Annotated in this window: 106 protein-coding genes, 1 pseudogene and 1 riboswitch (1 of these 108 cut by a window edge); of the genes and pseudogenes, 64 read left to right on the top strand and 43 right to left on the bottom strand. The window is 74.6% G+C overall.

The window, feature by feature from the left end:
• Nucleotides 1-456, bottom strand: the 5' portion of a protein-coding gene (locus I3F54_RS03990; RefSeq protein ID WP_240117160.1) for a DeoR/GlpR family DNA-binding transcription regulator. Its footprint begins 324 nt before the window's first position; the window shows 456 of its 780 coding nt (coding positions 1-456); the start codon lies at nt 454-456; its stop codon lies off the left edge, out of view.
• A 136-nt stretch (nt 457-592) separates the two neighbouring features.
• Here I3F54_RS03990 and I3F54_RS03985 point away from each other — a divergent pair, with 136 nt between their 5' ends.
• On the top strand, nt 593-1474 hold the full coding sequence (locus I3F54_RS03985) for an SIS domain-containing protein (protein ID WP_240117159.1): 882 nt from the start codon (nt 593-595) through the stop codon (nt 1472-1474).
• A gap of 19 nt (nt 1475-1493) precedes the next feature.
• On the top strand, nt 1494-2378 hold the full coding sequence (locus I3F54_RS03980) for a ketose-bisphosphate aldolase (protein WP_240117158.1): 885 nt from the start codon (nt 1494-1496) through the stop codon (nt 2376-2378).
• Nucleotides 2379-2615: 237 nt separating this feature from the next.
• On the opposite strand, the gene I3F54_RS03975 is transcribed toward I3F54_RS03980, so the two are convergent.
• The gene (locus I3F54_RS03975; protein WP_240117356.1) at nt 2616-3755 is read right to left on the bottom strand and encodes a methyltransferase; all 1140 of its coding nucleotides are present in this window, start codon (nt 3753-3755) and stop codon (nt 2616-2618) included.
• A gap of 229 nt (nt 3756-3984) precedes the next feature.
• On the opposite strand from I3F54_RS03975, the gene I3F54_RS03970 reads away from it, so the two are divergent.
• Both I3F54_RS03970 and I3F54_RS03965 read left to right on the top strand, forming a co-directional pair.
• Complete coding sequence (locus I3F54_RS03970) at nt 3985-5229, top strand: ROK family protein (RefSeq protein ID WP_240117157.1); 1245 nt, start codon at nt 3985-3987, stop codon at nt 5227-5229.
• A 111-nt stretch (nt 5230-5340) separates the two neighbouring features.
• Complete coding sequence (locus tag I3F54_RS03965) at nt 5341-6231, top strand: NAD(P)-dependent oxidoreductase (RefSeq protein ID WP_240117156.1); 891 nt, start codon at nt 5341-5343, stop codon at nt 6229-6231.
• Between the two features lie 163 nt (nt 6232-6394).
• On the opposite strand, the gene I3F54_RS03960 is transcribed toward I3F54_RS03965, so the two are convergent.
• From I3F54_RS03960 to I3F54_RS03945, 4 genes are all read right to left on the bottom strand, one after another.
• A complete protein-coding gene (locus tag I3F54_RS03960; protein ID WP_240117155.1) occupies nt 6395-6979 on the bottom strand; it encodes a DUF4865 family protein in 585 nt (194 codons plus the stop codon).
• Between the two features lie 87 nt (nt 6980-7066).
• A complete protein-coding gene (locus I3F54_RS03955; protein WP_240117154.1) occupies nt 7067-7624 on the bottom strand; it encodes a TetR/AcrR family transcriptional regulator in 558 nt (185 codons plus the stop codon).
• Between the two features lie 364 nt (nt 7625-7988).
• Complete coding sequence (locus I3F54_RS03950) at nt 7989-8534, bottom strand: ATP-binding protein (protein WP_240117153.1); 546 nt, start codon at nt 8532-8534, stop codon at nt 7989-7991.
• A 210-nt stretch (nt 8535-8744) separates the two neighbouring features.
• Nucleotides 8745-9068: a hypothetical protein gene (locus tag I3F54_RS03945; RefSeq protein WP_240117152.1), complete on the bottom strand. Its 324-nt coding sequence runs from the start codon at nt 9066-9068 to the stop codon at nt 8745-8747.
• A gap of 399 nt (nt 9069-9467) precedes the next feature.
• Between I3F54_RS03945 and I3F54_RS03940 the strand changes: the two genes are divergently transcribed.
• Entirely contained in the window at nt 9468-10592 is a 1125-nt protein-coding gene (locus I3F54_RS03940; protein ID WP_308373081.1) for a PLP-dependent cysteine synthase family protein, read from the top strand.
• Nucleotides 10593-10645: 53 nt separating this feature from the next.
• Here the strand turns inward: I3F54_RS03940 and I3F54_RS03935 are convergent, their stop codons facing one another.
• Nucleotides 10646-11476 (bottom strand): DeoR/GlpR family DNA-binding transcription regulator, encoded by an 831-nt coding sequence (locus I3F54_RS03935; RefSeq protein WP_240117151.1) that lies wholly within the window; start codon nt 11474-11476, stop codon nt 10646-10648.
• 440 nt (nt 11477-11916) lie between these two features.
• Between I3F54_RS03935 and I3F54_RS03930 the strand changes: the two genes are divergently transcribed.
• Nucleotides 11917-14235, top strand: a complete 2319-nt coding sequence (locus I3F54_RS03930) for a hypothetical protein (RefSeq protein ID WP_240117354.1) — start codon at nt 11917-11919, stop codon at nt 14233-14235.
• Nucleotides 14236-14266: 31 nt separating this feature from the next.
• Here the strand turns inward: I3F54_RS03930 and I3F54_RS03925 are convergent, their stop codons facing one another.
• Together I3F54_RS03925 and I3F54_RS03920 are read right to left on the bottom strand one after the other, a co-directional pair.
• Nucleotides 14267-16705 carry a right-handed parallel beta-helix repeat-containing protein gene (locus I3F54_RS03925; protein ID WP_240117353.1) on the bottom strand — a complete coding sequence of 813 codons (2439 nt, stop codon included), beginning with the start codon at nt 16703-16705 and terminating at the stop codon, nt 14267-14269.
• Nucleotides 16706-16854: 149 nt separating this feature from the next.
• Nucleotides 16855-17037 carry a hypothetical protein gene (locus I3F54_RS03920; RefSeq protein ID WP_240117150.1) on the bottom strand — a complete coding sequence of 61 codons (183 nt, stop codon included), beginning with the start codon at nt 17035-17037 and terminating at the stop codon, nt 16855-16857.
• Between the two features lie 97 nt (nt 17038-17134).
• On the opposite strand from I3F54_RS03920, the gene I3F54_RS03915 reads away from it, so the two are divergent.
• Entirely contained in the window at nt 17135-17665 is a 531-nt protein-coding gene (locus tag I3F54_RS03915) for an SRPBCC family protein (protein WP_240117149.1), read from the top strand.
• Nucleotides 17666-17792: 127 nt separating this feature from the next.
• Here I3F54_RS03915 and I3F54_RS03910 read toward each other — a convergent pair whose 3' ends face one another.
• Complete coding sequence (locus I3F54_RS03910) at nt 17793-18614, bottom strand: MOSC domain-containing protein (RefSeq protein WP_240117148.1); 822 nt, start codon at nt 18612-18614, stop codon at nt 17793-17795.
• 62 nt (nt 18615-18676) lie between these two features.
• Entirely contained in the window at nt 18677-19105 is a 429-nt protein-coding gene (locus tag I3F54_RS03905; protein WP_240117147.1) for a DUF6643 family protein, read from the bottom strand.
• Nucleotides 19106-19402: 297 nt separating this feature from the next.
• Here I3F54_RS03905 and I3F54_RS03900 point away from each other — a divergent pair, with 297 nt between their 5' ends.
• Entirely contained in the window at nt 19403-20653 is a 1251-nt protein-coding gene (locus tag I3F54_RS03900) for a TerD family protein (protein WP_240117146.1), read from the top strand.
• Between the two features lie 15 nt (nt 20654-20668).
• Here I3F54_RS03900 and I3F54_RS03895 read toward each other — a convergent pair whose 3' ends face one another.
• On the bottom strand, nt 20669-21862 hold the full coding sequence (locus I3F54_RS03895) for a glycosyltransferase (RefSeq protein WP_240117145.1): 1194 nt from the start codon (nt 21860-21862) through the stop codon (nt 20669-20671).
• A gap of 39 nt (nt 21863-21901) precedes the next feature.
• Between I3F54_RS03895 and I3F54_RS03890 the strand changes: the two genes are divergently transcribed.
• Complete coding sequence (locus I3F54_RS03890) at nt 21902-22687, top strand: glutamate racemase (RefSeq protein ID WP_240117144.1); 786 nt, start codon at nt 21902-21904, stop codon at nt 22685-22687.
• Between the two features lie 79 nt (nt 22688-22766).
• Nucleotides 22767-23312, top strand: coding sequence for a hypothetical protein (locus I3F54_RS03885; protein ID WP_240117143.1), 546 nt, complete (start codon nt 22767-22769; stop codon nt 23310-23312).
• A gap of 149 nt (nt 23313-23461) precedes the next feature.
• Here the strand turns inward: I3F54_RS03885 and I3F54_RS03880 are convergent, their stop codons facing one another.
• A complete protein-coding gene (locus I3F54_RS03880) occupies nt 23462-24541 on the bottom strand; it encodes an O-antigen ligase (protein WP_240117142.1) in 1080 nt (359 codons plus the stop codon).
• Between the two features lie 256 nt (nt 24542-24797).
• Here I3F54_RS03880 and lnt point away from each other — a divergent pair, with 256 nt between their 5' ends.
• From lnt to I3F54_RS03855, 5 genes are all read left to right on the top strand, one after another.
• Nucleotides 24798-26405, top strand: a complete 1608-nt coding sequence (lnt, locus tag I3F54_RS03875; RefSeq protein WP_240117141.1) for an apolipoprotein N-acyltransferase — start codon at nt 24798-24800, stop codon at nt 26403-26405.
• A 67-nt stretch (nt 26406-26472) separates the two neighbouring features.
• Nucleotides 26473-26952, top strand: a complete 480-nt coding sequence (locus tag I3F54_RS03870) for an NUDIX domain-containing protein (RefSeq protein WP_240117140.1) — start codon at nt 26473-26475, stop codon at nt 26950-26952.
• Between the two features lie 54 nt (nt 26953-27006).
• On the top strand, nt 27007-27807 hold the full coding sequence (locus tag I3F54_RS03865) for a 3-hydroxybutyrate dehydrogenase (protein ID WP_240117139.1): 801 nt from the start codon (nt 27007-27009) through the stop codon (nt 27805-27807).
• Nucleotides 27808-28150: 343 nt separating this feature from the next.
• On the top strand, nt 28151-30091 hold the full coding sequence (locus tag I3F54_RS03860; RefSeq protein ID WP_240117138.1) for a helix-turn-helix domain-containing protein: 1941 nt from the start codon (nt 28151-28153) through the stop codon (nt 30089-30091).
• A 454-nt stretch (nt 30092-30545) separates the two neighbouring features.
• Nucleotides 30546-31541, top strand: coding sequence for an NADP-dependent oxidoreductase (locus I3F54_RS03855; RefSeq protein WP_240117137.1), 996 nt, complete (start codon nt 30546-30548; stop codon nt 31539-31541).
• Nucleotides 31542-31888: 347 nt separating this feature from the next.
• On the opposite strand, the gene I3F54_RS03850 is transcribed toward I3F54_RS03855, so the two are convergent.
• Together I3F54_RS03850 and I3F54_RS03845 are read right to left on the bottom strand one after the other, a co-directional pair.
• The gene (locus tag I3F54_RS03850) at nt 31889-33466 is read right to left on the bottom strand and encodes an FAD-dependent monooxygenase (RefSeq protein ID WP_240117136.1); all 1578 of its coding nucleotides are present in this window, start codon (nt 33464-33466) and stop codon (nt 31889-31891) included.
• Nucleotides 33467-33471: 5 nt separating this feature from the next.
• Nucleotides 33472-34062, bottom strand: coding sequence for a hypothetical protein (locus I3F54_RS03845; protein WP_240117135.1), 591 nt, complete (start codon nt 34060-34062; stop codon nt 33472-33474).
• Between the two features lie 322 nt (nt 34063-34384).
• On the opposite strand from I3F54_RS03845, the gene I3F54_RS03840 reads away from it, so the two are divergent.
• Both I3F54_RS03840 and I3F54_RS03835 read left to right on the top strand, forming a co-directional pair.
• On the top strand, nt 34385-35734 hold the full coding sequence (locus I3F54_RS03840) for a nicotinate phosphoribosyltransferase (protein ID WP_240117134.1): 1350 nt from the start codon (nt 34385-34387) through the stop codon (nt 35732-35734).
• A 138-nt stretch (nt 35735-35872) separates the two neighbouring features.
• Nucleotides 35873-36160, top strand: coding sequence for a dsRBD fold-containing protein (locus tag I3F54_RS03835; RefSeq protein WP_240117133.1), 288 nt, complete (start codon nt 35873-35875; stop codon nt 36158-36160).
• Between the two features lie 111 nt (nt 36161-36271).
• Here the strand turns inward: I3F54_RS03835 and I3F54_RS03830 are convergent, their stop codons facing one another.
• The 3 genes from I3F54_RS03830 to I3F54_RS03820 form a co-directional block, all read right to left on the bottom strand.
• Nucleotides 36272-36475 carry a hypothetical protein gene (locus I3F54_RS03830; RefSeq protein WP_240117132.1) on the bottom strand — a complete coding sequence of 68 codons (204 nt, stop codon included), beginning with the start codon at nt 36473-36475 and terminating at the stop codon, nt 36272-36274.
• Nucleotides 36472-37497: a 6-phosphofructokinase gene (locus I3F54_RS03825; protein WP_240117131.1), complete on the bottom strand. Its 1026-nt coding sequence runs from the start codon at nt 37495-37497 to the stop codon at nt 36472-36474. Before I3F54_RS03825 ends, I3F54_RS03830 begins: the two co-directional genes overlap by 4 nt.
• A 211-nt stretch (nt 37498-37708) precedes the next feature.
• Entirely contained in the window at nt 37709-38659 is a 951-nt protein-coding gene (locus I3F54_RS03820) for an alpha/beta fold hydrolase (RefSeq protein ID WP_240117130.1), read from the bottom strand.
• Nucleotides 38660-39172: 513 nt separating this feature from the next.
• Here I3F54_RS03820 and I3F54_RS03815 point away from each other — a divergent pair.
• From I3F54_RS03815 to I3F54_RS03775, 9 genes are all read left to right on the top strand, one after another.
• The gene (locus I3F54_RS03815; RefSeq protein ID WP_240117129.1) at nt 39173-39862 is read left to right on the top strand and encodes an SRPBCC family protein; all 690 of its coding nucleotides are present in this window, start codon (nt 39173-39175) and stop codon (nt 39860-39862) included.
• Nucleotides 39863-39896: 34 nt separating this feature from the next.
• Nucleotides 39897-40610: a response regulator transcription factor gene (locus I3F54_RS03810; RefSeq protein ID WP_240117128.1), complete on the top strand. Its 714-nt coding sequence runs from the start codon at nt 39897-39899 to the stop codon at nt 40608-40610.
• The gene (locus I3F54_RS03805) at nt 40607-41995 is read left to right on the top strand and encodes a HAMP domain-containing sensor histidine kinase (RefSeq protein ID WP_240117127.1); all 1389 of its coding nucleotides are present in this window, start codon (nt 40607-40609) and stop codon (nt 41993-41995) included. The genes I3F54_RS03810 and I3F54_RS03805 overlap by 4 nt, the downstream gene beginning before the upstream one ends.
• 91 nt (nt 41996-42086) lie before the next feature.
• Nucleotides 42087-42467, top strand: coding sequence for a hypothetical protein (locus tag I3F54_RS03800; RefSeq protein ID WP_240117126.1), 381 nt, complete (start codon nt 42087-42089; stop codon nt 42465-42467).
• The gene (locus I3F54_RS03795) at nt 42464-43441 is read left to right on the top strand and encodes an FAD:protein FMN transferase (RefSeq protein ID WP_240117125.1); all 978 of its coding nucleotides are present in this window, start codon (nt 42464-42466) and stop codon (nt 43439-43441) included. The genes I3F54_RS03800 and I3F54_RS03795 overlap by 4 nt, the downstream gene beginning before the upstream one ends.
• Complete coding sequence (locus I3F54_RS03790; RefSeq protein WP_240117124.1) at nt 43438-44124, top strand: ferric reductase-like transmembrane domain-containing protein; 687 nt, start codon at nt 43438-43440, stop codon at nt 44122-44124. Before I3F54_RS03795 ends, I3F54_RS03790 begins: the two co-directional genes overlap by 4 nt.
• Entirely contained in the window at nt 44121-45464 is a 1344-nt protein-coding gene (locus tag I3F54_RS03785) for an NADH-ubiquinone oxidoreductase-F iron-sulfur binding region domain-containing protein (protein WP_240117123.1), read from the top strand. The genes I3F54_RS03790 and I3F54_RS03785 overlap by 4 nt, the downstream gene beginning before the upstream one ends.
• Nucleotides 45455-45694, top strand: a complete 240-nt coding sequence (locus I3F54_RS03780; protein WP_240117122.1) for a ferredoxin — start codon at nt 45455-45457, stop codon at nt 45692-45694. The genes I3F54_RS03785 and I3F54_RS03780 overlap by 10 nt, the downstream gene beginning before the upstream one ends.
• Nucleotides 45695-45838: 144 nt before the next feature.
• Nucleotides 45839-48172: a heavy metal translocating P-type ATPase gene (locus I3F54_RS03775; protein WP_240117121.1), complete on the top strand. Its 2334-nt coding sequence runs from the start codon at nt 45839-45841 to the stop codon at nt 48170-48172.
• Between the two features lie 260 nt (nt 48173-48432).
• Here the strand turns inward: I3F54_RS03775 and I3F54_RS03770 are convergent, their stop codons facing one another.
• The gene (locus I3F54_RS03770; RefSeq protein ID WP_240117120.1) at nt 48433-49068 is read right to left on the bottom strand and encodes a response regulator transcription factor; all 636 of its coding nucleotides are present in this window, start codon (nt 49066-49068) and stop codon (nt 48433-48435) included.
• On the bottom strand, nt 49065-50321 hold the full coding sequence (locus I3F54_RS03765) for a sensor histidine kinase (RefSeq protein WP_240117119.1): 1257 nt from the start codon (nt 50319-50321) through the stop codon (nt 49065-49067). Before I3F54_RS03765 ends, I3F54_RS03770 begins: the two co-directional genes overlap by 4 nt.
• Nucleotides 50322-50491: 170 nt before the next feature.
• On the opposite strand from I3F54_RS03765, the gene I3F54_RS03760 reads away from it, so the two are divergent.
• From I3F54_RS03760 to I3F54_RS03745, 4 genes are all read left to right on the top strand, one after another.
• Nucleotides 50492-51580 (top strand): ABC transporter permease, encoded by a 1089-nt coding sequence (locus tag I3F54_RS03760; RefSeq protein ID WP_240117118.1) that lies wholly within the window; start codon nt 50492-50494, stop codon nt 51578-51580.
• The gene (locus I3F54_RS03755; protein ID WP_240117117.1) at nt 51577-52260 is read left to right on the top strand and encodes an ABC transporter ATP-binding protein; all 684 of its coding nucleotides are present in this window, start codon (nt 51577-51579) and stop codon (nt 52258-52260) included. Before I3F54_RS03760 ends, I3F54_RS03755 begins: the two co-directional genes overlap by 4 nt.
• 379 nt (nt 52261-52639) lie before the next feature.
• A complete protein-coding gene (locus I3F54_RS32325) occupies nt 52640-52864 on the top strand; it encodes a DUF2180 family protein (RefSeq protein WP_240117116.1) in 225 nt (74 codons plus the stop codon).
• A gap of 89 nt (nt 52865-52953) precedes the next feature.
• On the top strand, nt 52954-54093 hold the full coding sequence (locus I3F54_RS03745; protein ID WP_240117115.1) for a site-2 protease family protein: 1140 nt from the start codon (nt 52954-52956) through the stop codon (nt 54091-54093).
• 15 nt (nt 54094-54108) lie between these two features.
• Here I3F54_RS03745 and I3F54_RS03740 read toward each other — a convergent pair whose 3' ends face one another.
• A complete protein-coding gene (locus I3F54_RS03740) occupies nt 54109-54957 on the bottom strand; it encodes an inositol monophosphatase (RefSeq protein ID WP_240117114.1) in 849 nt (282 codons plus the stop codon).
• Nucleotides 54958-55061: 104 nt separating this feature from the next.
• Between I3F54_RS03740 and I3F54_RS03735 the strand changes: the two genes are divergently transcribed.
• Together I3F54_RS03735 and I3F54_RS03730 are read left to right on the top strand one after the other, a co-directional pair.
• Entirely contained in the window at nt 55062-56051 is a 990-nt protein-coding gene (locus I3F54_RS03735) for an AsnC family transcriptional regulator (RefSeq protein WP_240117113.1), read from the top strand.
• A 210-nt stretch (nt 56052-56261) separates the two neighbouring features.
• Nucleotides 56262-56663: an SseB family protein gene (locus tag I3F54_RS03730; RefSeq protein ID WP_240117112.1), complete on the top strand. Its 402-nt coding sequence runs from the start codon at nt 56262-56264 to the stop codon at nt 56661-56663.
• 56 nt (nt 56664-56719) lie between these two features.
• Here I3F54_RS03730 and I3F54_RS03725 read toward each other — a convergent pair whose 3' ends face one another.
• Together I3F54_RS03725 and I3F54_RS32000 are read right to left on the bottom strand one after the other, a co-directional pair.
• Nucleotides 56720-57121, bottom strand: coding sequence for a MarR family winged helix-turn-helix transcriptional regulator (locus tag I3F54_RS03725; RefSeq protein ID WP_240117111.1), 402 nt, complete (start codon nt 57119-57121; stop codon nt 56720-56722).
• Between the two features lie 93 nt (nt 57122-57214).
• Complete coding sequence (locus I3F54_RS32000) at nt 57215-57349, bottom strand: hypothetical protein (protein ID WP_275675665.1); 135 nt, start codon at nt 57347-57349, stop codon at nt 57215-57217.
• A 454-nt stretch (nt 57350-57803) separates the two neighbouring features.
• Between I3F54_RS32000 and I3F54_RS03720 the strand changes: the two genes are divergently transcribed.
• The 12 genes from I3F54_RS03720 to I3F54_RS32320 all read left to right on the top strand — a co-directional run bounded on the left by I3F54_RS03720 (nt 57804) and on the right by I3F54_RS32320 (nt 69660).
• Entirely contained in the window at nt 57804-58091 is a 288-nt protein-coding gene (locus tag I3F54_RS03720) for an ArsR family transcriptional regulator (protein WP_240117110.1), read from the top strand.
• A gap of 417 nt (nt 58092-58508) precedes the next feature.
• Entirely contained in the window at nt 58509-59474 is a 966-nt protein-coding gene (locus I3F54_RS03715) for an SMP-30/gluconolactonase/LRE family protein (protein WP_240117109.1), read from the top strand.
• 86 nt (nt 59475-59560) lie between these two features.
• Nucleotides 59561-60022, top strand: coding sequence for a CrcB family protein (locus I3F54_RS03710; RefSeq protein ID WP_240117108.1), 462 nt, complete (start codon nt 59561-59563; stop codon nt 60020-60022).
• Nucleotides 60019-60399, top strand: a complete 381-nt coding sequence (locus I3F54_RS03705) for a DUF190 domain-containing protein (RefSeq protein ID WP_240117107.1) — start codon at nt 60019-60021, stop codon at nt 60397-60399. The genes I3F54_RS03710 and I3F54_RS03705 overlap by 4 nt, the downstream gene beginning before the upstream one ends.
• A complete protein-coding gene (gene crcB, locus I3F54_RS03700; protein ID WP_240117106.1) occupies nt 60396-60770 on the top strand; it encodes a fluoride efflux transporter CrcB in 375 nt (124 codons plus the stop codon). Before I3F54_RS03705 ends, crcB begins: the two co-directional genes overlap by 4 nt.
• A 248-nt stretch (nt 60771-61018) precedes the next feature.
• A complete protein-coding gene (locus I3F54_RS03695; protein WP_240117105.1) occupies nt 61019-61855 on the top strand; it encodes an undecaprenyl-diphosphate phosphatase in 837 nt (278 codons plus the stop codon).
• A 167-nt stretch (nt 61856-62022) separates the two neighbouring features.
• Nucleotides 62023-62700, top strand: coding sequence for a FadR/GntR family transcriptional regulator (locus I3F54_RS03690; protein WP_240117352.1), 678 nt, complete (start codon nt 62023-62025; stop codon nt 62698-62700).
• A 235-nt stretch (nt 62701-62935) separates the two neighbouring features.
• Nucleotides 62936-63955 carry an asparaginase gene (locus I3F54_RS03685; RefSeq protein WP_240117351.1) on the top strand — a complete coding sequence of 340 codons (1020 nt, stop codon included), beginning with the start codon at nt 62936-62938 and terminating at the stop codon, nt 63953-63955.
• 58 nt (nt 63956-64013) lie between these two features.
• Entirely contained in the window at nt 64014-65423 is a 1410-nt protein-coding gene (aspA, locus tag I3F54_RS03680) for an aspartate ammonia-lyase (RefSeq protein ID WP_240117104.1), read from the top strand.
• A gap of 45 nt (nt 65424-65468) precedes the next feature.
• Nucleotides 65469-66392, top strand: a complete 924-nt coding sequence (locus I3F54_RS03675; protein WP_240117103.1) for a glutaminase — start codon at nt 65469-65471, stop codon at nt 66390-66392.
• Between the two features lie 488 nt (nt 66393-66880).
• Nucleotides 66881-68284, top strand: a complete 1404-nt coding sequence (gene mptB, locus I3F54_RS03670; RefSeq protein WP_308373075.1) for a polyprenol phosphomannose-dependent alpha 1,6 mannosyltransferase MptB — start codon at nt 66881-66883, stop codon at nt 68282-68284.
• Nucleotides 68281-69660: a glycosyltransferase family 87 protein gene (locus tag I3F54_RS32320; RefSeq protein WP_308373074.1), complete on the top strand. Its 1380-nt coding sequence runs from the start codon at nt 68281-68283 to the stop codon at nt 69658-69660. Before mptB ends, I3F54_RS32320 begins: the two co-directional genes overlap by 4 nt.
• A gap of 83 nt (nt 69661-69743) precedes the next feature.
• Here I3F54_RS32320 and I3F54_RS03660 read toward each other — a convergent pair.
• Nucleotides 69744-70577: pseudogene (locus tag I3F54_RS03660) on the bottom strand (D-alanyl-D-alanine carboxypeptidase family protein); the annotation flags it as partial.
• 410 nt (nt 70578-70987) lie between these two features.
• Nucleotides 70988-72133: a transcription termination factor Rho gene (rho, locus tag I3F54_RS03655; RefSeq protein ID WP_240117101.1), complete on the bottom strand. Its 1146-nt coding sequence runs from the start codon at nt 72131-72133 to the stop codon at nt 70988-70990.
• Nucleotides 72134-72745: 612 nt separating this feature from the next.
• Here rho and I3F54_RS03650 point away from each other — a divergent pair.
• Together I3F54_RS03650 and I3F54_RS03645 are read left to right on the top strand one after the other, a co-directional pair.
• Nucleotides 72746-73954 (top strand): cytochrome P450, encoded by a 1209-nt coding sequence (locus tag I3F54_RS03650; RefSeq protein WP_240117349.1) that lies wholly within the window; start codon nt 72746-72748, stop codon nt 73952-73954.
• 58 nt (nt 73955-74012) lie between these two features.
• Nucleotides 74013-74738 carry a class I SAM-dependent methyltransferase gene (locus I3F54_RS03645; RefSeq protein WP_240117100.1) on the top strand — a complete coding sequence of 242 codons (726 nt, stop codon included), beginning with the start codon at nt 74013-74015 and terminating at the stop codon, nt 74736-74738.
• Between the two features lie 242 nt (nt 74739-74980).
• Here I3F54_RS03645 and I3F54_RS03640 read toward each other — a convergent pair whose 3' ends face one another.
• The 6 genes from I3F54_RS03640 to I3F54_RS03615 all read right to left on the bottom strand — a co-directional run bounded on the left by I3F54_RS03640 (nt 74981) and on the right by I3F54_RS03615 (nt 80852).
• On the bottom strand, nt 74981-75850 hold the full coding sequence (locus tag I3F54_RS03640; protein WP_240117099.1) for a GntR family transcriptional regulator: 870 nt from the start codon (nt 75848-75850) through the stop codon (nt 74981-74983).
• Nucleotides 75851-75980: 130 nt separating this feature from the next.
• On the bottom strand, nt 75981-77147 hold the full coding sequence (locus I3F54_RS03635; RefSeq protein ID WP_240117098.1) for a serine hydrolase domain-containing protein: 1167 nt from the start codon (nt 77145-77147) through the stop codon (nt 75981-75983).
• A 115-nt stretch (nt 77148-77262) separates the two neighbouring features.
• Nucleotides 77263-78231: an acetylxylan esterase gene (locus I3F54_RS03630; protein WP_240117097.1), complete on the bottom strand. Its 969-nt coding sequence runs from the start codon at nt 78229-78231 to the stop codon at nt 77263-77265.
• A gap of 530 nt (nt 78232-78761) precedes the next feature.
• Nucleotides 78762-79391 carry a DUF3592 domain-containing protein gene (locus I3F54_RS03625; protein WP_308373072.1) on the bottom strand — a complete coding sequence of 210 codons (630 nt, stop codon included), beginning with the start codon at nt 79389-79391 and terminating at the stop codon, nt 78762-78764.
• A gap of 89 nt (nt 79392-79480) precedes the next feature.
• Nucleotides 79481-80236 carry a ferredoxin reductase gene (locus tag I3F54_RS03620; protein WP_240117096.1) on the bottom strand — a complete coding sequence of 252 codons (756 nt, stop codon included), beginning with the start codon at nt 80234-80236 and terminating at the stop codon, nt 79481-79483.
• Entirely contained in the window at nt 80229-80852 is a 624-nt protein-coding gene (locus tag I3F54_RS03615; protein WP_240117095.1) for a sulfite oxidase-like oxidoreductase, read from the bottom strand. Before I3F54_RS03615 ends, I3F54_RS03620 begins: the two co-directional genes overlap by 8 nt.
• A gap of 470 nt (nt 80853-81322) precedes the next feature.
• Here I3F54_RS03615 and I3F54_RS03610 point away from each other — a divergent pair, with 470 nt between their 5' ends.
• On the top strand, nt 81323-82123 hold the full coding sequence (locus tag I3F54_RS03610; RefSeq protein ID WP_240117094.1) for a putative protein N(5)-glutamine methyltransferase: 801 nt from the start codon (nt 81323-81325) through the stop codon (nt 82121-82123).
• Between the two features lie 7 nt (nt 82124-82130).
• Here I3F54_RS03610 and I3F54_RS03605 read toward each other — a convergent pair whose 3' ends face one another.
• Both I3F54_RS03605 and I3F54_RS03600 read right to left on the bottom strand, forming a co-directional pair.
• Nucleotides 82131-82868: a hypothetical protein gene (locus tag I3F54_RS03605; protein ID WP_240117093.1), complete on the bottom strand. Its 738-nt coding sequence runs from the start codon at nt 82866-82868 to the stop codon at nt 82131-82133.
• A gap of 338 nt (nt 82869-83206) precedes the next feature.
• Nucleotides 83207-85276, bottom strand: coding sequence for a SpoIIE family protein phosphatase (locus tag I3F54_RS03600; protein WP_240117092.1), 2070 nt, complete (start codon nt 85274-85276; stop codon nt 83207-83209).
• A gap of 312 nt (nt 85277-85588) precedes the next feature.
• On the opposite strand from I3F54_RS03600, the gene I3F54_RS03595 reads away from it, so the two are divergent.
• The 4 genes from I3F54_RS03595 (at nt 85589) to I3F54_RS03580 (ending at nt 90057) form a co-directional block, all read left to right on the top strand.
• Nucleotides 85589-86470, top strand: coding sequence for a hypothetical protein (locus I3F54_RS03595; RefSeq protein WP_240117091.1), 882 nt, complete (start codon nt 85589-85591; stop codon nt 86468-86470).
• 143 nt (nt 86471-86613) lie between these two features.
• On the top strand, nt 86614-86982 hold the full coding sequence (locus I3F54_RS03590) for a hypothetical protein (protein WP_240117090.1): 369 nt from the start codon (nt 86614-86616) through the stop codon (nt 86980-86982).
• A 129-nt stretch (nt 86983-87111) separates the two neighbouring features.
• On the top strand, nt 87112-89124 hold the full coding sequence (locus tag I3F54_RS03585) for an NADPH-dependent 2,4-dienoyl-CoA reductase (protein ID WP_240117089.1): 2013 nt from the start codon (nt 87112-87114) through the stop codon (nt 89122-89124).
• 321 nt (nt 89125-89445) lie between these two features.
• Nucleotides 89446-90057 (top strand): PadR family transcriptional regulator, encoded by a 612-nt coding sequence (locus I3F54_RS03580; RefSeq protein ID WP_240117088.1) that lies wholly within the window; start codon nt 89446-89448, stop codon nt 90055-90057.
• Here I3F54_RS03580 and I3F54_RS03575 read toward each other — a convergent pair.
• Nucleotides 90005-90547, bottom strand: a complete 543-nt coding sequence (locus I3F54_RS03575; protein WP_240117087.1) for a hypothetical protein — start codon at nt 90545-90547, stop codon at nt 90005-90007. The genes I3F54_RS03580 and I3F54_RS03575 overlap by 53 nt on opposite strands.
• Nucleotides 90548-90748: 201 nt before the next feature.
• Entirely contained in the window at nt 90749-91741 is a 993-nt protein-coding gene (locus I3F54_RS03570; RefSeq protein WP_240117086.1) for a fibronectin type III domain-containing protein, read from the bottom strand.
• A gap of 346 nt (nt 91742-92087) precedes the next feature.
• Between I3F54_RS03570 and I3F54_RS03565 the strand changes: the two genes are divergently transcribed.
• Entirely contained in the window at nt 92088-92798 is a 711-nt protein-coding gene (locus I3F54_RS03565) for a glycoside hydrolase family 75 protein (RefSeq protein ID WP_240117085.1), read from the top strand.
• A gap of 252 nt (nt 92799-93050) precedes the next feature.
• On the opposite strand, the gene I3F54_RS03560 is transcribed toward I3F54_RS03565, so the two are convergent.
• From I3F54_RS03560 to dhaK, 3 genes are all read right to left on the bottom strand, one after another.
• Nucleotides 93051-93461: a PTS-dependent dihydroxyacetone kinase phosphotransferase subunit DhaM gene (locus tag I3F54_RS03560; RefSeq protein WP_240117084.1), complete on the bottom strand. Its 411-nt coding sequence runs from the start codon at nt 93459-93461 to the stop codon at nt 93051-93053.
• A complete protein-coding gene (gene dhaL, locus I3F54_RS03555) occupies nt 93454-94065 on the bottom strand; it encodes a dihydroxyacetone kinase subunit DhaL (protein WP_240117083.1) in 612 nt (203 codons plus the stop codon). The genes I3F54_RS03560 and dhaL overlap by 8 nt, the downstream gene beginning before the upstream one ends.
• Before the next feature lie 81 nt (nt 94066-94146).
• Nucleotides 94147-95139, bottom strand: coding sequence for a dihydroxyacetone kinase subunit DhaK (gene dhaK / locus I3F54_RS03550; protein WP_240117082.1), 993 nt, complete (start codon nt 95137-95139; stop codon nt 94147-94149).
• Between the two features lie 362 nt (nt 95140-95501).
• A riboswitch (cobalamin riboswitch) is annotated at nt 95502-95583 on the top strand.
• Between the two features lie 159 nt (nt 95584-95742).
• Between dhaK and I3F54_RS03545 the strand changes: the two genes are divergently transcribed.
• From I3F54_RS03545 to I3F54_RS03515, 6 genes are all read left to right on the top strand, one after another.
• Complete coding sequence (locus I3F54_RS03545; protein WP_374205856.1) at nt 95743-96765, top strand: FecCD family ABC transporter permease; 1023 nt, start codon at nt 95743-95745, stop codon at nt 96763-96765.
• Nucleotides 96766-96767: 2 nt separating this feature from the next.
• Entirely contained in the window at nt 96768-97532 is a 765-nt protein-coding gene (locus I3F54_RS03540; protein WP_240117346.1) for an ABC transporter ATP-binding protein, read from the top strand.
• Between the two features lie 8 nt (nt 97533-97540).
• Nucleotides 97541-98533 (top strand): ABC transporter substrate-binding protein, encoded by a 993-nt coding sequence (locus tag I3F54_RS03535; protein ID WP_240117081.1) that lies wholly within the window; start codon nt 97541-97543, stop codon nt 98531-98533.
• A gap of 263 nt (nt 98534-98796) precedes the next feature.
• Complete coding sequence (locus tag I3F54_RS03530) at nt 98797-99609, top strand: hypothetical protein (protein ID WP_240117080.1); 813 nt, start codon at nt 98797-98799, stop codon at nt 99607-99609.
• A 454-nt stretch (nt 99610-100063) separates the two neighbouring features.
• Nucleotides 100064-100636: a copper chaperone PCu(A)C gene (locus tag I3F54_RS03525; RefSeq protein WP_240117079.1), complete on the top strand. Its 573-nt coding sequence runs from the start codon at nt 100064-100066 to the stop codon at nt 100634-100636.
• A 383-nt stretch (nt 100637-101019) separates the two neighbouring features.
• Nucleotides 101020-101484, top strand: coding sequence for an RpiB/LacA/LacB family sugar-phosphate isomerase (locus tag I3F54_RS03515; RefSeq protein ID WP_240117078.1), 465 nt, complete (start codon nt 101020-101022; stop codon nt 101482-101484).
• A 24-nt stretch (nt 101485-101508) separates the two neighbouring features.
• Here the strand turns inward: I3F54_RS03515 and I3F54_RS03510 are convergent, their stop codons facing one another.
• Together I3F54_RS03510 and I3F54_RS03505 are read right to left on the bottom strand one after the other, a co-directional pair.
• Complete coding sequence (locus I3F54_RS03510) at nt 101509-102087, bottom strand: hypothetical protein (RefSeq protein ID WP_240117077.1); 579 nt, start codon at nt 102085-102087, stop codon at nt 101509-101511.
• Nucleotides 102088-102240: 153 nt separating this feature from the next.
• A complete protein-coding gene (locus I3F54_RS03505; RefSeq protein ID WP_240117076.1) occupies nt 102241-102615 on the bottom strand; it encodes an STAS domain-containing protein in 375 nt (124 codons plus the stop codon).
• Nucleotides 102616-102794: 179 nt separating this feature from the next.
• Between I3F54_RS03505 and I3F54_RS03500 the strand changes: the two genes are divergently transcribed.
• The 5 genes from I3F54_RS03500 to I3F54_RS03480 all read left to right on the top strand — a co-directional run bounded on the left by I3F54_RS03500 (nt 102795) and on the right by I3F54_RS03480 (nt 108630).
• Nucleotides 102795-103469: a pyridoxamine 5'-phosphate oxidase family protein gene (locus tag I3F54_RS03500; protein ID WP_240117075.1), complete on the top strand. Its 675-nt coding sequence runs from the start codon at nt 102795-102797 to the stop codon at nt 103467-103469.
• A 115-nt stretch (nt 103470-103584) separates the two neighbouring features.
• Nucleotides 103585-104019, top strand: a complete 435-nt coding sequence (locus I3F54_RS03495) for a pyridoxamine 5'-phosphate oxidase family protein (RefSeq protein ID WP_240117074.1) — start codon at nt 103585-103587, stop codon at nt 104017-104019.
• A 133-nt stretch (nt 104020-104152) separates the two neighbouring features.
• Nucleotides 104153-106537, top strand: a complete 2385-nt coding sequence (locus I3F54_RS03490; protein ID WP_240117073.1) for a phosphoketolase — start codon at nt 104153-104155, stop codon at nt 106535-106537.
• Between the two features lie 150 nt (nt 106538-106687).
• Nucleotides 106688-107305 carry a hypothetical protein gene (locus tag I3F54_RS03485; RefSeq protein ID WP_240117072.1) on the top strand — a complete coding sequence of 206 codons (618 nt, stop codon included), beginning with the start codon at nt 106688-106690 and terminating at the stop codon, nt 107303-107305.
• Nucleotides 107306-107631: 326 nt separating this feature from the next.
• The gene (locus I3F54_RS03480; protein ID WP_240117071.1) at nt 107632-108630 is read left to right on the top strand and encodes a RimK family alpha-L-glutamate ligase; all 999 of its coding nucleotides are present in this window, start codon (nt 107632-107634) and stop codon (nt 108628-108630) included.
• A 215-nt stretch (nt 108631-108845) separates the two neighbouring features.
• On the opposite strand, the gene I3F54_RS03475 is transcribed toward I3F54_RS03480, so the two are convergent.
• The 3 genes from I3F54_RS03475 to I3F54_RS03465 all read right to left on the bottom strand — a co-directional run bounded on the left by I3F54_RS03475 (nt 108846) and on the right by I3F54_RS03465 (nt 110425).
• Nucleotides 108846-109292: a pyridoxamine 5'-phosphate oxidase family protein gene (locus I3F54_RS03475; protein WP_240117070.1), complete on the bottom strand. Its 447-nt coding sequence runs from the start codon at nt 109290-109292 to the stop codon at nt 108846-108848.
• 258 nt (nt 109293-109550) lie between these two features.
• A complete protein-coding gene (locus I3F54_RS03470) occupies nt 109551-109937 on the bottom strand; it encodes a DUF4440 domain-containing protein (protein ID WP_240117069.1) in 387 nt (128 codons plus the stop codon).
• Nucleotides 109938-110005: 68 nt separating this feature from the next.
• Nucleotides 110006-110425 (bottom strand): hypothetical protein, encoded by a 420-nt coding sequence (locus I3F54_RS03465; protein ID WP_240117068.1) that lies wholly within the window; start codon nt 110423-110425, stop codon nt 110006-110008.
• Between the two features lie 501 nt (nt 110426-110926).
• On the opposite strand from I3F54_RS03465, the gene I3F54_RS03460 reads away from it, so the two are divergent.
• Nucleotides 110927-111619: a response regulator transcription factor gene (locus tag I3F54_RS03460; RefSeq protein WP_205381936.1), complete on the top strand. Its 693-nt coding sequence runs from the start codon at nt 110927-110929 to the stop codon at nt 111617-111619.
• The last annotated feature ends 273 nt before the right edge of the window (nt 111620-111892 follow it).

The raw sequence follows: 111892 nt of genomic DNA, 5'->3' as shown, positions 1-111892 counted from the left end.
CCGCGCCACCCCGCCGGTCACCACGATCTTGAACTGGGGGCGGACCGCCAGCTCGCTGGCGATGTTGAGGGCGTTGGTGACGACGGTCAGCGCGGGTGAGCCGGAGGAGAGGTCGCCGCGCACCGCGAGCGCCCGGGCCACTTCGGTGGTGGTCGTGCCGCCGGTCAGCCCGACCGCCTCGCCCGGTGCGATCAGCCCGGCCGCGGCCTTGGCGATGCGCTGCTTCTCCGGGGCCCGCCGGGCGGTCTTGTAGCGCAGCGGCAGCTCGTAGGAGACCCCGTGCACGACCGCGCCGCCCCGGGTGCGCACCAGCATCTGCTGCTCGGCGAGCTGGTCGAAGTCGCGGCGGATGGTCGCGGCCGACACCGCCAGCTCGGTGGCGGCCTCCTCGACGTCGAGCCTGCCCCGCTCGACGAGCAGTTCCAGCAGCGCCTTCCAGCGGGCGTCGCGCGACATCCGCACCTCCGGTCCTCGGCCCTCGCGTGATCTTTGGCGACCCTAGCGCACCACCGATGCCCCGGAATGCTTGATGATGCTTGAAAGCTGGCTATATCTTGCATGAACAATCATCCCGTCTCCGGGGAGGGCACGCATGAGCCATGTCGAGGACGAGTTGAACAGCCAGCCCGAGTGCTGGACGCGCGCCGCGGAGCAGGCCGCGGATCACAGGAGGGTGCTGCCGGCGGCGGGGGAGCGGGTCGCGGTCGTCGGCTGCGGGACCTCCTTCTTCATGGCACAGGCGGTCGCCGGACTGCGTGAGGGAGCGGGCCTGGGCGAGACGGACGCCTTCGCGGCCTCCGAGTTTCCTCACGGCCGCCGCTACGACCGCGTCGTCGCCCTCACCCGCTCCGGCACCACCACCGAGGTGCTGGAACTGCTCGCCCGGCTGCGCGGGCACATCCGGACGACCGCGCTCACCGCCGACCCGCACACGCCTGTGAGGGGCGCCGCCGCCGACGTCGTCGTCCTCGACTACGCCGATGAACGCTCCGTCGTCCAGACCCGGTTCGCGACGAGCGCACTGACCCTGCTGCGCGCCCACCTGGGCCTGCACTCCGACGCGGCCGTCGCCGACGCCCGCGCGGCACTGTCCCGCGCACTGCCCCGGAACCTGGTGGAATGCGGGCAGTTCACCTTCCTGGGCCGCGGCTGGACCGTGGGTCTGGCCAGCGAGGCCGCGCTGAAGATGCGCGAGGCCGCCCTGGCGTGGACCGAGGCCTACCCGGCGATGGAGTACCGGCACGGCCCCATCAGCATCACCGCGGCGGGCACGGCCACGTGGATGTTCGGCGACGCCCCGCGGGACCTGGCCGAACAGGTGCGCGGCACCGGCGGGCTGTGGGTGGCGGGCGGTCTCGACCCGCTCGCGGAACTCGTCCGGGCGCAGCGCCTCGCCGTGGCCGTGGCGGCGCGACGCGGCCTCGATCCGGACCGCCCCCGCCACCTCACCCGCTCGGTGATCCTCGCCCCCTGACGCCCCGAAAGGACCGCCCGTGTCCCTCGTCACCACCGGCGAGCTCCTGGCCGGGGCCGCCGTCGCGCGCTCCGCCGTCGCCGCCTTCAACATCATCACGCTCGAACACGTCGAGGCCGTCGTCGCCGGAGCCGAGGCGTGCGGTGCGCCCGTCGTCCTGCAGATCAGCGAGAACGCCGTCCGCTTCCGCTACGGCCGGCTCCTGCCCCTCGCCCGCGCCGCCGTCGCCGCCGCCGAACGCGCCGCCGTGCCCGTCGCGCTCCACCTCGACCACGTCCGTGGCGACGCCCTGCTGCGCCAGGCGCCCGAGGCCGGCTTCAGCTCCGTCATGTACGACGCCTCCCACCTGCCCTACGCGGGCAACCTCGCCGCGACCCGTGCCGCCGCCGACTGGGCGCACGCCCAGGGGCTGTGGATCGAGGCGGAACTGGGACAGGTCGGCGGCAAGGCCGGCGTCCCCGCCCTCGACGCCCACGCGCCGGGCGCGCGCACCGACCCCGCCGAGGCCCGCGCCTTCGTCGCCGACTCCGGCGTGGACGCCCTGGCCGTCGCCATCGGCAGCGCCCACGCCATGACCACCCGCACGGCGGCCCTCGACCACGGTCTCCTCAAACGCCTGGCCGCCGCCCTCGATGTACCGCTCGTCCTGCACGGCTCGTCAGGGGTTCCCGACGACGAGTTGACGGCCGCGGTCGCAGGGGGCATCACCAAGATCAACATCGGTACCGCTCTCAACATCGCCATGACCGGTGCGATCCGGGACTTCCTGGCCGCCCACCCCGACGCCGTCGACTCGCGCAGCTACCTCAGCGTGGGCCGCGAGGCGATGGCCCGCAGCGTCGAGCGGCTCATCGGGGTGCTCGACGGCGGCCGGCCCACCGCAGACGCCGCTGCCGCGCGCTGAGCGACCACCGGCCGCCCGGTGGTCGCTCAGCCGCCGGGCGAGCCGCAGGGCGGGGGAGCCGTCGTCCGGCCGGGATCGGGTCCGCCTCTCCAGGGCCGCCCGCACGCGGCGTCGGCGGACGGGGACGACCTCGATCGCAGGGGGTCCGGTGTGAACTGCGGACAGCCGGTTCGTGCACGCCCGGTGGGCCCGCCGAAGGGGGCGCACCGGACGCCGCTCGTCGACCGGCGGACGCCGTCAGCGATCGTGCTTGACCGCCTTCAGCACCACGAACTTCGGGTCGCCGGCGACCACCCGGCTGTTGCCGAACACGCGCCGCAGCTTGACGTGGTATCCCAGATGCCGGTTGCCGATCACCCACAACTCGCCGCCGGGCCGCAGCGCGCGCCGCGCACCGGTGAACATCCGCCAGGCTGTGGCGTCCGTCGTGGCCTGGTGGGAGTGGAACGGCGGATTGTTGAGGACGATGTCCACACTGCCGGACGGCACCCCGCTCAGTCCGTCCCCGACCCGGAACTCCGCGTGCCCGGGCACGCCGTTCGCCCTGTACGTCGCCTCCGCCGAGGACACCGCCTGGAACGACTCGTCGACGAACAGCACCTCGGCGTCCGGATTGGCCAGCGCCACCGACGTTCCCACGACGCCGTTGCCACAGCCGAGGTCCACGACCCGCTGTGTGCCACGGGTGTCGGGCAGGTGCCGGAGGAAGAACCGCGTGCCGATGTCCAGGCGGTCGGCGCAGAAGACGCCCGCGTGGTTGACGACCGTGTGGCCGGAGGCGGGCCCGGCGCCCTCCGGCAGGACGTAGCGGTACGGCCACGGGCTGGCCCCCGGCCTCAGCGCGGGGTCCGGTGTGCAGAAGATAAGGCGGGCCTTCTGCCGGGCCAGCGACGTCCGCGTCGGCCCCAGCACGCGCTCGAACAGCTTGAGCGTGGAGGTGTGGATCTCCTTCACCATGCCGGTGCCGACCACGACCGTGCCCTCGTGCACCGCGGGCGCCAGCCGCAGCAGTTGGTCCTCCAGCAGCGCCGAGCTCTTCGGCACCCGCACCAGCAGCACGTCGATCCGCTCCGGTGGCGGGTCCTGCGTCGTCAGCAGCCCGACCGTGCCGGGTGCCACGCCCGCCCGCGCCAGGTTGGCCCGCGTCGCCTCCTGGGCCAGGAAGGAGTCCGTGATCTGCGTCGGCTCGTACGCCGCGAGTGCCGTGGCCAGCGCACCCCACCGGTCGCCGACGACCACGACCGTGCCGGTCAGCGGGACCCCCAGCTCGGCCAGATGCGCGAGCAGATACGCGTCGGAGGCGTCCCAGGCGCGCAGCCGGTCGCGCGGGTCCTCGGGGAAACGGGTCAGCGCGAACTCGCCCCACGGGGTCGTCATACGGTCGTTCATCGCGACAAGGCTAGCCGAGCCGCAGCTCAGGGCCGGTGCCGGAGGACAGGGCGAGGGACCGCGGGCCGCTGCCGAGGTGACGCCACCCGGAGCGTGCCCGGATCCGTCCGGGCACGCCGCACCCCGTCCGGGGCTCACGGGCCGGACGAACTCCACCCCGCCGGTGGGCGGCTTCCCGGCCGCCACCGGACGAGCGGATCATGGGAGACTCGCCCTCATGAGCGGCAAGGCGGACCCCCGGCCGACGGGGGAAGGGAGCACCTCCAGGACACGGTTGGACCGGGGGCGCGGTGCGCTCGGACCCGCGTTGGAGCTCGTGCACACCGGCCGGGCACCGACCAGAGCGGTCCTCACCGCCGAACTCGGCGTGACGCGCGCCACGGCCGGGGCGGTCGCCGCGGAACTGGAGGCCCTGGGGCTGATCCGGGTCGACGCCCGTCCCAGTGCCCCGGCCGGCTCCCAGGGCCGCCCCTCCCACCGGCTCAGCGTGGCCGAGGAGGGCCCCGTCGCCCTTGCCGCCCAGGTGCACGCCGACGGCTTCCGTGCCGCGCTCGTCGGCCTCGGCGGCCGGATCGTCGCCACCGCGCCCGGCTGCGAGACCGTCGACGCCGACCCGGCCAAGGTGCTCGGTTCCGTCGTCGACGCGGGCGCGCGGCTGCTGCGGCAGACCGGGCGGCGCTGTGTCGGCGCCGGCCTGGCCGTTCCGTCGGCGGTCGCCGAGCCGGAGGGGCTCGCCCTCAACCCGCTGCACCTGGCCTGGCCGGTGGGCGCACGGGTACGGGAGATCTTCGCCGAACGCGTGCGCGCATCCGGTATCACCGGGCCCGCCTTCGCCGCGAACGACGTCAACCTCGCCGCGCTCGCCGAGCACCGGCACGGCGCCGGGCGCGGCTCCCGTGACCTGCTGTGCGTGGCCACCGGGCACCGCGGTGTCGGTGGCGCCCTCGTGCTGGACGGACGGCTGCACACGGGCAGCGCCGGGCTCGCGCTGGAGGTGGGGCACCTCACCGTCAACCCCGAGGGCCGCCCGTGTCACTGCGGCGGCCGCGGCTGTCTCGACGTCGAGGCCGACCCGCTGGCGCTCCTCGCCACGGCGGGCCGGGTGCCCGGCCCGGAGGTGTCGCTGCTCCAGCAAGCCAAGGACCTGATCCGCCGGGAGTACGGCGACCCCGCCGTCCGCGCGGCCGTCGAGACCCTGATCGACCGGCTCGGCCTGGGCCTGGCCGGCCTGGTCAACATCCTCAACCCCGACCGGATCATCCTCGGCGGTCTGCACCGCACACTCCTCGACGCCGATCCGGACCGCCTTCGCGCGGTCGTCGCCGACCGCAGTCTGTGGGGCCGCAGCGGTGGGGTCCCCATCCTCGCCTGCACCCTCGACCACAACAGCCTGGTCGGCGCGGCCGAGATGGCGTGGCAGCCGGTACTGGACGACCCGCTGGGCGCGCTGGCCGGGGGCTGAGGCCGCAGCACGGGGAGAGGGCGCCGTTGCGCGTGGGGGCGCCGGGCCGGGCTCAGTCCAGGAGCGTCAGGGCCTGCTCAATATTCGACGAGGTCAAGGGAGCCGAACAGCATGACCGACAAGCTCACCGTGAGCGTCCTGGGCACCGGCATCATGGGCGCCGCGATGGCCCGCAGCCTCGCCCGCGCCGGACACGCCGTACGCGTCTGGAACCGCACCCGCAGCAAGGCCGAACCGCTCGCGGCCGACGGGGCGTTCGTGGCCGGCACGCCCGCCGGGGCCGTCCAGGGGGCGGACGTCGTGCTGACGATGCTCCACGACGGGGACGCCGCACTGGCCGTCATGCGCGAGGCTGCTCCAGCGCTGCGCCCCGGGACCGCCTGGGTGCAGTCGACCACCGCCGGCACGGAGGCCGTACCCGAGTTGGCGGCCCTCGCCCGTGAGCACGGCCTGGTCTTCTACGACGCGCCCGTCCTCGGCACCCGCGAGCCGGCCGAGGCCGGACAGCTGACCGTGCTGGCCGCCGGGCCCGTGAAGGGCCGCGCGAAGGTGACCCCGGTCTTCGACGCGGTCGGCGCCCGCACCGTGTGGTGCGGCGAGGACGGCGCCGCGGCCGACGCGACGCGCCTGAAGCTGGTCGCCAACAGCTGGGTCGTCGCCGCGACCGCCGCGGCCGGAGAGGTGCTGGCCCTGTCGGAGGCCCTCGGCGTCGACCCCGACGACTTCTTCGCACTCATCGAGGGCGGCCCGCTCGACATGGGCTATCTGCGCGCCAAGGCTGCTCTGGTCCGTGAGGGCCGGCTGTCCCCGCCCCAGTTCGCGGTGGCGACCGCCGCCAAGGACGCCCGCCTCATCGTCCGGGCCGGCGAGCGCAACGGCGTCCGCCTCGACGTCGCCGCAGCGAGCGCGGCCCGGCTGGAACGCGCCGCCGCGCAGGGCCACGCGGACGAGGACATGGCCGCCGCCTACTACGCCAGCTTCGGCGACCGCCCCGACGACTGACGGCGCGCCCTACGGTCCCGGCCGGACGCACCGCGACGACGCCCCCGGCCGGACGCGCGTGGGACGACATCCGGTCCCGGCCGGTCACCCCGGCCGGGCGGCCCATCGTCCCCGGCCCCCAGCCGTCCGGGAAGCACGTCCCCGGGCACCGCGCGGACCGTGCTCACCACTGGCGGCCGCGCGGCAGCCGCCGCCTTCCCGGCGCCGACACGTGCAGGACCTGGAACAGATCGCCCTCGGCCTTCGGGGCGTCCTGCTCCCACAGCGAGAAGTGGACGACCTCCCACCGCCGCGCATCCACGACCGCTGCCGCGAGCACCGCACCGTCCAGCCGGGCGAGCCGGCCGGCCTCGGCAGCGGCCTCCTCCACGGTCCGCGACAGCGCCGGTCCGTCCGGTACCCGCTGCCGGCGCCGTACGGCGGTCGCGGCGGGGGAGTCCGCCGCGCCTCCCGGCTCCTGGGCGAGCCCGGTCCACTGCTGCACGCCCGGCCGGCCGAAGTCGTCGCACAGCCCCTGGAAGCCGCCGCCCCACAGGAAGGTGTTCATGCCCTCCACGGTGTTCCAGAGGTAGAACGGCGCGTACTGGTTGACGGGCGACCCGTGCAGCCCGCGCTCGCGGATCAGGTACGCCTTCAGGCCGAGGCCCTCCCAGTCGTCCGTCAGGTGCCCGGCGCGGGCCACACGGGACCGCACGATCCCCATGTCGTAGTCGGCGGGCAGGGTCAGTTCGTACTGCATGGCGTGCATCCGATGCCTCCCAGGGCGTGGTGGACGACCGGCCGGAGCGGGCGATCGGCCGGACCGGGCGCGTGCTGCTCGCGGGGCGGGAAGACCTCACGCGGGCCGCAGCAGGGCGAGCAGCCCGCGTACCCCCGCGTCGAACGCGGCGGGGGAGCCGGAGGCGCGGGCGAGGACATAGCCGCCCTGCACCGTCGCCACGACCGCCGCTGCGATCTCCTCCGCGTCGAGGTCCGCCGCGAACTGCCCCTGCCGCTTGCCCTCCTCGACGATTTCCGCCAGCCGCCGCCGGAGCCGGGCGAGGGTCGCGTCGACGGGGGCGCGCAGCACGTCGCTGGCGATCACGTCCGGGTCCATGGTCAGCCGGCCGACGGGGCAGCCGCGCAGCACGTCGCGTTCGCGCATCAGGTAGCCCTCGATGCGCTCGTACGGTGTGCCCGGCCGGCCCAGGACGCGCTCGGCGGTGGCCAGCATCTCGTCCGCGGTGCGCCGGATGGCGGCCAGGGCGAGATCCTGCTTGCCCCTGAAGTGGTGGTACATGCTGCCCTGTCCGGCGTCCGCCCGCTCCAGGATCGCCTTGGGGCTCGTGCCCACGTAGCCGCGCTCCCACAGCAGCTCGCGGGTTGACTCGACCAGTCGGTCCGCTGTGCTCATGCGGACACTGTACATACTAGTAGTTACAGACCTCAAGGAGTCCCCCGAGCGCCGTCCGGGACGAGCGGTTCGGCCGGGTGCGCAGGAGCGGCACGCCATGCCCCAGGGGCCCGGAGCGTCGCGCGAGACGCCGGCGCCCTCCCCGAGGCGCCCTCATGACGCACCTCATGAAGCACCTCATGACGCGCCGTTGTCCGTGGGGCGGCCGTTCGGGGCCCGGGCCGGGACGGGAGCCCGGGACGCGGAGACACCCTCGGGGGGTGCCGTCGGTCTCCGTCCGTCCGGCCGGGGCGTCGTCGCCGCGCCCGTGACCGCGGTGACGGCCGATGGCCGCCCCCGCGGGCGGCACGGCCGCCGACCGCGATCAGCCGGCCACGCCGGACCGCACGGGAGCGCGTGCCGGACTGCTGCGGCCGTCGGTGACCTGGTCGAGCGTGCCGAGCTCGGCGAATCGCAGCGCGGGCTGATCGAGGGGCGTCAGTCGCGGCACGCGCGTCGGCGCCGGTCGTGTCGGGGCGGCCGTGGGCAGCGTGAACCACACGACCTTGCCCTGGTCGCCGTCCGGCCGCACTCCCCAGCTCTCGCTCACCGCGGCGACCATGGCCAGGCCGCGGCCGCACGTGGCGAGCAGATCGGCTTCCTCCACCACGGGGAGGCGCGGATCGTGGTCACGCACCGAGACGGTGAGCTGCTCCAGGAGCAGCTCCATCTCGACGGTGCACGTCTTGTCGGGTCGGGCGTGCCGGTGGACGTTGCTGAGCAGCTCCGTCACGCCGAGCGAAGCCCGGTCTATCAGGGGGTCCAGATGCCAGTAGCGCAACTGCGCCGATACGATTCTGCGGACCTGGCCGATCCGCGCCGGCAGGGCTTGAAGCTCCACCGTGCAGTGCCTGCGTGGGTTGCTGATCACGGCTGCGACTCCCCGACGTGAGGTCCGAGATGGACGTCCGGAAGAACACGAACAACGGATCGTCAGCAGGACGCCTGCGTGGAACTGCCGCCTGCTGTCGTGGCCGGCGGGCTGGTTCGCAGCGTTATCGCCGGTAAACCCTCAGTGACGTGAGACCAGCGTGACCCAGGGGGTGCGGTCCCGCAACTCGCGGCGCGCCCCGCCCCGGGTTCAGTCGCCGCGCCCCGCCGCCCGGCGTACGGCCTCGATGAAACGGCGTGCCGCGGGCGGTCCCGGCTCGCCCGGGGCCGGGTCGTGCTCGCCCAGCGTCAGCAGGTACCGCTTGCCGTTGAGATCCGCGGTCGCCCGGTCATCCGGAGCGAACCAGGGGCGCGACGCCCGCACCGCCTGCACCGGCGCGCTGTCGATCTCGCTGCCGTAGCTGTTGAGCAACTCCAGCCTGCCTCCGCTGATGCGGACCTTCCCGGCCCGGGTGAGCGAGCGCAGTCTCTTCTCGATCCGCACGCCCGTGGCCGTGAACTCCGGCTCCGCCATACCGTCCTGCCCCCTTGTGCGCGTGGGCGCGCCGGCCGGTGCTCGCGCCCGGGCGGCGCCCCGTTCGTGTCGTGACCCAGTGTGCGCCCCCGTCCGGGACACGCGGCCCTCGCGCCGGCCGCCTGACTGATGCGTGACGCCCGGTGACGGGGGACCGGTCCCGTGCGGTGCAGTCTGCCTGCGTACGACGTGGAGCACCAGTACGCGCGTCGTGCTCGTGGGCCGTGGCGGGGAGCATTCGTCCGAATGCGCCCCCGTGGCCCAAGGTGCTGTCCCCAGGGGTGTCTTGGGGATGCTCAAAGATGCGTTTATGCAGGTGAGAAGCGTGCGAAAGCTGCCTATCATCGGGGTGCCGGGCGTGCGACGCGCCGTCGGCGCGCAAGTGTGAGGAGCCCTGCCGTGAGCACCACCCAGCAGCCCCGGACGGGCGTGACACTCGACGTCGACCGCAGCGACGCCGGCTACCGCGACTGGCTGAAAGAGGCCGTCCGCAAGGTCCAGGCCGACGCCAACCGCTCGGCCGACACGCACCTGCTGCGTTTCCCGCTGCCCGAGCACTGGGGCATCGACCTCTACCTCAAGGACGAGTCGACCCACCCCACCGGCAGTCTCAAGCACCGCCTCGCCCGCTCCCTGTTCCTGTACGGCCTGTGCAACGGCTGGATCCGCCCGGACCGCCCGGTGATCGAGGCGTCCAGCGGCTCGACCGCCGTGTCCGAGGCGTATTTCGCCAAGCTGATCGGCGTGCCGTTCGTCGCGGTGATGCCGCGCACGACGAGCACCGAGAAGATCCGGCTGATCGAGTTCCACGGCGGCCGTTGCCACTTCGTGGACGACCCGCGCACGATGTACGAGGAGTCCGCCCGCCTCGCGACGGAGACCGGCGGCCACTACATGGACCAGTTCACCTACGCGGAACGGGCCACCGACTGGCGCGGCAACAACAACATCGCCGAATCGATCTTCCGCCAGCTGGAGCTGGAGCGCTACCCGGAACCGGCGTGGATCGTCGCCACGGCCGGCACCGGCGGCACCTCGGCGACTCTCGCCCGCTACGTCCACTACATGCAGCACGACACCCGCATCTGTGTCGCCGACCCGGAGAACTCCTGCTTCTTCGACGGCTGGACCACCGGGGACCCGGACGTCACCTGCGACTGCGGCTCCCGCATCGAGGGGATCGGCCGGCCGCGCATGGAGCCCAGCTTCGTGCCCGGCGCCGTCGACCGCATGATGAAGGTCCCCGACGCCGCTTCCGTCGCCGCCGTCCGCGCCCTGGAGGGAGCCATAGGCCGCAAGGCGGGCGGTTCGACCGGCACCGGACTGTGGAGCGCGCTGAAGATCGTCGCCGAGATGGTCGCCGAGGGACGTCAGGGCAGTGTCGTCACCCTCCTGTGCGACCCCGGCGACCGCTACCTCGACAAGTACTACTCGGACGTCTGGCTCGCCGAGCAGGGCCTGGACATCGCCCCCTACAGCACCGCGATCCGGGCGCTGCTGGAGACCGGGGTGTGGCCCGGCTGAGCCGTTCCGGCGGCCATCGCGTCCTTACGGTCGCCGTACCGGCGCATGCTCCGTCAGGTGTCCGCGTCCTCCGCCTGCCCGCCCGCGAGCACCAGCTGCCGTACATGCTCGGAGACCTCCGTGCGGGCCCTCGCGGGCAGTCCCGCGTCGGTCACCCAGGTGTCGACCTGCTCCAGCGTGGCGAACGAACTGAGGCCCACAGTCCCCCACTTGGTGTGGTCGGCCACGACGACGACCCGCCGCGCCGACTGCACCAGCCGCCGGTTGGTCTCCGCCTCCGCGAGGTTCGGCGTGGACAGCCCGGCCTCCGCCGATATCCCGTGCACCCCGAGGAAGAGCACGTCGAAGTGGAGGGAGGCGATCGCCTGGTCGGCCACCGGCCCCACCAGCGAGTCCGACGGTGTGCGCACTCCGCCGGTCAGGACCACCGTGGCCGAGCCCTGCCGCTGGCCCGAGGTGCGCTGCGCGACGTGGAAGACGTCCGCCACCCGCACCGAGTTCGTCACCACCGTGAGATCCGGAACGTCCAGCAACTGCTGCGCCAGCGCGTACGTCGTCGTGCCGCCCGAGAGCGCGATCGCGCTGCCGGGCGCGACCAGCTCGGCCGCGGCCCGCGCGATGTCCTCCTTGGCGGTGAGTTCCAGTCCGGACTTCGCCTCGAAACCCGGCTCGTGCGTGCTGGCCTCGACCACCGGCACCGCGCCGCCGTGCACCTTCTCCAGGACACCCTGCCGGGCGAGCGCGTCCAGGTCCCGGCGGACCGTCATGTCCGACACGCCGAGCCTTCGGGTCAGCTCGTTGACACGGACCCCGCCCCGGCGCCGGACCTCGTCGACGATCAGGGCGCGCCGCTGCTCCGCGAGGAGGTTCTGATTCTCGCTCACGTACGCTCCGGTCCTTTCGCCTCAAGCCGTCTCAAAGCCGTCCGACTCGTCCGACACGCCCGGTGCGCCAGACGCGACGAGCGTCCTCTCGCGTCCTCGGGGCGCGGGCGTCCCATCCTTGCACGCCGCGCAGCGCGGCGCGGCACCGCAGGCGCCGACGCGCACCTGCCACCCTCCGGCCCGTCGTTTACCGCACGGTCACACGGAACGGGGAAATTCCGAGCCGGAAGGTGTACGACGCGCCGGGAGCGGAGATCCTGTGCCCGCACGGGCACACGCCGAGGACGCGCCACAGGGAAGTGCGCGACACGTCACGGGGGAAGTGCAGAACAGTGGAACGTGCAGCCGAGGACCGTCCGGCCGGTGCAGCCGGACCCGCACAGCCCACGGTGGCCCTGGAGCTCCTCGTCCACGGAGTCGGTGGCGCCACCGCCGAGAAGATGCTCAACGACCCGCGCACGGTGCGGATCTCCGGCGACGGCGTCGCCGCCGTCTTCCGGCGCGCCGACGACGTCGACGCCGAGTCCCGGCCCGGTGCCCCCCGCGGCCGGCCGGTGCCGGAGGCGTACGTGTGGTGCAACCTCACCTCCGGCAACGCAGGCCGTGCCCTGTGGCTGTTGCTGCTGCCGTTCATGGTGGTCAACCTCGCCCACTGGATGCGCCCCGGCGGCGACGGCCGGCCCCGGACCGTCCGCCTGTACGGGCTGCTGGTGCGGCTCGCCGGACTCACCCTGACGGTGCTGCTGGTGGCCGCCGCCTGCGAGGTCGCCCTGGATCTCGTGGCCTGGCAGTGCGCGGGCACGCGTGCCTGCACCGACCGGCACACCTGGCTCGGCTTCCTCTCACCGGCCGCACCGCACCCCGGCTGGTGGAGCCTGCCCGGTCGCAGGCTCGCCCTGGCCGCCGTGGTGCCCGCCGCCCTCACCGGTCTGCTGTGGTACCTCTCCCACCGCACGTGGCGGGCGTACGAGTCCCAACTGCCCCTCACCGGCATCGACCGGCGCGACGAGGCGATCGGTCCGACGGCGCTGGCCCGGCCCGGCTTCTGGTACGGACGCCGCCTCGTGGCCCGGCTGCGGGCCGCGCACACCGCGGCGGGCCTGCTGACGGTCGCCGCCGCGGTCTGCACCTCGGCCGCACGCTTCGACCGGGAGCCGGGCGGTCCGGTGGCACTCGACGCCGCAGGGCGGCTGCTGGAAACCGCCCTCGTGGCCGGTGCCGTCGCCGTGGTGGCGGTGGTGTGCCATCGGGGACGCAGCGAGCAGCGCCTCGACCGCGAACTCGACGGCCGCCTGATCAGATGGCTGCCGCTCGGCGCGCTCGCCGTGCTCGTCCTCGCCGTCGTCCACGCAGGGTGGGAGCGGCCGGGCTGGCACTCGTCGGGCCGGTTGCCCGGCAATGCCACCTTCGGCGGGATCGCCCTGGTCCAGGGCCTGATCGTGGTCGCCCTGGCAGCCGTCGCCCATCTGCTGCACCGCGCTCCCGCCGACGAGGCCCGCACCGCGGGCACCTCAGGCACCCTCCGTACCCCGGGCACCTCAGGCACCCTCCGTACCCCGGGCACCTCCGCCCCGGCCCGGCCGCCCGGTGCGTCGGGCGCCTCCCGCACCGTCATGCGCGGCCTGGGCGGCCCGGCCGTGGCCATGCTGGCCTGTGCCCTGGGCGGCGTGATGTCCGGCGGTGTCGCGCAGCGCGTCGCGGACTGGCTGGACGGCACCCGAGCCGTCATCGACGGGCCGCCGGCGCTGCTGACCTGGCAGGCGTCCGTCATCCCCGCGCTGCTGCTGGTGCTGCTGGTGCCGTGCGTACGCCTGGCCCGGGAGACCTGGCGGTTACGCCGCGTCGAGCTGGCCGCCGTGGACCGCGACTACCCGGACGAGCCGAAGGACCCCGCCCGCACCCGCCGTATCGCCACCGCCCGGGCGATGGCCACGCTCACCGACCGCTCCCCGCTCCTCGTCGCGGTCACCTCCGCCACCACCCTGCTGCTGGGCACCGGGGCCCTCGTGGGCGCCCTGACCACCGGCAGGACCCCGAGCGGTGCCGCCGCCGGCACTCCGCCCTTCGTCCACGGAGCCGCCCAGACAGCCCAGGCCCTCGGCTCCTGGCTGATCGGACTGGGGTTCCTGCTCTTCGTCACCTCGGGCCGACGCGCCTACAAGGACGCCTCGGCGCGACGCACCATCGGCATCCTGTGGGACGTCGGCACGTTCTGGCCCCGCGCCGCACACCCCTTCGCCCCGCCGTGCTACGCCGAGCGTGCGGTACCCGACCTGACCTGGCGCATGGCCACCTGGACCCGTGCCACCGGTGGACGTCTCGTGCTGTCCGGACACTCCCAGGGCAGCGTGCTCGCCGCCGCTGCGGCCTGGCAGTTGCGTCCGGCCGAGCGCAGCCGGGTGGCACTGCTGACGTACGGCTCGCCGCTGGAGCGGCTGTACGGCCGCTGGTTCCCGGCCCACTTCGGTCCGGCCGCGCTCGCCTCCCTGCACGCCGAGGTCGACTGCTGGCGCAACCTGTACCGCCCGACCGATCCCATCGGCGGGCCGGTGCGGCTGCCCGGCGATCCCGCCGTCGACCGCGAGCCTCTGAGGGACCCCCTCGCCTACGGCCGCACGGAGCGGACCCCGCTGCCCGCGCCGATCCTCGGCCACTCCGACTACCAGGCCGACCCGGCCTTCGCCGAGGAACGCCAGCTGCTCCTGGCACGCCTGCGCCCGGACGTCCCGGCCCCGCGGCCGTCCGGCGGAGACGGGTGAGCCGGAGGGAACGGCTGCCGTGACTGTCGGCTCACGGCAGGTCGGGCAGGTCCTCCGGGTACAGCAGGGTCAGATCGTCCGTGCTCGGCTCCGCCACCTGGGCGACCCGGCCCGCGTGCCGCTCCACCATCGCCTCGAAGGTCTGCCGCGCGGTCCGGCCGTTGCCGAATGCGGGACCCTTGGGGATCGCCGTGAAGTACTTCAGCAGCGCCTCGCCCGTGCCCGGCGACAGCCGGTACTCGTGCTCCTCGGCCTGCTGCTCCACGATCCGCAGCAGTTCCCCGGCGCCGTAGTCGCCGAACGTGATGGTCCGGGAGAAACGGGACGCCACCCCGGGATTGACCTGAAGGAACCGTTCCATCTCGGCCGTGTAGCCGGCGACGATCACCACGACCGCGTCCCGGTGGTCCTCCATGAGCTTCACCAGGGTGTCGATGGCCTCCTTGCCGAAGTCACGGCCCGCGTCCTCCGGCGACAGCGCGTACGCCTCGTCGATGAACAGCACACCCCCGCGGGCCCGCTCGAACGCCTCCTGGGTGCGGATGGCGGTGGAGCCGATGTGCTCGCCGACCAGGTCGACACGGGAGACCTCGACCAGATGGCCCTTCTCCAGCACACCGAGGGAACGGAGGATCTCGCCGTACAGACGGGCGACCGTGGTCTTGCCGGTGCCGGGGGAGCCGGTGAACACCAGATGCCGCTTCACCGACGCCGCCTTCAGACCGGCCAACTGCCGGCGCCGCCCCACCTCGATCATGTCCGTGAGCGCGCGGACCTCCCGTTTGACGCTGTCCAGCCCGACCAGCGCGTCGAGTTCGGACAGGACCGCCTTGCTGGTGCGCGTCGGCTGATCACCGTCGCCGGGAGCCGGCGGTGGCGCCTGCACGTCGGGACGCTGCTCGGGCACGGACCCGAGCAGACCGGGTGTGGTGCCCACCGCCTCCACGGCCGTCTCGCGCGTCACCGGGGTCCGCGGGCCCCCGCTCTCGTCGCTCGTGCAGTCCTCCACCAGCGGACCACTCGTCGAGGACGCGTCCGGTCCACCGTCGGCGAACTCGTATCCGCCGCGCGCGCACCGCTCCGTGCGGCACTTGCGGAGCGTGGTACGGCAGCCGTCGATCACATGGAAGCCGTAACCCCCGCTGCCCATCACCCGGCAGTCCAGGAAGCTGCCACGGCCGCCCGCGGAGACATAGAAGCCGGCCTCGGCACAGGAACCGACCGTGCAGCGCTCGACGGTGGGGTCCGCGCCCTTGGTCACGATCACGCCGGTCTGGATGCCCTCCAGTACGCAGTTGGCGAGCGTGCCGCCACTGCCGTGGTCGCGGAACCAGGCGCCGGTCGCCGCGTCCCGGATCCGGCAGTCGTCGAGCTGGGCCGTGGCCCCGTCGCTCACCGACACGGCGGTGTTGCGGATCTGCCACAGGTCGCTGTCGACGACGTCCGCGCGCGAACCGCGGTCGAGAACGAACAGTGCGTCGGGCACGTCGTGCACCCGGCAGGAGTCCAGCACCACGGTCGCCCCGTCGCTGACCCACACGGCCGGATAGTCGCCGGTGCTGTCGAAGATCTCGCACTGGTTGGCGTCGACGCGCGTGCCCGGGTCCCACACGGACAGGCCGTTGCGGCCGAACTGACGCACCGTCGTCCGCGTCAGCGTCAGCACCGATCGCGAGCGCAGGTCGACGGCGTTCTCGGGAATGTCGTGGATGCGGCAGTCGGCCAGTGTCAGCACGGCGTCGGTGTCCAGGGTGATGCCGTCGGCGGCGGTGCGGTGCACGTCGCAGTCGGTCAGGTGGGCGGTGGCGCGCCCGGTGATCTGCACGCCGCTGCCACGGACCTCGTACACCTCGCAGCCCACCGCCTCCAGGGCCGAGTTCTCGCCCGTCGCGCTCAGACCCGGCCCGGAGGTGTGGTGCACCCGGCAGCGGTCCAGCCTCGGATGGGCGCCACCGCGCACGGCCACGCCCGCCTGGCCGGCCGCGACCACCTCGCACTCCTCGAACACCCCGCCCCCGCCTTCGAGGACGGCGATGCCGATGCCCGCGGGGTTGTCGACGGTGCAGCGCCGCAGCGTCGGCCGCGCGGCGCCGCGGACCTCGATCCCGGCGGCGGAACGCGTCACGACGCGGACGTCCCGCAGCTCGGGTGTGCCCTCCTCGACCAGCAGTGCGGGGGCCGCCGCGTCCTGCCCCTCCAGGTGCAGGTCGTGGACGACCGCAGAGGCCCGCACGGTCAGCGGAACCCCGTCCACCGGGGCGATGCGCACGCTGCCCGAAGACCCTTCCGGGCCCCGCAGCGTGACCGCCCGCTGGACGACGAGGTTCTCCCGGTAGGTGCCGGGGGCGATGGTGAGGACGTCACCGTCGGCCGCGGCCTCCAGGGCGGCGGCGAGCGACGCGTACTCACCCGTGCGGCGCCGCCACCGCGATGTGCCGGTGTGCGTCACCTGGACCGTGCCCTGTGCCATGCGCTGCTGTGCCCCCACCTCGTCGTACCTGATGGCTCGTCGCCCTCGGGGCGCCCTGGGGCTCCCTCACGCGCGGGATGTCGCCGAAGAGTCGGCCGGTCCACCGTAGCGTGCGCGGCGGCCCTGGGTTGACCAGAGCCGTGACGCCGTCAGCCGCCGGTACCGGTGGGCCGCAGTCCCGACCCGCCCGGTCCCGCGCCCCGGTCCCGCACCCGGCCCCGGCGGTCGCACCGGTGGCGGACCATGCGCCGGACGATCAGCCGCCTGCCGCCCTCGACGGGATCGGCCGCCAGCATCGCCGTGCCGTCCCCCGGGCAGCGTGTGCCGGGCACGGTGGTCCGGTCTCCTGCCGAAGTCCTCTGCCCAGGGACTGTTGCGCAAGGGGATCAAGGTCGTGGATGATCCGGGAACCCGACACGAGGGGGCGACGTGAGATTTGCCGATGGCCCGTGCGTGCACTGCGACGTTCATGTCGCGGCAGCCGTGCCGCGGGTGTGGGAGCTGGTGACGGACATTCGTCTGCCGGCCCGGTTCAGCCCGGAGCTGCAGCGCGTCGCGTGGCTCGACGGCGCGGACCGGCCCCTGCTGGGCGCGCGGTTCGAGGGCCGCAACCACCACCGGCAGCTCGGCGACTGGCGGACCGTCTCCCATGTGGTCGAGTTGGACGAACAACGGGTGTTCGCCTGGGCGGTCACGGATGCGGACGGCCGCTACGGAGAGCCGACACTGGATCCGGCGAGGTCCATGGCGCGCTGGCGCTACGAACTCGAGGCCGAGGACGGGGGCACCCGGCTGCGGCAGTCGGCCCTCGTCGGGCCGGGCCGCAACGGAGTCACTCTGGCCATCGAGCGCTGGCCGGACCGGGAGGAAGAGATCGTCGCCTTCCGCCTGAAGGAGCTGAGGGCGGGGATGGAGGCGACCCTTCACGGCATCAGGAAGCTTGCCGAGGAAGGCGGCTGAGGTTCTGTTGCGACGCTGCCACCGCCGTGCATCGGGGCGGCGTCCGGGGCGACCGCCTCGATGGGCGTCCTGCGCCAGCGGCCAGCATCACCATGCTCATGAGCAGCCCTCGGCAGCACCACACCCCCTAGGGGAGAAGCCTGACCGGGTCGCCCACGCGGACCGTGCCGGGGCCGAGCGGGACCAGGTTCTGCCCGAAGACGAGCCGGCTGCCGATCCGGCGGTGCCGGCCGAGGGTGTGCAGGGGTTCCCGGCCGCGCTCGCTGCTGTGCTGGTCGGTGGTGGTCACCAGGCACCGGCCGCACATCGCGGCGACACGGAACTCGACCTCGCCCACCGCGATGCGCGTCCAGTCGTCCTCGGCCCACGCCTCGGTGCCCGACACCACCAGGTTGGGCCGGAAACGGTTCATGGGCAGCGGGCCCTCGTGCGCGTTCTCCCCCCGCGCGATCAGTCCGTTGAGGGCCTGGAGCGAGGCGGTCGTGGTGACCAGCAGCGGGAAGCCGTCGGCGAAGGAGACGGTCTCGCCCGGCAGCGCGTAGTCCGGGTCGACCGGGCGCCGGGTGGCCGGGTCGTCCATGTGCACCAGGCGGGTGTCCGCGCCGACGAGAGTGCTGCACCAGGCGTGCGCCGCGGCGGCTGCGGGAGCGCCCTCCACCTTGGTGCCGAAGACCTCCACCGTCACCGTGCACGTCGGCTCGGGGACGGCGACCTCGACCGGACCCATGCCGGGCGCGGACAGCCGGACGCCGCTGGGCAGGAGCTCGGCGGCGGCCAGGGCGAGACGTGGCTCCTGGCGTTGTGTGACGACCTTTCCCCCGTCGTCGATCAGCGCCCAGCGTCGGTCTCCGGCCAGCCCCCAGGGCTCCACGACGGCCTCCCGGACCGGCACGGCCCGGAACGCCTTGACCGGATGCACATGAATCGACCGCAGTTCCGCATTCCCCATGCAGTCATCGTGCCAGTCGGCAGCGACGGCCGGGGACGGCGGCCCGGCACCCGTGGTCCGGATCAGTAACCGCGGTACTGCTGGTTGTTGTACGGGTCCTGGTAGGGAGCCGGAGCCGGTCGCGGGGTGGCCGGACGCATGGCCTCGTACCCCATGGAGGGTGCGGCGGCGCGGGGCTGCTGCGGCTGCGGGCCGGGATAGCCGCGCGGTGCCGCCTGCTGCGGGATGTACGCCGTCGGCGCCTGCTGCAGTGGTGCGGGCTGCGGCGCCTGCGGGTAGCCGTAGGAGGACTGGGACGGGGCCGCCGGGAGGGCGGGCAGTGCCGAGGGCAGTGCGGGGAGGCTGCTGCCCGGCGTGTCGTAGGCCGAGGGGACCCGGATCGGAGCGATCTGGGGAGTGCCCCGCTCGGCGACGAGCGAGTCGTAGATCGGGGTGTCCGGGAAGGAGGCGGAGTAGTAGCCGCCACCATATGTGGAGCGGGGGGAGGTCATGGCCATAAGTTAAGCCCACGATGTGCTGGTTGGGGAGACCGATAAGAGGGTTGTTTTCCGAGTCCGCAGTGACTCGGTGTCCCCAATGAGAGCGAACGTGGGGAAAAAGGGCACCCTGCCGCGTTCAAATCTGGTAAAGCCCGAGTTCCCGGCGGGTTACCGGGGGTTGGCCGGGGTTCTTCACCGTGCCGATCATGGGGCTGTGCCCCCGCACGCAATAGGTTGTCCGGGTAGGCATCGGAAGCGAGTGCCGGGCGCCGCCCGGCACGGCGACGCGTGTTGGGGGCGGACATGTCAATGCCGAAGGGATCGAATGTGCCGGTGCCGACCACGGCACTGCGCGTCGAGCTGGGCTGGCGGTCCGGCCCGGGCGTCCCCGACGCGGACGCCTCGGCCCTGCTGCTGGTCGGCGGAAGGGTTCGCTCCGACGGGGACTTCGTCTTCTACAACCAGCCGGCGCACGGCTCCGGGGCCGTACGCCACGAGGGCAAACGGGACGCGGGTGGCCGGGTGACCGACACGCTGCTGGTGGATCTCGCGCGTGTCGAGGGCGCGGTCGAGACCGTCGTGCTCGCCGCCTCCACCGACGGCGGCAGCTTCGGCCAGGTGCCCGACCTGTACATCGAGGTGCGCGACGCGGCACAGGGCTCCGTGGCCGCGCGCTTCGACAGCACCGGCGCGACCGTCGAGACCGCCTTCGTGCTCGGCGAGTTCTACCGCCGCCAGGGGTCCTGGAAGTTCCGCGCCGTCGGACAGGGCTACGGCAGCGGACTGGAAGGGCTGGCCACGGACTTCGGTATCACGGTCGACGAGCCGCAGCACGCCGCCCCGCCGGTCGCCCCGCCGGTCACGCCGCCACCCGCCGTGCACGTACCGCCGCCGCCCGCGGCCCCGCCCGCGCAGCAACCGGTGAGCCTGTCCAAGGTGACGCTCACCAAGGCGTCCCCGACGGTGTCCCTCGCGAAGCAGGGCGGTACCTCCGGTGCCCTGCGCGTCAACCTCAACTGGGAGGTGCGCAAGCAGTTCTCCGGCTGGGGCGGCAAACGCGGCCGTGCCGTCGCCCTGCACTCCGACCTCGACCTCGACCTGTGCGCGCTGTACGAGCTCGCGGACGGCCGCAAGGGAGTCGTCCAGGCCCTCGGCAACGCCTTCGGTGCGCTGGACCGGCCGCCGTACGTCCATCTCGACGGCGACGACCGCACGGGCGCCGTCGCGGCGGGCGAGAACCTCACCGTCAACCTCGACCACAAGCAGGATCTGCGGCGCCTGCTCGTCTTCGTCACCATCTACGAAGGCGCCCGCTCCTTCGCCGACCTGCACGCCACGGTCACGCTCCAGCCGCAGCACGGCGCCCCCGTCGAGTTCTCCCTCGACGAGTGCACCGTGCCCTCCCCGGTGTGCGCGCTGGCGCTGATCACCAACGAAGGCGGCGACCTCGTCGTCCGGCGCGAGGCCCGCTACCTGGTCCCCGAACGCGGCGTCAGCCCGCAGCGGACCGTCGATCGCGCCTACGGCTGGGGCATGAACTGGACCCCGGGCCGCAAGTAGGCGCGTCCACGGGCGTCAGCGCTCGTCGGGCACCGTCTCCGGGCGGGCGTAGGTGCGGCCCTTCCAGGCCGCGCCGCGCCCCCGGTAGTGCTGCACCGCCGAGTCGACCGTCATCAGCAGGTACAGCGCCGCCGTGAAGGGCAGCAGCGGAGCGAGCCACAGCGGCTGCCGGCAGTAGCGGAGCATGGGCACGTACGTCCCGGTCATCACCAGCCACGCCGCCGCCCCGGCCGCCACGGCCGCCGCGTCGCCCCCCGCCAGGCCCGCGGCGACGGCGGCCGGCGGCACCAGGTACACCAGCACCAGACCGGCGACCGTGCCGAGCAGGAGCAGCGGGTTGTGCCGCAGCTGCGCGTAGGCGCTGCGCGACACCATCCGCCACAGATCGTGCAGACGGGGATAGGGGCGCACGCTGTCCACGCTCTCGGCCAGGCCCAGCCAGATCCGGCCGCCGCCGCCCTTGACCGCGCGAGCGAGCGCGACGTCGTCGATGACCGCGTGCCGGATGGCTTCCGGGATCCGGGCCCGCTCGGCGGCCCCGACCCGCAGCAGCACACAGCCGCCCGCCGCGGCCGCCGTCCTCGCCCCCGCGCGCCCGACCCGGCGGAACGGGTACAGCTGCGCGAAGAAGTAGACGAACGCCGGCACCACGAGCCGCTCCCACCCGCTCTCCACCCGCAGCCGCGCCATCTGCGACACCAGGTCGAACCCGCCGGAGTCCGCCGCCGCCACCAGGCGGCGCAGGCTGTCCGGGGCGTGCGCGATGTCCGCGTCCGTCAGCAGCAGGTACTCGGGGTCCCGCGCGCGTGCCAGGGCGATGCCGTGCCGCACCGCCCACAGTTTCCCGGTCCAGTCCGTGGGCGGTTCCCCCGGGCGGTCCACGGTCAGCGGCAGGCCCCCGTGCCGCCGCGCCAGCTCACGCGCGAGTTCAGCGGTGCCGTCCGAGCTGCCGTCGTCGACGAGGAAGACCTCCGCCCGCCCCGGGTAGTCCTGGGCCAGCAGGGACGGCAGGCTCCGCGGCAGCACGGCCGCCTCGTCGCGAGCCGGCACCACCACGCACACCGGCGGCCACGCGCCGGGATCCCGACCCGGCGGCAGCCGGACGTCGGTCCGCCAGAACATGCCCTGGGCGAGCAGCAGCCACAGCCAGGCCGCGAGGGACACGACAGCACTCCACACGATGGCGCTCACCCGGGCAGTCTGCCCCACCCGGCCGGACGCACGGGGGCCATCGTCTATCGTGGCCGGGTGAAGATCGCGCTCATGGACTCCGGGATCGGCCTGCTGGCGGCCACCGCCGCGGTACGGCGCCTGCGACCCGACGCCGATCTCGTGCTCTCGCTCGACCCCGACGGCATGCCCTGGGGGCCGCGCACCGCCGAGGACCTCACCGGGCGTGCCCTGGCCGTCGCCCGGGCCGCCGCGGCCCACCGGCCCGACGCCCTGATCGTCGGGTGCAACACCGCCACCGTGCACGCGCTGCCCGCGCTGAGGGCAGCCCTCGAACCGGGGATCCCGGTCGTCGGCACCGTGCCGGCGATCAAGCCGGCTGCTGCGGGCGGCGGCCACGTCGCGATCTGGGCGACGCCCGCCACCACCGGGAGCCCCTACCAGCGGAACCTGATCCGCGACTTCGCAGACGGCGTCCAGGTCACCGAAGTCCCCTGCTGGGGTCTGGCCGAAGCCGTGGAACGGGCGGACGAGGCGGCGGTCGGCGCCGCCGTCACCGCCGCCGCGGCGCTGACCCCCGGGGACGTGACGACCGTCGTCCTGGGCTGCACGCACTACGAGCTGGTCGCCGAGCGCATCCGCGCCGCCGTCCAGCACACCGGTCGGCCGCCGCTCGCCCTGCACGGCTCCGCCGGCGCGGTCGCCGCCCAGGCTCTGCGCCGCATCGGCGGGCACCCCGCCTCCGACGCCTCCGCCGTCGGTACCGTCACCGTCCTGCTCAGCGGCCGGGAGGGCCGTCTGCCCGCGCCCGCCCTGGCCTACTCCGAGGGCCGCCTGCTCACGGAGGTCAGCCCCGCCTCGTAACCACGCGCCGTTCCCCGCGCGCGTCGGTCACTGTGTGCTACGCGGTACCAGCGCAGCGAAACATGAGTACCCTCGAAACATGAGGGACCACGCCCGCGAGGGGGATGCCCCGCACCCCGAGGTATGGACCGGACGCGCCACCAACCGGGTCCAGTGGCTGCTGGCGCTCGTCGGAGCCGCGTGCATGGCACTCGGCGTCGAACTGGCGGTCGACTCCGCCTGGACGACCGGGATCGCACCCCTCGCGATGTCGGTGGTCGGCTGCATCGCCGCCGGGCTGCTGGTCCTCTTCGGCACTCTCGCCTTCGTCCACGTCGACCTCAGACTCGACAGGGAGTCCGTCGAGGTGCGCTGCGGCCACATCGGCCTGCCCCGCCGGCGCATTCCTCTCACGCACGTCGCCGGGGCCGACTTCGCCCCGAACGTCACCCCTCGCCAGTGGGGCGGCTGGGGCTACCGCTGGCGGCCGGAGAAGGGAACCGCCGTCGTCGTGCGCCGCGGCGAGGGTGTCGTGCTGCGCCTGTGGGACGGCCACACCTTCACGATCACCGTGGACGACGCCGAGGCCGCCGTCCGGGCCATCAGGGCCCGTCTGCGGGCCGGAACCCCCGGTCCCGCGCACTGAACGGAGCGCGAGCAGCGCCCGGGCCGCGGCCCACGAGGACCCGCTGCCGTGCGGCGCGGCAGCGTCGCCGGGGCGGGCCGGTCCCCGTCCGGACGGGGAGAGCCGGAGCGGCGTCCCCGCCCGCGCGGCCCGTTGTGGGTCCGGCGTCGTCAGGGGGCCGACCGGTCCTCACGCGCGCGTGCCCGGGCCGCACCCCGCGGCACCTCGTCGGCCAGTGGGCGCGCTGTGGCCAGTCCCGTCAGCAGGCCCGCGCCGACGGACACGGCCGTGAAGCTGAGCGCGTTGCCGACGGCGGCGAGAGCCGCCAGCGCCGTGACGGCCGCGCCCGCGGTGAGCGCCACCGGGGTGGGGCGGCGGGTGCGCCACAGCGCGAGCAGTACCCAGCCGAACACGGCCGCCAGCAGCACGACGCCGATCACCCCCTGCTCGGCTGCCAGCTGAAGCGGTGCCGAGTGCGGCTTGCCGTCGGGCAGCAGTGTCCGGCCCGCCGTCGGACTCAGCTCGCCGAACCGGTCCGGTCCCACACCGAGCGCGGCGTCGTGCCCGGCCAGCTGGAGGGCGTCGTGCCACAGTCCCACCCGGTGCGGTGTGAGCCGGCCCCGCAGGGCGTCGGTCAGGCCGTCCGGCAGGACGTCCGCCGCGACCGCCCACGTTCCCGCGGTGACCGCAGCCGAGGCCAGCGCCAGCCCCGCGATGCCCACCCCGCGGCGGTGCATCCGGCCGGCGGCCAGCGAGCACAGCAGGACGGCGGCACCGGCCACGGCACCGGCGGTCGAGCCCAGGACGGCCGCCGCGACGACGATCGCCGCGGCCAGCAGCCGCAGCGCCGGCCGCGCTCCGGACGCGGCCGCCGACCACGCGGCGCAGCAGGCGGCGCCGACACACAGCGTGAACAGGGCGGCCGTGGCGCCCGCGTGGCCGAGCGGGGCGAGCCCCCCGGGGCCCGGCGTGAGATCGGGGACGGTCACCACCAGGGCGAGTCCGGCCAGCGCCCCGAGACACGGCGCGGCGACCGGCATCAGCGCTCCGAAGATCCTCCCGGCCGCGTGGCCGGCGGTCACCGCCAGCACCGCGAGCAGCATGCCCTCGGGACGCCCGTCCTGCGCGGCCGCCGTGATCAGGGACCAGGCGGCGCAGGCGCCGAGAACGACGATCCCCGCCGCGTCGGAGACGTGCCGCCGTTCAGCGGTGTCCGGCCCGCCGCCGGACGCCCTCGTCGTGGAACCCACCCGACCCCCCGAACCCGGTCGCCCCCCGACCTGTGCACTTTCCCGTCCCGGCGCGGTAACGGGCCGCAGGACGGGACTCGGCCACACCGTAACGGCTGATGGGCGGTTTGTGGATGAGTTGCGCACAGATGCGCAGGAACGATGCGCCGGAAGGGACCCACGGGGGCCCTGCGGCTGCTGGGCCCCCGGTGCGGTAGCCCCACCGCCGATCGGGCTGCTGTGTTCGCGACCAGGTCACCCGCCGTACACTCCCGGAGTGACCGTCACCGCAACACCCGTGGGCCAGCCCGACCAGCTCCAGCCGCAGACCGCGCCCGGACGCGGTGCGCGCCTTCGGCGCCTGGTCCCGGCCGCCGCCGCGGCACTCGCCGGAGTGCTGCTCTACGTCAGCTTCCCGCCGCGCACCCTGTGGTGGCTGGCACTGCCGGCCTTCGCCGTGTTCGGCTGGGTGGTGCGCGGACGCAGCTGGAAGGCGGGACTCGGGCTCGGGTACCTCTTCGGCCTGGGTTTCCTGCTGCCGCTGCTGGTGTGGACCGGCGTGGAGGTCGGCTCGGGGCCCTGGCTCGCCCTGGTCGCGGTGGAGGCGGTCTTCGTCGCGCTGGTCGGCGCCGGAGCCGCCGCCGTGTCCCGGCTGCCCGCCTGGCCCGTGTGGGCGGCGGCGTTGTGGATCGCGGGCGAGGCGGCACGGGCACGCGTGCCCTTCGGCGGGTTCCCCTGGGGCAAGATCGCCTTCGGACAGGCGGACGGGGTCTTCCTTCCGCTCGCCGCGGTCGGCGGCACCCCGGTCCTCGGGTTCGCGGTCGTGCTGTGCGGCTTCGGCCTGTACGAGGCCGCCCGGCTGGTCGCCGACGGCCGCCGCACACGCGCCGTGCGCCGTGGCGCCGCCGCCGCGGCGCTGCTGAGCGTCGCCGTGCCGGTGGCGGGGGCGGTGGCCGCGCGCCCGCTGGTCAGCGACAAGGCCGAGGACGGCACCGCGACGGTCGCCGTCGTCCAGGGCAACGTTCCCCGCCTCGGCCTGGACTTCAACGCCCAGCGCCGGGCCGTGCTCGACCATCACGCGCGCGAGACGGAACGGTTGGCCGCCGAGGTCGGGGCCGGCAAGCTGCCCCGGCCCGACTTCGTGCTGTGGCCGGAGAACTCCTCCGACATCGACCCCTTCGCCAACCCCGACGCCGCCGCCGTCATCGAGCACGCGGCCCGGTCCATCGCCGCACCCCTGTCCGTCGGTGGCGTCGTGGAGCGCGACGGCAAGCTCCTCAACGAGCAGATCCTGTGGGATCCGGCCAAGGGCCCCATCCAGACCTACGACAAGCGGCAGGTCCAGCCGTTCGGTGAGTTCCTGCCGCTGCGTTCCCTCATCGGCGCCATCAACAGCGACTGGACCTCGATGGTCCGCCAGGACTTCAGCCGGGGCAGCGAGCCCGGCGTCTTCGACATCGACGGCACCAAGGTCGGCCTGGCGACCTGCTACGAGGCCGCTTTCGACTGGGCCGTGCGCGACACGGTCACCCACGGCGCGGAGATGATCTCCGTGCCGAGCAACAACGCGACGTTCGACCGCAGTGAGATGACCTACCAGCAGCTCGCCATGTCGCGCGTGCGCGCCGTCGAGCACAGCCGGACCGTCACCGTCCCGGTGACCAGCGGGGTCAGCGCGATCATCATGCCCGACGGCACGATCACCCAGCGGACCGGCATGTTCGTGGCCGACTCCCTGGTGCAGAAGGTGCCGCTGCGCTCGTCCCGGACACCGGCCACGACGCTCGGCATCCTCCCCGAGACGGCGCTGGTCCTGGTCGCCGCGGGCGGCCTCGGATGGGCGATCGGCGCGGGGATCCGTGGGCGGCGCTCCGGTGACGCGTAGCCGCACACCCGGGGTACGTCGGCCCGACCGGCCCGGACGGGCCCGCCCCACCGGGTAGGGTCGGCCCATGGCCACGCCCGACTTCATCCGTACCCTCAGGGCCTTCGCCGGCCGGCAGTTGCTGTGGCTCCCCGGAGTCACCGCGATCGTCTTCGACGACACGGGCAGAGTGCTGCTGGGGCGCCGCGCCGACACCCTCAGGTGGTCGGTGATCGGCGGTATCCCGGATCCCGGCGAGCAGCCCGCCGCCTGCGCCGTACGCGAGGTCCACGAGGAGACGGCCGTGCGCTGCGTCGCCGAGCGGGTCGTCCTCGTCCAGGCCCTCGACCCGGTCACCTACGCCAACGGCGACATCTGCCAGTACATGGACATCACAGTCCGCTGCCGGGCCGTCGGCGGCGAGGCACGGGTCAACGACGACGAGTCCGTGGAGGTGGGCTGGTTCGAGGTGGATGCCCTGCCCGAGCTCGACGAGGCGGGGCTCTTCAGGATCAAGCAGGCAATGTCGGACGGCCCCACATGGTTCGACCCCACTGAACCCAGGTGAAGTATGGGGATTGACCACATGGGGTGAGGGGGGTGCCCTGCCTAGGGTCGAGCCATGACCGCGCCCCGCCGCCCCATGGGTTCCCCTGTTGCCGAACTCGACCTCGGCGGCCGTACCGCCCTCGTCACCGGTGCCGCCGGCGGCATCGGCCGCGCCTGCGCACTGCGGCTGGCCGCCGCCGGGGCCAAGGTCAGAGCGGTGGACCGGGACGCCTCTGGCCTTCAGGCGTTGGCCGAACGGTCCGCCGGCCTCCGGGGTGGCGTCGAGCCGCACGTCCTGGACCTCACCGACCTGGACGCCGCCGAACTCGCCGCCGCCGGTACCGACATCCTGGTCAACAACGCCGGCCTGCAGCTGGTGCGTCCCATCGAGGAGTTCCCGCCCGACGTCTTCCACACGGTGCTCACCGTGATGCTGGAGGCGCCCTTCCGTCTCGTCCGGGGTGCCCTGCCGCACATGTACGGTCAGGGCTGGGGCCGCATCGTCAACGTCTCCTCCGTGCACGGCCTGCGCGCCTCGGCCTACAAGTCGGCCTACGTGGCCGCCAAGCACGGGCTGGAGGGCCTGTCCAAGACCGCCGCCCTCGAAGGCGCCCCGCACGGCGTCACGTCCAACTGCGTCAACCCCGGCTACGTCCGTACCCCGCTGGTGGAGAAGCAGCTCGCCGACCAGGCCCGCGCCCACGGCATCGCAGAGGAACGCGTCCTCACCGAGGTACTGCTCCAGGACAGCGCGGTCAAACGGCTGATCGAGCCGGAGGAGGTGGCCGAGGCCGTCGCCTACCTCTGCGGCCCGCAGGCGTCCTTCGTGACCGGCACCTCCCTGGTCCTGGACGGCGGGTGGACGGCCCACTGAACCCGCCCGCTCCCGGACCGCGCCACCCCCGGGGCTGCTCCGTCCACAGACCGGCCGCCGTGTTCCGGCCGGCCGGCGGGCGACGGACCGCGCCACCCCCGGGGCTGCTCCGTCCACAGACCGGCCGCCGTGTTCCGGCCGGCCGGCGGGCGACGGACCGCGCCACCCCCGGGGCTGCTCCGTCCACAGACCGGCCGCCGTGTTCCGGCCGGCCGGCGGGCGACGGACCGCGCCACCCCCGGGGCTGCTCCGTCCACAGACCGGCCGCCGTGTTCCGGCCGGCCGGCGGGCGAGTTGTCCACAGGGCCCACCGTGCATCCGGCCGATGGGGAATCCTGTGACCATGCCCCGCGAACACATCCCGTCGCCGCAGCGCTCCGCCAGCTCCGCCGGAGCGCCGCCGGGCAGCGCCGAGACGCCGTTCCTGGAGCTGCTGACCCGAGGCGCGGCGGCCGACGCCTATGAACAGCCGGTGCTGCGGGCACGCGCCGACGGGCAGCCGCCCGAGCGGATGCCGGCCCTGGAGCACGCCAAGTTGCTGGCGCTGCGCGTCCGCGCCGAGCTGGAGGGGCGGCGCAGGCGGGAGGCGGAGCTGTCCGCGCTGTTCGAGACCGCCCACGACCTGGCGGGCCTGCGGGACGTGGACGCCGTCCTGCGGGCCATCGTCCACCGCGCCCGGTCCCTGCTGGGCACGGACGTCGCCTACCTCAGCCTCAACGATCCCGCGCGCGGCGACACCTACATGCGGGTCACCGAGGGCTCGGTGGCCGCCCGCTTCCAGCAGCTGCGCCTGGGCATGGGCGAGGGTCTGGGCGGTCTCGTGGCCCAGACGGCCCGGCCGTACGTCACCGACGACTACCTCCACGACGAACGCTTCCAGCACACCGCCAGCATCGACGCGGGCGTGCGCGACGAGGGCCTGGTCGCCATCCTCGGGGTCCCCCTGACGCTCGGGCCGAACGTCATCGGCGTCCTGTTCGCGGCGGACCGCCGCGCCCGCGTCTTCGAACGGGAGCAGATCGCCCTCCTCGGCTCCTTCGCCGCGCTCGCCGCCTCCGCCATCGACACCGCCAACCTGCTCACCGAGACCCGCTCGGCCCTCGCCGGCCTGGAGCGGGCCAACGAGATCATCCAGGACCGCAGCGCCGTCATCGAGCGCGCCTCCGACGTCCACGACCGCCTCGCCGAACTGGTCCTGCGGGGCGGTGGGGTGCACGACGTCGCCGCCGCGGTCTCCCAGGTCCTGGACGGAACGGTGGAGTTCACCGACGCCGCCCCCGCCGTCCCGCTGGAGGCCTCCCGCGCGGACGGCCACGCCGTGCGCCACGAGGGCGACTGGATCGCCGCCGTGGCGGCCGGCGGCGAGCTGCTCGGCGCGCTCGTCCTGCACGGCCATCCCGGCCTCGACCCCGTCGACCAGCGCACCCTGGAGCGCGCCGCGATGGTCACCTCCCTCCTGCTACTGGCCAGACGCTCCGCCGCCGACGCCGAGCAGCGCGTCCGCGGGGAGCTCCTGGACGACCTGCTCGACGCCCGCGACCGCGACCCCCGCCTGCTGCGCGAGCGCGCCTCCCGCCTGCACGCCGACCTCGACGCCGTGCACGTCGTACTCGCCGCCCGGCCCGACGGCACGGCCGCCGACGCCGAGCAGCAGGCCGACGCGCGCCGCCGTCTGTGGTCGGCGGCCTCCCACCTGGCCGCCACCCGGCACGGCCTGGCCGCCGCCCGCGACGGCGGCACCGTCCTGCTACTGCCCCTCGCCACCGGCGACACCGCCACACACCTCGCCCGCCGCACCGCCCGGCACCTGGGCACCGCCGTCCACGAGCCGGTCACCGTCGGCGCCTCCGCTCCCGTCGCACAGCTCGCCGCCCACCCCGAGGCCGTCGCCGCCGCCTACACCGAAGGGCGCCGCTGCCTGGACGCCCTGCGGCTGCTGGGCCGCAGCGGTGACGGCGCCGCCGCGGAGGACTTCGGCTTCCTGGGCCTGCTGCTCGCCGGGGACCGCGACATGGCGGGTTTCGTCGACCGCACCATCGGCCAGGTGGTGGCCTACGACGGCCGGCGCGGTACGGAACTGCTGCGCACCCTGGAGGCGTACTTCGCATGCGGTATGAGCCCGGCCCGCACCAAGGACGAGCTGCACGTCCACGTCAACACGGTCGCCCAGCGCCTGGAGCGGGTCGGCCGCCTCCTCGGCGACGACTGGCAGAGCCCGGACCGCGCCCTGGAGATCCAGCTGGCGCTGCGCCTGTACCGGCTGTCGGCCGCAGCACAGCCCTGACCCGCACCCGGTGGAGCGGGGGAGGACGCGGCGGGGCCGGACCCGATCGCGGCGGGCAACGGTGCGAGCCGCCATCGGCTCCACGTGCGGCCGCGCGTGGCGCGGACCCGCCCCGGGCCGCGGCCCGGGCCGGGTCGCTTCGCCTCGGGACGTCACGCCGCACCCTCTGCCACACTGATCCAAAAGGTGCGCAAAGGGAGGTTCCGGTGAGGTGTCCGCACCACCCCCGTCGCCCCGGCCCGGTGGCCGGCCGACCACCGGCCGCGCGGACCGTGTCCCGCGGGATGCGCACCGGCGGCGCGCCTGCCCCTGCTCCCTCGCACCCCGCGGACGGAGCCGCGCCGCGCGCCGGCGCTCCTGCCCCGGTGCGCCGTCTGCCGTCACGCAACGACCGACGGCCGAGGCGCCCCGCCCGCCGGCCGTGACAGCCACCCGTCACCCACGCGAAGAGGCCATGGCGCCCGAAGCCGCCAGCACGCCGCAGGAAGCCATGACACCGGAGGAAGCCATGTCCGAGATGCACGCCGTGCACGCCCACCGCCGAGGAGGCCCCGAGCGGCTCCTCTACGGGTACGCGCCCGTGCCCCGACTCCAGCCCGGCGAGGTACTGGTCGCCGTCCACTCGGCGTCGATCACGCGCGGGGAACTCCAGTGGCCCGCCACCTGGACCACCGCCTTCGACGACAGCGGCGAGCCCCGCACACCGATCATCCCCTCGAAGGAGGTCTCCGGGACGGTCGACCAACTGGGCCCCGCGACATCCCGGTTCCGCGTCGGCGACGACGTCTACGGGCTCATTCCCTTCCTCCGCGACGGCGCGGCGGCCGAGTTCGTCGCCGTGCCCGAGAAGGTCCTGGCGCCCAAGCCGCCGTCCCTGGACCACGACCAGTGCGCCGCCCTGCCGCTGGCCGGGCTGACCGCCTGGCAGGGACTGGTGCGCCATGCCGGGCTCCGGGCCGGGCAGCGCGTCCTGGTCCACGGCGGCGCGGGCGGGGTGGGCTCCCTCGTCGTGCAGGTCGCCGCCGCACTGGGCGCCGCAGTGACCGCCACCGCGACCGGCGCCGACCTCGACTTCGTACGGGGGCTGGGTGCCGAACGCGTCGTCGACTACACCTCCCGGCCCTTCGAGGAGGAGGTCCGGGACGTCGATGTCGTCTTCGACACCGTGGGCGGCGACACGGCCGCACGCTCCTGGCGGGTGCTCAGGCCCGGCGGCACCCTGGTCAGCATCGTCGCGCCGCCCCCGCCCCCACCGGGACCGGAGTCCCGCGCCGTGTTCTTCGTCGTCGAGCCCGACCAGGCCGGGCTCGGTGAACTCACCGCGCTCGTCGAGTCCGGCCGGCTGACTCCACGGGTCGACCGGGTCGTTCCCCTCCAGCACACCGCCGAGGCCTATGCAGCCCTGGAACAGGAGCACCACCAGGGCAAGATCGTCCTGCACATCGCCTGACCGCCCCCGAGCCCGGCAGCGGGCCGGGACGCCGCCCCCGCACCCCCGGGTGCCTTCCCACCGGCCTTCCGCACCCTGGAAACCAGGCCGCGCGACGGGACCGTCCCGTGGAGCGACGGCTACGGCGCTTCCCGGGCACGCTCAGCGGCCGGAAGGCGCTCCACGCCCACGCACTCGCCGCACATCCCGGTCCCGACCGCGGGCCCGGCCGCCGGAGCGTCTCCTGACCGGCGCCTGAGGGTCCTGCGCGGCCGGACCGGAGACCTGCCGGGCCCGCGGGGTGCGCCTCTGCCCACGTCTCTCCCACCCGCGCCCGGCCCGGGCGCCCGGGCCGGACGACGCACTGGTCACCACCGGGCAGCGGGGTGCGGCAGTGCCCCGACCAGGGACAGCCAGGCCGTCAGGCCGACCGGGTCGGTGGTGCCGCAGGTGTAGCCGACGTGACCGTCCGGGCGGACGGCCAGCAGACCGCGTCCGGGGCTGCTGGCCAGCCGCAGGACGGTGACCCGGGACAGGGGTACGGCGTCCGGCAGGGGGGCGGCGTCGCGCTGGAGCAGGACGTGCACCCCCGGCCGGGCCAGCAGCCCGTGCAGCCGCTGAGGAGGCCCGCCCGTGCTGACGGTCGCGTCCGGCAGCCGGTCCCCCGGGCGGGGCATCCCGCGCGGACGAGGGGAGCCCTCCACGGACACGGGGCTGTGCCGGTAGGCCACCCGCAGCTGGGAGAGGGTCCTCACGGCCTCGGCGACCAGCCGCCGCCGGTTCAGCAGGAAGGGCACCGCCGGGGCCGCGTACGGAGCGGCCACCCCGCGCAGCCACGAGGGGACCGGGCCGGTCGACGCCTCGGCCCAGAACGCCGTGTGGGTGAGGGCCAGCCTCCGCCGGGCGGCCGGTCTGCGCTCCGCCTCGTAGGAGTCCAGCAGCGGGTCGCCTTCCCGCCCGTCCGCCGGCCCGTCGTCGAGGCGGTCCGCGGCGAAGGCGAGCTTCCAGCCGAGGTTCACCGCGTCCTGGATGCCGGCGTTCATGCCCTGGCCGGTGGCGGGGGAGTAGGTGTGTGCCGCGTCGCCCGCGAGGAAGAGCCGCCCCCGGCGGAACCTCGGGGCGAGACTGCACCGCAAGGGCACGCGCGCGGACCAGGCGAGGTGCTCGATCCGCGCCCGCAGGCCCGCCCCGTCGAGGAGGCGCTGCAGCTCCGCCGCCGGGACGGCGGGCCCCGGCTGCCCGTAGGCCCGCCCCGTTCCGCCGGGCGAGGCCCGCGTGGCCAGCAGTCGCCAGGGCGCCTGCTCCCCGAGCGGGAACAGGAACAGCAGCCCCGTCCGCGCCGCGAACACCTGGGCCCCCGCGCCGGGAGCGAGGCCCTGGAGATCGAGGTCGGCGAGGAGCACCTCGACGGCGTAGGGCCTGCCGTGCCAGCCGATTCCGGCGCAGCGGCGCACCGTACTGGCCGGGCCGTCGCATCCGGCGACGACGGGAACCCCGAACTCCTCGCCTCCGCTCCGGGACCGGAGCACGGCACGTGCGCTGTGCCCGTCGTCGCGGACGTCGACGAGTTCGGTACCGCGCTCCACCGGGACCCCGCGCTCGGCGAGGGCCCGCGCCAGTACCTCCTCGACGTCCGTCTGGCGCGCCAGCGACAGGTGCGGGAAGGCCGTGTCGGGCAGGGCGAGGTCCCCCAGGCCGGCCTCCACGGCACGTGGGCCCAGATGCAGACGGGCCGTCGGCGAGGTGTCCGCACGGTCCAGCACGGCGTCCGTCACGCCCAGCGGGCGCAGGACCTCGAGGGTGCGCGGATGCAGGATGAGTGCGCGGGAGGGCCGGAACGGCTCGGGACGCCGCTCGACGACCCTGACCCGGGCCCCGTGGTCGTGGGCCGCCAGTGCCAGCGTGAGGCCGGTGGGACCGGCCCCCACGACCAGGATGTCCACCATCGGTCTCACGTCCCGCCGACCGGGAGCCACCAGGCGGCGGTGTCCCCCGATCCCGGATCATGGCCCCCGGCCGGACCGGGGCCGGCGATCACGGCGTCGCGCCGCCGCCCCGGTACGACGGCGTAGCCGATCGACCCGGGCTCGCTGACCAGGGCCAGTACCCGCCACAGCGAGCGCGCGTAGTGCTCCGCGTGCTCCGGGCCGTCCCACTCGTACACGCCCCGGTAGCGGCCGAGCTCGTCGTGGGCCAGCCACAGTTTCGACGTGAAACCGGGGAATCCCACGAACAGGGGCGTGTTCAGCAGGCTCTCCCGGCGGAACAACGCGTGGGCACGCCCCCGCACCCGGCGCAGCCGGAAGCGGACCACCAGTGTGCACGGGTCCTGCGCCCGGCCGCTGCCCAGGCGGGTCTCCCGGTACACACGGGCGGAGGTGCCGTCCGCGAAGGTCAGCCGCGTCCCGAGGCGGTCCGCCGGGAGGCGGACCCGGCCCCGCGCCAGCAGCACGAGGCTGGACAGGAAGCATGCGGCCACCGACCGCCACGCGGCGCCCGGGGGGAGCGCCCGCTGTTCACCCGTGCCGGCCCCGTGGTCCATGGTGGCCTCCCTCCGCGGAGCCGGCACGGCCGCACCGCTGTCGGCTCCGCTCCGCCTGCCGGGCGTGGTGTCGCTCCCGTTTCCACCATGCAGCAGCGGGCCACCGGTCGCGAAGCCGCCGAAGTGCCCCCGACCGGGGTACGCCGGTGTCCTGTCTCCGGGACGCAGGGCGCGCCCGCAGGGACCTTCGGCCCCGTGACCGCGGCCCGGTGACCCTCGATGGTGGGACGAAAGGGGCGTCAGTGGATGGAGTCGGCATACCGGCGCTCCCGCCCGGTGCGTGACCGGCGCCCGGACCGGGCGGGCCGAGGAGGTGACGGCGATGTCCGAGGCCCTGACCACCGACCTCTACGAGGTCACCATGGCCATGTCCTATCTGCGGGAGGGGATGGCCGGCCCCGCGACGTTCAGCCTCTTCGTCCGCGAACTGCCCCCCGACCGGGGGTTCCTGGTGGCCGCCGGACTGGAATCGGCCCTGGACCACCTGTCCGCTCTGCACGTGGGACCGGAGGACGTCGATGCCTTCGCCGCCGCGCTGCACCGCCCCCGACGGGACCTCGAACCACTGCTCGGACTGGAGTTCACCGGCTCGGTGCGGGCCGTTCCGGAGGGGCGGGTCGTCCTGGCCGGGGAGCCTCTGCTGGAGGTCACCGCGCCCCTGCCGCAGGCTCAGCTCGTCGAGACGTACGTGCTCAACCTGCTCAGCCATCAGACCGCGATCGCCTCGAAGACGGTGCGCTGCGTCCTCGCGGCGGCCGGGCACCCCGTCGTGGACTTCTCCCTGCGGCGCACCCACGGACCGCAGGCCGGCTTCCAGGCGGCCCGCCTCGGTGCGCTGGCCGGTTTCGCCGCCACCAGCAACGTGGCCGCGGCCACGGCCCTGGGAACACCGGCCGTCGGCACGATGGCCCACTCCTACGTGGAGGCGTTCCGCACGGAGGAGCAGGCGTTCCGGGCCTTCGCGCGGGCCCATCCCGGGCCGGTGACCTTCCTGGTGGACACCTACGACACCGAGGAGGGCGTCCGCGTCGCGGCCCGCGTGCTGCGCGACCTCGACCGCGGGCCGGGCTCGGCCGTGCGGCTGGACAGCGGCGACCTCGGGGACCTGGCGGTGCGGACCCGCTCCCTCCTGGACGCCGCGGGCCTGCCCGACGTCCGGATCGTCGTCAGCGGAGGACTCGACGAGTTCGCCGTGGAGGACCTGGTCCGCTCCGGGGCACCGGTCGACATCTACGCCGTCGGCACCCGGGTCGGGGTCTCGGCCGACGCGCCGTATCTGGATTCGGCGTACAAGATGGTGGAGTACGACGGCCGTCCGGTGATGAAGCTCTCGTCGGCCAAGGCGACGGCGCCGGGCGCCAAGCAGGTGTTCCGGCGCCCGCGGTGCGCCGACGTGATCGGACTCGCCGACGAGCCGGCGCCCCACGACGGTGTCCCCCTGCTGGAGACGGTGATGCTGGACGGGCGGCGCACCGGGGCGAGCCCCACCCTCGACATGTGCCGGCAACGGCTCGCGGCGGACCTGGACCTGCTGCCCCCGGCGGCGCGCAGGATCCGGTCCCCGCGCCCGCCCGGGGCGACGCCCTCGGCGCGTCTCGGCGCGCTGACCGACCGCGTCCGGCGCGACGTCGCGCACGGAGCAGCCGCCACGGCGATCCGCGAGGATCCATGACCGCGACCACGGCAGGGGGCCCGCGACCAGGCCCGTGACGGGGATCCACATCGAAGACCTGCGGCGGAGGGCCGCGGCAGAGGTTGGCAACAGAGTGGACGGACCGGAGGGGTCCGCATCGAGGTGAGGTGGACAACGATGACGCACGCATCGGAATGGAAGGCACGTCTTCACCTCTTCGAGGACGAGCACGGGACGACACAGGCGCATGTGGTCCTGGACACGGGCACGACCGCGGTCACCGGCCACGGGACGGCCCACCGCAACCCCGCGGACCGTGACGTCCCGGACATCGGCGAGGAACTGGCCGCCGGCCGGGCCATGCGCGACCTCGCCGAGAAGCTGCTGAACGCCGCGGAACGCGACATCGAGCACGAGGGTTCACCCCGGCCCGACACCCACGAGGTCGCCGGATGGCCGCTGTGACCGCACGCCGGGCACCGTCCCGCCGCCGCGGCGGCGGGACCTCGGCCACGCCCTGAGGCGAACGCCACCACTCACCGGCTCACTCCGCGGCTTTGCACGGGCCGCGCCGTGTCACGCGACGGTGATGCGCTCGTCCAGATACACGTCCTGGACCGCGTTCAGGAGTGCGACACCTTCACCGGTGGGCCGCTGGAACGCCTTGCGGCCGGTGATGAGACCCGTACCGCCGGCCCGCTTGTTGATCACGGCCGGCAGAGCCGGCCGGTGCGCGCCCGCAGGCCGAACGGCCCGGGGCCGCCCCATGACAGGGGTCACCCGAAGAACACCTCGAACTCGTCGTACAGCGACGGATCGACGAGCTTGGTCCTCGGCCTGCCGCCGTCCAGCGGCAGCAGGACGATGTCGGTGCCGCGCAGGGCGACCATCGTGCCGAAGTCTCCCTGCCTGACCGCGTCGATCGCGTGCAGCCCGAAGCGCGTGGCCAGCCACCGGTCGAAGGCGCTCGGAGTGCCTCCGCGCTGGACGTGACCGAGCACCGTGGTCCGCGCGTCCGTGCCGGTGCGCCGCGAGATCTCCCGCGCCAGCCACTCGCCGATCCCGGACAGCCGTACATGGCCGTACTCGTCCAGCGAGCGGTCCTTGAGCACCATCTGCCCCTCCTTGGGCACGGCACCCTCGGCGGCGACGACGATCGGCGCGTAGTTGATCTCGAATCGGCTCTGCACCCACGCGCAGACCTGGTCGATGTCGAACGGCCGCTCGGGGACGAGGATCACGTTCGCTCCGCCGGCCACACCGGCGTGCAGCGCGATCCATCCCGAGTGCCGGCCCATCACCTCGACCACCAGCGTGCGCATATGGGACTCGGCGGTCGTGTGCAGCCGGTCGATGGCCTCCGTCGCGATACCGACGGCGGTGTCGAAGCCGAAGGTGTAGTCGGTGCCGGCCACGTCGTTGTCGATGGTCTTCGGCACGCCGACCAGCCGGATGCCCTCGCGGCTCAGCTCGGTGGCCGCACCGAGCGTGTCCTCGCCGCCGATCACGACCAGCGCGTCGACGCGGTGCTCGGCCAGGGTGTCCTTGACCCGCTGCACCCCGTCCTCGTGCCTGAGGGGATTCGTGCGGGAGGAACCGAGGATCGTTCCGCCGCGCGGAAGGATCCCCCGGACGTTGGAGACGGCCAGCGGCACCACCGTGCCCTCCAGCGCGCCCCGCCAGCCGTCCCGCAGACCGACGAAGTCGAAGCCGTACTCCTGGACGCCCTTGCGCACGACACCGCGGATCACGGCGTTGAGACCGGGGCAGTCGCCGCCACCGGTCAGCACTCCGACCCTCATGGCTCCCTCCTTCGCGCAGGGCGTGACGTCGGCGGATGCGGATCGGCCGCCGGTCGCACGGTCAGGGTCGTGGCCCGTCTCCACGAGGCGGACCCGGCGGTCCCGAAGGACCCCCCCACCATCATGGGCGGCGGCCGCCTCACCGGCGACCCGCCGCCGGCCCCGCGGCCGCAGGCCCGGCTGCCCGGGACCCGGACCGCCGGGAGCCCTCCTACGGACGCCGCCGCCGGCGACGGGCGCGGACCCGGGGCAGCCCGTTGCCACCCGCCGCATCCGCCGCACTGCGGGCCATCAGTTCCAGCAGCAGCTGGTTGACCTCGTCGGGACGTTCCAGCGGCAGCAGGTGCGAGGCCCTCGGTACCACGGCGAGTTCGGCGGAGGGGATGCCGGCGGCGAGGGTGGCGCTGTGCGAGGCGGGCGTGATCTGGTCCTGAGCGCCCACCGCCACGAGCACCGGGCACCGGGCCAGCACGGGCAGGGCCGCCAACTGGTCGTGCGCCATGAGCGCCGGATAGCAGGCGGCGATGGTCATGGTCGGCACCCGGGACATGGCCTGGATGGTGAGCCGGGCGGCGATGGGGTCCACCGGGTCCCCGTACAGCAGCGGACGGCTCAGCCGGAACGCGATCCGGCCGGTGTGGCGGCGCACGATGTCCACGGCCCGCGGCACGCGGGCCAGCCGCGGCAGGCCGGTGGCCAGGGCCAGATGCAGGACCCGCGCCGCCGCGGGCGGCAGCCCCATCGGCGTGCCGTTCAGCTGCCCGGCCGATGTCGACAGCAGCCCCGTCCCCGCGATCCGGGTCCCGAACAGCTCGGGGCACGCGGAGGCCAGGGCCATGATCGCCATGCCGCCCATGGAATGGCCGACGAGCACCACCGGCCCGGCCGGGGCGGTGGCTCCCAGCACCTGGCGGAGGTCCTCGCCCAGACGCTCGACCGTGACCGGGGCCGCGCCGAGCGTGGAGCGGCCGTGGCCGCGCTGGTCGAACACGACCAGGCGGGAGACCCGGCCGAGGTCGGGGACCTGGAACTGCCAGGCGGTGGCATCGAGCATGTAGCCGTGGCAGAGCACCGCTGTCAGGGGTGCGTCCGGGTCACCGGAGACGGCGACGTGAAGACGCGCGCCGTCGTCCGTCGTGACCGTGGTGGCCTGCGCGGACATGCCCTCCATTGTCTCCGCCCGGTGCCCGTGTCACACAACCGGCGGTGATCCGCGACGCTCCCGGAACGCCCCCGCCGCCCGGCCCGGCGTCGCGGCCTGAGGGGCGTCCGTACGAGGCGACGGCCGCTCCCGGCGTCCGGCGGCGGGACCGGGCGGCCCGGTGTCCGGCCGGGACCGTCGGCTTCCCCCGGACGGGTGATGCCACCGCCCGAGGACCGTCCGCGCCCGGTCGCACCGCAGCCCGTGCCCGGACGCCGCACACGACCGGCGAGGCGCGCGGCGGCAGGACCGGCCGGGCGCCGGCGACCGGGCGGCCGCGAGCGAGCACGGAGCGGGCGTGAGGCGGAACCGGCCCGGTGCCCGGGCGACCGGCCGGGCACGGGACAGGACCGGTCGGCCCCACCACGGGACCGACCGGCACTCGCGCGGCCCGCCTTCGAACAGATATGCCGGGAGCAGGCGACCGGCTCCGCCGGCAGCCAGGTCCGCTCCCCGACGACCAGGGAGGACACCATGTCCCAGCAGCCGGAATGCGGGCGGCGGCGGGCAACCCGCCTGCTGCCCCTCACGCTCTGCGCGGCGGCGGTGCTCTACGCCCGGCGGCTGCGGCCACGCCTGCTGAGCTGGGGTGCGACACCGGACGAGGCAGCTCGCGACTACCCCGGCGACGAGCTGTTCCCCGACGCCGACACCACCTCCACCATGGCCACCACCCTGCCCGCGCCACCCGAGGAGGTCTGGCCCTGGCTGGCGCAGATGGGAGGCGATCGTGCCGGCTGGTACAGCTGGGACCGCCTCGACCACTACGGAGAACCGAGCGCGGAGCGCATCGAGCCCGACTGGCAGCGACTGGAGGAGGGTCAGCGGCTGACGGCGACGCCTGACGGCAGTGCCTGGTTCACCGTGGCCCGCCTGGAGCCGAACCGGACCCTCGTCCTGCGCTCCGACCTGCGTCTGCCCGGCGGCCACTCGTTCGACCCGCAGCACGACGCCGTACCGCGGGCGCGCGCGGACGGGATCTGGGCCTTCCACCTGCGGCCGGCCCCCGACGGCGGAACCCGCCTGGTGGTCCGCACCCGCGGTCGGGGCCACCCGCGTCCGCTCACCCGGCTGTTCGACCTCCTGGTCGGCGAACCCGCGCACTTCGTCATGCAGACCCGCCAGTTCCACAACCTGCGCCACCGGGTCGGCGCCCCGGCCTGACGCGGGCCCCCGGACCGGAAGGCGGCCGACACCCATGAGCACCCGGGCCACCGACAGGGACGGCAGCACGCGCGTCCTGGTGGTCGAGGACGACCGGGGCATCGCGGAATCCCTGGTGCGCGGGCTGCGGCAGGCCGGATACGACGTCGAGGGCGTCCGGACCGGCCGGGCGGCCCTGGCCGCCCCGTCCCCCGACGTGGTGCTGCTCGACCTGGGACTCCCCGACGTCGACGGCGTCGAGGTCTGCCGCCGGCTCCGCGCCCGGTCGGACGCCGCGATCATCGCCGTGACCGCGCGGGGCGAGGAGGCGGACCGCGTGGTCGCCCTGGACGAGGGCGCCGACGACTACCTCGTCAAGCCGTTCGGCCTGGCCGAGCTGCTGGCCCGGATCCGGGCCGTGCTGCGCCGCCGGCGCCCGGCCGTACCGGAGATCCTCCGGTACGGGCCGCTCGCGCTCGACCTGCGCACCCGGCACGTCGCGGTCGACGGACGCACGGTGACCCTGACCCCGAAGGAGTTCTCCATCCTGGAGTGCCTGGCCGCCGACCCCGGCCGGGTGGTGAGCCGGCAGCAGATCCTGGAACGGGCCTGGGACGCCCACTGGTACGGCCCGACCAAGGTGCTGGACGTCCACGTCGCCGCGCTGCGGCGCAAACTCGCCGCACCGGGCCTGATCGAGACGGTCTACGGGCACGGATTCCGGCTCGGCACGGTCCGCGCGAACCCGCGGCCGGAGGAACGGCCGTGACCCGCCGCATCACCTGGACCCTCCTGACCCTCACCTGCGTGCTGCTCGTGCTGGCGGTCGTACCGCTGGCGGTGTCGATGACGGCGCGCGAGCGCGTCGCGTACCGCGACAGCCAGCGGGCCGCCACCCGCGTGATCGCCGCGGCGGCCGAGGAGCACCTCTCCGACCACAAACCCGCGACCACCATGCAGCGCGAACTCGCCGCCGCCGCCCGGGCCGGCGACTGCGCCGCCGTGTACGACGCCGCCGGTCGCCCGGTCGCCGCCACCCCCTGCGCGGCGGCGCGGGGGGAGGAAGCGCGCGACCTCGTGGCGGAGGTGCTGGCCGGGCACGAACCGGAGCCACCGGAGAACGAGGGCCGGTTGCTGACGGCAGAACCCGCCGGCGAGGTGCGCCAGCCCGCCGGAGCCGTCGTCCTGGCCCGCTCCGCGTCCCCGCTCGACGCCCGCATCGCCGCGATCTGGGGCTGGTCCGCGGCGATCGGCGCGGCCGGGCTGGCCGCTTCGGTCCTGCTGTCCGCCCGCCTCGCCCGCTGGGTCAGCCGCCCCCTGTCCACGCTGGACGCCAGCGCACGGCGACTGGGCGAGGGCGCCCTGGGGGAACGGGCCGACGTCGGCGGGGGACCGCCGGAGGTGCGCCGGCTGGCCGCCACCTTCAACACCATGGCGGCGCGCACCGAGGCGCTGGTGCACGGCCACCGGGCCGTGATCGCCGATGTGTCCCACCAACTGCGCACCCCACTGGCCGCACTGCGGCTGCGGCTCGACGTCCTCGCCGCCGGGGCCGACCGCGACACCGCGGCAGAACTCACCGCCGCCCAGGAGGAGATCGCCCGGCTGTCCCGGCTCGTCGACGGGCTCCTCGCCGTCGCCCGCGCCGAGCAGGCCACACCCCGTCCCACCGCCGTGCGGGCCGGGGAGGTGGTGGCCGAGCGGGTGGCCGCCTGGACACCCGTCGCCCAGGAGCGGGGTGTGCGGCTGACCGGCGTGTCCGACGGGCCGGCGCCGACCGTCGCGCTGGGTGCCGGCCACCTGGAGCAGATCCTCGACAACCTGATCGCCAACGCCGTCGACGTCGTCCCCGCAGGCGGGACGGTCACCGTCGACCACCGCACCGAGGACCGCACGGCCCGGGTACGGGTGCGGGACGACGGACCCGGGATGACGGACGGAGCGAAGGCGGTCGCGTTCCGCCGGTTCGGCAACCCCGAGGCCAGGGGCACCGGACTCGGGCTGGCCATCGTCCACCGGCTGGTCACCGCCAACGGCGGCACCGCGCGGCTGGAGGACACCCCCGGCGGAGGTCTGACCGTCGTCCTGGACCTCCCGCTGTGGCCCAGGGACGGCGGGGGAGGGGCGGTGCGCCGAGATCTTCACCGGTTCTGAAGAAGACGTGAGCTGGTTCCTGAGCAGCACGGGCACAGGCTGGAGAGTGCACGCAGCCGATCCGGGCCGCACGTCCACCAGGAGCGCTGCCATGACCTTCCCGCCCCCCGACTTCGACCCGATCGTCCCCCCGGCGCCCTCCGCGCACGCACGCGAACGCGGCCTGCGCCGCAGCCGCCGGCTGACCCGGTGGATCACCGTCACCGCCGCGGCCGGCGCCGCCGCCCTCGGCGGCCTGTACACCCACCTCCTGCCGGGCGGTTCGGCCGCCCCCGCACCGCCGTCGCCACCGGCGCGGCAACCGGCGGCGTCCCCCGCCACCACCGCGGCCGACGACGACAGCGGGCACGGCGGACCGGGCGAGGACGACGGCGGCGGCGCCACCCCCGCGGCACCGGCGGCGCCCCGGCCCCCGGCCCAGCCCCCCGCCCCCACCGCGCAGCAACCGCACACCACGACGGGCGCGTCATGACCGCCCGCGCCCCGGCACCCCCGCCCGCCCGGGTCGTCTTCCCGGCCCTGGGCACCACCGCCGACCTCCTCGTCACCGCCCCGGACACCCTGCCCGCCGCCACGTCCCTGCTCCGGGCCGAACTGGCCGCCGCCGACCTCACCTGCAGCCGCTTCCGCCCCGACTCGGAACTCACCCGCGTCAACCTCGGCGCGGGCGTCTCGACGACGGTCAGCGCCCGCTTCGCGGAGGCCCTGCATGCCGCCCTGCGGGCCGCACGGCTCACCGGCGGAGCCGTCGATCCGACGGTGGGCAACGCCGTCATCGCGCTCGGCTACGACCGCACCTTCGCCTCCGTCCGCCCCGAGGACGCCCGCCCCGTGCCCGTGGGCAGCCCGGCGCCCGGCTGGCAGCGGATCGACTTCGATCCGCGTACCCGCAGACTGCGGCTGCCCCCGCACACCCGCCTCGACCTGGGCGCCACCGCCAAGGCCCTGGCCGCCGACCGCGCCGCCCGCCGCGCTGCCGCCACCACCGGCAGCGGTGTCCTGGTCAGCCTCGGCGGCGACCTGGCGGTCGCCGGGCCACCACCGGAAGGGGGCTGGCGGATCTCACTCGCCGACGACCACGCACGGCCCGGCACCCGGCCGGGACCCGCCGTCGCCGTGACCAGTGGAGCCCTGGCCACCTCCGGCGTCCGGGCGCGCACCTGGCGGCGCGGCGGACGCACCCTGCACCACATCGTCGACCCGGCCAGCGGGGAGCCCGCCCCGTCCGTCTGGCGCACCGTCACCGTCGCGGCCGCCAGCTGCGTGGACGCCAACACCGCCAGCACGGCAGCGGTCGTGTTCGGCGACCGGGCCGTGCCCTGGCTGCGCGATACCGCCCTGCCCGCGCGGCTGACCGGCCTCGACGGCACCGTCGTCAGGCTCGCGGGCTGGCCGGCCGACACCCGAGCCCCCGCCCCCGCCCCCGCCCCCGGAGGACCGCGATGACGCCCCTCGCCCTGAACGGCAGCCCCCTGTGGTACGCCGGCCGCGCCGGTGGGACCCTCGCGCTGATCCTGCTCACCGCCACCGTGGTGCTCGGCATCGCCTCCGGCGGACGGGCCGCGCCCCGCCGGATCGGCCGCTTCGAGATCGGCCTGCTCCACCGCAACCTGTCCCTGCTCACCCTGGCCTTCCTCGCCCTGCACGTGGCGACCGTGCTGCTCGACCCGTTCGTCCACCTGGGCTGGGCGGCGGCCGTGCTGCCGTTCGGGGCGTCGTACCGTCCGCTCTGGCTCGGCCTGGGCACCGCCGGGTTCGATCTGCTGCTGGCGGTGCTGGCGACCAGCGCGCTGCGGCTGCGGCTGGGAGGGCGGCGCTGGAAGGCGGTGCACCGGACGGCGTACGCGGCGTGGCCGCTCGCCCTCTTCCACGCCGTCGGGACCGGCACCGACACCCGGCTCCCGCTCCAGCTGTGGCTGTACGCCGGGTGCCTGGCCGCGGTGGTGGCCGCCGTGTGGTGGCGGCTCGCCAGGGCCGGTCCGGGCCGGGTCACCGGACGCCTGCTGGCGGCCCTGTCCGCCGGCGCCGTCCCGGTGCTGCTGACCGTGTTCCTGGCCGGCGGGCCGCTGCAACCCGGCTGGGCCCACCGCGCCGCCGCCGCGGCGATCACGCTCGGAGGCGGACGGTGAACGGCCGGACCCCGGAGCCCCTCGCGCCGTACGGCACCACGGCCGGAGACGAGGATCCCGCCGCGGACCGGCTGCTGGCAGGGTGGCGGGAGACCGGCCGCCCCGCCGACCTGGCCGGCCACCTGCGGCAGCACGGGCCGCCCCCGGTGGCCGCACGGGCCGGCTCCACCACGGCGGCGGACCTGGCGGACGCGGTCGAGGCGGCCGGTCTCACCGGGCGCGGCGGCGCCGGATTCCCCACGGCGCGCAAGCTGCGCGCCGTCGCGGCCGCCCGTGGCCGCGCCCTGGTCGTCGTCAACGCCATGGAGAGCGAGCCCGCCAGTCGCAAGGACCAGTTCCTGCTCGCCGTCGCACCCCACCTCGTCCTCGACGGTGCCGTCATCGCCGCGAGCGCGGTGGGCGCCGACACGGTCCACGTGTGCCTGCCCCGCCTCCGTCACGCCCAGTTCCAGCGGCTGGGCGCGGCCGTCGAGGAACGGGTGCACGCCCGCCTCGATCCGGTGCGGGTGCGTCTGCACGCCCTCCCGCACGCCTATGTCTCCAGCGAGTCGACCGCCCTGGCCCGCTGGCTCGGCGGGGGGCCGGCCCGCCCCCGCGGCAGCACGCCGCACCTTCACGACCACGGCGTCGCCGGGCGCCCCACCCTCCTCCACAACGCCGAGACCCTCGCCCATCTCGCCCTGGTCGCACGGTACGGACCCGCCTGGTTCCGGCAGGCCGGCACCCCCGGGGAGCCCGGCACCACACTCGTCACCGTCTCCGGCGCCGTCACCGCCCCGGCCGTCCTGGAGGTCGCGCTCGGCACGCCGATCGACACCGTCCTCGACCGCGCCGGCGGGCCCACCGAGCCGTTGCAGGCGGTCCTGATCGGGGGCTTCGCCGGGACCTGGCTGCCGGCGGAGCACCTGCCGACCCCCTTCACCCGGCACGACCTGGCCCCGCTGGGCGCCGCACCGGGCGCGGGCGTGCTCGTCGCGCTGCCCGCCTCGGCCTGCGGGCCGCGTGAGACGGCCCGCATGCTCTCCTACCTGGCCGCCCAAGGAGCCCGGCAGTGCGGTCCCTGCCGGTTCGGGCTGCCCGCCGTGGCCGGGGACTTCACCACGCTGGCCGCCGGACGGGCCGACCCGGAGCTGGCGTCCCGGCTGCACCGCCGGACCGCCCTGCTGCCGGAGCGCGGTGCCTGCCGCCACCCGGACGGCGCCGCCCGCCTCGCCGCCTCCGCGCTGCGGACCTTCGCCGGGGACGTCGGCCGGCACCTCACCCGCGGCGCCTGCCCCGCGGCCCACCGGCCACCCCGGATCCCCGTACCACCCGCCACACCACCGGAGACATGGCGATGACCCGCATCCGCAACGGCCCCCGCACCCTGCGCGTCGACCGCATCGCCTGTACCGGCCGGGGCCTGTGCGCAGAACTGCTCCCCGAACTGATCGCCCTGGACGAGTGGGGCTACCCCGTCGTCGCGGACCCGGCCGTGCCCGGTCGGCTCCGTGCCCACGCCCGCCGGGCGGTCGCCGCCTGCCCGCGCCTGGCCCTGCACCTCGACGGCACCCGGCGTCACCCCGGGTGAACCCGCCGTGACCGCACCGGCTGTCCGGCCCTGGAGCAGGGCCGGACGTCCCCTGCCGCCGGACCGGTCGCGCGCGTTGTGATGGAGGGGGAGGCGACGGACGGGAGCCGGCCCGGCCGCTGCCCGGACGGACCGAGGTACGCCATGGACCACACACCCCTCCGCGAGCGGCTGCGCCGCCCGGCCGCCGAGGGCGCCTCCCCGCGGCTCGAAACGGTGCTCCTGGCCGTCACGGCGGCAGCCCTCACCGCCGGTGTCGCCGCCTGGCTCCTCGGCGCCCCCGGCCCGGCGGACCTGTTCTGGGCGCTGGGCACCGTGTCCGCCGTCGTGCCCGCGGTGGGGTGGGTGCTGGCCGCCCTGCGGCACGGGCACGCGGGTGTGGACCTCATCGCCGTGCTCGCCCTCGGCGGGACACTGGCCGTCGGCGAGTACCTGGCCGGTGCCCTGATCGCGCTCATGCTCGCCACCGGCCGCACCCTGGAGGCCGCGGCCCGCCGGCGCGCCTCCCACGATCTGCGGGCCCTGCTGGAACACGCGCCGCGCTCGGCGCGCCGCCGCACGGACACCGATGTCTCCACGGTCCCGCTGGACGAGGTCGTCGTCGGCGACCTGCTCGTCGTCGGCACCGGCGAAGTCGTGCCCGTCGACGGCCGCGTCGAGAGCGCCGCCGCCGTCCTCGACGAGTCGGTGCTCACCGGCGAGCCCCTCCAGGCCGAGCGGAGCCGCGGCGAACGGGTGCGCAGCGGCGCGGTCAACGCCGGTGCCGCCTTCGAACTGCGTGCCGACGCCACCGAGCGCGACAGCACCTACGCCGCGATCGTGCGGCTGGCCCGGCAGGCGGGGGCCGAGTCCGCGCCCGTCGTCCGGCTGGCCGACCGGTACGCGGCCTGGTTCCTGCCGGTGGCCCTGGCGGTGGCGGGACTGGCGTGGCTGCTCAGCGGCTCCGCGGTACGTGCCGTCGCCGTCCTCGTCGTCGCCACGCCCTGCCCCCTGCTGCTCGCCGCGCCGGTCGCCGTCGTCTCCGGCATCTCCCGCGCCTCCCGCCTCGGTGTGGTCGTCCGCGACGGCGGCGCCCTGGAGAACCTCGGGCGCGCCCGCACCCTTCTGCTCGACAAGACCGGCACCCTGACCCGCGGCCGGCCCCGTGTCCTCGACGTCACCGCCGCCCCCGACACCCGGCCCGCGGAGGTCCTCCGCCTGGCCGCGTCGCTCGACCAGTACTCGCCCCACGTCCTGGCCCGCGCCATCGTCGACACCGCCCGCGAGCGGGGGCTGGAGCTGTCGATCCCGGAGGACGTCACCGAGGAAGCCGGCCGGGGTGTCTCCGGACGGGTGGACGGGCACCCGGTCTCCGTCGGCCGGCCCGGATCCCCGGACGGCGCACGGCCGGCCTGGGCCACGTCGGTGGACAACCGCGCTCTCCTCGACGGCGCGGCCGTCGCCTGGCTCACCGTCGACGGGAACCCGGCCGGAGCCGTTCTGCTGCGCGACCCCCTGCGCCACGACGCCCCGCGCACCCTGCGCCACCTCCGGGCGGCGGGGATCCGGCGGCTCGTGATGCTCACCGGCGACCGCGCCGCGCCCGCCCGGGAGGTCGCCGCCGTCCTCGGCCTCGACGCCGTGAGGGCCGAACTCGGCCCCGCCGACAAGGTCGCCGCCGTCCGCGCCGAACGCGAGCGTGCGGTCACCGTGATGGTCGGCGACGGTGTCAACGACGCACCGGCGCTCGCCGCGGCCGACATCGGCGTCGCCATGGGGGCGCGTGGGTCCACCGCCTCCTCCGAGGCCGCCGACATCGTCCTGACCACCGACCGTGTGGACCGCCTGGCCGACGCCGTGGCCATCGCCCAGCGCGCCCGGCGGATCGCGGTGCAGAGCGCCCTGGGCGGCATGCTGATGTCACTGGCCGCCATGGCGGCCGCCGCCGTGGGGCTGCTGCCACCGGCCGTCGGCGCGCTGCTCCAGGAGGGCATCGACGTCGCCGTCATCCTCAACGCCCTGCGCGCCCTGCGTGTCGACCGTGCCGTGCGGCCGGCCCTCACCCCGGCGGCCGAGGCCCTCGTCCACCGGTTCGCCGCCGAGCACGACGATCTGCAGGACGTCCTCGAAGCGGTCCGGGACGCCGCCGACCGCCTCTCCGGCAGCCCCGGCCCGACCGCCCTGGCCGCGGTCGAGGAGACCCACCGGCTGCTGACGGAGCGGCTGCTGCCGCACGAGTACGCCGAGGAGCACCAGCTCTACCCGGCCCTCGCCCCCACCCTCGGCGGACCCGAGGCCACGGCCACCATGAGCCGCGCCCACACCGAGATCGAGCGCCTGTCCCGACGCATCGCCACCCACCTGCAACTGGCCCGCGCCGGGGGCGGACTGGCACCCGAGCAACTCGACGACCTGCGCTCCTGCCTCTACGGCCTGAACACGGTGCTGCGGCTGCACTTCACCCAGGAGGAGGAGAACTACTTCTCGCTCGCTCCCTGAAGCGGTGCCGTACCCAGCGCGGATCCCGGAGAGACGGCAGGTCAGCGGCCACTTCCGACGGAGCGGACCTCAGCCCGGTACGCCATGACGACGCCGATGCGACGCCTGTGCACGCCGGTGCCACGGCATCCCGTCTCCCGGGAACCTCCTGCGCACCGGACAAAGCCGCGGTGACCGGACACGGCCACGGGGTGGTCCGCCGTGCGCCCGCGTCCGGGTGACGGTCCGCGGGTGACGGGCGGCGGTCCGACGGTCCCCCGTCAGCGGCGGATCAGACCGAGGCCGGTCGCGGCGGCGACGGCGGCGGTGCGGGAGTCGACGCCGAGCTTGGCGTAGACCCGGGCCAGATGGGACTTGACGGTGCCCTCGGTGAGGTGGAGCCGCCGGCCGATGGCCTGGTTGGACAGGCCGTCGGCCACCAGGACGAGGACCTCGGTCTCCCGCCGGGTCAGGGCGGTGCCGGGCGATCGCAGCCGGTTCATGAGCCGGTCGGCGACCGCCGGGGCCAGGGCGGTCCGGCCGGCGGCGGCGGTGCGCACGGCAGCGGCCAGGTCCTCGGGCGGGGCGTCCTTGAGGAGATAGCCGGTGGCACCCGCCTCGATCGCGGGCAGCGTGTCCGCGTCGGAGTCGTAGGTGGTGACGACGACGACCCGTGGAGCGGCCGGGCGGGCGGTGATCGCGGCCGTGGCCTCCACCCCGCTCATCCCCCTGCCGAACTGCAGGTCCATCAGCACGACGTCGATGTCGCCCCCGGCGGCACGCGCGACCGCGTCCTCGGCGGTGGCCGCCTCGGCCACCACCTCCAGGCCGGGTTCGGTCTCCAGCACGGCACGCAGACCGGCCCGCACCACGGGGTGGTCGTCGGCGAGCAGGAGACGGATGGGGGGCGCGGTCACGGGCGGTCCTCGGGGGCGTTCGCGTGAGGGGAGCCGGCGGGAGCGGCGAGAGGAGGCACGGGGGAAGCCGCGAGGGGCAGCCGGGCGGTGAGGGCCGTGCCCTGGCCCGGGGACGACCGCACGGTCAGGGCACCTCCCAGATCGTGGAGCCGGGCGCGCATCGCCGCCAGCCCGAAGCCGCCGCTCTCGGGGTCCGGAGCGGGGAGCCGGCCGGGGGCGAAGCCGACACCGTCATCGACGACGTCCAGGGCGACGTGGTCCCCGAGGTGACACAGGGTGACCTCGGCGCTGGTCGCGTGTGCGTGGCGGACGGTGTTCGCGAGAGCGGACTGGGCGACACGCAGCAGCGCCACCTCGACGGCCGTCGGCAGGGGCACGGCCGTGCCGGTCACGCCGAAGCGGACGGTGATCCGGTGCCGCGCGCCGGTCGTGGCGCACAGGCGTCGCAGCGCGTCCGTGAGGGTCGTCCCCTCGAGCGCGGGCGGTGTGAGGGCGGCGACGAAGCGGCGGGCCTCGACGAGATTGTCCGCGGCGGCCTGGCGGGCCTGGGTGACGTAGCGGGCGGCGTTTCCCGAGCTGTCGGGCAGGGTGCGCTCGGCGGCACTCAGCAGGAGCTGGATGCTGGACAGCCCCTGGGCGAGGGTGTCGTGGATCTCGCGGGCCAGCCGTTCGCGTTCGGCCAGCACCCCGGCGGCGTGCTGGGCCTCGGCCAGGTCGGCGCGGGTGGCGGTCAGCTCCTCGATCAGACGCCGGCGCTGCTCGTTCTCCCGGTACAGGGCCTGGTACCCCCACACCACCGCCACCGCGACCGCGGCGCCGAGCGCCGGGCCGATCGCCATGGCCGGGCTGAAGGAGCCCTGGTGGGCGGCGAAGGCACCGGTCGCGGCGAGGGCGGTCGCGGCCACGGCGGCCAGGCCGGCGCGCCGTGGCAGCAGATGGAGCTGGAGGAAGTACAGGGGGAAGGCCAGCCACACCCCGTCCGCGGACAGCACCAGCAGCATCAGCCACGCGGCCTCCACGGCGGCCAGCCACCACACGGCCGCCCGGCGGGAGCGGCGGACCCGGGGCAGCAGTGGTCCGGCCGCGTACACCAGCCCGCACATCACCGCCACGGCGACGATCGCTCCGGCGTGCGGCCTGCCGTCGACCACGGCCCGGCCCCCGGCGAGGGCGAGCAGCGCGACGATCAGCAGATGCAGGCACCAGGCCAGGGCACGGGTGGTCGGGGTCAGGGCGGGAGCGGTGGTGTTCACAGTCCTTCCAGCCTAAGGAAACGGAGCGCGGGTGGTCCTCCATCGAAAGTTACAACCCCGGTGCCGCCTTTCGATCCGCGAAGTGCCATCCCCGGCCGGATGCCCGCGCGGGGGGTGAGCGGCGACGGTGGAGACACCCACCACCACCGCCGGAAAGGGCAGCCCGAACCGTGTACGTCGCCTGGAGAGACCTGAAGTTCGCCAAGGGGCGGTTCGCCCTGATGGGCACCGTCATCGTGCTGATCACCCTGCTGGTCGCGCTCCTCTCCGGACTCACCGCCGGGCTGGGCCGGCAGAACGTCTCCGCGATCACCGGTCTGCCCGCCGACCGGATCGCCTTCGACGCGCCCGCAGACGGGCAGGATCTGTCGTTTTCCGACTCGACCGTCACCGAGGAACAGTGGCGGCGCTGGTCCACGGAACCCGGCGTCACCCGAGCCGAACCCCTGGGCATCACCACGACGAAGGCCACCGCGGGTGCACGCAGCGCAGGGGTCTCCGTCTTCGGTGTCCGTCCCGGCTCCCCCCTGGCCCCGGACGGCACCGGGATCGACGACCACACCGCGGTGCTGTCCACCACGGCCGCCGACGACCTCGGCGCCGAGCCCGGCGACACCGTCGACCTGGCCGGGCGCCACCTGACGGTGGCCGCAGTCCGGGGCGACGCCTCCTTCAGCCACACACCCGTCGTGTGGACCAGCCTCGGCACCTGGCGGACCACCGCGCCGCCCGCCGGCGCGGGCGACACCCCGACCGCGACCGTGATCGCCCTGACCACCGGCGACGGCGCCGACGTGGCGGCCGCCGACCGGGCCGCCGGGACCCGGACGGTCGCCAAGGACGCGTCGCTGACCGCGATCGGCTCCTACACCTCGGAGAACGGGTCCCTGCAGCTGATGCGCGGCTTCCTGTTCGCCATCTCCGCCCTGGTCGTCGGCGCCTTCTTCACCGTCTGGACGATCCAGCGCAGCGGTGACATCGCCGTCCTCAAGGCCCTCGGCGCCTCCACCGGCGTCCTGCTGAGGGACGCCCTCGGCCAGGCCGTCGTCCTGCTGACCGGCGGCACCCTCCTCGGCAGCGGCATCGCCGCAGGCATCGGTGCCTCGCTCGGCGGCTCGGACGTGCCCTTCGTCCTCACCCCCGGCACCGTCCTCGTCCCCGCCGCCGTGATGATCCTGCTCGGCGCGCTCGGGGCCGCGCTCTCCGTCCGCCGCATCACCTCCGTCGACCCGCTGACCGCCCTGGGAAGTGCACGATGAGCCTGAACCTGACCGACATCACCCTGACCTATCCCGACGGCGACAGCCGCCTGACCGCCCTCGACCATGTCAGCCTGCACGTGCCGAAGGGCAGCCTGACCGCTGTGGTCGGCCCTTCCGGATCCGGCAAGTCCAGCCTGCTCGCCGTCGCCGCCACGCTCGTCACCCCCGACTCCGGCATCGTCACCGTCGACGGGACGACCACCACGGGCATGAGCCGCGGAGAACTCGCCGACCTGCGACGCCGCACGATCGGCATCGTCTTCCAGCAGCCCAACCTGCTGCCCTCCCTCACCTCCGCCGAACAACTCCAGGTCATGGCCCGGATCGACGGCCGGTCCCCGGTCACGGCGCGCCGCCGGGCCATGGAACTCCTCGACGCCGTCGGCCTCGCGGACCAGGCACAGCGACGCCCCCACCAGCTCTCCGGCGGCCAGCGGCAGCGCGTCAACATCGCCCGCGCGCTGATGAACGACCCCACGGTCCTCCTCGTGGACGAACCCACCAGTGCCCTCGACCACGAACGCGGCGCCGCCGTCGTCGGCCTCATCACCCGCCTCACCCGCGAACGGGCCACCGCCACCGTCCTGGTGACCCACGACCGCACGCACCTCACCGCCGCCGACCGGATCGCCGAGGTCGACGACGGACGCCTCAGCCTCCCGGCACCGGCCGCCTGACCCGCGCAACGGGCCCGCCGGGGCGGGGCGTGAGCGCTCCGCCCCGGCCGTTCCGACACCCCGTGGCCCGCCCATGCCCGGGGCGCCGACGGACGTGACCGCCTCGTTCCGGTCGGTGCCGGTCATCACGGGGGCCCAACAGCCCGTCGCCGCCACGTCGGTCAGGGCGCCGGGGACCGTCATGAAGGCGATCACGGTGCCGGGGCCGCCGGGCGACCAGCGCGTTCCCGCGCAGCCAGGGTGGCGGCCGGTCGTCCCCCCGGAAAGAGCCGACCGGCCCCGTCCCCGCGGCCGCGCCCCGGCCCACCATGGAGGGGACAGCGAAGGACGGGTGGGAAAACGGGTGGGAACGGGCGCCGGGCCGGCTGGGAGGTGGGTCGTGAACTGCTATGACTGCGCGCTGGAGAACAAGGTGGTGCCCGCGATCGCGGTGTGCGCGCACTGCGGCTGCGGACTCTGCATGGAGCACGCCTGTGTCATCGGCCAGGCCGTGCAGCGGCCGGCGGGCATGGGACCGAGTTCCAGCCGGACGCTCGCGCGCCGCGTGATCTGTTCGGTGTGCCACGAGGCCGAGGTGTTCGGCCCTGTTCAGCACGTCGCCTGAGACGGCGCCGCCCGGCAACGAGGACGAGGTGCCCCGCCCGAGCCACCGACAGGGCTGCGGCCCGGGCGGGGACGGAGAGCGAGCGTGCGGTGAAGGAGACGCTGCCCCTGGGACGGATCGCGGGAATCCGCGTCGGTCTGCACTGGAGCGTGCTGGTCATCATCGGCCTGGTGGCCGGAACGCTCGCCGTCGGCCGCTTTCCGGACGTGTATCCCGGCCACCCCGCCTGGGTCTACTGGATCCTCGCCCTTCTCGCTGCGGTCGTGTTCCTCGGCTCGCTTCTGGCCCACGAACTCGCCCACGCCGTCGTCGCGCGGCGCAACGGCGTCGCAGTCGACGACATCACCCTCTGGATGCTCGGCGGCATCGCCCGTCTGCGCAGCGAGGCCCGGACGCCCGGCGCGGAGCTGAGGATCGCCGCCGTCGGGCCGCTGACCAGCGCGGTGATCGGCGGACTGTGTGCCGCGCTGGCCCTGTGGCTCGATGCCCTGCACGCCTCCGGGCTGGTCGTGGAGGCCGTGGCGTGGCTGGCCGCCATCAACATCGTGCTGGCCGTCTTCAACGCTCTGCCCGCCGCCCCGCTCGACGGTGGGCGGTTGCTGCGGGCGTGGCTGTGGCGTCGTACCGGCGACCGCCTGCGCGCCACCCGCGGAGCCGCGACAGCGGGCCGGACCCTGGGCTGGTTCATGATCGTGACCGGTTTCGCGGCGGTGCTCCTCGCCGGTGACCTGTCCGGGCTCTGGGCCGCTCTGATCGGCTGGTTCCTCACCGCCACGGCGACCGCCGAGGAGCGCCAGGCACAGCTGCGCGGCGTGCTCGCCGATCTGCCGGTCAGCCGTGTGATGACCCGCGACCCGGTCACCGTCCCGGCCACCGCGACCCTCGCGGCGTTCCTGGCGGAGGGCCCTTTCGGCCACTACCGGCACTCCGCCTTCCCGGTCGTCGCCCCGGACGGCACGGTGGCCGGGCTGATCACGGTCCCGCTCGTCAACCGCACGCCCGTCGAGGCCCGGTCCACCACCACGGTCGGCGCCGTGATGCGCCCGCTGGCGGACGTGACCACGAGCGCACCGGACGACCCGGTCGTGGACCTGCTGCCGCGGCTCGAGTCGAGCCGGGAGCGCCGGGCTCTGGTGCTGGACGGCGGTCGCCTCGTCGGTATCGTCACCCTCGCCGACATCTCCCGGGCGCTGTCCTGGCTGACCGCGGCCACGCGCCCCCGTGCCTGACATGGTGGGAGCGGCTCAAGCCCGTATCGCCTCGTCCGCCACGTGCGGATGCGGCCTCCGGGACGAAGCCGCGCCGGTCCCGGCGAGGACGTCGAGCAGCCGTCCGTGAAGCCCCGCCCCCGCTGCCACGAAGCTGTCGGTGCCCGGCCCCCAGGGGCGGCCGTCCGCGTCGGTGACCGTGGCTCCCGCCTCGCGGGCGATCAGGGCGCCGGCCAGCAGGTTGGTGTCGTCGCGCCCGAACTCCCAGAAGGCGTCCAGGCGTCCCGCGGCGGTGTCGGCGATCTGCCAGGAGGTGGGGCCGAGGTTGCGGACGGCCGCCACGTGCGGCAACACCGCGGTCAGCGATCGCCCCGCCCGCCGCACGGCCGCGGGTTGCCGTGCGGGGAACGGGGGCTGACTGGTGGCCACCACGGCCGCGGCGGGGTCCGTCTTGACCGACGGTGCGACCGGTCTGCCGTCGCGGCAGGCGCCGAGACCGCGGGCGGCGGCGTAGGTCTCGCCGAGCAGCGGCGCGTGCAGCACGGCCGCCACCGGCTCGCCGTCGCGCACCAGGGCCAGGCTCACGCAGAACTGGGGGAGTCCCTGCATGAACTGCACCGCCCCGTCGACGACGTCCACGATCCACAGCTCGCCCTCGGCCGGCAGCGCCGCCAGGCTGTCGAGTTCGTCGGCCCAGCCCACCCCCGGTCGCAACCGGTGGAGGTGCCGGCGCAGCAGTGCGGCGGGCTCCGCCTCCATGGCCTCGAAGGCCGCGGCGAACTCGGCGAAGGTGCCGGCGCGCGCCGGCCGGGGGGCCGCCTCGAGCAGCGCGCCGGTTTCCCGTGCGGCGGCTGCCATACCGGTGAGGAGCTCGTCGAGGGACATCAGGTACTCCCGCTTTCCGTGTGGTCGATCGGACGACCCGATCCTCCAGGCCCCTGACGGCTCGCGGACTCTGGCGGCCCGGTGGGTGAGCGATACTGTTCACCATGGCGATGCAGACGGCGGATCCCGTACTCGACCTCCGGGATCAGCGGCTGATCGCGGCCCTTCAGTGCGACGGGCGGCTGAGCGCCGAACGGGCCGGCCACGTACTCGGACTCGGCCCGCGCACGGTGCACCGGCGCTGGCAGGCACTGATGGCCGAGGGCGCCTGCCGCGTGATCCTGCGCCCCTCGTGGCCCGCGGCCGTCGGGGCGCTGCTGCTGCGCATCCGCGTTCTCGGCACACAGCGGGACGCGCTCGCCGCGGCTCTGGCGGCGCGCGAGGACATCCCGTTCATCGACCTGTCGGCGTCCGGCGACGAGATCCTCGCCGTCTCCCTCACCCGGCCCGGGAGCCGGGACCACCTGGTGTTCCGGGAACTGCCCGCCACCCGGGCCGTCACGTCCGTCGGCGCGGACACGGTCCTGCACGTCTTCGCCGAGGCCGCCGACTGGCGGCACGACGTCCTGAGCGCCGACGAGCGTGCCGCGCTGTCCTCCACCCCCGGCCCCGAGGACACGCCCGGGCCCGGGGAGGCGGAGCCGGATCCGACCGACCGCGCCGTCCTGGCGGCCCTGGAGGACGATGCCCGGGCGTCCGCCGCCGCCGTGGCGGCACGGACCGGCCGTCCGGAGTCCACCGTGCGCCGGCGACTCGCCCGCCTCGCCGCGGCCGGGCGGCTGCGCACCCAGGCCGTGGCCGATCCGCGACGCCTCGGACTTCCCGTCGACGCCAACGTCATGCTCCGTGTCGCCCCCGACCGCCTGGACGCCGCCGGACGGGCGCTGGCAGCCCATCCGGCCGTGCACGGCGCGTTCGCGACCACCGGAACCGCCAATCTCCAGGCCGCGGTCTGGATGCGCGACCTGGAGCACCTCTACCGCTTCGTCAGCCAGGACCTCGCCGGGCTCGGTGTGGAGGCGGTCGAGACGGTCCTCATCGGCCACGCCTACCACCGCCCCGGCAGGGGCCCCCGCCACCGCCGCCCGGGCTGAAGGCCAGCGGCGGCGACTGCCGCCCCGGGGGCCCGTGACCCGCACCGTCCGGGCCACCGCCTCGGTTTCGGACCGGCGGAATCCACCGGAGGGAGGGATTCCACCGGTGCAGGAATGCACCCGCCCGGGATGGGGTACGCGAGGCCCGATCGCGCCCGTGAGCTGCACGGCTCGTAGGCGACACCGCCCCCGTGAACGAGGGAAGCCGTCATGGACACTTCCGCGAACGACAACCACGCCAGCCCGGCGCAGCGCGCGCTGGATGCCCTGGCCCGCGACACCGAGGACGCGGCGGCGCTGGAGACGCTCGCCGGCTGCGACGTACTGGTGCCCGTGCCCGACGACGCCACCGACGCGGACGCCGTGGATCCCTCCACGGTCGCCCTGCCGGTGCTGGAACGGCCGGGCGGCGAGCCCGTGGTCCCGGTCTTCACCTCGGAACTGGAGATGGCCGGGCTACTGCCGTACATCTCGCGCTACCGCCTGGTGCCCCTGGGTGCCCTGGCCGCGCAGTGGCCGGCGGACGATGTCTCCCTGACCATCGACGCCGGCTCCTCGCATCCGCTGACCCTCACCTCCGAGGGGGTGCGCACCCTGCTGGCCCGGCCGTAGGACGCGTCGGCTCCCGGCCGCCGGCCCCGTCGGCCGGGAGCCCCGTCGCAGGGCGCCTACCGGTCCTCGTACCGTTCGCCGAGCGTGCGCTGCAGCACTTCCCGCTGCAGCGGCAGCACCTCGTCGTGCAGCCGGCGGCCCTTGCCGGTGAGGGCCACCCACACACCGCGCCGGTCCTCCGCGCACACCGAGCGCTGCACCAGACCGTCCTTCTCCAGGCGGCCGATGAGGCGGGACAGCGCGCTCTGGCTGAGGTGCACCCGCCCGACGAGGTTCTGCACCCGGCACAGGCCACCCTCATCGGGGGCCGAGGCGAGGATGTCGAGCACCTCGAAGTCGCTCGCTCCCAGGCCGTGCGGGTGCAGGACGCGGTCGATCTCGCACATGGTGCGCGCATGCACGGCCAGGATGCCCCGCCAGCGCTCCTCGAGCCGGGTCCCGGCCGTCGTCAGTGCCATGTCTGCACGGTAACACCGGACCGGTCACCCGTTGAGCGTGCAACCAGTGGGCGCTTCTCCGGCCCCGACCGGCCGCGGGCTCCCCGCCCCGCCTCACTCGTCGTACAGAACCTCGGAGACCGTGAGCCGGGCCGCCCGCCGGGCGGGGATCGCCGCGCCCACGACCGCGATCGGGACACCCGACAGCGCCGGCAGCGCCACGACGGGCACATCCCGGACGTCCGTCATCAGCCACGGGAGGGCACCGACTGGATCTCGCGGTCGCCGTGCGTCGGCAGCCGGGCCCCGCCAGGCACCGCAGGAAGGCGAACCCGGCGCCCCGCTCGGCGGATCGACGCCGTGACGGCTCCGGCGACGGCCCTGCGGCAACGACTCGACCCAGCCGAAGCCTCCTCCGGTAACGGGCGGCAGTACCGGCACCCGTGCGGCTCCCACGGCACGGCACCGCCGCCCACGGCAGGGTCCGGCCACCGACGCCCGGTCACGCCGGCCCGTCACGCCACGGGCCCGGCCGTGGGCGGCGGGCCCGTCCTTCCGGCGGCTCACTCGAATGCGCTTACCCTGTACGGCCGTTCGGTACCGGACAAAGGGCCGGAAGCCCCGGACAGGGCGGCCCGTCATGCGGAACATTGGGGAGACGTGGTTTGAGGCAGCCCCGACGGAAGGGACGGAGGGGAGCGCGATGCTGGGGACTCCCGTCAGTGACCGGCGCCTGGACATCCTGGAGCGGCTCAAGGATCCGTGCGCACACTTCCCGCCGCAGCGGTGCGGCGACCTGGCCGAGGACGGTGTCACCGCGCACGCGGTCGCCGTCGCGCTGGGCGTCCCCCACCGCGTCGCGGAGACCGATCTCACGCTGCTGGCGCGTATCGGGCTGCTGCGCACGCGGTACGTCCGGCGCCGCATGCTGTACCGCCGGGACGAGATGCGGATCGCCGAGGTGGCGAGAATGTTCGAAAAGGGCTGGTGAGCCATGGCGGCGACCGCGGGGGCCGCCGCCGTGGCCACGGCACGCCCGCGCCGCAGACGGCGGCGACGGCTCCGGGCCCCACGCGCCACCGGTGAGCGCGGGCCCTCTCCGGGCCGCCTCACCACGCGCCCCGGCCGCAGGAGGAACCGCCGCCATCGCCGTGACGGACGACCTTCCCGGGCGGCCTCCCTGGTCCCACCACACCGAGCAGGGCCCGCGGGGCGTCGCCCCGCGTCGCCCCGCGTCCTCCCGCGCCCGTCGCGCCCAGGCCGCCGCCGCGCGCGGACGGTGGACCCGGCCCGTATCCCGGCTCCGTCAAGCCCCGCGTCCCCCCCCCCAAGGGCCGCCTCCGTTCCCCCCGCTCCACCTCCGCTCGGCCCTGAGGTGGCTGGCACATCCGGCGAAGGGCAGACACCCATGGACCGAACCGGCGAACTCGTCCCGCTCCGCTACCTCCGCCTCCCCGGCCGTGGCCCCGAGGACGTCGTCGCCGACGGGCAGGGAAGAATCCTCACCGGACTGGAGAACGGGCGCATCGTGCGCGTCCTCGGCCTCGCGGAGCCAGGAGCGCCGGTGCGCACCGAGGTGCTCGCCGATACCGGGGGACGGCCCCTCGGGCTCGAACTCCCCCCGGACGGCGACCTGCTGGTGTGCGACGCCGAACGGGGGCTGCTGCGCGTCTCCCTCGGCGACGGCACCGTGCGCGTCCTCGCGGACACGGTGGAGGGCCAACGGATCAGGTTCGCCAGCAATGTCGTCGCCCTGCCCGACGGCAGCGTCTGCTTCACCGTCTCCAGCCGCCGCTACCCCCTGGACCAGTGGATCGGCGACATCGTCGAACACACCGGCACCGGACGGCTGCTGCGCCTTCGGCCCGACCGGCAGGAACCCGAAGTGCTGCTGGACGGGCTTCAGTTCGCCAACGGGTGCGCACCGGCCGCCGACGGTTCCTTCCTGGTCGTCGCGGAGACCGGCGCGTACCGGCTCACCCGCTACTGGCTCACCGGCCCCCGGGCCGGGCACGCCGAGCCCTTCGCCGAGAACCTGCCCGGCATGCCGGACAACATCTGGCGCGCCGGACCCGACGGCCCGATCTGGGTCGCGCTGGCGGGACCGCGCGTACCCCCGCTTGACCTCCTGCACCGCGCCGGCCCGGCCGTTCGCCGCACCGCCGCCCGCGCGGCCGTGCGCGCACCCTTCCGCCCCACGGGCGGGGCGGCCGTCCTCGCCGTCGGCGACGACGGACGCATCCTGCACCACCTGGCCCGCCGCCGCTCCGGCTTCCGCATGGTCACCAGCGTCTGCGCGGTGGGGGAGCGGCTCGTCCTGGGCAGCCTGTGGGAGCCGGGCGTGGCCGTGTGCGCGGCTCCGGACGCGAAGTGACCGCGCCCGGAGCCCCGGGATAGGGTGAAGACCGGCCATGATCACCCCCCGGTGCGGTCGAGGGGTCCAACAGGAGACGTACGACGATGACAGCCCCGGGAGCCCAGAGCCTCCGAGTCCGGCCGCGCGCGCCGTGGCGATCCGCGTGGCGGGCGCAGCTTCCCGTCCTCGCGGCGGTGGCGCTCGGCGGCGGTGCCGGTGCCGCCGCCCGGTACGGCGTCTCGCTCTGGGGGGCCGCTGCGGCCGGTGGATTTCCCTGGCAGACCTTCTGGACCAACGTCGCCGGCTGTGCGGTGATAGGCGTGTTCATGGTCCTCATCACCGAGGCACTCGCCGCCCACCGGCTGGTGCGGCCCTTCTTCGGCACCGGCGTCCTCGGCGGTTTCACCACCTTCTCCACCTACGCCGTCGACATCCAGAAACTGGTCGACACCGGCCATGCGCGCACCGCGCTGGCCTACCTCGCGGCGACCCCGCTCGCGGCGCTGGCCGCGGTCTGGGCCGCCGCCGCGGCGACCCGGCGCGTCCTGACCTGGAGGCAGCGATGACGAGGCTGACCGGCCGCGCTCTGCGCGTGACCGTCTTCATCGGCGAGAACGACACCTGGCACCACAAACCGCTCTACAGCGAGATCGTCCACCGCGCCCACGCCGCCGGCCTCGCCGGGGCCAGCGTCTTCCGCGGCATCGAGGGCTTCGGCGCCACGTCGCTGATCCACACCCAGCGCCTGCTGTCGCTGAGCGAGGACCTTCCGGTGGCGATCGTCATCGTCGACACCGAGGAGCGCGTCCGGGCCTTCCTGCCGCAGCTCGACGAACTCGTGGCGGAGGGGCTTGTGATGCTCGACGACTGCGAGGTCATCCGGTACGTCGGCCGCCGACCCGGCCCCGGCGCGATGGACGCGAAGGGTAAGAACTCGTCGTGAACTGGCTGCTGGTCGTCGTCGGCGGCATGGCCGGCGCCCCGCTGCGCTACCTCACCGACCGCGCGGTGCAGTCCCGACACGACTCGGTCTTCCCCTGGGGCACCTTCGCCGTCAACGTCACCGGCTGCCTCCTGCTCGGTCTGGTGACCGGCGCCGCGGTGGCGGGCGCCACCGGCTCCCATCTGCGGCTGCTGCTCGGCACGGGGTTGTGCGGTGCGCTGTCGACGTACTCGACCTTCTCCTACGAAACGCTGCGGCTGACCGAGACCGGGGCCCGCTTCTACGCGGTCCTGAACGTCGCGGCGAGCATCGCGGCCGGGCTGGGAGCGGCCTTCCTGGGGGTGACCCTCGCCCGCGCGCTGTGGGCCTAGGGGTCGTGCGCAAGTCCCCGCGCGCCTCGGGGCGCCGGGCACACTCGTTCACCGCGTGGTGTCCGGCGTGCTCGCGCCCCCGCCACCGCCGCCCGGGCTGAAGGCCAGCGGCGGCGACTGCCGCCCCGGGGGCCGCCCGCCGGGCCAAGGGGGTACCGCCCGCGACCTGCCCGGGGCGCGGCCTCTTGCGCCCGTGTAGTAAGACTGTCCCCGCCGCACCCGCCCCACGCTGAGAAGAACTGGATCCCATGAGCGCCATCAACGTCGGTCAGGCCGTCGTCCTCGGAGTCGTCGAGGGGGTGACCGAATTCCTGCCCGTCTCCTCCACCGGCCATCTCAAGATCGCCGAGGGGCTCATGGACATTCCCGTGGACGACACCGCCGTCGTCGGATTCTCGGCCGTCATCCAGGTCGGGGCGATCGCCGCCGTGCTCCTGTACTTCTTCAAGGACATCGTGCGGATCGTCTCCGCCTGGTTCCGCGGGCTGCGGGACAAGGAGGAGCGCTACCACCACGACTACAAGTTCGCCTGGTGGGTGATCTACGCCACCATCCCGATCGTCGTCGTGGGCCTGGCCGCGAAGCCGCTCATCGAGGGCCCGCTCGCCTCGCTGTGGGTGGTGGCGGGCTCGCTGATCCTCGGATCCGGTGTGATGTGGGCGGCCGACCAGATGGGCCGCCACAAGCGCGGCGAGGACGACACCTCCCTGAAGGACGCGATGCTGGTCGGCAGCTCGCAGATCCTCGCGCTGCTCTTCCCCGGCTTCTCCCGCTCCGGCGCCACCATGTCCACCGCCCTGATGCTCGACCTGGACCGCGTCGCCGCCACCCGCCTGTCCTTCTTCCTCGGCATCCCGGCGCTGACCGGCGCGGGACTGTACGAGCTGAAGGACGCCCTCGGCGCCGGTGTGGGCGCCGCCCCGCTGGCCGTGGGCACCGTGGTCTCCTTCGTCGTGGCCTACGCGTCCATCGCCTGGCTGCTGAAGTTCGTCGCCAAGCACTCCTTCAACGCCTTCGTGCTGTACCGCATCGTCATCGGCCTGGCGCTGTTCGGCCTGCTCGGTGCGGGCGTGCTGAACGGCTGAGCCGCGATCGCGCCCTCGGGGGCGGTGAACCTGTTCCGCCGGGTCCACCGCCCCCGGATTCCTGTTCGCATCCGCCTTGACACCGGGGTCCGGCCACCCGGAGTATCTCTCCCGTGAACCTGTCAGACAGCCAGACAGCCGGTCAGGGGCCCCGGCGCGTCAGCGCCATGGAGGCCGTACTGGCGCACCTGCGCCACGCCATCGAGCACGGCGAGTACGCGATCGGCGACAAGCTCCCCTCCGAGGCCGAGCTGTGCCGCAGCCTGGAGGTCTCCCGGCCGGTGCTGCGCGAGGCACTGCGCGCCCTGCAGACCATGGGCCTGACGGTCTCCAGGACCGGCAAGGGCACCTTCGTGGTCGCCCATGCGGTGGAGGACCCCACCTTCGGCGACTACGCGGCCAGCGATCTGCTGGAGGTCCGCCGCCACATCGAGATCCCGGTCGCGGGCTACGCCGCGGTGCGGCGCACCCGGGAGGACCTCGACCACATCGAACATCTGCTGGACCGCATGGAGCGCGAGTCCGACACCACCGCCTGGGTGGCCATGGACACCCTCTTCCACCTCGCGATCGCCGAGGCCTCCCAGAACCCCGTCTTCCGCCGGGTGATCGAGGAGATCCGGGACGCCCTGGCACGCCAGTCCGCCTTCCTCAACGAGGTCGGCGGCCGGCGCGACCGGGGCCACCGCGAACACGTGGCGATCTACGAGGCACTGCTGGACGGCAGCGCGGACGACGCGGTGGAGGCCATGCGGTTCCACCTCGACGGGGTCGAGAACACCCTCACGACGATCGTGCGTTCCGCACAACAGGACGCCACGGCGGACGGCGGCCCCCGGGCATGAACGGGCAGTTCCGGCGGCCGGGTGCCCCCTGCACCGCGGCGGTGACGCCGGCCCTCCCCGCAGCCCTCCGGGCACCGGTGCCCGCCGGACCCCCCACCGTGCGGAGCCCGCCGCCGCACACGGGTGCCGCGGTCGCCGGCCGGACCGGCCTCCGACGCATCGCCCGCACCTCATCCAGAGCCGCCGCGCGCACCCCGCGCCCGGCCACGACAACCCACCGGTGGTCCAGGCAGTGATGTACAGCAGCTTCCCCGCGGACGCCCCCCTCGTCCGTGAACCCCTCCACGCCCCCGTAGCCCACCTCGTCCGCGGCGGGGTGATCGAGGGCGTCCACTACGGCTCGGTCGTCGTCCTCGGCGCCGGCGGTGATGTCGAACTCCAGCTCGGCGACATCGAGGCCGCCTTCTACCCGCGCTCGGCGCTCAAGCCCGTCCAGGCCGTCGCCATGGTCCGTGCCGGCCTGCCGCTGGAGGGCGACCTGCTCTCGCTCGCCGCGGCCAGCCACTCCGGCGAGGAGCGCCACCTCGCGGGGACCCGGCGGATCCTGGAACTGGCCCGCGTCACCGAGGCCGACCTGCGCAACATCCCCGACCTGCCGTTCGACCCGGTGGTACGGGACACGTGGATCCGCGAGGGGCGTGTGCCCGGCCGGCTCGCGCAGAACTGCTCCGGCAAGCACGCCGCGATGCTGTACACCTGCCGGCTCAACGGCTGGTCACTGCACGACTACCTCGATCCCGGCCATCCGCTGCAGAAGGCCATCGCGGAGGTCGTCGTGGAGCTCACCGGCCGGCACATCGCCCAGGTCACCGTCGACGGCTGCGGAGCGCCCCTGTTCGCCGTCTCCCTGCACGGCCTGGCACGCGCCGCGGCCCGCATCACCACGGCCCCGCCCCGCACGCCCGAGGCGAAGGTGGCCGACGCCATGCGCGAGCACGCGGAGATGGCCTCCGGTTCCGGCCGTGACGTGGCCGCGCTGATGCGGGCCGTGCCCGGGCTGCTCGCCAAGGACGGCTTCGAGGGTGTGCAGGTCGCCGCGCTTCCCGACGGCCGCGCCGTCGCCGTCAAGATCGCCGACGGCGCCGACCGCGCCCGCATACCCGTGGCCGCGGCGGCCGTCGCCCGGGCCGGCGTCGACCCCGGGCTGCTCACCGGGTTCGCGGGCGAGCCGCTGCTCGGCGGTGGCGTGCCGGTCGGCCGTGTCCACCCGGTGCGCGCCCTGGACCCGTTCGCCGCACCGGCCGGGGCCGCCTGACCACCACACCGCCGGCCCGCTCGTACCCCCGCACCCCGGAAAGAGGACCCACACCGTCATGACCGCCGTCACCCGCAGCGAACACGATCTCCTCGGCGAGCGAGACGTCCCCGCCGGCGCGTACTGGGGCATCCACACGCTGCGTGCCACGGAGAACTTCCCGATCACCGGCACCCCCATATCCGCCCACCCCCACCTGATCGACGCCCTCGCCGCCGTGAAGGAGGCCGCCGCTCTCGCCAACGAGGAACTCGGCCTGCTGGAGCCGGAGAAGGCCGCCGCGATCGTCGCCGCCTGCCGTGAGATCCGCGCGGGCGCCCTGCACGACCAGTTCGTCGTCGACGTCGTGCAGGGCGGCGCCGGTACCTCGACGAACATGAACGCCAACGAGGTGGTCGCCAACCGCGCGCTGGAACTGCTCGGCTTCGCCAAGGGCCAGTACGTCCACCTGCACCCCAACGAGGACGTCAACCGCGGCCAGTCGACCAACGACGTCTACCCGACCGCTGTCAAGATCGCGACGGTGTTCGCGGTCCGGGGACTGCTCAGGGCGATGTCCGTGCTGCAGGACGCCTTCGCCCGCAAGTCGGTCGAGTTCCGCGACGTGCTGAAGATGGGCCGCACCCAGTTGCAGGACGCGGTGCCGATGACCCTCGGCCAGGAGTTCTCCGCGTTCGCCGTCATGATCGAGGAGGACCGCAGCCGTCTCGCCGAGGCCGTCGAGCTGATCCACGAGATCAACCTCGGCGCCACGGCCATCGGCACCGGCCTCAACGCACCCGCCGGATACGCCGAGGCCGCCCGCCGCCATCTCGCCGACATCACCGGCCTCCCGCTGGTCACCGCCGCGAACCTGGTCGAGGCCACCCAGGACTGCGGAGCCTTCGTCCAGATGTCCGGCGTGCTCAAGCGGATCGCGGTCAAGCTCTCCAAGAGCTGCAACGACCTGCGCCTGCTGTCCTCCGGCCCCCGCGCGGGCCTCGGCGAGATCAACCTGCCGCCTGTGCAGGCCGGTTCGTCCATCATGCCCGGCAAGGTCAACCCGGTGATCCCCGAGGTCGTCAACCAGGTCGCCTTCCAGGTGATCGGCAACGACGTCACCATCACCATGGCCGCCGAGGCCGGGCAGCTCCAGCTCAACGCCTTCGAGCCGGTCATCCTCCACTCCCTGTCCGAGTCCCTCGGCCATCTGCGCGCCGCCTGCCTCACCCTGGCCGAGCGCTGCGTGTCCGGCATCACCGCCAACACCGAGGTGCTGCGGGCGAGCGTGGAGAACTCCATCGGCCTGGTCACCGCGCTCAACCCGCACATCGGGTACACGGCCGCCACCGCGATCGCCAAGGAGGCTCTCGGCACCGGCCGCGGTGTCGCCGAACTCGTCCTGGAGAAGGGCCTGCTGCCGGCCGACCGACTCGCCGCGCTGCTCCGTCCCGAGGTCGTCGCCGGCAGCGGCGCACCACTTGCCTGACCTGCGACAGCGCTCCAGAACCAGCCCGGAGGCAGAATAGTGATCATGACGTCGCCGATGACCTTCGAGCCGGTCCTGAAGCGCATCGCCGAGGAGGTCGGGCAGCTGCCCGGCCACGGGCGCCCCGCCGACTACATCCCGGCACTCGCCGCGCGCGACCCCCGCCGCTTCGGCATGGCCGTCGCCGAGCCGGACGGCACGGTGTACGGCGTCGGGGACTGGCGCGAGCCGTTCTCCGCGCAGTCCATCACCAAGGTCTTCACCCTCGCCCTCGTCCTCGCCCGCGAGGGCGACGCGCTGTGGGAGCACGTGGGCCGCGAACCCTCCGGCAACCCGTTCAACTCCCTGGTGCAGCTGGAGTACGAGAACGGCATCCCGCGGAATCCTTTCATCAATGCGGGCGCCCTCGTCGTGACCGACCGCCTGCACACCCGCACCGGCGACGCGGCCGGCGAACTGCTGGCGTTCCTGCGCGCCGAGAGCGGCAACCCCGGACTCGGCTTCGACACCCAGGTCGCCGCCTCCGAGACCGCCCACGGCGACCGGAACGCCGCCCTCGCCCATTTCATGGCGTCCTACGGCAACATCGGCAACCCCGTCCCCGAACTCCTCGACCAGTACTTCCGTCAGTGCTCGATCAGCGCCTCCTGCGCCGACCTCGCCCTGGCGACCGGCTTCCTCGCCCGGCACGGCATCCGCGCCGACGGCGGCCGGCTGCTCACCCGCAGCCAGGCCAAGCAGGTCAACGCCGTGATGCTGACCTGCGGGACCTACGACGCGGCGGGCGACTTCGCCTACCGGGTCGGCCTGCCCGGCAAGAGCGGGGTCGGCGGCGGCATCATCGCCGTCGTCCCCGGGCGCTGCACCCTGTGCGTGTGGAGCCCCGGCCTCGACGAGCGCGGCAACTCGGTGGCGGGGGTGGCCGCCCTGGACCGGTTCACCACACTGACCGGCCTGTCGGTGTTCTGACCGGGGCGCCACCGCTGTGACGGCCGCGTGCCGGCCCGCCCGCGCACCCCGGGAATCCGGACGAGGACGGTGTGCTCCGTCCGTCAAGACGTCTGCGTGTTCTCGCGGAGGAATCGGCGGCCCACCCCCGACCTGCGCAAGGCGTGGGCATACGTGGACAGCGGCGACCTGCCCGGTGCGCTGCGCGCCGGACCACTCGGCCCGCCGATCACCTGGTCTGCACCGGGGCGGCGGTTCGGACGGGCACGGGTCGGCAACGGGCGGTGGGAGCGACGTCTGCCTCCGTGCACCGGTCGACGGCCACCGGCGGCCGGGCCGGGAGCCCACCTGGGCACCGCGGGCGCCCGGTCGCCGGATCGAGGTCCACCGGCCGCCGGCCGGACGGGCGCGATGCCGCGGCCGGACCGGCACATGTCGGCCATGTGCACGCCTTCCCCCGGAGAGCGGTCCGTCGCCTTCCGTCCACCGCGAGCCGACACGCTGACCGCGTGCTGGCCATGGCGTCTCCCGTCGATCTGCGCGGCTGCCGGGTACTGGGCCTGGCCGGGACCGCGTTCCTCGCCCTCGGAGGTCAGGCGGCGGGCGCCCTGCCGGTGCGGCAGCTGCCGGCCCCGTCCTCGGCGCGCGCCGCCCTCGGGCTGGTCGGTGTGTACTTCGGCGTCGTGCTGCTGGTGGCGGCCTGGGCCCTGCTCGGCCGTCTGGTGCGTGGTCCCCGGCCACCGGGCCCGCGCGCCCTGCTGCTGGTGCTCGTGGTCTGGGCGGTGCCGCTGCTGATGGCGCCGCCGCTGTTCAGCCGGGACGTCTACAGCTACCTGGCCCAGGGCGCCATGGTCGACGCCCACATCGACGTCTACGCACAGGGCCCGGCCCGGCTCGGCGGCCCCCTCGCCGACGAGGTGGCCCCCCTGTGGCAGCACACCGCGGCCCCCTACGGCCCGGTCTTCCTCGCCGTCGCATCCGCCCTGTCCACCCTGACCCGCGGGGCGCTGCCCGCCGGACTGCTCGGCATGCGGCTGCTCGCGCTGCTCGGCGTGGCGCTGATGGCGGCCGTCCTGCCCCGCCTCGCCCGGCACAACGGCGCCGATCCGGCCGCCGCGCTGTGGCTGGGCGCCCTCAACCCGCTGGTCCTGCTGCACCTGGTCGCCGGCGCCCACAACGACGCCCTCATGCTCGCCCTGCTCGGCCTCGGGCTGGTCGCCGCGCTCGGCCGGTGGCAGCTCCTGGGCGCCGCGCTCGTCACCCTCGCCGCCCTGGTCAAGGTGCCGGCGGTGCTCGGCCTCGCCGCGATCATCGTGCTCCGGGTCCGCGCGGGCCGCCGCCCGCTGCCGGCCACGCTGACGACGCTGGGCGTGTCCGCCGCCACCACCGTCGCCGTGACGGCCGCCGCGGGAACCGGCTACGGCTGGATACGCGCCCTCGACACCCCCGTCTCCCCGCAGAACTGGGCCCTGACGAGCCTGCTGGGCCGCGTCACCGGTGCCCTGCTGGACCACCTCGGCAGCGATCTGGCGCCCCTGGCCGTCCCCGCCTGGCATCTGCTGGGTCTCGCGCTCACCGCCGTCGTCGTGACGGCCGTCTGGTGGCGGCTGCGCCCCCGCCCGGTGTACGCGCTCGGCCTGAGCCTTGCCACGGTCGCCGCCCTCGGCCCCGCCGTCCGGCCCTGGTACGCCCTGTGGGGCCTGTTCCTGCTGGCCGCCGCCGCGCCCAGCACCTCCGTACGGCACCGGGTCGCCGCCGTCACCGGGGTCCTCGCGCTCATCGCCCTCCCCGGCGGTGGCCCCGCGGACCTCGGCCAGTCGGTGCTGGCCGTCGCGGGCGGCGCGCTCGCCCTGGTCGTGCTGTGGCAGGCACACCAGCTGGTGCGGGCCCCGGCACCGGGACCGGCGGCGTGAGGGGCCCGCACACCGGGCGCGGACGTCTCCTGTTCGTCCTCGCCCTCGCCGCGGCCGTCACCGCCTTCACCGCGACCGTCCCGCTGTTGCGCGACTGGTTCGACCTGCGCGTCTACTACGGCACCGTGCACAGCTGGGTCCACCACGACGGCGGTGTCTACGACTACCGGGTGCCGGGGACGGCGTACGGCTTCACCTACCCCCCGTTCGCCGCCGTGGCCATGCTCCCGATGGCGCTGCTTCCCTGGCCCGCCGCCGTCGCCGGAGCGCTGCTGCTCGACCTGGCGGCTCTCGCCGTGGCCGCGCGCGTACTGGCCGGGCGAGCCTGGCACCGGCACGGCTGGTACCGCTGCGCCCTGGCGGCGTGTGCGCTGGCCCTGTTCGAACCGGTGCGCGACACCGTCAGTTTCGGGCAGGTGAACCTGCTCCTGCTCGCCCTGGTCCTGGCCGACGGCGGGCTGTCGGCGGCCGGCCGCACGCGGTGGGCGGGCGCCGGCATCGGCATCGCCGCGGCGATCAAGCTGACGCCTGCGCTCTTCATCGTCCTGCTGCTGATCGCCCGCCGCCCCCGCGCCGCCGCCGTCGCCACGTCGGTCGCCACCGCGGCGACGGGACTGGCCGCGCTGGTCGCCCCGGGCTCCTCCCGGTTCTACTGGACCGAGGCGATGTGGGACACCGGCCGCGTGGGCCGCCTCGACTACATCTCCAACCAGTCCCTGCAGGGCGTGCTCGCCCGGCTCGGCGAACCGCACCCCGCGCTGTGGGCGGTCGCCGCGCTGGCCGTGCTCGGCGTGTGGGCCCGGCGGGCCCACCGCGCGGCGGCGGCCGGTGACCTGCGGGCGGCCCTCGCGCTGACCGGGCTCGCCGCCTGCCTGGTCAGCCCGGTCACGTGGGTGCACCATCTGGTCTGGACGCTCCCGGCCTTCGCGGTGCTGGTCCGTGCCGGGCGCCTGCGGACCGCGGCCGCCCTGTACGCGCTGTTGTGCAGCAGCGTGGTATGGCTGTGGTTCGACGACGCCTCAGGGATCGGCGGCTTCCTCGGCGGCAGCGCGTACACGTGGATCACGCTCGGCCTGCTGCTGTGGCTGCCTGCCGGTCACACCCCCGAAGGCGGGCGCACCGCGCGCCGCAGTGCGAACGCCACGCCGGCGGCCCCCGCACCGGCCGCGCCCGCGATCGCCGTCACCGAAGCCCAGCCCGCGCCGCCCTCCCCGGCCGTGGCGGTGACCGCCGCGGCCGGTACCGGGACCGCCGAGGCCGGGGCCACCGCCGGCCCGGCCTGCGAACCGGCCCTCGCCCCGTCCAGCGAACCCACCGGATCCACCAGCCCGTCCGCGGCGAAGCCCCAGTCCAGCAGGGCGCGTGCCTCCTCGTAGACGGTGAACCCGCCGCCTTTCTGAGGGTTCATCACGGTGACCACCAGGGTCCGGCCGTCACGGCGGGCAGCGGCGACGAGGGTGTTGCCCGCGTGGCTGGTGTAGCCGTTCTTGATGCCGATGAGCCCGGGGTACCGCCCCACGCCGTCGGCGCCGGTCAGCAGCCGGTTGGTGTTCGCGATGCCGTACGACCCTCCGCCGGCGCCCGGGAAGAGGGCCGAGACCGTGCCGCAGTAGCGGGCGAAGTCCGCGTTGCGGAGCCCGGCCCGGCCGAACACGGCCAGGTCGTACGCCGACGACACCTGCCCCGGTGCGTCGTACCCGTCGGGCGAGACCACGCGGGTGTCGCGGGCGCCGAGGGCGCGGGCCTCGGCCTGCATCTGCGCGGCGGTGGCCTCCCAGCCGCCGTTGAGCGCGGCGAGCACGTGCACCGCGTCGTTGCCCGAGTTGAGGAACACCCCGCGCCACAGGTCGGCGATGCTGTACGTCCGCCCCTCGGCCACGCCGACCAGGCTGCTGCCGGGGCCGATGCCCCGCAGCTCCTCCTCGCTGACGGTGTGTCGCAGTCCGGCCGGCAGCCTGGGCAGCACCGTCAGGGCGAACAGCGTCTTGAGGGTGCTGGCCGGCGGCAGTCTGCGGTGGGCGTCGTGCGCGGCGAGCACCTCCCCGGTGCCGGCGTCGGAGATCAGCCACGACAGCGCGGAGACGTCCGGCACCCTAGGCGCCCCGGCCCGCGGCCGGACCTGCGTGCCCGACCGGTCGAGCAGCGACGGCTGCGGCCGGGTCGTCCTCGGCTGCCCCGGCGTCGGCTCCGTCACGTCCCCGGCGGCCGCCGCGAGCGGCGCGAGCGCGAGGACTCCGGTGAGAGCGAGAACGCAGACCGACAGACATGTCCGGGAGGAAAATCCGTTGACCATAGGAATCAACCTAGGAACTGACGCACCGTCCGCCAGGCGGGATGGGCCGAACGCCGCGCGCAGCACCCGGATGCCGCACCGCCCCGGGCCGACTGCCGCGCCCGAACCCGGCGTGCGGCCCGGCGGGGAACTCCCGTGTCCGAGGCGGGCCCGGAGCAGCCTGGCGCGGCCCGGGCGAGGCCGGCAGGGGGGGCGGCAGAGGCTGCCCGGGGATGGTCCGGCCGGTGTGGGCCGGAGGGGATCGCACGAGGCGGGCGGTTCGCCGCGTCCCCGGCGGTGAGCGGCTCCACCTGCCCGCCCCGACGAGCGGGGGACCTGCTGCCGTGGCCCGTTCACCACAGCGACGGGACGATCCGGATGAACGCCGGCCCCGTGGAGTGCAAGCGGCGCTGAACCCCGGGGCGGGACTGTCACACCGACGGCGGAACCGGCCGGATCCGGCGCAGGAACGCCGCGTTGTCGGGCGTTTCCTGCAACCTCTCCAGCAGGGCCGCCATGCGGGCGTGGTGGTCAGGGGCCCGCAGAGCCCGCCGCAGACCCCGCACGGCCGACGACTCGGCCGCGGACATCAGGAGTTCCTCGCGCCGGGTACCGGACCGCTCGATGTCGACGGCCGGGAACACCCGCCGGGAAGCCAGTTCCCGGTCGAGGCGGAGTTCCATGTTCCCGGTGCTCTTCAACTCCTCGAAGAACAGGTCGTCGGCGCGGGACCCGGTCTCGACCAGGGCCGTGGCGAGGATGGTGAGCGAGCCGCCCTCCTCGGCCGAACGGGCGGCGCCGAAGAGCTTCTTCGGCCCGTGCAGCGCGGCGGCGTCGACCCCACCGCTGAGGGTGCGGCCCCCGGCGGCGGCAGCGTGGTTGTGCGCCCTGCACAGCCGGGTGAGGGAGTCGAGCAGGACGACGACGTCCTCGCCGTCCTCGACGCGCCGTTGGGCCCGCTCGATCACGAGCTCGGCCAGGGCGATGTGCTGCCGCGGCGCACGATCGAAGGTGGAGGCGTAGACCTCCCCGCGTACGGAGCGCCGCATGTCCGTGACCTCCTCGGGCCGTTCGTCGAGCAGCACCACCATCAGCCGGCACTCGGGGTGGTTGCCCGCGACGGCTGCCGCGATCTGCTGGAGCAGCACGGTCTTGCCGGTCTTCGGCGGCGCGACGATCAGCCCGCGCTGCCCCTTGCCTACGGGCGCGATCAGGTCGGTGACGCGCCCGGCGAGCCCCGCCGCGGGGTGCTCCAGACGCAGGCGCCGGTCGGGGTGCAGCGGTGTCAGCTCGGCGAAGCGGCGCCGCCCGCGCAGCGCGTCGGGTGTGCGGCCGGCCACGCGGACGACGTCCGTGACGTCCGCGCGGCCGCCGCGGACGCCCTCGACGAGGTCGCCCTTGCGCAGGCCGTACCGGCGGATCAGCGCGGGGGAGACCTGGGGGTCGGCGGGGGAGGGCAGGCAGGTGGCGGCGGAGCGCAGGTGCCCCTTGCCCCTGCCGTCGACGTCCAGGACGCCGGTGACGGGCCGGGCGGCGGGGGACGGGTCCAGGGGTGGGCGTTCGAGTGTGGTGGTCATGGTGGTCGGTCCTTTCCCGGACTACGGGCATGAGGCAAGGGGGTGAAGGAGATGCCGCGCACGACGGGAGGGCGGGTGAGCGCGCCTCCGGCGGCCGGAACGGTCGCTCGGGTACGACGTCCGACGCCGTCGCCACAGGAGCGATCCGGAAGATCCACGGAAGCCGGCCGGACTCCGGGAGACTCCGCAGGAACCCGAGAATTCCGGGAGCAACCGAGAGAACTCGGGAGGAATTCGGGTGGATCCGGTAGAACTCGCGAGAGGAGTGATCCGAGGAGATTTTGGACGGTCCGTCCGCACGGCGCCCACGACGGGGCGTACACACGTGCTGCCGTCACTGTACCACCGTTCGGCGCCGGCCCGGAGGGCTCCCGTTCGGTGCTTCGGCTGCGGCGGGCCCTGCCCGGTGGGGCCGCGGGGTTCCGGGCGCGCCGCACGGCCCCGTCGGCGCGGAGACCCAAGCCCCCACGGCGGGCGACTGCGTGACCGTGACCGCGGGTTCTCGGCCCTTCCCCGCGCCGTGGTGTGCGGGCAGAATCGAACAGCGCATGCCGTGCCACTCCCCACTGCCGAGGAGCCCAGGTGGTTCACCAACCCGCGCCGCCCCACCGCATGGACGCTGCCGGCGGTTGCCCGCACGCCACCAACGCCGCACTGCGCGAGGGTGGTTCCGTCGTGCCGGTGGTGCTGCCCGGCGGGATCGAGGGGCGGGTCGTTGTCGGGCACGAGGCGCTCCGGGAGTTCCTGGGGCACCCCGAAGTCGCCAAGGGCCCGGAGCACTTCACGGCTCTGCGCGAGGGGCGGATCCCGGCGGGCTGGCCGTTGACGACGTTCGCCACCGTGCCGGGCATGACCACGGCCGACGGTGCCGACCACCGGCGGCTGCGCGGGCTGGTCAGCCGGGCTTTCACTCCTCGTCGTGTCGAGGAAATCCGGCCCAGGATCGTCGAGTTGACGGAGCGTCTGCTGGATGATCTGGCCCGTGCGGCGGAGCAGGACGGCGGGGTCGCCGACCTGCGTCGGCATGTCGCGCTGCCCCTGCCCATGGGGGTGATCGGTGAACTGCTGGGCGTGGACGCCGAGTACCGCGATCGGCTGCACCGGCTGTCCGGGCAGGTCGTGGCCACCGACATCGACCCGTCCGAGGCGATCGCCGCCAACCGCGAACTCGTCGCCGTCCTGGGTGAGATCGCCGCCGCCAGGGCCGAGAGCCCCGGCGACGACCTCACCAGCGCCCTGCTCGCGGCCCGGGACGAAGGTGGCGACCGGCTCGGCGGGCAGGAACTCATCGGCACCATGCTGCTGCTGGTCATCGCCGGTCACGAGACCACCCTCAACCTCATCACCAACGCCGTGCGGGCCCTGTGCGCGCACCGCGGTCAACTCGCACGGGTCCGCTCGGGCGAGGCGGGCTGGGGTGACGTCGTCGAGGAGACCCTGCGCTGGGACGCCCCCGTCAGCTACTTCCCCTTCCGCTACCCCCTCCGGGACCTCACCGTCGACGGCACCGTCCTGCCGCGGGGCCTTCCCGTGCTGGCCGGGTACTCCGCGGCAGGGCGCGACCCGGCCGCGTACGGACCGGACGCCGACCGGTTCGACGTGACCCGCCCGGCCCGCGCCTCGGCGGCCCGCCACCTCTCCCTGGGGCACGGCGCCCACTACTGCCTGGGCGCCCCGCTGGCCCGGCTGGAGGCCACGACCGCCCTGGAACGCCTCTTCACCCGCTTCCCCGACCTGGAACTCGCCGTCCCGGACTCCGCCCTGCCGCGGCTGCCGAGCTTCGTCGGCAACAGCGTGGGGACGCTTCCCGTGCGGATCTGACGGCCCCCGTCCGGCACGGGGAACGGCCCGGGGCGGCCCGCTGGTAGCGTGTCCGGGGATGTTCAGCCCCGAAGGCCCCACCTTGCGCGAACTCGCGGTGCAGGCGCTGTCGTCCGTCGAGCGCGGTTACGACCTGCTCGCGCCGAAGTTCGACCAGACCCCGTTCCGGACACCCGACGCCGTACTCGACGCCGTTGCCGCAGCCCTGGAGGACACCGGCCCCTTCGAGGACGGCCTGGACCTGTGCTGCGGCACGGGCGCCGGCGCGGCCGTGCTGGCCCGCCTGTGCCGCACCAGTGTGACCGGCGTCGACTTCAGCGCCGGCATGATCGAGGTGGCCCGCAGCCGCCCCCGGCGCCCGGATCCGCGCACGGCATGGGTGCGCGCCGACGCACGCGCACTGCCGTTCACCGCCGCCTTCGACCTGGTGGTGAGCTTCGGTGCGTTCGGGCACTTCCTGCCCGACGAACTGCCCGGCCTGTTCGGCCAGGTGCACGCCGTGCTGCGCCCCGGCGGCCGGTTCGCCTTCCCGATCCCCGCCCCGCCCCGCCCGGTCACCCCCGCCTACTGGGCGCTGCTGGGCTTCGACGTCGTGATGCGGGTGCGCAACGCGGTGTGGCGGCCGCCGTTCGTCATGTACTACCGGGCGTTCCGGCTCGGCGACGTGCTGCGTGAGCTGGACCGTGCGGGGTTCGCCGTGGAGCTGCGCCCGCTGCCGGAGTTCGGCCGGCGCCGCGACGGCAGCCCGCGCGTGCGGATGGTCCTGGCGCGGCGGGGCGCGTAGCGCCCGGCGTGCGGCTCCGGCCGCGGGCAACGGAGGCGTTCCGCGGGCGGGGCGGGGCTGCCCCGGCCGCCCCGGGCGCGCGCGCCGTCAGGGACCGCCGGTCCCGCGGACGCGGCACTCCGGCGCTGGCGAGCCGGGCGGCCGGGCCGCGGGAGGGCGCGGTCCGGCCGCCCGGGGGCTTGTGTCCTGCCGGCGGTCGCAGCCGAGCCACGCCGCCGGACGGGTACCGCCGGGCCGCGTGGTCAGCCGGCGGAGGGAAGGGTGAACTCGTAGACCAGCGCGTCGTCCTGCCGGGCGTCCACGAGCAGGTCGGTGATCTCCAGCGGGCGGCCGTGCTGGTCGTGCACGCGCCGGGTCACCCGCATCGACAGGGTGTCGTCGAGGCGCGTGATGGAGTCGCGGTGGTGCAGGCTGAGCCCGGCCCGGCGCATCCAGTCGTAGACGCGCCGCAGCTGGGCCGACGTAGTGCCGTCGGCCCGGCCCCGGTAGCGGGCCAGCTCCGCCACTTCCGACAGCGCGACGGCGGAGAAGGAGGTGACCGCCGTGCGCCGGCCGCGCCCCGCGGCGGCGGCCGACTCGTAACGGTGCACCAGCGTCGCCCGGTGCGGGGCCAGTTCGAGGGCCCGCGCGTGCTCCGGCGGCGGCGCCTCCCAGGCCACCGTGGTCCGGTCCGGCCCGTCCGGATGCGGGCTGCGCGCGCCGACCGGGAAGGCCAGCGCGGCGGGATCCTCCACGGGCGGTCCGGGCAGGGCGGCATGGCTGCCGCGCCGGTCGGTGGCGACCAGCCCGCGGCGGCGCAGCACCTCCAGCGCCTGGCGGACGGTCTCCCGGCTGACGCCGAAGTGCTCGGCCAGCTGCCGTTCGCCGGGCAACCGCTCACCCGGCGGAACGGTGCCGTCCTGCAGTTCGCCGAGCAGCTCCGTCGCGACGTGCCAGTACAGGGGCGGCTCCTGACTCGGGTGGTCGAGCCCCAGTAGCCGTTGCGGGATGGGGCGGCGGTCGAGCGGGGGGAAGGCGTCGTGCGGGGGTGGTGCGCCGAGCGAGTGGCGGGCGCCGAAGGAGCGCCGGTGGTCGAGAGCGTGCGCGGGATCGTACGGGGTGGTGCGGGCCATGCCGCGCCTCCTGTTGGTGACGTGCCGTGTCCGTGCGGGTTCGGGGCGCCACCAGATCTAGCATTGGTCTAAACCACTTGGGAAGAGAAGTCGCCCTGTTCGGCCGAAACCGCACCGCCCGCCGTCGGTCCTACACCACGCTGTACAGGGCGTCGACCAGTGCCGTCTTCCTCGGGTCGTCGGCGATGCGTGGCCCCATCCCGTTCATCACGTACCCCAGGGACACGCCCGCCTCCGGGTCCGCCAGTCCGCACGAACCGCCGAAGCCGTCGTGTCCGAAAGCGCGCGGGTTCGGTCCGTAGGAGCCGTTGGCACCGCTCAGCCACAGGCCGAGCCCGATCTCCGTCTCGTGTTCGAACCCGGCTCCCAGCACCAGGTCCCGGCAGCTGCCCTGCCCCTCGCGCACCCGCTCGGCCGCCTCCTGGGACAGGATCCGGTGGCCGTCGTACGTCCCCCGGCCCGCGAGGATGCCGTACAGGGCCGCGACCGCGCGGGCGGTGCCGTGGCCGTTCGCGGCCGGGATCTCGGCGGCCCGCCACTGGGGCGTGCCGGCGTGCGCGGCGCCCACCAGCGGGTTGGCCAGGGCGGCGAGCGCGGCGGGTGGCAGCTGGCCGAAGGACGCGGGGGTGCCAGCGTCGGCGGCCCGCGGATGGACCAGCTCGGCCGCCCGGCCGGCGTCCTTCTCCGGCAGCCCGATGGTGAACTCGATGCCGAGCGGCCCGGTCACCTCCCGTTCCAGGAAGGCTCCCGGCAGCAGTCCCGACACCCGCCGTACCACCTCACCGACCAGGAAGCCGTAGGTGAGCGCGTGGTAGCCCGACCGGGATCCGGGCTCCCACCAGGGCTCGGTGGCGGCCAGCCGGGTGGTCGTCAGCTCCCAGTCGCACAGGTCCTCGAACGAGTGCGGCTCGCGCAGGCCGGACAGCCCCGCGCGGTGGGAGAGCAGATGCCGCACCAGGACCTTCTCCTTGCCCGCCGCGGCGAACTCCGGCCAGTAGGCGGTCACCGGTGCGTCCAGGTCGAGGAGTCCCCGGTCGGCCAGGATGTGCGCGCACAGCGCCACCGGACCCTTCGTGGTCGACCACACGTTGACGACCGTGTCCTGCTCCCACGGCCGGGTGCGCGCCGCGTCGGCCCAGCCGCCCCACAGGTCGACGACGCGCCTGCCGTCCACGCTCACCGACACGGCGGCACCCAGTTCGCCCCGGCTCCGGAAGTTCTCCTCGAACGCCGCGCGCACCGTGGTGAAGCGCGGGTCGCAGTGGCCGTGGATCCGTGGTGCCTCGTGCTCGCTCATGGGTCCTCCGCGTCGCCGGGAACGGGCCGCGCCGCTGCGGCCCGCGACCCCGAACATACCGACTGGTCGGACCAATGGAAAGGGTGTGGCGGCTGCGAGGGGCCCGCCGCGGGACTCAGACGTACGAGCGCAACCAGCGCAGCTTGGCCGCCTCGTGGTGGGGGCCGCCGCCCTCGTGGTCGTTGAAGTCGTAGACCTCGACGGCCTTGTCCTCGTGCGCCCAGGCGTTGAACGCGGCGAAGACCGTGGAGGGCGGGCAGGTCTGGTCCTCCAGGCCCACCGAGAACAGGGCGGGGGCCCGGCCACGGGCGGCGAAGTGAACGCCGTCGAAGTAGGAGAGCGTGCGCAGGGCCTCCCCGGAACGGCCCCGGTGCGTCTTGAGGTACAGGCCGATCTCCCGGTACGGGGGCCGGTCCGTCAGCGTCGTGGCACGCGGGAAGTCGCACAGGAACGGCACGTCCGGCGCGATCGCGACGAGGTCGGGCACCAGACCGCCCACGGCGAGCGTGATGCCGCCCCCCTGGCTGGCGCCGACCGCGGCGGTCCGCGTCGCGTCGGTCAGCGGGTGCGCGCGGGCCGCCTCGACCGCCCGCACCGCGTCGGTGAACACCCGGCGGTAGTAGTAGTTCTCGGGTGCGTCGATGCCCCGCGTCATGAAGCCGGGATAGGCCGGCCCGCCGCCGAGCGGATCCGCGGTGCCGCCGCCGCCGCCCCAGGCGCTGCCCTGGCCGCGCGTGTCCATCACGAAGTGCGCGCGGCCGGCCGACGCCCACAGCAGATGCTCGTGCGGCAGTCCGCGCCCGCCGCCGTAGCCGACGAACTCCACGACCAGCGGCAGCGGTTCCCCGGCGCCGGCCGGCAGGGTCAGCCAGCCCTTCACCGGGTGACCGCCGAAGCCGGCGAACGTCACGTCGTACACCGTCACCGTGGTCAGTCCCGTGTCGACCGGCTCGAACCGGGCATCCAGGTCGTGCTCGCGTGCCTCGTGCAGGGTCTTCGACCAGAACCCGTCGAAGTCCTCCGGTGCGACGGAACCGCTGCGGTAGCCGCGGAGTTCGTCGAGCGGAAGGTCGAACAGCGCCATGTGGGACCGCCTTCGGGTACGGAGGCATGCGGACGATCACACCGTAGGCGCTGGGCGGGAGCGTCCTCCACCCCGCACCACCCGGTAGGGGCGGCTCCCGCGACCCACAGCCCCTCCCGTGCGCCGTCCCGGCTCTCCCGCGGGCGAGCCGGACCCCGGTGCCGTTCGCCCGCGTCACCTCGCGTGCCGAGGCGTCCCGCGCCGCCGGGCCGTGCCCGGGCCGCCGCCGCGGCGCCCCGGGTGCTGCCGGGCTGCTCGGCCGCTGTGCCGGACCGGCACGGTGCACCGTTCGGCGGACCTCCGGGGGGAAGCGTCCCAGTGCCGCGGCGGGGCGAACGTTGCCTGGTGCGGCACTAGGGCGTGTTTCGAAAGTCCCGCCTGCCTGGCGGCGTCTGGCACGCACGCTCGCCGCGTTGTCGGGCTCGCCCCGATACATCCAGTATCGGGGCGACCCTCCGCCTTGCGATCGCACGCACCAGACGCCGCCAGGCCTGCCCTTCGGGCAGACGACGCTACTTTCGAAACACGCCCTAGATCTCGCCCCGGCTCCGCCGGGTCCACTGCGGCTCGGTCAGGGCCCAGTCCCGGTCCCACTCGGCCATCCGGCGCCGCATCGCGCCCCGGCGCACCGCGGACTGGGCGAGCAGGACCGTGGCCGCCGTGGCCCCGGCGGAGCAGATGCCCAGGGTGAACGCATGCTGCCAGGCCGCCGTCTCACCGGGTGGAGCCGGTACGTTCCGGCCGGCGGAGTCGAACCACACGTCGACCGTGTCGCCACTGCGCGTCCCGGCCGGCACCCGGACCTCCGCCGTCCGTGCCCGTCCGCCCGCTTCCGTCCAGCGCACCTCCACGCTGAAGGTCCGCGGGGCCGCGCCCTGCATCGCCGGCGGCCTGTCCGGCGTCGTGCCGACGACCTCCGCGCTGACCCGGTGGCGGTCCGCGCGCTGCTGTGCCGCCATGGCCCGGGCGTCGTCATAGGCCCACCAGCCGGTGACCACCCCGGCCAGGGGGGAGCCCAGTACCAGCAGGACGGTCACGGCCAGTGCCGTCCAGGCCTCCACGATGTCCGACCGGCGCCGCAGCGGGTTCCCCTGCCGGCGCCGGGCGCGCGCCCGGCTTCGCATGTCGATCTCCTCGCCGTCACGCCTGCGAGTGTCCACACGGCTCGTACTCCGTCCAGGGGACAATGTTCACCCTGTCCGCGCAAATGGGCGGGCCGGAGCCGGACGGGGCGCGGTGGTGCGGTGCCTCAGCCGAAGCGCTCGATGCGGATGCGGTCCACGGGCTGGCCGGCCTCGGCCAGGAGCCGCGCCGCGTGCTCGGCGAAGGCGTTCGAGCCGCAGACGTAGGCCTCCCATCCGCCGTCGGGCGCGTCCGCCACCACGGGCGCCACCTGCGCGGCGGCCAGCCGTCCGACCGGCACGCCGGCCGGTGCGCTGCGCGTGAAGACGGGCGTCGTCTCCGTGCCGTACTCCCGCGCGTAGATCAGTTCCTCGGGGCTGCGCGCCGACACCAGCAGCCGCAGTGGGACGGCGAGGGCGTGCACCCGGTGGTGCCGCACCATCGACATCAGCGGTACGACACCGGAGCCGGCGCCGAGGAGCAGTGCGGGCCGGTCGCCGGGCCAGGCGAAGAAGCCGCTGAGCGGGCCGCGCACCTCCACCCGGTCGCCGACCTCGGCCACCGTGTGGAACCAGCCGGACACCTCGCCGCCCTCGACGTGGTCGAGGGTCAGCTCGATGTGCCCGGTGCCGTCGGGTGCGGAGGCGAGGGAGTAGTGCCGCTGGGCCGTGTAGCCGTCGGCGGCCCGCAGGCGCAGCATCAGGTGCTGGCCGGGCAGATGGCCGGGCCAGGCCGGCACGGCCAGCCGGAAGGTCGTCACGCGGGGGGTCTCGCGACGGATCCCGGTGATCGTGGCGGTCTGCCACACCGAGGCTGCCCGGTCGCCGACCTCGATCCGGCCGGGCACCGCGAAACGCGTCGGGGGAGTGAAGGTCTCAGTCACCGGAGTACCGCTGCTCCTCCCAGGGGTTGCCGCGGTCGTGGTAGCCGTTCCGCTCCCAGAAGCCGGGCTCGTCGTGATCGAGGAGGTGCAGGCCGGCGATCCACTTGGCGCTCTTCCAGAAGTACAGGTGCGGCACCAGCAGGCGTGCGGGGCCGCCGTGCTCGGGGGTGAGGGGCCGTCCGTCGTGGTCGAAGGCGATCCAGGCCCGACCGCCGGTGAGGTCCGCCAGCGGCAGATTCGCGGTGTAGCCGGTGTGGGAGTAGGCCACGGCGTGCGTGGCCGAGGCGCCGGGGCGGACCTCATCGAGGAAGGCGTCCAGGGACACGCCCGAGAACCGCATCCCGAACCTCGACCAACCCGTCACGCAGTGGAGGGCCCCCTCGTACGCCGACCCGGGCAGCTCGTGCGCCTGTGCCCAGTCCCAGGTCCGGGGCCGGGCCACCAGCCCGTCGATCCGGAAGGTCCAGTCCTCGGCCGTGAGCGCGGGCGTGACCTCGGCGGACAGCACGGGCCAGTCCTGCCGGGCGTCGTACTGCCCGGGCGGGAGGACGGGACCTGGGGCGCCGCTCACGTCCTGAGGCCGGGCGCGGCCGGTGAAACCGCGGGTGACGTTCATGGATCAACCGTACGGGGTCGCGAACGGTGCTCCGCGCCCTGCCCGGGGTGCCCTCGCGGCTCCGTCCGCACGTGGTTCGGGATCCCTCCGGCTCGTCGAGGAGGCGGCACGGCCGACGCCGTGCCCCGCGTCCCGCACCCCGTGCACCTCACCTGGCTCACCGACCGGGAACCGGAACGGGGGAGCGGGCCGGGGGAGACGCCGGGCGAAGGCCCGGGCGGTCCCGGTGTGACGGACCGGGACGCGGGCCGGGGGAGGAGAGCGAGGGGGAGGTCGAGAAGGCCGCCTGTGTCCGATCTCCCGCCCGGACGGCTGGGGTAGGGTGGCGGTTCGTCCGCGGACCGCCCGCGGCACGGAAACGAGGAGGTGAGACCCGTTACCGCCATGTCAGGTCGGGTGCTCTCGCCTCCCCACTCCGTCAGCCGCTGACGACGAGAGCGCCCTTCGCCCACGAAAGGCCCTCGGCTCCCATGCCCGTCTCCTTCTCGTCCGCCACCCTCTCCGACCGGTTCCCCGACGTCGTCGCCGCACTGCGCGCCGCGGGGTGCGTCTTCGCCGAGGACGAGGCGCGGCTCCTCCTCGGCGCCGCCCGCACCCCCGCCGAACTCACCGCCCTGGTGGAGCGCCGGGCTGCCGGACTGCCCCTCGAACACGTCCTCGGCTGGGCCGAGTTCCGCGGCCTGCGCATCGCCGTGGAGGCCGGTGTGTTCGTCCCGCGCCGCCGCACCGAGTTCCTCGTCGAGCAGGCGCTGGCCCGCGTCCCGCACGCCACCGTCGTGGTCGACCTGTGCTGCGGCTCGGGCGCGGTCGGCGCGGCGCTGGCCGCGGAACTCGGCGACGTCGAGCTGCACGCCGCCGACGTCGACCCGGCCGCGGTGCGCTGCGCCCGCCGCAACGTGGCCGGGCACGGCGGCCGGGTGCACACCGGCGACCTGTTCGCCGCGCTGCCCGGCGACCTGCGCGGCCGGATCCACGTTCTCGCCGCGAACGTGCCCTACGTCCCCACCGCGGAGGTCGCCCTGCTGCCCGCGGAGGCGCGCGACCACGAACCGCTGACCGCGCTGGACGGTGGTTCCGACGGCCTCGACGTAGTACGCCGGGTCGCCGCCGAGGCGCCCCGCTGGCTCGCCCCCGGCGGCTGCCTCCTCATCGAGACGAGCGAGCGGCAGGCCCCGGCAGCCGCCGTGGCCTTCGCCCGTGCCGGGCTCGCCGCCGACCTGGTGGTCTCGGCCGAGCTGCACGCCCACGTCGTCGTGGGCACGAGTGCCTGACGGTGCCTCAGGTCGTCGTGCCGCTCTCCGGCGTGTCCGGGGCCGTCGAGGGTCGTCCGCCGTGACCGCGCGGGCCGTGGAAGTGCTGCCGGTCGTGCCGGTCACGCGGTGCCCTGTCCTTGAGGGCGTCCAGGTCGCCGGAGACCGCGCGGACGGCCGTCCGCGTACCGTCGTCGGCCCGGGTGCCGACCAGGACGGCCTGGTCGCCCTTCTTCAGCGCACCGGCTCCGGATTCCTTCTCCGGGGTGCCGGACGCCGAACCGTCGAACGTGCGCACGGTGGTGTCCCCGCTCACCGTCCAGGTCCAGGACGTGCCGTCCTCGCTCTTGACGGTGACCTGGTCGCCGTCCGTCTTCTCGACGGTGCCGCGCTGCCAGACCCGGACGACCCACCTGCCGCTGTCGCGGTCCTTGACGGTCGTCTCGCCGTGCACGCCTGCGCCGTCCGCGCCGAACCAGCGGCCGGGGTGGTCGTGCCGGCCGTCGGGCCTGCCGGGGGACGGCGACGCCGACGAGGACGCGCCGGCGGGCGCGGTGCCGGAGCCGTCCGATGTGGCCGCGTAGGCCACGGTTCCCCCCAGGGCCAGTACGGCGACGGTGGTTCCGGCGATCACGGCCCTGCCGCGCGCCGTGCGCCGTCCCCACAGCGCGGCCGGCCCCCGCTGTGGGCGCTTTCCGCCCGGCTCGCCGAGCGGTTCGGGCCCGGTCCACCCGGTCGTGCGGTCTTCCCGGTCCGGATCGTGCATCACGGCTCACTCCTTCGGCCACGCCGTCCACTGATGCTGTGATTGTGGGGCGCGCGCGATAAGGAACCGGTAACGGCATCCTGTGAGTCCGGCCGCCGCCCCACAGCCACCGGGCGTCCCTCCGTTTCGGTGCGGGGGCCAGCAGCGCCCGCGACCTCCGGTCGGTGGCCGCCCACGGCACGGCACGGCCCGCCCACGGCACCGGGCCCGGCGGCACACCGCGTCCCTACGCCGGCCGCCGGTCGGACGGGGCACACGGCCGTCCCCGGCGGCCGGCCCGGGACTGCCCCTGCCGTATCCGGCTTGCGGCCGCCCGCGGTGCCCGGGCGGCCGCACGGCTACGGCGCCGTGGGGCGGGCCCGTGCGACGAGCAGGGCCACGTCGTCGTGGTTGTCCGGGTGGTGCAGGGTGCGCAGCAGGAGATCGCAGACCTCTTCCAGGGGGCGCGCGGGATCGTCGAGGAGGGACAGCAGTTCCTCCAGCCGTTCGTCGAGGGGCTGCCGGCGGGTCTCGACCAGACCGTCGGTGTAGAGCACCAGCAGGTCGCCGGGCGCGAGATCGACGGTGACCGTGGAGAAGGCCACCCCGCCCACGCCCAGCGGGACCCCGGTGGGCAGCTCCAGTAGTTCCGGCGGGTGCCCGGCGCGCACCCGTGCCGGGGGCAGGTGACCGGCGTTGGCGATCCGGCACCGGCCGAGCCGCGGGTCGTGGACGGCGTACACGCAGGTCGCGATGGCCTCGTCGAGGCCTGCCGTGATCCGGTCCAGGTGTTCCAGCAGCACTGCGGGATCCAGGTCCAGGGCGGCGAGGGTGGCGGTCGCGGTGCGCAGCCGGCCCATCGTCGCGGCGGCGCCGAGGCCGCTGCCCATCACGTCCCCCACGACCAGCGCCGTCTTGTCGTCCTCCAGCGGGATGACGTCGAACCAGTCGCCGCCGACCTCGGTGGTGGCGCCCGCGGGCTGGTAGCGGGACGCCACCTCCAGGCCCCCGGTGACCGGCGGATGGCTGGGCAGCAGGCTGCGCTGGAGGGTGAGGGCGACGTTGCGGGCGTTCTGGTACCAGCGGGCGTTGTCGATCTGCACGGCCGCACGCGCCGCCAGTTCCCGGGCCAGCACCAGGTCGTCCGGGCCGAACGGCAGCGGATTGCGGGTCCGCTTCAGGTCGAGGGAGCCGAGCACCTCCCCGCGGGCGATCAGCGGGACGGCCAGATAGGAGTGCACGCCCGCGGCGGCCAGCAACTCGGCGGCCTCGGGGGAGTGGGCGATGCGCGGCAGGTCCGCCTCCTGGACGTGCTCCACGAGCACCGGCCGCCCCGTGCGCACGCACTGTGTGACCAGCCGGTCCGGCCCGTAGCGGGCGGTCCTCCCCGGCGGATCGGCCGCCCGCAGCGCCTCGGGAGCGGCGTTCGCCTGCACCGCCAGGGCACGGATCACCGCCGGCTCGGCGGGGCCGAGGCTGCTGCGGCGGCCCTCGACCACCGCCTCCAGAAGGTCGACGGCGGCCACGTCCGCCAGCTCCGGCACGGCGACGCCGGCGAGTTCGTGGGCGGTGCGCTCCAGCTCCAGCGTGGTGCCGATGCGGGTGGAGGCGTCGGCGATCAGGGCCAGGCGCCGCCGGGCGGCCTCGGCCTCCAGGCCCTCCCGGTACTGCTCGGTGATGTCGGTGACCGAGGCGGCCACCCCGAGCACGGTGCCCAGGGTGTCCTCCAGCCGGTACAGGGAGACCGACCAGGCCCGGTCCCGGTCCGGTTCGGCCTGGGTGCGGCCCACGGCGGGGCGGTCCAGGATCGGCAGCCCGGTGTCGAGCACCTGACGGGCGGCGGACTCCAGCCCCCCGGCGTCCATCAGCGGCAGGACCTCCCGCACGGTGCGGCCCAGGTGGTTCTCGGCCGGCACGCCGCTGATCTGTGCCAGCGCGGGGTTGACCGACAGGTAGCGCAGTCCGGTGTCCAGCACGGCCAGGCCCATCGGTGACTGCGACACCATCCGGGTCGACAGCGCCACGTCCCGCTCCAGGCGGCGCAGCGTCGACCGGTCGGCGGCCAGTCCCAGGGCGTAGACGTCGCCCCGATCATCCAGCAGGCGCATGTTGCGGAACTCCACCAGCCGGGTGGAGCCGTCCTTGTGCCGCACCGGGAACGCGCCGGCCCAGCTCTGGCCGGTCTGCATCACATCGGTGAAGAGCTTCACGACCAGGTCGACGTGCTGCTCGTGCACCATGATCTCGGCCGCGGGCCGTCCCAGGGCCTCCCCCGCCGGGTACCCGAACAACTCCTCGGCCTGCGGGCTCCACAGCACGACCCGCCCGTGGTCGTCGAGGACCACGGAGGCCACGTTCAGTACGTCGAGCAGACCGCTGGGCCGCACCGGCCCACCCCCCTGGGCCACCGGAGGTCCGGCTGTACTCATCCCGCGCACCGCCTCGCCTCCGCCCGTGTGTGCGGCACGGCTTCCCCCGTGCCGACTGCCCCTGCCGTGCCGCGCACAACCTTTCCTCCCGCGCCTCCCGCGCCGCCACCTCCACCATCCCCCAACACGGCCGGAAACGTACTCCCGACGCACGCCCGGAGGGAATGGATCCGGCGCGCGACCGCCCGTACCGCACGGTCACCGGGACGGCCGACGCCGTTTCCATTTCTGGTCTGTACATGACTAGCCGATGGGGCCAGACTGAGCGCCGGACCACCCCCGTGCGCCGCCCCCACCCGAGGAGTCCGCCCCATGCTGCTGCGCCCCGTCCGGCAACGCTGCCGGTCGGCCCTGACGGGCCTGGCCGCCCTCGCGACCGCCTCCGCCCTCGCGTTGTCCGCCGCGCCACCGGCGGCGGCCTCCGGCGCTTGGACCGAGGTCGGCTCCGACCGGGCCGACCCGCTGACCGAGAGTCAGGGACTGACCTCGGTGGAGGTCCCGGCCGGCAGCCCCAACCACTACACCGGCATCGGCACGATCCCCTTCGGCCTCTTCCTGCGGGGCTGGAACCACGTCGGCGACCCCGACGCCTCGTACGACGGCCACTACATCGAGCCCTACCAGCGGGACTCGGGTGGCGCGAAGATGTTCCGCGTGCAGGCGCCGGACGGCACCTGGTCGGAGTACGTCCACGCGCTCGGCCCCGGAGAGGCCCTGAACAACTCCTGGGTCGCCGTCTCCCCCGACGGCCAGTGGATGCTGGCGGGCGAGTGGGGCACCATGAACCGCCTGCTCGTCTTCCCCACGCCCGGCGTCAACGCGGCCACCTCGCCCTCGTCGGACCTGCCGCAGGCCTCGACCGTGCGGCTCGACCACGACGTGCGCGACGTGCAGGGCTGCGACTTCGTCACCGCCACCCGCCTGCTGTGCTCCTCCGACGACCCCGACGGCAGCCTGTTCGGCCTCACCAAGCCGCTCCTGCAGGCCGACCTGTCCGCCGCGCCGGGCAGCTCCGACGTCACCGGCCACGTCACGGCCCTGCTCGGGCTGCCCTTGCGCTCCGGCTGCTCCGGCGGATTCGAGACGGAGGGCATCGACTACGACCGCCGGACCGGGACCCTGCGCGTCATCGTGATGTCGCCGGGCTTCTGCGTCCTCACCGACAGCAAGACCTACCGCTTCACCCGGAGCTGACCGCGGGGCGCGTGCCCGGCGCCGGCATCCCGATCCGGCCGCCGGTGGCCCCCACGGGCGGCCGGTGCTTTTCTTGGGGGTGCGGGAGCGGCGACGCGGGGAATCCGCACCGCTGCGCCGCGGTGAGGGAAGGAGTGATCACCATGGCCGGCAAGCGACCGCACGAGGAGTCCGTCTCCGTCGAGATCAGCGGATGCAGCAAGGAGGACGCCCGCATCGTCTTCGACGCGCTGTGCGCGTCCTTCGAGTCCGACCGGGGTCCCGAGGACGTCCCCCAGCAACTGCACGAGACCCGCCCCATGGTGTGGCTCGGCACCTTCGAGGTCACCGAGGCGCAGGCGTGCCCGCCGCCGGGCCGGCTGTCGTCCACGGTCGAGGCCGATGCGCAGGGCGGCTACTGGGCCATCGACCGGCTGCGCACCACGCTGGACTCCCTCTTCGCCGTGCGGGACCTCTCCAGCGCCTCGGGCGACCAGGAGCGGGAGCTGCACGTCCTGCTGGGGAGCCGGTGACACCCCGGGGGCGGCCCGTCGGGACGAGGGCCGCCCCCGGGCCGTGCCCCCCATCTTTGTGCAACTAGTTGCACAAAGAGGTGGCGGTCCTCTACAACAGGAGGAACGTCACCGCGCACGGAGGGCCCGATGAGCCGCTACCCCCACCTGCTGAGCCCGCTCGACCTGGGCTTCACCACACTGCCCAACCGCGTCCTGATGGGCTCGATGCACGTAGGCCTGGAGGAGGCCGAGCGTGGCTTCGAGCGCATGGCGGCCTTCTACGCCGAGCGGGCGCGCGGGGGCGTGGGCCTCATCGTCACCGGTGGTATCGCCCCGAACGACGAGGGCCGGCCCTACCCGGGCGGCGCCAGGATGACCACCGAGGCGGAGGCCGAGCAGCACCGGGAGGTCACCGACGCGGTGCACCGCGAAGGCGGCCGCATCGCGATGCAGATCCTGCACTTCGGGCGGTACGCCTACCACCCGGAGCTCGTCGGCCCGAGCCCGCTCCAGGCGCCGATCAGCCCGTTCCCGCCGCGTGAGCTGACGGACGCCGAGGTCGAGCGGACCATCGACGACTACGCCGAGGCCGCCCGGCTCGCCCGCTCGGCCGGCTACGACGGCGTGGAGATCATGGGGTCCGAGGGCTACCTGATCAACGAGTTCATCGCCGCGCAGACCAACCACCGCACCGACCGCTGGGGCGGCTCGTACGAGAACCGGATGCGTTTCCCGGTGGAGATCGTGCGGCGGGTGCGCGAGGCGGTCGGCGAGGACTTCATCGTCATCTACCGGCTGTCCATGCTCGACCTGGTCCCCGGCGGCTCCACGCTCGACGAGGTGATCACCCTCGCCAAGGCGGTCGAGGAGGCCGGCGCGACGATCATCAACACCGGCATCGGCTGGCACGAGGCCCGCATCCCCACCATCGCCACCTCCGTCCCGCGCGGTGCCTACACCTGGGTGACCGAGCGCCTGATGGGCGAGGTGTCGGTGCCGCTCGTGACCACCAACCGCATCAACACCCCCGATCTGGCGGAACAGTTGCTTGCCGACGGCGTCGCCGACATGGTGTCGATGGCCCGCCCGATGCTCGCCGACCCGGCGTTCGTCCAGAAGGCGGCCGAGGGACGCGCCGAGGCCATCAACACCTGCATCGGCTGCAACCAGGCCTGCCTCGACCACACCTTCAGCGGCCGGATCACCTCCTGCCTGGTCAACCCCCGCGCCTGCCACGAGACCGAGCTGGTGCTGTCGCCGACCCGCCTGCGCAAGCGCGTCGCCGTCGTCGGCGCGGGCCCCGCGGGGCTCGCCTGCGCGGTATCCGCCGCCGAGCGCGGCCACGACGTCACCCTCTTCGACGCCGCGAGCGAGGTCGGCGGCCAGCTCAACGTGGCCCGCAAGGTCCCCGGCAAGCAGGAGTTCGACGAGACGCTGCGCTACTTCCGCCACCAGCTCGCCGCGCACGGCGTCGACGTCCGGCTCGGCGCCTGGATCACCGCCGGGGACCTGGACGGCTACGACGAGATCGTCGTCGCCACCGGCGTCACCCCCCGCACCCCGGACATCCCCGGTGCCGACCACCCCCGCGTCCTCGGCTACCTCGACGTGCTGCACGGCGCCCCCGTCGGCGACCGCGTCGCCGTCCTCGGAGCCGGCGGCATCGGCTTCGACGTCGCCGAGTACCTCACCGACGGCGGCGACAAGGCGAGCGAGGACGCGACGACGTACTTCCGCCACTGGGGCGTCGACCAGGACTACCGCGGCCCCGGCGGACTCGCCACGCCCGAGCGTCCCGCCCCGCCCCGTAGCGTGCACCTGCTCCAGCGCAAGACCAGCAAGGTCGGCGCGGGCCTCGGCAAGACCACCGGCTGGATCCACCGCACCGAACTCAGGCAGCGGGGCGTCACCATGGTCCCCGGCGTGCGCTACGACGCCATCGACGACGCCGGGCTCCACATCACCGTCGACGGGCAGAGCACCGTCCTGGAGGTCGACACCGTCGTGCTGTGCACCGGTCAGGAGCCGCGCCGCGACCTGTACGAGGAACTGCGCGCCACCGGCCGCAGCGTCCACCTGATCGGCGGCGCCGACATGGCCGCGGAGCTGGACGCCAAGCGCGCGATCAAGCAGGGCACCGAACTGGCGGCGGCGCTCTAGGGCGTGTTTCGAAAGTAGCGTCGTCTGCCCGAAGGGCAGGCCTGGCGGCGTCTGGTGCGTGCGATCGCAAGGCGGAGGGTCGCCCCGATACTGGATGTATCGGGGCGAGCCCGACAACGCGGCGAGCGTGCGTGCCAGACGCCGCCAGGCAGGCGGGACTTTCGAAACACGCCCTGGTCTTCCGAGTCGGGAATCCTCTCCAGCTATCTGAAGAGAATTCCCGACTCGGAAGACCAGTACCGCCCTCCTCGACGGGCGGACGTCGCCCCACCCCGCACCGACCGGTGCGGGGGCCGTCGGCCCCGTCCCTAGGATGACCCCATGTCACTCCCGCACGCGATCCTCACCGCCCTGCTGGAAAGGCCGTCCTCGGGACTGGAGCTCACCCGCCGGTTCGACAAGTCGATCGGCTACTTCTGGTCCGCGACGCACCAGCAGATCTACCGCGAGCTGGGGAAGCTGGAGGCCGAGGGTCACATTCGCGCCCTGCCGTCGCAGCAGCCGGCCCGTGGCCAGCGCAAGAGTTACGAGGTCCTGCCCGCGGGCCGGGCCGAGCTGGAACGCTGGACGGCCGCGGCGCAGGACCCCAAACCCCTGCGTGACGCGCTGCTGCTGCGACTGCGCGCCGCGGCCGTGGTCGGCACCGCCGGGCTGGAGGGCGACCTGCGGCGCCACCTCCGGCTCCACCAGCGGCAGCTGGAGGAGTACCGGGAGATCGAGCGGCGCGACTTCCCGCCCGGCAAGGACGCCCCGCAGGACCGGCTGCACCACCTGATCCTGCGGGCGGGCATCGACCTGGAGACCTTCTGGACGCAGTGGCTCTCCCACGCCCTGGAGGAGTTCGCCGGCCTGCCCGGCGGACCGGGCGGCGGCGGAGAGGTCACAGACGGTACGGCTTCGAGCGACGGCGCACGAACCACGCCGTCGCGATGACCCCGGCGCCGACCAGGGCCGCACCGACGCCCAAGGTGACCGGCCCGTAGTCACGGACGGCACCGCCCAGGCCGCCCGCCACCCCGCGCGAGGGCGAGGCCGTCGCCGAGATGGTCGGCGTGGAGGGCGCGGACACGATCACGGACTGGGTGCCCGCGGTCTGCTGGTTGGAGCAGACGACGACCACGGTGTAGGTGCCGGGACTGACGTCGGACCAGGCGGCCGACTGGCTCACCCCTGTGCCCGACAGCGCCACCTGCCGTCCCTGGGCGAAGTCGTTCTGGTTGCTGTTGAGCAGGGAGCCCGTGCCCCAGCTCCCGTTGATCTGCGTGCAGGCACTGGTCACCACCGACACGGTGGACCCGGTCGTGCTGACCGAGATGCCCGAGCCCCGGGCGTCGGCCGGCCCCGCGGCGGTCAGGGCGAGCGGGAACGCGGCGGCGGCTGCCACGGTCAGGCCGCCGCGGCGGAGAAGTCTCACGTTGCGCATGGGAGTGTCCTCCGGCGGCACGGTTGGCGGTACATCCCTTGCGCCGCCGAGGATCGGGTACGCCCGTGCTGCCTCAGACGCAGCCAACGTGCCCGCGGTGCCTGCCGCATGCGGATCGCATCCGGGCAGGTGAAGGATTCCATCGGACGGCCCACGCGGGCCGCGCCCGGCGGTGGAGCCGCGCCTGCTGCCGGGAGGTGGTCAGCGCCCGGTGGTCACCGACCGCTCCGGGGTGAAGCCGCCCCAGGTGCCGTCCGGCAGCTTCGCCCGCAGCCGCACCCGGTGGGTGACGCCGGCCTCCCTGCCCGCGTAGAAGCTGTACGACGCCCGCTCCTGCGGGGCGCTGCCGCCCCACACCAGGGAGGTGGCGGCCCGGCCGTCGAGCTGGATCTCGTACTCCGTGACCACTCCGTCCGCGCGCGGCGGCACCCAGGACAGGTCCAGGTAGTAGACCCCGCCCGCCCGGTGCGACCCGGCGCTGAGACCCGTCGGGGCGGTGGCCCGGCCGTCGTCGGAGCCGGGCGTCGTCAGCCGCACCGGGCCGGCGGCGGGGGAGAGGTTGTCGGCCGCGTCCCGCGCCCGAACGGTGAAGGAGTAGGCCGTACCGGGCCGCAGGCCGGTGAGGACCGTCGCGGTCTGCGCCCCGGACACGGTGTGGATCTTGGAGTCGCCCTGATAGACGTCGTACGACACCACCGCACGGTCGTCCGTGGCGGCCGACCAGGACAGCTGCGCCGCCCGGCTGCCGGCCGCACGCCCCGTCAGCGCGCCGGGACGGGTCGGTGGCGTGTCGTCCGCCGCCGCGGCGGCGGGAGTGGTGGCCCGGACCTCGCGGCTGGGCGGCCCGAGCCTGCCCGCGCCGTCGCGGGCGCGGACGGTGAAGACGTACGCCGTCGCCGGGGAGAGCCGGGTGACGTCCACCATGTGCTCGGAGGCCGGCACCTCCACGACCCTGCTGCCGCCCCGGTAGACCTCGTACGCGCGCACGCCGTCGGCGGCGGACACCGCGTTCCACATCACGTGCACGCTGGTGGCGCTGCCCGCCCCTGCGGTGACTCCGGTCGGCGCACCGGGCATCCGGCCGCTCTCCCCGGTCGTCGTGCCCGCCCAGCCGCAGGCGGTGGCCAGCAGCAGGCACCCGTAGAGCAGAACGCGTCGCACGACGTGACCTCCCGGTCCGACACGGGCATGCATTGGTACGGACCAATATGCGCCCCGGGGTGAGGGAGCATCAAGAGGCCGACACCGTGCGGGCAGGTATTGGTGACCATCGGGCGGAGTTACGTATGCTGAACCTCCTTGCGGCTGAACTCCCGACGAGGGCCGGGATGTTCAAGCCGCCGGCGCGGGCCGCTGTCGTCGCTGTCCCCGCGCCGGCGCAGGCGGCCCGGGGGCCGGAACCGAGGCAGGCCCGGCCCCCGGCCCCTGTCGGGCCGTCAGACGCCGTGCACCATACGGCCCCCTCGAAGTGGCCGCACGCCCGGACCCGCACCAGATTGGGCCGGGTGTTCGCCACCGTCCCCACGAGAGGGGTCCCACCGTGCGTGTCCAGTCGCTGACGCTGGCCGCGGCAGGCCTCGCCCTGCTGGCCCCGACGACACCCCCGTCCGCCGCGCGGCCCGCGGCCGGGCCGGCCGGGGCACCGGCGGCGGTGCGTCAGGAGGGCGACGTCGGGGCTGCCGACCTGCTGGCGCGGGTGCGCACGTGCGACCAGGTCTCCCGGGGCAGGTACCGCACCGACGACGGCGAGGAGCCGACGGTCCCGGTGTGCGGCACCCCCGACGCGGTCTTCTGGACCGCCGACATGGACATCGACTGCGACGGCCGGCCGGGCCGGGCCTGCAACCACGTCACGGATCCCCTGTACAGCGAGACCACCGCCTACCAGCAGTCCGACGGCCGCTATCCGAGCGCCGAGGACCTGCCCTACATCGTCGTGCCCGCTGCGAGCGACATCTGGGACCCCCGTGGGGACGGCGTGCGCGGCGGTTCCGTCGCGGCTGTCGTCCACGGGAACCGGGTGCAGTACGCCGTCGTCGCCGACACCGGCCCCGCCGACATCATCGGCGAGGCCTCCTACGCCACCGCCGGAGCCCTCGGTATCCGCACCGACCCGCGGGGCGGCGGGGCGCCCTCCGGCGTGACCTACATCGTCTTCCGCGATTCCCGGGTGGAGCCGATCGAGGACCACGCGGCGGCGGTGGCGGTGGGGCAGCGGCTGGCACGGCTGTTCGTCAGCGGCGGCAGCTGACCGGGAGCACCCCTTCCGCGACGCGGGCGCCCGGCCGGGGCCGGACCACGCGGGACGGTCGCCCGCGGGGCGATCGGGCGCGCGGGACGGCACCCCGCCCGGGCGCCAGTGCCCCGGGTCGGGCACCCTGCCCCAGCCGCGCGTCGAGCGCCCCGCCCCTGCGCCGCTGCCCGGCACCCCGGAGCGCCGGCGCGGGCGGCCCGAGCCGCTCGGGCGGCCGGGCGTCCCGGACCGAGCACCGGCCCCGTGCGGTCAGGCCTTGCGGTAGCCGTACGCCTCCGCGGCCGCCGCCTCCACCTCGTCCAGCCCGGCGCCGGTGGCCGCCGTGACCACCGCGGCGACGGCGCCCTCCACGAACGGCGCGTCCACCAGGCGTGTGCCCGGGGGCAGTTCGTCGCCCTCGGCCAGCAGGGCCTTCACCGTCAGCACCGCACTGCCGAGGTCGGCGAGGACGGCGACCCCGGCCCCGCGGTCCACCGAGGCGGCCGCCCCGGCGATCAGCTCCGCGCTGGTGCCCAGCCCACCCCCCTCGGTGCCGCCCGCCGGCGCGACGGCCACCGACGTGCCGGCTCCCGCGAGCCCCTGCGCCAGCTCGGCCACGGACGCGGCGACCTGCGCGCTGTGCGACACCAGGACGATCCCCACCTGCTTCCCGTCACTCACCGGTGACCTCGCTCCCCGTCTCCGCGAGCGCGGCGATCAGCAGGGCCGACGAGGTCGCCCCGGGGTCCTGGTGACCGATGCTGCGCTCCCCGAGGTAGCTCGCCCGGCCCTTGCGGGCCTGCATCGGCGTCGTGGCCAGGGCTCCCTGCTCCGCCGCGGCACGGGCCGCGTCGAACCCGTCGGCGAGCGCGTCCACCGCCGGGACCAGGGCGTCGATCATGGTCTTGTCGCCGGGCGCGGCCCCGCCGAGGGCCATGACCGCGTCCACGCCGCCGCGCAACGCCTCCGCCAGCTCCGCCTCCCCGACCTCGCGGACATCGCCGAGGGACTTTCCGGTGCGGCGCAGCAGCGTCCCGTACAGCGGACCCGACGCCCCGCCGACGGTCGAGATGAGCTGCCTGGCCGCCAGCAGCAGCACGGCACCCGGCGTGTCCGGGACCTCCTTCTCCAGTGCGGCGACGACCGCGGTGAAGCCGCGCTGGAGGTTGCTGCCGTGGTCGGCGTCCCCGATCGGCGAGTCGAGAGCGGTGAGCCGTTCCGCCTCGCGGTCAACGGACAGGGCGGTCGCCGTCATCCAGCGTCGGAAGAAGTCGGCGTCGAGCACAGGATCTCCTAGCGTGAGGGGTGCCGCGGCATGCGGTGGGGCGGGACGGGCGGACGGAGTGTCGCACCGGCCCCCGACGTCTCACATACCCCAGCGCAGCGCCGGTGTCCGCACCGGCGCGTCCCACAGTCGCAGCAGTTCCCCGTCGACCTGGCACAGCGTGACCGAGGCCCCCGCCATGTCGAGCGACGTCACGTAGTTGCCGACGAGGGTGCGCGCGACGGCGACGCCCCGCTCGGTCAGCACGCGCTGCACCTCGGCGCTGAACCCGTACAGCTCCAGCAGCGGCGTCGCGCCCATGCCGTTGACCAGGAGCAGGACGGGGTTGCGCGGGCTCATGTCCTCCAGGATGGTGTGCACGGAGAAGTCGGCGATCTCCGCGGACGTCATCATCGGCCGGCGCTCGCGCCCCGGCTCACCGTGGATGCCGACTCCCAACTCCAGCTCGCCCGGCGGAAGGTCGAACGTGGGGCTGCCCTTGGCCGGCGTCGTGCACGCGCTGAGCGCCACCCCGAAGCTGCGCGCGCCGGCGTTCACCTGCCGGGCGACCGACTCCACCCGCTCCAGTGGCTGCCCCTCGTCCGCCGCCGCTCCCGCGATCTTCTCCACGAACAACGTCGCCCCGGTGCCGCGCCGCCCGGCCGTGTAGAGGCTGTCGGTGACCGCGACGTCGTCGTCGACGAGGACCTTGGCGACCTGGATGCCCTCGTCCTCGGCCAGTTCCGCAGCCATGTCGAAGTTCAGCACGTCTCCGGTGTAGTTCTTCACCACGAACAGCACCCCGGCCCCGCTGTCCACGGCCGCCGCGGCCCGCACCATCTGGTCGGGCACCGGCGAGGTGAACACCTCACCCGGACAGGCCGCCGACAGCATCCCGGGACCCACGAAACCGCCGTGCAGCGGCTCGTGCCCCGAACCGCCCCCGGACACCAGCGCCACCTTGCCCGCCACGGGCGCGTCCCGCCGCACGATCACCCGCCGGTCGACGTCCACGGTCAGTTCCGGGTGCGCGGCGGCCAGCCCCCGCAGGGCGTCGGCGACGACGGTCTCGGGGACGTTGATGAGCATCCTCACGGTATCTCCTCGGATGGATTGCAGGGTCCCCTGGCCTGAGTTCTGCCAGGTCGGTGGGGGTGTGCCTGGTTGTCGATCTCGGTGGCCGGCGGTGCCCGGAGGCGGGCTCCGCCGGGACTGCTGCTCACTGAACGGTGACGTCAGTGATGGTCCGTCAGGTTGTCGGGCACACGGACGCCTCACGGTCCGAACGCCCCTCGGAGGAAGTATCGACCTTGCGGCAGCGAAGGTCACGTGGGCCGACCGCCGTGGCGGTCATCCACACCGCGGCCGGCCGTTGCCCCCGCCGCCCGCCCGCGCCGCGGTGGGAGCGGCACACACGCCGAAGATCATTCTCTGTTACGCTCGCCGGGCCTCCTGCGGGGGAAGTCCGGTGAGAGTCCGGCGCTGACCCGCAACGGTGTGCGAGGCGACCCCTGGTCGTCCGCGCGAGCCCGATCGCCCGTGGGTGGTGTGACCCGTCGACTGCTCGCCGTGGAATGCGAGAGGGGACCGCGCGGCCTTTCCGCCGTGCGGGCTGTCTCCTTGCGCCAGTTGATCAGGCGGCCCGGACGAAGGACCGCCACGATCGTGCGAGCAAGCCCCACACCCCGCCTCATATCCGTGCCGCCGTTGGCCCTCGGCCTCGGACTGCTGCTCCTGTCCTCGCTCGTGTGCGGCGTCGGGCTGGGGGCCGCCGGGATCGGCTGGGCGGAGGTGTTCCGGTTCCTCCGGGCCGGGGTCACCGGAGGGACCGTGCCCGCCGGTGACGTCGCGGCGTACACCATCGTCTGGGAGATCCGGCTGCCGCGCGTCGTGCTGGGCGCCGTCGTGGGGGCCGGGCTCGCCTCCGTCGGGGTGGCGGTGCAGGCGATGGTCCGCAACGCGCTCGCCGATCCCTTCGTCCTGGGCATCTCCTCCGGCGCCGCGGTGGGCGCCAACGCGGTCATCCTGATGGGGGCGTTCGCCGGGCTGGGTGTGTGGGCGCTGTCGGTGTCCGCGTTCGCCTCGTCGCTCGCGGCCATGGTCCTCGTGTACGCCGTCGCCCGCTCGCCGCGGGGGCTGACACCCCTGCGGCTGATCCTGACCGGAACGGCCCTCGCGTACGGCTTCGAGGCCGTCACCACGGTGATGGTCTTCGGGGCCGCACGGGGCGAGGCGGCCCGCTCGGCGATGATGTGGCTGCTGGGCAGCCTGGGTGGCGCGACCTGGGCGCAGGTGCCGCTCGCCGCCGCGACCGTGGCCGCCGGATGGGGTTGGCTCCGGTGGCGTGCCGGGCCGCTCAACGCGCTGGCCATGGGGGACGAGACGTCCGCCGCCCTCGGTGTCCGGCCCTCCGCGCTGCGCCGCGAACTGTTCGTCGTGACCGCCGCCGTGACCGGCACGGTGGTCGCCGTCAGCGGTGCGATCGGGTTCGTCGGGCTGATGGTGCCGCACGTCGTGCGGATGCTGGTCGGTGCCGACCACCGGCGTGTGCTCGCGGTGGCACCGGCGGTCGGGGCGGTCCTGCTGATGTGGGCGGACATCCTGTCCCGACTCCTGCTGGCCCCGGCCGAGTTGCCCGTCGGAGTGATCACCGCGGTGGTCGGGGTCCCCGCCTTCCTCCTGCTCATGCGGCGGGGCGGCTACGCGTTCGGAGGGCGGTGACGGTGCGGCTCGACATCGAGGACGTGACGGTCGAGGTGGCCGGCAAGCGGCTGGTGGAGGACGTCCGGCTCGCCGTGGACGACGGCATGTTCGTCGGGCTCGTCGGCCCGAACGGCAGCGGCAAGTCGACGCTGCTGCGTTGCGTGTACCGGGCGCTGCGCCCGGCCGGGGGAGCCGTCCGCCTCGACGGGGAGGACGTGCACGCCATGGACCCGCGGGCCGCCGCACGGCAACTGGCGGCGCTGCCCCAGGAGCACTCCGCCGAGTTCGACTTCACCGTCGCAGAAGTGGTCGCGATGGGACGCCTGCCGCACCGGCGCCGCACGGCCGCCGACGACCGTTCCCGGTGTGAGCGGGCCATGGCCCGCACCGGCGTGGCGCACCTGGCCGACCGCGGCTTCCTCGCCCTGTCCGGCGGGGAGAAGCAGCGCGTCCTCATCGCCCGTGCGCTGGCCCAGCAGCCCCGGGTCCTGGTCCTCGACGAGCCGACCAACCACCTCGACATCGCCCACCAGCTGGACGTCCTGTCGCTCGTCCGCGACAGCGGCCTGACCGTCCTCGCCGCGCTGCACGACCTGAACCTGGCCGCCGCGCACTGCGACCGCCTGTATGTCGTCGCGGGCGGCCGGATCGTCGCCTCCGGCCCGCCGCACGACGTCCTCCGGCCCGCTCTGCTCGCCGGGGTGTTCGGGGTGCGTGCGCACCCGGTGCGGCACCCGGAGACGGGCGCCGTCCAGCTCCTGTTCGATCTTCTGCCCGCCACGTGAGGAACCCCATGCGTCAGTCGATCGCCGCGGCCGTCTGCCTCGCGGCAACCGCCACCGGGTGCGGCGCCGCCGTCGAGCCGTCACCGGATGTGCCGTCCCGCGCCGTCACCCTCGTCAACTGCGGCCGGGAGGTCACCTACGAACGGGTCCCCGAGCGTGTGGTCACCAACGACGTCGGCATCACCGAGCTGATGTTCGCCCTCGGCCTGGAGGACCGCATGGCCGGCTTCGCCATGCCCGACGACAGGGGCGACCTGACCGACGTGCCGTGGAAGGGCGGCTACGACGAGGTCACATGGCTCTCCAAGGACCGGCTCACCAAGGAGGACGTCCTCGACGCCCGCGCCGACCTCGTCGTCGCCGGCTGGAACTACGGCTTCCGCGAGGACAGCGGGTTCACCCCGGACGCGCTGCGGAAGCTCGGCATCCCCGCCTACGTCCTCACCGAGTCCTGCCGCAACGGCCGGACGAAGACCTCGCGCGGCATCATGTCGCCGCTCGACGCCCTCTACACCGACCTCACCAACCTCGGCCGGTTGTTCGGCGCCGAGGAGCGCGCCGCCGCGCTGATCGCCGGATTCAAGCAGCAGATCGCCGAGACCGGGGCCGCCGCACCCACCCGCCGTCCCAGGGTCTTCCTGTACGACAGCGGCCGGGACCAGCCCTTCACCTCCGGCCGCCACGCCGCCCCGGACCAGATCATCAGCGCGGCCGGCGGCGACAACGTCATGCACGACGTCGACGACTCCTGGACCACCGTCGGCTGGGAGACCGTCGTCGAACGGAACCCGGACGTCATCGTGATCTGCGACTACGGGGACGTGAGCGCCGAGCAGAAGCGCCGGTTCCTGCTCTCGTACGCCCCGTTGCGGAACGTCTCCGCGGTCAGGCACCGCAGGGTCTTCGTCCTCGACTACGCCGAGCTGGTCGAGAGCCCCCGCAACCCGTCCGCGATCGCCCGGCTCGGCGCCTACCTGCGCACCGTGGCTCCTCAGCGGTGAACGCCGCCTCCGGCAGGCAGGGCTGCCGCTGGTCCGCTCGGGCGATCCGCTGGGCGAGCGGCGTGTGGTACTCCTCCCGCCAGTGCCCACGGCCGGTGGTTGCAGGACGCAGTGCGGCCGAGTCACCCGTGCACGGCGCCGACAGGGCATCGCCCTGATCGGCGGTGAGTACGAAGCTCCGCCGCCCCAAGCCGTCGGGCTTGGGGCGGGGAGCGACCCCGGCGTCCGGACTCCGGCGGGCGCCTGGAATCATGGCGCCCGCCATGAACGTCCCGGGACGCGCTGCCGTCGATCTGAGACTGCTGAGGGCCGCGGTGTTCTCCGCGGTCTGCGTGGCGCTGTCGGCAGCGGGCCACGTCCTCGCCTCGGGCACCTGGATCCCGGCGTGGTCGCTGGCCGCGGGCTGGGCCGGGGTGCTGTGCGTGGTGGGACCGCTGGCCGGACGGGAGCGGTCCCAGTACGGCATCACTCTCGCCCTGCTGGCCGGTGAGACCGGCCTCCACTCCCTCTTCTGCCTAGGGCAGCTGTCCGCGACGCCCGCGCAGGCCGCCGACCGGTCGGGCACCGTGGTGGCGATGGCCGAGCGGCTGCTGTGCAACGGGCCTGCGGCCCACCTCACGGCCGACCAGGCGACCCGAATCCTCCAGCTGGCGCGCATCGACCCGGCACGGGCCGCGGACGGTGTGCACGCCGTGTCCGGGGCGACGGGGACGAGCGTGCACGGCTTGCACGCCATGACGTCGGCCTCGATGCTCTCCCTGCCCATGGTCGCCGCGCACGTGGCCGCGGCCGTCGTCACGGGCTGGCTGCTGCGCCGCTGCGAGGCCGCGCTGTGGCGGACCGTCCGGCTCCCGGCGCTGGTCTCCGACCAGACGGCCCGGCTCAGGCTGCTCGCCCGTCTGAGCACCCTGCTGGCCGCTGTGCGGATGGAGGCGGTGGCGGTCCTGCTGGAGCGGCTGCTGTCCGCGCTCGCTCCGCGCCGGATGGCGGACGTCCGGGCCCGTCGGCTGCGGTCGGCCGTACCGTGGACGTGCGTCGCACGCCGGGGCCCGCCCGAGGTGGTCACGGCAGCCTGAGCCGACCCGCGTGCGCGAGTGCCACGGGGGTGCCCAAAGTGCTGCCCTCCCGGTGGCGGCGACGATCTTCACCCCGCGGGGGTGATGCCCCGCACCGCCCCGCGGTCGGCCGCGGACGGTCCTCTGAAGCCGGACGTCCTCCGGAGAGCCGCCTCCCGCCTGCCGGATCCCGGGCCGTGCCCCGTCGCTTCCCGGCGGTCAGCGGCACGGCGGGTGAGCCGTGCGCGCCCGCCCGTGAGCCGCTCTCGGCGGCCTTCGGCCGCTCCGGCCCCGGCTCCCGCAGGGGCGGCGCCCCACCGGGCATCGCCGACCGACCAGCGGTGTGATCGTCGCCCCGCACCGACGCGTGCGCCGTGCCGTCCGAGGACGCCAGGGCGCCCTGTTCCGGACCTCCCGCACCCCCGAGCAGCGGCACCTCGCCGACCTGCCCGGGAACGCAAAGAAAAGAGACATCGTGACCTCCTCCGCCCCGGGCCTCCGATCCCGCGCGCTCGCCCTCCGCTCCGCGCGGGGCTCCCGCACCGGAGGCCTCCGCCTCCGGGTGGGCCTCGCCGCCGCACTGCTCGCAGGCTGCAGCGTGCTGGCCGGCTGCTCGTCCTCGTCCCCGGCGACCGCATCCGCCACCTCCTCGCCCACCGGTCCGGTCGCCTACGACGAGCCGGTCCTGAAGGTGACCGGCGCCTACATACGGCAGCCGGTGACCGCCGACATGGCCGCGGGCTACCTCACCATCACCAACTCCGGCCGGATGCCCGACAAGCTGACCGGGGTGACCAGCGACGCCGCCGCCATGGTGACGATGCACCGCACCACTGCCGAGAACGGGATGGAAGCGGTGAAGGCGTTCACCATCCCGGCGGGCGGCAGGCTGACCCTGCGCACCGGGGGCAACCACCTGATGCTGATGGACCTCAGGAAGAAGCCCGTCGCGGGCGGGACGGTGACCCTCCAGCTGCGGTTCGCCGCGTCCGACACGATCACTGTCAAGGTCCCGGTCGAGCCGCCCACGTACCAGCCCATGAACTGACCCGCACCGAGGACCCACCGCGCCGGCGCTGCTCGCCCTGCCCGTCCAGTGGGCCGGCAGCGACCGCCGGGCCGCCGCCCGCACCGACCGCCGGGCCGACCGGGACAACGGTGCCGAACTCGCCGCCTGCAACGCCTGCCCCGCTCTCCTCGCGGCCCGCGGCACTCCCGTGTGAAAGGCCGTCCGGGCGGGCCCCGGCTGCCGCCGAACGCCGCCGGACCGAGCCGTCGCACATCCCGTGCCGCGACCGGACGGCGGAGGCTCAGCCGGCTCGCGACGACCGGCGCAGGACGCGCCCGGCGGCCTCTCCGGCCGGAGCGCGCGGGTCCTCCGCCCGCTCCGCCGCCCCCTGCGCGTGCCCCGGTGCGCTGTAGGCTCCGGGCATGCGGATCTCCGTCTCCTCCGACATGGACGAACCCGTGGCCCGCGCCCTCGTCGCGGAGCTGGAGCAGCGGGGCCACGACGTGACGGCTCACGGAGCCTTGCGTCCCGGTGAGGACCCGCAGTGGGCGGCCTGCTCCGAGGCGGCGGCCCGCGAGGTCGCCGCGGGCCGCGCCGATCAGGCCGTCGTGTGCTGCTGGACCGGCACCGGCGCGTCCATCGCCGCCAACAAGGTGCCCGGTGTCCGCGCGGCCCTGTGCACGGACGCCTACACGGCGGACGGAGCCCGCCGCTGGAACGACGCGAACGTGCTCGCCCTCAGTCTCAGGCTGACCTCCGAGCCGCTGCTCAAGGAGATCCTCGACGCGTGGTTCGCCGGTGCGGCGGGTGACGAGGCGGACGACCGGGAGAACCTGGCCCGGGTGGCACGCCTGGACGGGGCCCGGACGTCCGCTCAGGCACCGTAGGGGCCCGTCGCCGCACAGGTGGCGTCAGCCGGTCCGGTGGCCCCAGCGCGGTTCCACCACGTCCCACTCCCTGCCCCAGGCGTCGATGCGCCGCCGGTCCAGGCGCCACCGCACCATGGCGCCGCAGCCGAGCGCGACGCCCGCCAGGGCCAGTGCCGCGGCACCGCCGAACAGGGCCGACTCCAGCGCGGCCTCCGCGGGGCTCGGCGGCTCGTGGGCGAGCGCCCCGCGCGCGTCCAGCCACACCACGACGTGCGCGCCGGCCTTCTGACCGGAGTCCACCAGGGCGTAGCCGGTGTGTGTGATGCCGTCCGGCGCCGTCCAGCGCACCTTCGCGGTGACCCGGTCCCCGGAGCTGGAGTCCCCGATGGCCGCCCGCTGCGAGTCGGTCACCAGCACGGCCTGGACGGGATACCGTTCGGTGCGCTGCCGGGCGAGGGCCTCGTCCGTGGCGTGCGCCGCCAGCAGGCCGACGAGCGTCCCGCCCACCGCGATCACCAGCCAGACGACCAGTACCACCCAGGCCTCGACGACGTCGTCGTGCCGCCGCAGCGGATTGCTGCGCCACCGCCACAGGCGCCGCTTCACACGCGTGCCCCTCATCGGTGAGCACCTCCTCGTCGCCGTCCGCTTCGCCCCCATGCCGCCACGATGAGGGGGGTGGCCGCCCCGGTGGCAGAGGCCGACCGGCCGTGGCAGGGGACCGTTGGGTACCCCTCGGCGGCCGGCGAAGGGGCCGTTCAGCCCCTGTCGTCCCTAGGCGCGCCGTGCCCCCGCGACCCCGAGGGTCTCCGGGAGCCGCGGCATGATGTCGAAGACGCCGTCGAGTCCGACGTGCCGCACGATGCGCAGGAAGTGGGCGCTGTCCGCGACCAGCCGCAGCCGCCCCTGGCGGGCCAGGGCCCGGTTGCGGGCGCGGCACAGCACCCCGAGCCCGGAGCAGTCGATGAAGGACACGGCGCGCAGGTCCAGCACGACATCCGGCCGCGGCCCGGCGGTGAGTGTGTCGAGCCGCGCCGACAGCGGTGGCGCACTGAGCAGATCCAGGTCACCGTGTGGAGCCACGACGGTCGTCCCGGTGGCGGAACGCTCGCTGCGGACCGGAGCGTGGTCGACGGTTGCTTCGGGCATGGAGCCAGACAATCGGGCTGGACGGTGCGTGCGGAAGGGCCGACCGGCCCAAGCATCGCGTCCCGGCCGGGCCCAGTCTGGAGGTGCCGGACAGACACAGGGTGGCCGAGCCTTGGCGGCCCGGCTCCCCATCGCTCCAGGCCGCCGCCCGTACGGCCCGAACACAGGAGGTGACCGCCATGGCCGGAAAGGTTCTGCCGAAGACGGTGAAGGAGACGCCGACCGGCGACCTGGGACGCCGGATCGCCCGGCGGCGCGCGCAACTGGGGCTCACCCGGGAGGAGGCGGCCGCCCGCGCGGGCATGCCCGGCTCCTACCTGCGCCACCTGGAGGAGCACCCGGGGGCCGCGCCCGGTTCCGGCGCCCTGCGGAAACTGGCCGCGGCGCTGCAGACCACCCTGGCCGAACTGATGGGGGCCAGCGCCGACCGGCCGCCCGGTCCGGGCCGGGCGCTGCGCGGCGCCTCCTTCACCGAACTGGACACCGAGGAGTGCCGCGCCCTGCTGGCCGCACACGGCGTCGGGCGGCTGGCGCTGCTCACCGTCGAGGGCATCGTCGTCGTCCCCGTCAACTACAGCGTCGTCGACGGCGCCGTCGTCTACCGCACCGATCCGCGGGCGACACCCGCCCGGGCGGCGGGTCGCCGGGTGGCCTTCGAGGTCGACCGCATCGACGACGCCTTCAGCACCGGCTGGAGCGTGCTGGTCAGGGGCCCCGCGCAGGCCGTGACCGACCCGGCCGCCGTGCGCCGCCTGGCGGACCGCGCCTCCGGCGAGCCCTGGGCCGGCGGACTGCGCCCCCTGTGGATCCGCATCGATCCCGCAGCCGTCTCCGGACGCCGCATTTCAGCCTGAAAGGGCCCGTTGTCCGACTCGGCCGGGACCCATGGCCCCTCGGTTCCCGGCCCCGCCCGGCGGAGGCTGGGCCGGTACCGCACCGCCCATCGCATCCGGCGAAAGACGAACGCCCATGTATCCCAACGACGGATTCCGTGAACTCGACCGGCCGGAGTGCCTGCGCCTCATGGCCAAGGTCCCGGTCGGGCGGGTCGTCTTCACGCGCCAGGCCCTGCCCGCGGTGCTCCCGGTCAACTTCTGCGTCGACGCCGACGGGGCGGTCCTGCTGTGCACCTCCGCCGCCTCCGACCTGGTGCGCGCCGTCGACGGCGCCGTCGTCGCCTTCGAGGCCGACGAGATCGACAGCGCCCGGTTCAGCGGATGGAGCGTCGTCGTCACCGGCGCCGCCGCGGTGATCACCGACCCCGGCGAGCACGAGCGCCTGGCCCGCACCGGCCCCCGCTCCTGGGCGCCGTCCCCGTGGGAGGTCTTCGTGCGGATCGAGCCCGACCTGGTGACGGGCCGGGAGCTGGTCGCCGGCCACAGCCAGTACGGTCTCGATCCGTGACGACCCCGGACGGCGTACCCGTTTCGGCCGGATGGGCCGATCGGCCCTGTCGGGTACCCGCCGCGGCGGACAGGGTGGTGAGGTGCGTACGGCCTGTACCGCCCCACCGCACCCGACCGGAAGGGACCCCGACATGCCCGCCGACCCCCAGCAGGCGTCGTCCAGGCTCGACGCCGACGAACTGAGGACTCTGGACGCCCACTGGCGCGCCGCGAACTATCTGGCCGTCGGCCAGATCTACCTCATGGCCAACCCCCTGCTCACCGAGCCGCTGCGCCCCGAGCACGTCAAGCCGCGCCTCCTCGGGCACTGGGGCACGTCACCGGGCCTGAACCTCGTGTACACCCACCTCAACCGCGTCATCAGGGCCCGCGACCTGAACGCCCTGTGCATCTGGGGGCCCGGGCACGGAGGCCCCGCGGTCGTCGCCAACTCCTGGCTGGAGGGCTCCTACACCGAGACCTACCCGGACGTCACCCAGGACGCGCCCGGCATGGCCCGCCTGTTCAAGCAGTTCTCCTTCCCCGGTGGCATCCCCAGCCATGTCGCCCCCGAGACACCGGGCTCCATCCACGAGGGCGGCGAACTCGGGTACGCGCTCTCGCACGCCTACGGCGCCGCCCTGGACAATCCCGACCTGGTGGTGACGTGCGTCATCGGCGACGGCGAGGCGGAGACCGGGCCGCTGGCCGCGTCCTGGCACTCCAACAAGTTCCTCGACCCCGTCCACGACGGTGCCGTCCTGCCGATCCTCCACCTCAACGGCTACAAGATCGCCAATCCGACGGTGCTGGCCCGCGTTCCCGAGCCGGAGCTCGACGACCTGCTCCGGGGTTACGGCCACGACCCGATCCACGTCACCGGTGACGACCCCGCCGCCGTCCACCGCGCCATGGCCGAGGCCTTCGACACCGCCCTGGACCGCATCGCCGCCCTGCAGCGCGCCGCACGCGAGGACGGTGTCACCGAACGCCCGCGCTGGCCCGTGATCGTACTGCGCACCCCGAAGGGCTGGACCGGTCCCGCGGAGGTCGACGGACTGCCCGTCGCCGGCACCTGGCGCGCCCATCAGGTGCCCCTGTCCGCCGTCCGCGACAACCCCGATCACCTGCGGCAACTGGAGGCGTGGCTGCGCTCCTACCGCCCGGAGGAACTGTTCGACGAGGACGGCCGCCCCCGGCCGGACGTCCTCGCCTGCGTCCCCGACGGCACCCGCCGACTGGGCTCCACCCCGCACGCCAACGGCGGCCTGCTGCTACGCGAGCTGCCCCTGCCGGACCTGGACACCTACGCCGTACCCGTCGACAAGCCCGGCGCCACGATCCACGAACCCACCCGTGTGCTGGGCGAGTTGCTCCGGCACGTCATGGAGGCCACCGCCGACCGGCGCGACTTCCGCCTCGTCGGCCCCGACGAGACCGCCTCCAACCGGCTCCAGGCCGTGTACGACGCCTCCGGCAAGGCCTGGCAGGCCCAGACCCTCCAGGTGGACGAACACCTCGACCGGCACGGCCGGGTGATGGAGATCCTCTCCGAGCACACCTGCCAGGGCTGGCTGGAAGGCTATCTTCTGACGGGGCGTCACGGACTCTTCTCCTGCTACGAGGCGTTCGTGCACATCGTCGACTCGATGGTCAACCAGCACATCAAGTGGCTGCGCGTCACCCGCCCGATGCCCTGGCGTGCTCCCATCGCCTCCCTCAACTACCTGCTCACCTCACACGTGTGGCGGCAGGACCACAACGGCTTCTCCCACCAGGACCCCGGTTTCGTCGACCACATCCTCAACAAGAGCCCGGAAGCCGTACGGGTCTACCTGCCGCCGGACGCCAACACCCTGCTGTCCGTGGCCGACCACGCCCTGCGCAGCCGCGACTACGTCAACGTCGTCGTCGCCGGCAAGCAGCCCTGCCACGACTGGCTGACCATGGACCAGGCCCGCGTACACTGCGCCCGCGGCGCGGGTGTCTGGGACTGGGCCGGCACCGAGGACGGCACCCGGGAACCCGACGTCGTCCTCGGCTGTGCCGGCGACGTTCCCACCCAGGAGGTCCTGGCCGCCGCGCAGTTGCTGCGCCGGCACCTTCCCGAACTGGCGGTGCGCGTGGTCAACGTCGTCGACATCGCCCGTCTCATGCCCAGTGAGGAACACCCGCACGGCATGACCGACTTCGAGTACGACGGACTGTTCACCGCCGACAAGCCCGTCATCTTCGCCTACCACGGGTACCCGTGGCTGGTCCACCGGCTCGCCTACCGCCGAAAGGGCCACCGCAACCTGCACGTGCGCGGCTACAAGGAGATCGGCACCACCACCACGCCCTTCGACATGGTCGTCCGCAACGACCTCGACCGCTACCGGCTCGTGATGGACGTCATCGACCGCGTGCCGGGTCTCGCGGTGCGCGCCGCGTCCGTACGGCAGCGGATGGAGGACACGCGGCTGCGCCACCACGACTGGATCCGGATCCACGGCACCGACCTCCCCGAGGTCGCCGACTGGGCCTGGGACGGCTGACCAGAGGGCCCGCCGGCCCGGCTGACGGGACGTTCGGTCCCCCGGACCGGGCCCCGCGGCCCCCTGTGGCACCACCGCCCCACGCGGGACATTGAAGGCGCAACGACAGGCGCGCCCCGGCGCCTGTCGGTCTCGGAGGGGATGAGCATCATGGCAGTTCACAACCACCCGCACCGCCGCATCGGCTTCCGCTTCTGGTCCGCCGACCGTACCCGGACCGCACCGGAGGCCGCCGGAACGGCGGAGGCGACAGCGATTCGCGCCTACGCGTTCGCCGGACTGCGCCTGCTCACCGGCTTCGTCTTCCTGTGGGCCTTCCTCGACAAGACGTTCGGTCTGGGCTACGCCACCCAGTCCGGCAAGGCGTGGATCGACGGCGGCTCGCCCACCAAGGGCTTCCTCAGCCACGTCGCCGCCGGACCGATGGAGTCCACCTTCCACTCCTGGGCGGGCGCCGCCTGGGCGGACTGGCTGTTCATGCTCGGCCTGCTCGGCATCGGCGTAGCGTTCATGGCCGGCATAGCCCTGCGGATCGCCGCCGCGGCGGGCACCGTGATGATGGCGCTGATGTGGATGGCGGAGTGGCCACCGGCCAAGCACCTGTCGGACGGCTCGCCCAGCATGTCGACGAACCCGTTCGTCGACTACCACCTCGTCTACGCGGTGGTCCTGATCGCGCTGGCCGTGGCCGGTGCGGGCGCCACCTGGGGCCTCGGCCGCCTGTGGGCGCGGCTGCCGATCGTCGGCCGCAACCGCTGGCTGCGCTGAGGGCGACACCCGCACCGCCCGGCTCGGGAGTCCTCCCCGCCGGGCGGTGCGCTGTCGTGTGCCCGAGCCCCTCCGCGGCCCTCTACGGCAGGGCGCACGCATGGGGGCGGACGGCGCAGGGCCCGGGGCAGGAGGGCCGCGGACATGCGCCCTGTCACGACCTGCCGCCGGACGCCTACAGTGTGGCGGCACAGCGCTGTGACACCGATCCGGCAGGGCGGAGACCGACCGCCCGTACGACAGGCACCACCCTTCCCGTGAATCCGCTCGGGCCGTGCGCCGAGAGCGCGCGGAACCGTGCACGTCGTCAGTCGCTGGAGGCAGCTGTGTCCCGACCCCGCGTCGCCCTGATCGCCGACCCGACCTCGCCCGAAGGGTGCAGCGAGTACCTCGCCGAAGCGGTCGCGCTGCTCACGGGCGCCCCTCCGGTCCGTATCGACTCCCGGCACTTCGGCACCGGCGGCACCGGCCGTGGCATCCGCGACGGCCACCGCTTACGCCTGCAGGTCCCCGCACAGGACGTCGACTTCACGCCCGACATCGTCGTCCTCTACGAGATCCCGCCGCACCGGCGCCCTGAACTCGCTGCGTTCCAGAGGCTGCTGGAACGGCACGACGTGGTCACCCTCGGGACCGGCACGGCCGCATGGCGCACCGCGACCGAGAAGAACCTCACCGTCGAGCGCTTCCGCCGGGACGGCGTCGCCCACATGGAGACCCTGGTCCTGTCCCGGCCCACTTCCCAGGAGGCGAAGGCCGCCTTCGACCAGCTCGGCCGCGACACCTGGGCCCGGCCCGTCGTCGGCACCGGAGGCAACGACACCTTCCACGTCACGACCGACGGCCGGCTCCGCCACGCCGCCGCCTTCTACGCCGAGCGCGGCACCGACTGGCTGCTCTCCCGGGACGCCGGGAACGTCACGGCCGACGGACAGCGGCACCAGTTCCGCGTGTTCGTGCTGGGCGGCCGGGTCGTCCATGCCCGCGAGCACCTCCAGCCCGCTCCCGACACGCCCTGCAACACCTGTCAGGGGGCGACGCCCGTCCCCATCGCCCCCGGCGACCTGCCGGCCCGTCTCACCGAACTCGCCGTCGCCGCCACGGGGTCCGTCGGACTGCCCTTCGCCGGTGTGGACCTGGCGGTCGAGAACGGTGGCGTCGTCTTCGAGGTCAACGTCCAGCCCGCCTTCGTCGACGGCGAACTCGACACCGTGGCCGTTCCCTACGTCCGCGCCCACCTCGACGCGCTCACCAGGGCCAGGGGCGGGCACCGCGGCGTCGGAGCGCCGCGGGAGACACGGCCGGTCCCGGCGGCCGGCAGCTGACGGACTCGCCCCGGGCAGCGGGCCGCTTCGGGAGACCGGCAGCCGTGCCGGCCGCGCGGACCGCGCCCGCCTCGGGGCACGCGGCCGGGACACGGCACGCAGCGGCAGGACAGCGCCCCACCGCACACCTTTGCCGGCCGGGCTTCCGGTGCCAGCGGCACGGGCGCCGAGGGGGCCGCGGGCCGGACCGCTGCGACCCCGCCGTCCGGGCGCGCTCAGAGGGGTGAGAGCCGGATCCCCGTGATCAGGTCGGGGCGGATACGTACGGCGTAGTCCATCGTGCGGTCCACCCAGGGGCGCAGCATCGCCCGGTAGCGGGCCAGCTCCCGGGTGTCGGTGATCAGGTGGGCGTAGCCGGTGACGACCACGCTCCAGCCGAGGTGGGTGTCCGGATCGATGAGGTCCGCCTCGTAGGCCACGACGACGCCGGGGGCGCCGGCCTGCCGGGTCCGGGTGGTCAGCGCCGCTCCCTCGTGCGTGCGGATGACGATGTCGCCGTCGTCCAGGACGTGGTTGACCGGACGGATCGTCGGCAGCGCGTGCTGGGTGAAGACGATCCGCCCGAAGGAGACGGTGCCCAGCAGCCGCAGAGCCTCCCGGCTGTCGAGTTCGACGCTCCGGCGGGGCGCTGCCGGGACCGGCGAGGCGTTGTCGATGGCCATGGCGGGTTTCCGTACGTGTGAGGAGGCGGGTTCGGGCGGGACGCGATCAGGACATTCGAACGCGGCCGCGGACAGCCGGACTAGGGCCGTTCGGCCCTGCCACGGTGCCCGGCCGACCCCCGTTCGTCCCCCGGGCCCCTCCGGGGCGTCCCGGTCCCGCCCGCGCCAGGGGACGGCTCCGGCCCGTGGCGCGGGCGGGACCGGGAACGATGCCGGGAACGCTGGGCGGGGCGCCGCACATGCTGCGGAACGTGCGCTTCATTCCGTGCCGGGCGCTACCGGCGTGGCGTGGTGGTAGTACATCCGCCAGTCCGCGGCCCCCTCCCGCCTGCGCCAGATCGAACTGCGCCGCGTCCGCACCGCACCGAGTCTCGTCTCGAACGTCAGATGCACCACCCCCGGGGCGAGGCGCACCCCCGTCATGCACGACGGCTCGTAGCGGGGCCCGTCCGGTGCGCTGCCCGGGGCATCGGCCAGCCGCGCCAGCGTCGTCTCGTACGTCCACCGCCGCCCCGACCTGCCGACCTCGACGAAGCCGGGGTCGAGGAGCCGGCCGGCGAGCTCCCGGGACGAGCGCACCCGGGGGTCCATGAGCTGCATCTCGCCGGCGATGGCCTGCTGCACTTCGTCCGTCGCGTCATCCATGGTGACACCCCACCCGGCGCGCGGGGCACGCCGCAAGCTGTTTCCCGCGCGGCCGGGAGCCTCCTCGCCTACGAACCGGGAGAGACCTCCGCGGCCCGCGCATCACCGGGGCCGCCGCGCCACGGCGGCGGCGCCGAGGTCCGGCGCGCTGTCTCGCCCCGGTGCACGACCCGCTCCACCTGTCCCCGCAAACGGTCGTGCAGCCGTTCGGCGAGCCGGTACGCGCTCGTCTCCTGGGCGTGCACGACGACCAGGTCGGCGCCCACCCTGATCTCGCCCCTCGCCGACCAGGGCTGCTCGGTGTGGCGCGCCGTGGCGCGGGCGATCCGCACCTCGCCGCCGAGCGGCGGCAGCCCCGGCCGGTTCAGGGCCGCGAGCACCTTGTCCCGGATGCGCTCCAGTGACGCGTCGTCCACGTCGCCCTCGGCTGCCCTCACCCGCACGGCAGGGATGGGAGTGCCCTGGACGCCGGTGTCCCTCGGAGTCATGAGCTCCGCTCCTCTTGTCTCATCGTTCCGCGTCGTACAGCTGCGTACGGCTGCGATGTCCGCGTCGTACTGCGTCGATCGGCCCCGGCCCAACGGTGTCCCGCTTCATCCTGCTTCAATCTGCTTCGTCCTGATGCATTCTGTTTCGTCCTGCGTGCTCTGCTCCGCCACGGGTCGTCGAGCGTCGGTCGATGCCTCCACGCTCGCGCGGCCACCGCGTACGCTCCAAGGGCCACCCGGCCCTCCGGCACGGGCCGGCAGTCCCCGTCGCCCCACGTCGACGCAGGTGGCGGGGCCGTAGATCGAAAATAGGGCCGACCGGCCCTGGCCGTTCGGCCCTGATGAGAGAATGATCGCCGCAGGGGGCGGGACGCCATGGGAAGCGAATCCGGGGGGAAGCGGTTTCCGGGTGGTACCACGGGCGACAATGACCACGACCCCGACCCGGCGGCGGCCCGCCGGCGGGAACGACGAGAACGAGCACACGAGAAGGAGCAACCGATGGCGGACAGCCAGCGGCCCGGCCCCGGCGAACCGATCCGGGTCTTCCTGCTGGACGACCACGAGGTGGTGCGGCGAGGCGTCCACGACCTGCTCAACGACGAGCCGGACATCACCGTGGTCGGTGAGGCCGCCAACGTCGCCCAGGCGCTGGTGCGGGTTCCCGCGCTGCGCCCGCAGGTGGCCGTCCTGGACGTGCGCCTGCCGGACGGGGACGGTGTGACCGTCTGCCGTGAGCTGCGCTCGCGCATGCCGGAGCTGGCCTGCCTGATGCTCACCTCGTTCGACGACGAGGAGGCGCTGCTGGACTCGATCATGGCGGGTGCCTCCGGATACGTGCTCAAGCAGATTCAGGGCTCCGACCTGGTCTCGGCCGTGCGCACCGTCGCCGCCGGCCAGTCCCTGCTCGACCCGAGCGCCACCTCGCGGCTGATGGCCCGGCTCCGCCAGGACCAGCAGGAGGAGGAGCAGCCGGACGTGCTGCCGGGCCTCACCGAGCGCGAGCGCGAGATCCTGGCCCTGATCGGCGAGGGGCTGACCAACCGCCAGATCGGGCAGCGGCTCTTCCTCGCCGAGAAGACGGTGAAGAACCACATCTCCCGGCTGCTGGCCAAGCTCGGTGTGGAGCGGCGCATCCAGGCCGCCGTCATCGCCACCCAGGCACAGGACCGGCTCCGGCAGCAGGAGCACTGAATTCCCGTCTCCTCGACCACCCGGCTGCCTGCCACCGCCCGGGACCGTTAACGTGGCACATGACCGGCGTGCACGGCGCTCGGCGGTGTGACGGAGCGGAGAGGAACGCGGGGTGGCAGGTTCCCACGGGACCAAGGGTGGCGAAGGCCGGGAAGAGCCTCGCGTATGGCTGCCGCAGCTGCGGTTGGACGAGCTGCTGGAGGAGCTCCAGGCGCGGATCGACGCGGCGCGTGGTACCCGTGACCGGGTGCACAGCCTGCTGGAGGCGGTGCT

This window comes from Streptomyces sp. MUM 2J, assembly GCF_022414535.1.
In the GTDB taxonomy this organism is placed as follows: Bacteria; Actinomycetota; Actinomycetes; order Streptomycetales; family Streptomycetaceae; genus Streptomyces.
This window is presented reverse-complemented; position numbering and strand designations above follow the sequence as displayed.

Excerpts from the sequence above, each read along its gene's own strand:
- I3F54_RS03650 (WP_240117349.1), top strand. The coding sequence starts at position 72,746 with ATGGACGCTGCCGGCGGTTGCCCGCACGCCACCAACGCCGCACTGCGC.
- I3F54_RS03475 (WP_240117070.1), bottom strand. The coding sequence starts at position 109,292 with ATGGCCATCGACAACGCCTCGCCGGTCCCGGCAGCGCCCCGCCGGAGC.
- I3F54_RS03580 (WP_240117088.1), top strand. The coding sequence starts at position 89,446 with ATGTCACTCCCGCACGCGATCCTCACCGCCCTGCTGGAAAGGCCGTCC.
- I3F54_RS03710 (WP_240117108.1), top strand. The coding sequence starts at position 59,561 with ATGACAGCCCCGGGAGCCCAGAGCCTCCGAGTCCGGCCGCGCGCGCCG.
- I3F54_RS03965 (WP_240117156.1), top strand. The coding sequence starts at position 5,341 with ATGACCGACAAGCTCACCGTGAGCGTCCTGGGCACCGGCATCATGGGC.
- I3F54_RS03615 (WP_240117095.1), bottom strand. The coding sequence starts at position 80,852 with ATGAACGTCACCCGCGGTTTCACCGGCCGCGCCCGGCCTCAGGACGTG.
- I3F54_RS03495 (WP_240117074.1), top strand. The coding sequence starts at position 103,585 with ATGTATCCCAACGACGGATTCCGTGAACTCGACCGGCCGGAGTGCCTG.
- I3F54_RS03910 (WP_240117148.1), bottom strand. The coding sequence starts at position 18,614 with ATGGGGAATGCGGAACTGCGGTCGATTCATGTGCATCCGGTCAAGGCG.
- I3F54_RS03575 (WP_240117087.1), bottom strand. The coding sequence starts at position 90,547 with ATGCGCAACGTGAGACTTCTCCGCCGCGGCGGCCTGACCGTGGCAGCC.
- I3F54_RS03930 (WP_240117354.1), top strand. The coding sequence starts at position 11,917 with ATGCTCAACGACCCGCGCACGGTGCGGATCTCCGGCGACGGCGTCGCC.
- I3F54_RS03845 (WP_240117135.1), bottom strand. The coding sequence starts at position 34,062 with ATGGACCACGGGGCCGGCACGGGTGAACAGCGGGCGCTCCCCCCGGGC.
- I3F54_RS03960 (WP_240117155.1), bottom strand. The coding sequence starts at position 6,979 with ATGCACGCCATGCAGTACGAACTGACCCTGCCCGCCGACTACGACATG.
- I3F54_RS03490 (WP_240117073.1), top strand. The coding sequence starts at position 104,153 with ATGCCCGCCGACCCCCAGCAGGCGTCGTCCAGGCTCGACGCCGACGAA.
- I3F54_RS03925 (WP_240117353.1), bottom strand. The coding sequence starts at position 16,705 with ATGGCACAGGGCACGGTCCAGGTGACGCACACCGGCACATCGCGGTGG.
- I3F54_RS03730 (WP_240117112.1), top strand. The coding sequence starts at position 56,262 with ATGGACACTTCCGCGAACGACAACCACGCCAGCCCGGCGCAGCGCGCG.
- I3F54_RS03850 (WP_240117136.1), bottom strand. The coding sequence starts at position 33,466 with ATGGTGGACATCCTGGTCGTGGGGGCCGGTCCCACCGGCCTCACGCTG.
- I3F54_RS03715 (WP_240117109.1), top strand. The coding sequence starts at position 58,509 with ATGGACCGAACCGGCGAACTCGTCCCGCTCCGCTACCTCCGCCTCCCC.
- I3F54_RS03865 (WP_240117139.1), top strand. The coding sequence starts at position 27,007 with ATGACCGCGCCCCGCCGCCCCATGGGTTCCCCTGTTGCCGAACTCGAC.
- aspA (WP_240117104.1), top strand. The coding sequence starts at position 64,014 with ATGACCGCCGTCACCCGCAGCGAACACGATCTCCTCGGCGAGCGAGAC.
- I3F54_RS03740 (WP_240117114.1), bottom strand. The coding sequence starts at position 54,957 with ATGTCCCTCGACGAGCTCCTCACCGGTATGGCAGCCGCCGCACGGGAA.
- I3F54_RS03955 (WP_240117154.1), bottom strand. The coding sequence starts at position 7,624 with ATGAGCACAGCGGACCGACTGGTCGAGTCAACCCGCGAGCTGCTGTGG.
- I3F54_RS03755 (WP_240117117.1), top strand. The coding sequence starts at position 51,577 with ATGAGCCTGAACCTGACCGACATCACCCTGACCTATCCCGACGGCGAC.
- I3F54_RS03705 (WP_240117107.1), top strand. The coding sequence starts at position 60,019 with ATGACGAGGCTGACCGGCCGCGCTCTGCGCGTGACCGTCTTCATCGGC.
- I3F54_RS03695 (WP_240117105.1), top strand. The coding sequence starts at position 61,019 with ATGAGCGCCATCAACGTCGGTCAGGCCGTCGTCCTCGGAGTCGTCGAG.
- I3F54_RS03815 (WP_240117129.1), top strand. The coding sequence starts at position 39,173 with ATGTCCCAGCAGCCGGAATGCGGGCGGCGGCGGGCAACCCGCCTGCTG.
- I3F54_RS03460 (WP_205381936.1), top strand. The coding sequence starts at position 110,927 with ATGGCGGACAGCCAGCGGCCCGGCCCCGGCGAACCGATCCGGGTCTTC.
- I3F54_RS03485 (WP_240117072.1), top strand. The coding sequence starts at position 106,688 with ATGGCAGTTCACAACCACCCGCACCGCCGCATCGGCTTCCGCTTCTGG.
- I3F54_RS03790 (WP_240117124.1), top strand. The coding sequence starts at position 43,438 with ATGACGCCCCTCGCCCTGAACGGCAGCCCCCTGTGGTACGCCGGCCGC.
- I3F54_RS03610 (WP_240117094.1), top strand. The coding sequence starts at position 81,323 with ATGCCCGTCTCCTTCTCGTCCGCCACCCTCTCCGACCGGTTCCCCGAC.
- I3F54_RS03795 (WP_240117125.1), top strand. The coding sequence starts at position 42,464 with ATGACCGCCCGCGCCCCGGCACCCCCGCCCGCCCGGGTCGTCTTCCCG.
- I3F54_RS03685 (WP_240117351.1), top strand. The coding sequence starts at position 62,936 with ATGTACAGCAGCTTCCCCGCGGACGCCCCCCTCGTCCGTGAACCCCTC.
- I3F54_RS03510 (WP_240117077.1), bottom strand. The coding sequence starts at position 102,087 with ATGAGGGGCACGCGTGTGAAGCGGCGCCTGTGGCGGTGGCGCAGCAAT.
- I3F54_RS03590 (WP_240117090.1), top strand. The coding sequence starts at position 86,614 with ATGGCCGGCAAGCGACCGCACGAGGAGTCCGTCTCCGTCGAGATCAGC.
- I3F54_RS03600 (WP_240117092.1), bottom strand. The coding sequence starts at position 85,276 with ATGAGTACAGCCGGACCTCCGGTGGCCCAGGGGGGTGGGCCGGTGCGG.
- I3F54_RS03535 (WP_240117081.1), top strand. The coding sequence starts at position 97,541 with ATGCGTCAGTCGATCGCCGCGGCCGTCTGCCTCGCGGCAACCGCCACC.
- I3F54_RS03780 (WP_240117122.1), top strand. The coding sequence starts at position 45,455 with ATGGCGATGACCCGCATCCGCAACGGCCCCCGCACCCTGCGCGTCGAC.
- I3F54_RS03630 (WP_240117097.1), bottom strand. The coding sequence starts at position 78,231 with ATGGCGCTGTTCGACCTTCCGCTCGACGAACTCCGCGGCTACCGCAGC.
- I3F54_RS03675 (WP_240117103.1), top strand. The coding sequence starts at position 65,469 with ATGACGTCGCCGATGACCTTCGAGCCGGTCCTGAAGCGCATCGCCGAG.
- I3F54_RS03810 (WP_240117128.1), top strand. The coding sequence starts at position 39,897 with ATGAGCACCCGGGCCACCGACAGGGACGGCAGCACGCGCGTCCTGGTG.
- I3F54_RS03970 (WP_240117157.1), top strand. The coding sequence starts at position 3,985 with ATGAGCGGCAAGGCGGACCCCCGGCCGACGGGGGAAGGGAGCACCTCC.
- rho (WP_240117101.1), bottom strand. The coding sequence starts at position 72,133 with ATGACCACCACACTCGAACGCCCACCCCTGGACCCGTCCCCCGCCGCC.
- I3F54_RS03870 (WP_240117140.1), top strand. The coding sequence starts at position 26,473 with ATGGCCACGCCCGACTTCATCCGTACCCTCAGGGCCTTCGCCGGCCGG.
- I3F54_RS03470 (WP_240117069.1), bottom strand. The coding sequence starts at position 109,937 with ATGGATGACGCGACGGACGAAGTGCAGCAGGCCATCGCCGGCGAGATG.
- I3F54_RS03585 (WP_240117089.1), top strand. The coding sequence starts at position 87,112 with ATGAGCCGCTACCCCCACCTGCTGAGCCCGCTCGACCTGGGCTTCACC.
- I3F54_RS03515 (WP_240117078.1), top strand. The coding sequence starts at position 101,020 with ATGCGGATCTCCGTCTCCTCCGACATGGACGAACCCGTGGCCCGCGCC.
- I3F54_RS03735 (WP_240117113.1), top strand. The coding sequence starts at position 55,062 with ATGGCGATGCAGACGGCGGATCCCGTACTCGACCTCCGGGATCAGCGG.
- I3F54_RS03775 (WP_240117121.1), top strand. The coding sequence starts at position 45,839 with ATGGACCACACACCCCTCCGCGAGCGGCTGCGCCGCCCGGCCGCCGAG.
- I3F54_RS03690 (WP_240117352.1), top strand. The coding sequence starts at position 62,023 with ATGGAGGCCGTACTGGCGCACCTGCGCCACGCCATCGAGCACGGCGAG.
- I3F54_RS03640 (WP_240117099.1), bottom strand. The coding sequence starts at position 75,850 with ATGGCCCGCACCACCCCGTACGATCCCGCGCACGCTCTCGACCACCGG.
- I3F54_RS03900 (WP_240117146.1), top strand. The coding sequence starts at position 19,403 with ATGCCGAAGGGATCGAATGTGCCGGTGCCGACCACGGCACTGCGCGTC.
- I3F54_RS03595 (WP_240117091.1), top strand. The coding sequence starts at position 85,589 with ATGCTGCTGCGCCCCGTCCGGCAACGCTGCCGGTCGGCCCTGACGGGC.
- I3F54_RS03500 (WP_240117075.1), top strand. The coding sequence starts at position 102,795 with ATGGCCGGAAAGGTTCTGCCGAAGACGGTGAAGGAGACGCCGACCGGC.
- I3F54_RS03720 (WP_240117110.1), top strand. The coding sequence starts at position 57,804 with ATGCTGGGGACTCCCGTCAGTGACCGGCGCCTGGACATCCTGGAGCGG.
- I3F54_RS03725 (WP_240117111.1), bottom strand. The coding sequence starts at position 57,121 with ATGGCACTGACGACGGCCGGGACCCGGCTCGAGGAGCGCTGGCGGGGC.
- I3F54_RS03820 (WP_240117130.1), bottom strand. The coding sequence starts at position 38,659 with ATGTCCGCGCAGGCCACCACGGTCACGACGGACGACGGCGCGCGTCTT.
- I3F54_RS32000 (WP_275675665.1), bottom strand. The coding sequence starts at position 57,349 with ATGACGGACGTCCGGGATGTGCCCGTCGTGGCGCTGCCGGCGCTGTCG.
- I3F54_RS03975 (WP_240117356.1), bottom strand. The coding sequence starts at position 3,755 with ATGACGACCCCGTGGGGCGAGTTCGCGCTGACCCGTTTCCCCGAGGAC.
- I3F54_RS03605 (WP_240117093.1), bottom strand. The coding sequence starts at position 82,868 with ATGCACGATCCGGACCGGGAAGACCGCACGACCGGGTGGACCGGGCCC.
- I3F54_RS03645 (WP_240117100.1), top strand. The coding sequence starts at position 74,013 with ATGTTCAGCCCCGAAGGCCCCACCTTGCGCGAACTCGCGGTGCAGGCG.
- I3F54_RS03840 (WP_240117134.1), top strand. The coding sequence starts at position 34,385 with ATGTCCGAGGCCCTGACCACCGACCTCTACGAGGTCACCATGGCCATG.
- I3F54_RS03570 (WP_240117086.1), bottom strand. The coding sequence starts at position 91,741 with ATGCATGCCCGTGTCGGACCGGGAGGTCACGTCGTGCGACGCGTTCTG.
- I3F54_RS03945 (WP_240117152.1), bottom strand. The coding sequence starts at position 9,068 with ATGGCGGAGCCGGAGTTCACGGCCACGGGCGTGCGGATCGAGAAGAGA.
- I3F54_RS03855 (WP_240117137.1), top strand. The coding sequence starts at position 30,546 with ATGGCGCCCGAAGCCGCCAGCACGCCGCAGGAAGCCATGACACCGGAG.
- I3F54_RS03505 (WP_240117076.1), bottom strand. The coding sequence starts at position 102,615 with ATGCCCGAAGCAACCGTCGACCACGCTCCGGTCCGCAGCGAGCGTTCC.
- I3F54_RS03985 (WP_240117159.1), top strand. The coding sequence starts at position 593 with ATGAGCCATGTCGAGGACGAGTTGAACAGCCAGCCCGAGTGCTGGACG.
- I3F54_RS03465 (WP_240117068.1), bottom strand. The coding sequence starts at position 110,425 with ATGACTCCGAGGGACACCGGCGTCCAGGGCACTCCCATCCCTGCCGTG.
- I3F54_RS03800 (WP_240117126.1), top strand. The coding sequence starts at position 42,087 with ATGACCTTCCCGCCCCCCGACTTCGACCCGATCGTCCCCCCGGCGCCC.
- I3F54_RS03905 (WP_240117147.1), bottom strand. The coding sequence starts at position 19,105 with ATGACCTCCCCCCGCTCCACATATGGTGGCGGCTACTACTCCGCCTCC.
- I3F54_RS03635 (WP_240117098.1), bottom strand. The coding sequence starts at position 77,147 with ATGAGCGAGCACGAGGCACCACGGATCCACGGCCACTGCGACCCGCGC.
- I3F54_RS03860 (WP_240117138.1), top strand. The coding sequence starts at position 28,151 with ATGCCCCGCGAACACATCCCGTCGCCGCAGCGCTCCGCCAGCTCCGCC.
- I3F54_RS03885 (WP_240117143.1), top strand. The coding sequence starts at position 22,767 with ATGAGGGACCACGCCCGCGAGGGGGATGCCCCGCACCCCGAGGTATGG.
- I3F54_RS03825 (WP_240117131.1), bottom strand. The coding sequence starts at position 37,497 with ATGAGGGTCGGAGTGCTGACCGGTGGCGGCGACTGCCCCGGTCTCAAC.
- I3F54_RS03530 (WP_240117080.1), top strand. The coding sequence starts at position 98,797 with ATGAACGTCCCGGGACGCGCTGCCGTCGATCTGAGACTGCTGAGGGCC.
- I3F54_RS03835 (WP_240117133.1), top strand. The coding sequence starts at position 35,873 with ATGACGCACGCATCGGAATGGAAGGCACGTCTTCACCTCTTCGAGGAC.